This is a genomic window from Tabrizicola sp. (assembly GCF_016793705.1).
GTDB lineage: Bacteria > Pseudomonadota > Alphaproteobacteria > Rhodobacterales > Rhodobacteraceae > Tabrizicola.
Window position 1 is genome coordinate 1 of the sequence record NZ_JAEULO010000025.1, and the last position, 111,248, is coordinate 111,248.

Genomic DNA, 111,248 nt, shown 5'->3' on the forward strand with positions numbered 1-111,248 from the left:
AGGCGAGGTAGAGGTGGCCCTTGTCGATCAGCGGGCGCATCTGGGTGAAGAAGAAGGTCATCAGGAGGCTGGCGATATGCGCGCCGTCGACGTCGGCGTCGGTCATGATGATGATCTTCTCGTAGCGCAGGTCGTCGAGGCGGAAGCGGCTGCCCATGCCGGTGCCGAGCGCTTCGCAGAGGTCGCGGATTTCGGCATTCTCGTTGAGCTTGGCCGAGGCCGCGCCGAGGACGTTCAGGATCTTGCCCTTGAGGGGGAGAAGGGCCTGGGTCTCGCGGCTTCTCGCGCCCTTCGCTGACCCACCGGCGGAGTCGCCTTCGACAATAAAGAGCTCGGTACCTTCACGGTTCTTGGCCGAGCAGTCGGTCAGCTTGCCGGGGAGCCGCAGTTTCTTGGTGGCGGTCTTGCGGGCGGTTTCCTTTTCCTCGCGGCGGCGCAGGCGTTCCTCGGCGCGGAGGACGAGGAAGTCGAGGATGGCCCCGGCGGACTTGGGGTCGGCGGCGAGCCAGGTGTCGAAATGGTCGCGGACGGCGTTTTCGACCCATTTCGCGGCTTCTTCGGTGGAAAGCCGGTCCTTGGTCTGGCCGACGAAGCTGGGCTCGCGGATGAAGATCGAGAGGAGCGCGCAGCCGCCGGTGAGGAGGTCGTCGCGGGTGATGGCGTCGGCCTTGCGGTTCTTCACCCGCTCCCCGTAGGCGCGGATTCCCTTCAGGATCGCGGCCCAGAATCCGGCCTCATGCGTGCCGCCTTCGGGGGTGGGGACGGTGTTGCAGTAGCTGTGCAGGTAGCCGTCCTGCGCAGGCGTCCAGTTGATCGCCCATTCGATGGAGCCGGGGACCTGATATTTCTCCTCGAAGCTGACGCGGCCCGCGAAGGGGCGTTCGGAGTAGGTTGTCACTTTCCGAAGGCTCTCGTTCAGGAAGTCGGCGAGGCCGCCGGGGAAGTGGAAGGTGGCCTCCTGCGGGGTCTCGCCGTCGCTGACCGCCGATTTCCAGCGGATTTCGACGCCCGAGAAGAGATAGGCCTTGGACCGCGTCATCTTGAACAGACGGGCGGGTTTCAGGACCTGGTGGCCGAAAATCTCGGGGTCGGGGTGGAAGGTGACATTGGTGCCGCGGCGGTTTTGCGTCGGCCCAAGCTTCTGGACCGGACCTTTCGGGACGCCGCGCGAAAAGCTTTGTTCATAAAGCTCCTTGTTGCGGGCGACCTGGACCACCATCAGGTCGGAGAGCGCATTGACCACCGACGAGCCGACGCCATTCAGGCCGCCCGAGGTGGAATAGGCCTTGCTGGAGAACTTTCCCCCGGCGTGGAGGGTACAGAGGATCACCTCCAGCGCGGATTTGCCGGGGAATTTCGGGTGCGGATCGACCGGGATGCCGCGCCCGTTGTCGCGGACGGTGACAGAGTTGTCGTCGTGAAGTTCGACCTCGATCCGGTTGGCGTGGCCTGCTACCGCCTCGTCCATCGCATTATCGAGGATTTCCGCGACCATGTGGTGCAGCGCGCGTTCGTCGGTGCCGCCGATATACATGCCGGGGCGCTTGCGGACGGGCTCCAGCCCTTCGAGGACCTCGATCGAGGAGGCGTCATAGGTGGAGGCGCCGGAGAGGAGGTCGTTGGGCATGGAGGATCACCTGCTGGAAATACGCAGGCATTAGACCATTTCCGGGGGGAGGGGCGCAAGATGTGGTGCGGGTGCCGTCGGCGATGGTGTTGCGGCGGAAGCCGGGGTTGGGGGCGCATGCATCCGGCGGGTCGGCGGACTCAGGTCTGCGGCAATCCGTGGCGCAAGCAGCCGGAGGCAGTCGAGCGGGCGGATCATCTTGGGCAGGCGGTGGCTTTCAGCCGGGGGCACGGTTCCCGTTGCAAGGCGCTTGGCAAGCGGCGGGAAATCCTGACTATGCGCGGTGGCTACACAAACGAATAACAATGGGCGGGCAGGGAGGAATGGCAATGACGGGGCAGATCGCGGCTCGGGTCCGGCTGGCGATGGCGGGGGGGCTGGGCGGGGCCTTGCTCTGGACCGTGTTCAGGGCAGGCGAGCGGGGCTGGATCGGGCACTATCCGGCCTTCGCGCTGTTCGGCCTGATCCTCGTGGGGTTCGGCGCGCTTCTGGCGATGGCGGGGCCAACGGGCCTTGGCCGGGCGGTGCCGCGGGCCTTCGGGCTGGGCGCGGTGGTGGCGGGCCTGATCGGGCTGACAGCGCTGCGCTGGGCCGAGGCGGAGGACCTGTTCGACAGCCCGATCCCGGCCTTCGCGCTGATGGTGGCCGCGGCACTGCCGGTCCCGTTCCTGATCGCGGCGGCGCGGACGAGCTGGCGGGATTATCCCGCGCTTTTCCTGGAGGCCTGGTCGATCGTGCTGCGCGGGGCGGCGGCGGCGGCCTTCACCGGCCTCGTCTGGCTGGTGATCTACCTGTCGGATGAGGTGCTGCGCATCGTCGGGATCGACGTGATCCAGCGCCTCCTCCGGCACGAGGTGGTGCCGATGGTGCTGACCGGGGCCGTCTTCGGGCTGGGCATGGCGGTGATCTATGACCTGGCCGAGCTTTTGTCGCCCTATGTCGTGCTGCGGGTGTTCCGGCTGTTCCTGCCGGTGGTGCTGGCTGTCATGGGGGTGTTCCTGGTCGCCCTGCCGTTCCGGGGGCTGGACGGGCTGGCAGGCGACCTGTCGCCGGCGGCGCTCTTGTTGACCATGGTGGCGGGCGGCGTCGCGCTGGTGTCGATCGCCATCGACCAGACCGATGCCGAGGCGACGCGGAGCCCGCTCCTCATCCGCTGCGCGCAGGGCATGGCGCTGGTGCTGCCGCTGGTCGCCGCCCTGGCGCTGTATGCGATCTGGCTGCGGGTGGCCGACTATGGATGGACGCCGGAGCGGCTGTTCATCCTGCTGGTTGCGGGCGTGGGGCTGGCCTATGGGCTGGTCTATGCCCTGGCCGTGCTGCGGGGGCCGGGCTGGATGGAACGCGTCCGGCAGGGCAATATCCGCATGGCGCTGGTGATCATCGCTCTGGCGGTGCTGTGGCTGACGCCTGTCCTGAACGCCGAGCGGATCTCGGCGCAAAGCCAGCTGGCGCGGTTCGAGGCGGGCAAGACCGATGTTGCGGAGCTGGACCTTCCGGCGCTGCGGAGCTGGGGCAAGCCGGGGGCCGAGGTGATCGCAAGGCTTGAGGAGACGGCGCGCGCGCCGGGCCAGGAGGCGCTGGCGGCGGCGCTTGCAGGACAGACGGGCGGGCCGGTCGTCGACCGCGAGGCGCTGGTGGCGGCGCTGGCCATCGCGATGCCGGTGCAACCCGCGACGGCGACGGAAACCCGCGACAGGCTGCTGCGGGCGGTCGACGATTACCAGTTGCAGGACTGGACTCAGGTTTGCACCGGCGGAAGCGAGGCCGGAGCGCCGCACTGCCTGATGGTGGTGGCCGACCTCTTGCCGAACCAGCCGGGCGAGGAGGCGATCCTGTTTCTGCAACGCAGCCCGGACTACACCGAAATCTCGGGCCTCTATCTGGACGAGGCCGGCAATCCGGTCCAGCGCAGCGCCTCGCATCCTGACGGGCGCTATCCCGATGCCGCCGAGGCGACGGCGCTTCTGCGGCAATATCATCAGACCGTGCCGCCGGTGACGGCGGTGCCGCTGAACCAGCTTGGAACCGGCCCTTCCGGGCTGATCTTCCTGCCGTGAGGCGGCGGAATCTGTTAACCTATGCGCTCTAGGCTTGGGGCGGAGATTGCAACGGGGTCGGATATGGATTCGCTGCTCTTGCGATCCTTGCAAAGCTATGTGCTGGATACGTTCGGAACCGCGAGCTGGCACGAGGTATGTTCTGCCGCCGGGGTGACCGTCCCGGCTTTCGAGCCGATGCTGCGCTACGATCCGGGCACGGCGGATCGTATCGCCGAAGTCGCGGCGGGGGTGCTGGGCAGGTCGGTCGACACGATCTGGGAAGATGTGGGCATCTATCTGGTGACGAACCCCGACCGCGAAGGGGTGCGTCGGCTTCTGCGGTTCGGCGGCACCGGCTATGCCGACTTCCTGCATTCGCTGGAGGAACTGCCGGGTCGCGCGCGGCTGGCGATGCCGCATCTGGAGGCGCCCGAACTGACGCTGGACGAGGTGGGGCCGGATCGGTTCGAGTTGCGCTGCAAGTCGCCGCTGCGCGGATTGCAGCGGGTGCTGGTCGGGCTGCTGACCGCGATGGCGGATGATTACGGTGCGCTTTGCGTGATCGAACCCGACGCGGACGGCTGCACGAAGATCACGGTGCTGGACCGGCAGCACACCGAGGCGCGGCAGTTTCACCTTGCGCTGCCGGAGGGCTAGCCATGCAGGCCGACCATCCCACCCACCGGATCGAACTGGACAGCGCAACGCTGGCGCGCTTCATGCCGATGCATCTGCTGCTGGACAGCAAGGGCTTGGCCCTGGCCTATGGCCCGACGCTGGCGCAGGTTCTGGGCGCCGCCGCAGTGCCGGGCGCGCGGTTCGAGGACCTGTTCGAGGTGCGCTCGCCCGGCGGCGCGGTGACGGTTGAGGAGGTGCTTGCGCGCGGTGGAAACCGCTTTCGCCTGGTGCCGCGCAATGGCGTCAAGGCTGGCTTGCGCGGGCTGGGTCAGCGGCTGGGGCCGCAGGGTGGCATCCTGCTGAACCTCTCTTTCGGGATCGACCTGATCTCGGCGGTGCGCGATCTTGCCCTGACCGACGCCGATTTCGCCGCGACCGACCTGGCGATGGAACTTCTCTACCTCGCCGAGGCCAATGCCGCCGTCACGCGCGAGCTGCGGGGGCTGAACCTGCGGCTGGAGGGCGCAAGGATGGCGGCGGAAGAAGAGGCGATGACCGACCCGCTGACCGGGTTGCGCAACCGCCGCGCGGCGGATCTGGTGCTGGACCGGCTTTGCGCGGCGCGGGCGGGGTTCGGGCTCTTGCACATGGACCTCGACTATTTCAAGGCGGTGAACGACACGCTGGGCCATGCCGCAGGCGACTTCGTGCTGGAGACGGTGGGCCGCATCCTGCGCGAACAGCTGCGGGCCGAGGATTGCGCGGCGCGGATCGGCGGCGACGAATTCGTGGTGATCGTGGCGGGCCGCAGCGACCCGAAGACGCTGCAGGCCATCGCCGGGCGGATCATCGCGCGGATCGACGAGCCGATGGTTTTCGAGGGCGGGACGGCCCGGGTCTCGGCCAGCATCGGCATCGTGCGCTCGGCCGATTTTGCGGCGCCCGATGCGACCCAGCTGCTCGCCAGCGCCGACCGCGCGCTTTACGCCGCCAAGCACGCGGGACGCGGTCGCGCGGTGCTGCTGGCAGCGGGGGAGTGAGTGGGGCGGGATGGCAGCCCGTAGGGGAGTCGAACCCCTCTTGCCTGGTTGAAAACCAGATGTCCTAACCGATAGACGAACGGGCCACTGGCGCGCGTCCTAGCCGGGCGCGCGGGGGGATGCAAGGGGTCAGCCGTCGATCTTCGCGCCCATGATGGCGATGGCCTGCTGGTAGACCTTGGCGGCGTTCCATTCCCGGATCACCGCGAAGTTCGGCTCGCCTTCCTGATAACCCTTGCCGGGTTTCCAGCCCTTCTTGCGCAGGTAGTTGGCGGTGGTCGCCAGCGCGTCGGCCTGGTTGTAGAGATCGACCTTGCCATCCCCGTTGCCGTCCACCCCGTAGGCATAGGCGTTGCCGGGCAGGAACTGGGTGTGCCCAAGCTCGCCGTGCTTGGCCCCCACGGTCTTGGCCGAGATCATGCCCTTGTCGACCATCTTCAGCGCCCCGATCAGGTGCGGACGGAAGAAGTCCGACCGGCGGCAGTCGTAGGTCAGCGTCGCGATGGCCGAGACGACATTTGTGTCGCCCATGAAGCCGCCAAAGCCGGTCTCCATGCCGTGGATGGCAAGCAGGACACCGGCGGGCACGCCGTAGGCGGCTTCTAGGCTGGCGTAGAAATCGGGGTTCTTCGCCTTGCGGCTGCGGCCCTGCGCGATGATCGTATCGGCGCCGCGGACGTTCAGGAATTTCTCCAGGCTGTACTTGAAGCTTTTCTGGTTGCGGTCCGCGCCAATCGTGGCCTTGGAGTAGGACGTCGCGAGCAGCGCGTCGATCCCGCGCTTGCCGACGCCTTCGGCCTTGGCCTCGGCCGCCATTTCGGACTTCCAGTCCTCGTACTTGCCCCCGGTGTCACTGCACCCGGCCGCCTGGGCCGCGAATGGGAAGGTCGAAATCAGGGTGATGGCGGCAAATCGGGACAGAAGGCTCACGTTCAGGTACCTGTGCTTGGAATTTGCGCCAATCTATTGAAGGTGTGCGAACATTCAAGCACGCCTTTGTGAAGCGCGCGAAAGTGTTGCTGACAAGTTGGTGAAGTGGCAGCCCGTAGGGGAGTCGAACCCCTTTTGCCTGGTTGAAAACCAGGAGTCCTAACCGGTAGACGAACGGGCCACGCTGTCTCGTGGCGGGTGTCTAGAATCTGCCACGGGGTTCTGCAAGAGAAAAAATGCGGCTTATGCCGGGGCGGCGTCGTCGAGGCGCAGCTGGACCTTGGTGCGCCCGTTCCAGTGGTTCAGCTCCAGCTTGCCCGCGAGGTGGAAGCGGCGATGGCCGGGCTCTTCCAACTCGGGGCCAAGCGGGCCCTCGAAGGCGCCGAAGGCGATGGCGTCGAGCGCCGGGCCGCTGCCGTCCGAGACGGTAAGCTTCAGGTGACTGTCGCCGATCCGCCGCGTGCTGATCTGGGCGTTGGCAAAGGCGAAGCGGGGCGCGGGGGCGGACTGGCCGAAGGGGCCTGCGGTCTCGATCTGTTCGATGAGGGAGACGGTGGCGGCAGAGGTCGCGAGGAGGCCGTCGATCCGCAGGTCCTGCGGTCCCTGCGCCCCCGCGCCCTGTCGGGCGAGGAGATCGGCAAGCCGCGCCATTGCTGGCTCAAGCTGCGCGCGGGTGAGGGAGAGACCTGCGGCCATCCGGTGTCCGCCGCCCTTGGTGATCATCCCCTCTGCCGCGAGGCGCTGGATCGCTGCGCCGAGGTCGACCCCGTGGATGGAGCGGGCGGAGCCCTTGCCTTCGTCGCCCTCGAAGCCGATCACGACCGAGGGGCGGCTGGCGGCCTCTTTCAGGCGGGCGGCGACGATGCCGACGACGCCGGGATGCCAGCCCTCGGCGGCGGCCCAGACGAGGGGGGCGTCCAGCCCCCGCGCCTCGGCCTGGGCCAGGGCTTCCAGCCGCACCGCCTCGGTGATCTCGCGCCGGTCGGTGTTGAGCTGGTCGAGCTGGGCGGCAAGGCGGGCAGCCTCCATCTCGTCCGCCGTGGCGAGGAGGCGGGCGCCGAGGTCGGCCTGGCCGATGCGGCCGCCGGCATTGACGCGAGGGCCGAGGAGGAAGCCCAGGGTGTAGGGAGTGGGGGCCTGGTCCATCCGGGCGACATCTGCCAGCGCGCGGAGGCCGGGGCGGTCGCGGCGGGCCATCACCTTCAGCCCCTGCCGGACGAAGGCGCGGTTGACGCCGGTCAGGGGGGCGACATCGGCGACAGTGGCCAGCGCGACGAGGTCGAGGAGCGCCATCAGGTCGGGGACCTGTTGGCCCTGCTGCTTCAGGCGGCGGTTGGCTTCGACGAGGAGGAGGAAGACGACCCCGGCGGCGCAGAGATGGGCGAGGCTCCCGTCCTCGTCCTGCCGGTTCGGGTTCACGATGGCGAGGGCGGGGGGGAGGGTTTCGAGGGCGAGGTGGTGGTCGAGGATGACCACGTCGGCCCCCTTGGCGGCGGCGATGGGGTCGTGGGAGAGGGTGCCGCAATCGACGCAGAGGATGAGGTCATGCGCGGCCGCGAGCTGGGCCATGGCGGGGACGTTCGGGCCGTAGCCCTCGTCGATGCGGTCGGGGATGTAGAGGGTGGCTTGCAGGTTGAAGGTCCGCAGCCAAGTGAGCAGAAGAGCGGCGGAGGCGCCGCCGTCGACGTCGTAGTCGGCGAAGATGGCGATCCGTTCGCGGGCCGCCACGGCGCGGAGGAGGCGGTCGGCGGCGGGGGCCATGTCCTTCAGGGTGAGCGGATCGGGCAGGAGGTCGCGGAGCGAGGGGGCGAGGAAGGCGGGGGCGGCCTCGGGCGTGATGCCGCGGGCGGCGAGGATGCGGCAGAGGGGGAGGGGGAGGCGGGTCTGCTGGGCCATCCCCTCGGCCAGCCGGTCCTGGGCTGCGTCGGGGCCGGTCCAGCGGCGGCCGGTGAGGGAGGTGGCGACGTTCAGGAAGGGGGTCATGCGGGTAGGGGTGCCGGAAAGGGAGGCGTCGCGCAAGGGGGATGGGGGGTGTCCACGGTGGGCATTTCCGGGGTATCGTTTGGAAGCAAAGGGTTGGGTGCGGGCGTTAGGGAAGTGGTAAGGATCATCTTCCAGAGGTAGGCGGCTGTCGTGGCAAGGGGTGGGGCTTGCGGCGCGGTGTGGCAGACCGATGAAGCTGAGCCGGAGCCGGGAGAAGACAATGGAACAGTCAGGCACATACGACGATATGAAGGGTGTGATAGGTTCCCTGATCTCGCTGTGGGTTGGGATCGAGCGCACGGTGGAGAAACTTGATGACGCCGCGCCGCGCCAAGCGGGCGACGAGAGCTTTCCAACAAGCGTTTCCTCGCGCCTAGATCACTGGCAGCGCCGCGTGCAGGCCGATGAGGGGAACCGGCCGTTCCGGGCCTCACTGGCCCGGAGGCTGCGACAGCAGTTGCGCGAAGCACAGAAGATTCGCAACGGCATCTGTCATGGTCTGCAGGGCATTGCGGCGGCCAACAGGGAGCAGCCGGGGCGGATTTGTTGGCGGATCAATGGGATCGAACTCTCCCGGACCTGGGATGAGATGCAGGCGCATTTCGCTTGGCTGTCTAAAGTGGCCTTTGCGCTGGAGATTCTGGAGGAGGGCGACATGTCCTGCTTCGCACGTCTTCACGACAGCGAAGAGAATAGGGAATGGTGGCGGGCGGAATACGGGATCGATCTTCCCGAACCTGAGCCGTGGAAGCGGTTCGTTGGCAAATTGCCCACCTTACGGGGTGGTGCGTGAAGCCACGCACCCTACGGGAGTCGGGGTGAAGCCCGACGGAGTGATGACATGTCGGGGCAGGCCCCGACCTACGGGGTCAGCGCAGCGGGCTTTTGTAGGTCATGCGGCGGACGGAGCCGGTCTTGGAGCGCATCAGGATCGTCTCCAGCGTCACCCAGCCGGGTTCGCGCTTGATGCCGGCAAGGAGCGAGCCGTTGGTCACGCCGGTGGCCGAGAAGATCACGTCGGAGCGCACCAGGTCGTCGCGCGTGTAGACCCGGTCGAAATTAGTGATCCCGGCCTTGCGGGCGCGGGCGCGTTCGTCGTCGTTGCGGAAGAGGAGCTTGCCGTAGAACTGGCCGCCCATGCATTTCAGCGCGGCCGCCGCCAGCACCCCCTCGGGCGCGCCGCCGGAGCCCATGTACATGTCGATGCCGGTGATCTCGGGTTCGGCGCAGTGCATGACGCCGGCCACGTCACCATCGGTGATCAGCCGGATCGCGGCGCCGGTGGAGCGGACTTCGGCGATCAGATCCTCATGCCGGGGACGTTCGAGGATGCAGACGGTGATGTCCTCGGTCGAGCAGCCCTTGGCGGCGGCCAGCGCCGAGACGCGCTCGGAGGGCGACATCGACATGGTCACGGTGCCGGGCTTGTGGCCGGGGCCGATGGCCAGCTTGTCCATGTAGACGTCAGGCGCGTGCAGGAGCGTCCCGCGCGGGGCCATGGCGATGACGGTCAGGGCGTTCGGCATGTCCTTGGCGGTCAGCGTGGTGCCTTCCAGCGGGTCCAGCGCGATGTCGACCTGGGGTCCGTTGCCGGTGCCGACCTCCTCGCCGATGTAGAGCATCGGGGCCTCGTCACGCTCGCCCTCGCCGATGACGACGACGCCCTTGATGTCGAGGAGGTTCAACTGGTCGCGCATGGCGTTGACGGCAGCCTGGTCGGCGGCCTTTTCATCGCCGCGCCCGATCAGCCGGGCCGAGGCCAGCGCGGCGGCCTCGGAGACGCGGCCGAGGCCCAGCGACAGGAGCCGGTCCTGGAAGTTCAGTTTTTCAGACATGGGTCCCCCGCGGTTTTCTCCGGTGTAGCCGGGGGTTGGCACTGCGGCAAGCGTGGTGACGCTAACAGCGTTCAGGGTTGGGTTGCCAGGATCGCGTCGGCGAGGCAGGCGTCGATGGCCCGCGTGGCGGCAAGGAGCGGCGAGGCGGCGGGATCGGGGCCAAGCGGGCCTGCAGTAGAGCGCAAGAGCAGGGTTCGTCCGCGCGGGGTGGCGAAGAAATCGGCGGTCGGGATGAGCGATGTGAGCGGTTGCGCGGTATTCGCGCGCCCGTAGGGATGGCCGAAGCTGGCGACGAAGGCGGTGGTGCAGGCATCGGCCGTGGCCGGGCAGGTCGAGGTGCAAAGCGCGAGAAGCGGCTGGAACTCCGGCTCGGAGCGGAAGGCTTCGACGGCTGCCTTGGCGGTGGCGGCGTCAACGGGTTCGTAGCGCATGACCTTCACCACCGGGACGACGGCCTGCATCCGGCGGGCGGCTTCCTCCTTCGGTATGCCTGCGGCGACGAAGAGTGCGGCGAAGCGGGCGGTGTCGGCGGGCGGGCCATCGCTTCGATGCAGGCCCGCGAACCCGGCCAGCGCAATCCAGGCGGCGGGATCGTCGGCCTTCAGGCGATCGACCACCAGGGCGTCGGTCTCGACGGCGGGTTCGAAGGTTGTGTCGTTCAGGCGACCCCAGAGGACATGGGCGGTGGCCCAGTCCGGGGCGGGCTGGTCGAAGAAGCCGTCGGGCAGCGGGCCGAAGCCACCGGTCTGGTTGAGCCAGATCATGTAGAGGCTGGTGGCCTTGTCCGGCTCGCCTGCCGCGTAGAGGCCGAAGGCGCGGGAGAGGAGCGCGCCCATGTCGGTGCCGGGATCGCCAAGGCGCCAGAGCGCAGCGATGGGATCGGCGGCGGCAAAGGCGTCCGGCACCGCAGTGCCGTTGACACGGGCGAGCTTCTTGCGTTCGGCGAAGGGGAGCGTGCTGCGGAGCCACTCGCTAACCACGGGAAGGGCGAGGATCGCGGCGGTGTTCCCGGCCTCGGCGGCGGCATGTATTTCTGTCAGGGCAGTGGGGTCGTCACCTTGCAGGGCGCGGTCGAAGGGGGCGCGGAAGGCGGGGTCATCGGTGCCGGGGATCGGGTCGGCCAGCGCGGGCGTGGTGAGGATGAGCGCCAGAAGGAATGCCCGCATCGTCGGCCTCCGAACCCATGAACCAATGGCGCAAGGGTCGGGCCGCGGGCGGAGTCTGTCAAGCTGGAAGGATCAGGGGGCGCTCAGACTTCCTCGATCCGGATGGCGACGGGCTGGCCGACGAGGACGCCGGTGGCGGCGAAGCGGGTCATGGCGTGGGCGACGTCGTCGGGGGCGGCCTTGTGGGTGACGATCAGCACCGGGGCATTGGCGCCCTGGTGGCCGTACTGGCGCATCTGGTCGATGGAGACACCGGCCTCGCCGAGGCAGGTGGCGATCTTCGCCAGCGCGCCGGGTTTGTCGAGAAGCGTCATCCGCAGGTAATAGGGCGCGGGGGTTGCGGCGCGGGCGGGCTGCGCGGCGGTCAGGGTACTGGCGGGCTGGCCGAAAGTGGGCAACTGGGCCCCGCGGGCGATGTCGATCACGTCGGCCATGACGGCGCTGGCGGTCGGGCCCATCCCGGCGCCGGGGCCGCGCAGGACGATCTGGCCGACGCTATCGCCTTCGAGGACCACCATGTTGGTGCCACCCTGGAGCTGGCCGAGCGGATGGTCGGCGGGGACGAGGCAGGGGGTCATGCGCTGCTCCAGACCCCGCCCGGTCATCTGCGCCACGCCGAGGAGCTTGATGCGGTAGCCCATGTCCTCGGCCAGGCGGATATCGTCGATCGAGACATTGCCGATGCCTTCCAGTTCCACCGCGTCGAAGGCGACGCGGGTGCCGAAGGCGATGGAGGCGAGGAGCGAGAGCTTGTGGCCCGCGTCGATGCCGCCAACGTCGAGGTTGGGATCGGCCTCCAGATAGCCAAGCTGGCGGGCTTCCTCGAAGACGGTTTCGTAGGGCAGGTTTTCCGACTGCATCCGGGTGAGGATGTAGTTGCAGGAGCCGTTCATCACCCCCATGACCCGCTTCATGCGGTTGCCGGCAAGACCTTCGGTCAGGGCCTTGATGACGGGAATGCCACCGGCGACGGCGGCTTCGAAACGGAGAGCGAGGCCTTCGCGTTCGGCGGTTTCGGCAAGCGCCTGGCCGTGGTGGGCGAGGAGCGCCTTGTTGGCGGTAACGACGTGCTTTCCCGATAGCAGGGCGGTTTCCGTTGCGTGTTTCGCCGGGCCTTCGTGACCGCCCATCACCTCGACGAAGACGTCGATATCCTGACGGGTGGCCAGCGCGACGGGGTCGGTTTCCCAAGCATAGCCGCAGAGGTCGGCGTCGCGGTTCTTGGTGCGGTCGCGGGCCGAGACGGCGGTGATCGTCACCGGGCGCCCGGCTCGGGCGGCGATCAGGTCGGCATGGGCCTGGACGATCTTGACGACGCCGATGCCGACGGTTCCCAGACCGGCAAGGCCAAGACGGAGGGGAGCGGCGGACATCGGTAAACCTCGGGCAATTATGGGCTGCCGTGTGTTAGCCGGAAGCCGGGCGGGGTGCAACGCCGTCAGGGCGCGGGGGTGACCGCGATGGCGGCGGCGCGGGCCTTGAGCCGCGCGGCCCGGGCGACAAGCGCGGGGCCGGGATCGGGGGTGGGGGCGGCGGCCTGGGCGAGCAGTTCGTCGATGGGCAGGAGCGGCGGCGGGGTGACACCTTCCGGACCCCCAGCCCGCAGTTCGGGGAAGGGGGCGCAGGCGCTGATGGCCGCAAGGAACAGGAGCAGGACAGTCAGGCGCATGGAAACCCCGGAGTCACTCCCCGAGCCTATCCTCGCGCGCGCTTGCGGAAAAGGCCCGGAAAGCGCGGGATGTCAGGTGCAGGTGGTGGTGCCCTGGAGGCAGAGACGCCGGTGGCGCGGACGGGTCACGATGAATTCGCCGAAGGTCTGGTCATCGACACCGATCAGAAACCCCGCAAGGACCATTGGAAGCTGTGCCTTGAAATCCACCGTGGATTCGACGACGAAAACGCTTTCGAGGTTGTTCAGCGTGGGAATCTTTGTCCCCTTCCAAGGCTGGATCTGGGCCGAGGTAAGGCCGGTTACCTTGTTCCCCGGCGACATCGAGAACAGCAGCTTGTAGTTGCCACTGGTCGCGTTGCAGACCTTGGCCCCCGTTGGGGCGTTGCATTCCAGACTGGTGATCCGCATCTTGACCGGATGTCCGCCGGGGGTCAGAAACTCGATGACGTTCTGCAGGCCGTTGGCGAAGTTGGTCGAGATCGTGTCGCGCTGGCGCGACAGGAGATCGGCGACAGAATAGGCTGCCTTCTGGGTGACGTTGATGGTGCGGAAGACGTCCCAGTAGGTGAACATCGCAACCAGTGCCCAGATCAGCAGGGGAAGCATGATCAGCCCCTCGACCAGGATCAGGCCGTCCTCGTCACGAAGGAATGTGATCAGGCGATGCTTGAAAGTACGCATGGTAGATCACCCCGGCTCGTTCACGAAGGTTGTCGTCACCAGCATGACATAGCTGCCGTCGGTATCGACCGGCATCTTCACGCTGACGGCGGTGGTCGGGAACATCGGGTCTCCCTTCATGCAGATCCGCATCAGCATGATGTCGTTGTCGGTGCCCAAAGAGTATTCGTTGGCGGGCGGTTCATCGGTAATGATCGGCTGGGACCGATCGACACAGGACCGGGGCGGCGCCACCATGGCGAAGGTGCCGGTATTGACCGGCTGCATCCAGATTCGCATCGTGTCGATGCAGGTCTGGACGGATTCGATCATCATCCCGGATTCGCAGATCGTTCTCTTCAGATTCTGGTGCGTCGGGTTGACCATCGTTCCAAGCCGAAGTTGCCGGACCGTCTGATCCACGGCACGGTCGAACATGGCATAGCGCGCCATGTACATGCTGCTTTCGAACGCCGCCGTGAAGATCAGGAAGATGATCGGAAAAATGAAGAGGAACTCGATCGCCGCCTCACCCGAATCGTCCTTGAGGAAGTAAAGTACGGGTTTCATTCCGTCAGCCTCAGCGGCGAGATGATCTTGGCGATTTCCTCGAAGGCGGCGTTGAGGTTGTCGGCGTTCGTCACCTTGTAGTAATAGCCCGTCCCCGGCGATGAGCAGTTCTGGATTGGAGCCTCGGTGACGTTATCGCCCAGGATGATGCCGAACACCTCGACACCCGCCGCCTTGGCCGCCGTGCAGTTGGTTGCCAGGAGGCTGTCCATGTTGGACGTGCTGGTCAGGTAGTTGCCGACCATCAAGTTGTAGATGGTGTTGTAGTCGGTGGCTCCAGTCACGTTCGAGCGCATATAGAGCTGTTCGATCACCCAGTCGACCGAGGCGTAGCGCCAGACTTCCGACCAGTCGAGCCGACGGACGACGCCGCTGCCCGTCCACCAGGGTGCCACCCCTGCCGGCGGTGTGATCCAGGCGCGCGGATCGCAGCCGCCGGAGACGTTGGTGCCGGTGCCCGCGCCTTCGGCCTGGCTACCCACCTTGCGCCTTACCGAGGAGGCTTTCAGGTGCGGCACGAAGTAGTTGCGCTTGACGGTCTTGCCATTGACGATGGTGTCGGCCAGCGACCAGCCCGAGCAGGAGTTGACCGGGGCCGGAACGCCGTTCGGGTTGATGCCGGGGCGCGTGCCGCCATTGGGGGCCAGCCCGCTGTCATTGAACTCGATCGCGAACTTGCCGTCGTCTCCGCGCCAGATCGGCGAGGGACCGCTCTTGTAGGCGTCACGGATATGTTTGCTGGAGACGTGCGTCCCGTCGGTCATCACGACGATGATCTTGCGGGTGCCCATCGTGCCGTCGGAATGGGTGACGCCCTCGTCGTCGGCGTTGTCGGCGGGCCGACCGGCCATTCCGGGTACCCCGGCGCGGAGTGCGGTGTAGATCGGGCGCGCGTCCTGATCGATGAGCGCGGTGGCCCAGCGCATCCCGACCGCGATCGAGGTGTTGCCGCGCGGGTTCAGTTGGCCGATCTGGGTCTTCAGCGCGGTCATGTTCGTCATCGGCAGCACGACCAGGTTCGAGGCAGATTCATCGGTCCCGGTGTTCGGGTTGTCGCCGTGGTTGCACATGTAGGTGCCGCTGTTGGTGTCGATCGCGGTCGCGTTCGTTGCCGAGATCGTCACCACGCCGCCATAGGTGTTTCCGGTTCCGATACTTGTGATCGTGGCGTTGGGCGCACCCTTTGCAACAAGGGCAACCGCGGCCATCGGGATCGGGACGTCCCGATCCAGTTTCATCGTGTTGAAGGTCTCTGGCTGAATCTCGAAGCAATTGATCTTCGGGACACCCTGGTCGGCCATGTAATTCCAGTATGACAGGTGCGAAACGGTGAACTGGTTCCGCAGGTCGACCGGGATGTTCACGTTCGAGGAATAGGGCACCATCCCGATCGAGATCAGATTGTTGGGGTCTTTTTCGATCGTGTAGGCGCCGCCGGCATCCTTGTCGTATTTGAGAATGGTCACGAAGTTGGACGCCGCCTGGCGCAGGGCCGCGATCTTGGTCGTCGAGCCGGAGGATTCCGCCATGGAGCCCGTGATGTCGAGTGCCATGATCACTTCGATCTTCGACACGCCCTGCTGAGCCGTGGAGATCGTCGGCCCCTCGAAATAAGGGACGTCGAGCATGTGCATGAACCAGTTGTAGGACCGGACCTTGGCCTTCATCGTCGTTTTCCGCGACGTGGCGGTCGCTTCGCCGGTAACTTCCTGGACTGCATAATCGTAGGTCAGTTCGTCGCCGAGTCCGGCCACGTCGAACCATTCCGTTGCGACGGACTGGGGCGTCTGGGAGACCGGCAGCACGACGTTGGAGGCCGCCAGCGTTGCGCGGTCCATCGTTTCCTGGAGGGCGACGCGGCGCATTTCGAAGCGCATGACGTCAACTGCGATCCCGCCGAACAACACCATCATCACGAAGACGAAGAGCACGAGGATGGCCATTGCGCCGCCCTCGTCGGTCCGGAACTGGGAAGACTTGCGGGCAAGGCGAGCAAAAACCGGGCGCGCGTCGGGTTTGATCAACATGTCACTATCCATTGCAGCAGCTTCCCGTCAGAAACGACGGGTTCCCAAGCGATCATCTAGGCACAAGTTCGGGCAGAAGTAAGGCATTTGCTGCCAGACCCCCGGTCGGCTGCCACAATCTGGAAACAATCCGGGGGAATCTTTCTGGTTCGGCGGCGGGGGGTTAAAAATCCGGGCCGTTCATGGATCGGCAAGAATCATGTGGCCGGCATCGATTCGGTCCTCCCGCGCCCTCGGCCCGGATCGGCGGGTGATCTTGCTTTCCGGGTTTCCCGGGCCTGCGGCTGGCGCTAGGGTCGGGGCGCGGGGCAGTGTTCAAGGCCCCCGTCTCAGGGAGGGATGGCATGAGTGTTTCCGGAGAACCGAGTTTTCGCGAGTCTGTGGATCTGATGTTCAACCGGGCGTCCAAGCTGATGGATCTGAGTCCGGGTCTGGAGCAGAAGATCCGGGTCTGCAACTCGACCTACACGGTCCGCTTCGGGGTGCGGCTGCGCGGCAAGATCGAGACCTTCACGGGATACCGCTCGGTACATTCGGAGCACATGGAGCCGGTCAAGGGCGGCATCCGCTTCGCGCTGTCGGTCAGCCAGGACGAGGTCGAGGCGCTGGCCGCGCTGATGACCTACAAATGCGCTCTGGTGGAGACGCCGTTCGGGGGCTCGAAGGGGGGTCTGTGCATCGACCCGCGGCAATGGGACGAGCATGAGCTGGAGCAGATCACCCGCCGCTTCGCCTATGAGCTGATCAAGCGCGACCTGATCCATCCCGCACAGAACGTGCCCGCCCCCGACATGGGCACGGGCGAGCGCGAGATGGCCTGGATCGCCGACCAGTATGCGCGGATGAACACGACGGACATCAATGCCAAGGCCTGCGTGACGGGCAAGCCGCCGCATGCGGGGGGCATCCAGGGCCGGGTCGAGGCGACGGGGCGCGGCGTGCAATATGCGCTGCGCGAGTTCTTCCGGCACAAGGACGACATGGGCAAGGCCGGGCTGACCGGCGGCCTGGAGGGCAAGAGGGTGATCGTGCAGGGGCTGGGCAACGTGGGCTATCACGCGGCCAAGTTCCTGTCCGAGGAGGACGGTGCCAAGGTCATCGCCGTCATCGAACGCGACGGCGCGCTGGTCGATCCGAAGGGGCTGGATGTCGAGGCCGTGCGGCAGTGGATGAACAAGAACGGCGGCCTGCTGGCGGGCTATCCCGGGGCGACCCATCTGCCGGACGGCGCGGCGGTGCTGGAGGAGCCCTGCGACATCCTGATCCCGGCGGCGATGGAGGGGGTGATCAACCTGTCCAATGCCGAGCGGATCAAGGCGCCCTTGATCATCGAGGCGGCGAACGGTCCGATCACCTTCGGCGCGGATGAAATCCTGCGGCGCAAGGGCTGCGTGATCATCCCGGACATGTATGCCAATGCCGGGGGCGTGACGGTCAGCTACTTCGAATGGGTGAAGAACCTGTCCCACATCCGTTTCGGCCGGATGCAACGCCGGGCCGAGGAGGCGCGGTCGCGCCTGCTGGTCGAGGAGCTGGAGCGGCTCTCGGCCGACCGGGGCCTGGGCTGGACGCTGGCCGAGGGGTTCAAGGAGCGGTTCCTGACCGGCTCGGACGAATTGGCGCTGGTCCGCTCGGGGTTGGACGACACGATGCGCACGGCCTATCAGGCGATGCGCGAGGTCTGGCATTCGCGCCAGGACGTCGAGGACTTGCGGGTCGCGGCCTATATCGTGTCGATCGGCCGTGTCGCGCAGACCTATCGGTCGAAGGGTCTTTAGGGGTCTGCGCCCGGGCCGGTCGCCGGGCCGGGCGTCCCGCCGGTGTCAGTGCGCGTGCCCGGCGTGATGATCATGGTCGTGGGGGTGATCATGGTCATGCTGGTCCGGGGTGGCCTGTTTCAACTCGGTCCGCGCGCGGGTCAGGATCTGCCAGGCCGAGGACAGGAACAGCCCCGACATTGCCGCGGCCACTGCCAGATCGGGCCAGGGCGTCGCCGTGATGCCGACCAGAAGGGCCGCCCCCATCACGGCAACGTTGCCCACCGCATCGTTTCGCGAACACAGCCAGACCGACCGCACGTTGGCGTCGCCGTCGCGGTAGCGCAGCAGGATCAGTACGCTTGCCAGATTGGCCGTCAGCGCCAGCGCACCGACGATCCCCATCACCTCGGCACGCGGCAGGCCGGGGCCGAGGAGAAGCCAAAGGGTCGAGCCGAAGACCCAGAGGCCCATCAGCAGAAGCGAGATGCCCTTCGCCATCGCCACCCGTGCCCGCGTGGCGAGCGGCCGCCCGATCACCCAGAGGCTGGCGCCATAGGTCAGCGCATCGGCGAGGAAATCCAGCGCGTCGGCCCGCAGCGCCTGCGAGCCCGCCAATGCGCCCGCCGTGATCTCGACCCCGAACATGGTGGCATTGAGCGCAATCACGGCCCAGAGCGCGCGGCGATAGCCGGAAGAGGTGCCATCGAAACTGACCTGATGCCCACAGCTGGCCGACATTTTCTTCTCCGAAACTTGATCTGTCGAATCGCTGATAGCATCTACAGTGACTGTAGGGGCAAGCGGGAAAATGGGTGGCATGCGGGACGTGACAATCGGCGAGGCGGCGCGGGAAAGCGGGGTCAAGGTGACGACGATCCGTTTCTACGAGGAGCGGGGGCTGTTGTCCGCCCCTCCGCGCAGCGAGGGGGGCCAAAGGCTGTACGGCGCGAAGGATGTGGCACGGCTGCGCTTCATCCGCCATGCGCGCGACCTGGGCTTCGACATGGCGGCCTTGTCCGACCTTCTGGAGCTGGCGGGGCATCCCGATGCGCCCTGCGCCCATGCCGACCGACTGGCCGAGGCCCGGCTGGAGGATGTCCGGCGCCGGATCGCAGCCTTGCAGGGGCTGGAGAAGGAACTGGAGCGGATGCTGTCAGCCTGCCGGAGCGGCACGGTCGAGAGCTGCGCGGTGATGGAGAGTCTCTCCGATCACGCCCATTGCGACGGGCCCCATGATACGGACGCGCTGAAGGGCTGACGGGGCAGCCCGTCGCCGATGGCCTGGGCGGCCCGGATCGTCGGAACCGATGCGTCGGGCGCGGGGTTGTCCCGCTGCCCCGCAGCGGGGTGAAACCGAGGAGCACAACGATGGCGAAGACAGCACAACTCCAGCCCGCGCGCGGCAGGCTGAAGACCCCGACCGATCTGGGCGACAATGCGGTCAAGGACATCTCGGCAGCGTTGAACGGGCTTCTGGCGGACAGTTTCGCGCTGTATTTCAAGACCAAGAACTTTCACTGGCATGTCTCGGGTCCGCATTTTCGCGACTATCACCTGATGCTGGACGAACAGGCGGCGCAGATCCTGGCCGGGACCGACGACATTGCCGAGCGCGCCCGCAAGATCGGCGGCGCGGCGCTGAAATCCATCAACCAGGTTGCGGCGATGACGCGGGTCAAGCCGAACGAGGCCGATTATGTCGAACCTGCGGACATGCTGGCCGAGCTGATGGAGGACAACAAGGCGCATATCCTGGCGCTGCGCGAGGTGCATGACCTTTGCGACGAGCATGGCGACGTGGCCACGGCAAGCATGATCGAGATCTGGATCGACAATGCCGAGCGCCGGGTCTGGTTCCTGTTCGAGACCCTGCGCCCGGCCCAGAGCGGCGGGCATTGAGCGGCTTGGACCCGGAACCGCCGTCCGCGACGCCCTTATGTCGCGGCTGGCAAAGGTTTGATGTTTGAGCGGTTGAATAACTCCTCCTGACCCGCTTTGATGGCCGGGTCAGGGGAGGTCTTCCATGCGCTATTCCGGCCTGAAGGTCATCACGGAAGGGTTGTTCGGCAACAAGGGCTGGACCCCGGCCTGGCGCGACCCCGCGCCGAAGGCGGAATATGATGTGGTGATCATCGGCGGCGGCGGGCATGGGCTGTCGACGGCCTATTACCTGGCGAAGAACCACGGGATCACCAATGTCGCGGTGCTGGAGAAGGGCTATCTGGGCGGCGGCAACGTGGGGCGGAACACCACCATCGTGCGGGCCAACTACTTCCTGCCGGGGAACAGCGAGTTCTATTCGCATTCGCTGAAGCTGTGGGAGGGGCTGGAGGCCGATCTCAACTACAACGTCATGCATTCGCAGCGCGGGCTGATCAACCTGTTCCACTCGGACGGGCAGCGGGACGCCTTCGCCCGGCGGGGGAATGCGATGATCAACCAGGGCGACGATGCGATCCTCCTGGACCGCGAGGGGGTGCGGGAGCATCTGCCCTATCTGGATTTCGAGCAGACCCGGTTCCCGATCTACGGCGGGCTTCTGCATCCCCGGGGTGGGAGTGCCCGGCACGACGCGGTGGCCTGGGGCTATGCGCGGGGGGCGGACAAGCGCGGGGTGGACCTGATCCAGAATTGCGAGGTCACCGGGATCGACATCGAGAACGGGGTGGTTCGCGGTGTGCAGACCACGCGCGGCGCGATCCGGGCGAAGAAAGTGGGGATCGTGGTGGCGGGGCGGTCAAGCCAGGTGGCGGCGATGGCCGGGATGCGGTTGCCGATCGAGAGCCACGTGTTACAGGCCTTCGTCACCGAGGGGCTGAAGCCGGTGATCAACCACGTCGTCAGCTTCGGGATGGGGCATTTCTATATCTCGCAGTCCGACAAGGGCGGGCTGGTCTTTGGCGGCGACCTCGATTTCTACGCCAGCTACGCCGCGCGGGGGAACCTGCCGATGGTCGAGCATGTGATGGAAGCGGGCATGACCCTGATGCCGATGATCGGGCGCGCCAAGGTGCTGCGGAGCTGGGGCGGGATCATGGATATGTCGCCGGACGGGTCCCCCGTGATCGACAAGACGCATGTGGACGGGCTGTTTCTTGACTGCGGCTGGAACTACGGGGGGTTCAAGGCGGTGCCGGCCTCGGGCTGGTGCATGGCGCATCTGATGGCCACCGGCGAGCCGCATGAGGTGGCGCGGAAGTTCCGGCTGGACAGGTTCGCGACGGGGCATCTTCTGGATGAAGAAGGCACCGGCAGCCAGCATAATTTGCATTGAGGGGGTGGCGATGCTTGCAGCGTTCCTCCTGGCCGCCGCGTCGGATGCCTCCGGCGGGGATATTTCTACCAGTATGAAAGCGGAGGCCGGAAGATGCGGCTGACTTGTCCCTTGTGCGGCGAACGCGACCGGCGGGAGTTCTACTACTACGGGGCGGAGGATTTCCTGCACCGTCCGGGGGAGGGTGCGCCCTTGTCTGACTGGGACAACTACCTGCACCTGCGAGACAATCCGGCGGGGGTGACGAAGGACCTCTGGTATCACGAGGCGGGGTGTGCCCAGTGGCTCTTGGTCACGCGGAACACGGTCACGCATGAGATCACCGGCGTGGAACTGGTGGCGGAGAGGGCGAAATGAGGATCGACGGCAAGGGTCTGGTCGACCGGACGAAGCCGGTCCGCTTCCGCTTCGACGGCAAGGATTATGCGGGGTACAAGGGCGACACTTTGGCCTCGGCTTTGCTGGCGAACGATGTTCGGCTGGTCGGGCGGTCGTTCAAGTATCACCGGCCAAGGGGCGTGCTGACCGCGGGGTCGGAGGAGCCGAACGCGCTGGTCGAGGTCGTGGGCGCGCAGAACCAGACGCCGAACGTGCGGGCGACGGTGCAGGAGGTGTTCGAGGGGCTGGTCACGCAAAGCCAGAACCGGCTGGGGTCGCTGAAATACGACCTGCTGGCGGTGAACGACTACCTCTCGCCCTTCCTGTCGGCGGGGTTCTACTACAAGACTTTCATGTGGCCGCGCGCCTTCTGGGAGGGCCTCTACGAGCCGATCATCCGCCGGGCGGCGGGGCTTGGCAGCCTGTCCGGAAAGCATGACGAGGGCACCTACGAGAAGGCCTTCGCCTTCTGCGACGTGCTGGTGATCGGCTCGGGCCCTGCGGGGCTGATGGCGGCGCTGACGGCGGGGCGGGCGGGCGCGGATGTGATCCTTTGCGAGGAGAGCCATGCGCTTGGGGGCCGTCTGCTCTCCGACAGCCAGACCATCGGCGGGATGGCGGCGGGCGACTGGGTGGCGCAGGTGGTGGCGGAGTTGCAGGCCCTGCCGAATGTGCGGATCATGGCGCGGACCACGGTGACGGGGGCCTATGACAACGGCACCTATGGCGCGCTGGAGCGGGTGGGGCTGCACAAGCCCGCGCGCCCGAACCTGCCGCGGGAATGTTTCTGGCGGATCGTGGCGAAACATGCGGTGCTGGCCTCGGGCGCGCTGGAGCGTCCGGTGGCCTTCGAGAACAACGACCGGCCGGGGATCATGATGGCCTCGGGCGTGCGGACCTATCTTAACCGCTACGGCGTGGTGCCGGGCAAGCGGGTGACGCTGTTTGCCAACACCGACCAGGCGCGGGGCGTGGCGCGGGAGCTGATGGCGGCGGGGGTCACGGTGGCGGCGATCATCGACCCGCGGCCTGATGCCAGCGCGGTGGAGGATTGCCCGGTGCATGTCGGGGCCGAAGTGGTGGGCAGTCGCGGGCGGCTGGGGCTTTCGGGCATCCAGGTGCGGAAGGGATCGGAGGTCATCGAGATCGAGACGGATTGCCTCGCCATGTCCGGCGGCTGGAACCCGACGATCCACCTGACCTGCCACATGAACGGGCGACCGCGCTGGGACGAGGAGCTGGCGGCCTTCGTGCCGATGGAGGGCGCGGTGCCGGGCCTTGTCGCGGTGGGGGCGGCGAATGGCTCCATGTCCACCCACGGGGCGCTTGCCACCGGCCATGCGGCTGCGGTGAAGGCGGTCGAGGCGCTGGGGCGGAAGGTCTCGGTCCCGGTGCCCGAGGCGGAGGATGCGCCCTATCGGCTGAAGGCGCTGTGGTCGGTCGAGGGCAAGGGGCGGGCCTGGCTCGACTTTGCCAATGACGTGACGACCAAGGACGTGAAGCTGGCCGCACAGGAGGGCTATCGCAGCGTCGAGCACATGAAGCGCTACACGACGCAGGGCATGGCGCCGGATCAGGGCAAGAACTCCAACGTCTCGGCGCTGGCGGTGCTGGCGGATGCGACGGGTCGGGGGATTGCGGAGACGGGGGTGACGACCTTCCGGCCGCCCTATACGCCGGTATCGATCGCGGCACTGGGGGCCGGGGGCCGGGCCGAGGGCTTCGCGCCGCAGCGCTTCCTGACCTCGGACCAGGCGAGCCGCGACCGGCATGCGCCGATGATCGAGGCAGGGCTCTGGTATCGCCCGTCGTATTTCCCGAAGCCGGGCGAGGCAACCTGGCGGGAGGCCTGCGACCGCGAGGTCGATATGGTCCGGCAGGCGGTAGGGGTCGCCGATGTCTCGACCCTGGGCAAGATCGACATTCAGGGGAAGGATGCCGGGCGGTTCCTCGACTTCGTCTACACCAACACCTTCTCCACGCTGCCGGTGGGCCGGGTTCGCTATGGGCTGATGCTGCGCGAGGACGGGCTGGTGCTGGATGACGGCACGTCGGCGCGGCTGGGGGAGAACCACTATCTGATGACCACCACCACCGCAGCGGCGGGGCTGGTGATGCGACACCTCGACTTCGTGCAGCAGGCCTTCTGCGCCGACTGGCAGGTGCGGTTCATCTCTGTCACCGAAAGCTGGGCGCAGTTCGCGGTGGCGGGGCCGAAGGCGCGGGCCTTGGTCAATTCCTTCCTGGAAGAGCCGGTGGAGCTGCCGTTCATGGGGGTGGCTCCGGTGCGGATCGGTGGTGTCGACGGGCGGCTGTTCCGGATCAGCTTCTCGGGCGAGGAAGGCTATGAGCTGGCGGTGCCGACCCGCTATGGCGAGGCCTTGTTCCGCGACCTTCTGGCCCGGGCCGAGACGATGGGCGGCGGTCCCTACGGGATGGAGGCGCTGAACGTCCTTCGCATCGAGAAGGGCTTCATCACCCATGCCGAGATTCATGGCCGGGTCACGGCCTATGACATCGGCATGGAGAAGATGGTTTCCGCGAAGAAGGACTGCATCGGCAAGGCGGCGGCGACGCGGCCCGGGATGTGGGGACCGGAGCGCGAGCAGCTGGTTGGCCTGAAGGCGCAGGCGCCGATTTCGGCGGGGGCGCATCTGTTCATGCCGGGGGCCGAGGTCCATCGCGAGACGGACCAGGGCTATGTGACAAGCGTCTGCTGGTCGCCGACGCTGGGGGCCTTCCTGGGGCTCGGGTTCCTGAAGGATGGTCGGGCGCGGATGGGCGAGAAGATCCGGCTGGTCGATCACCTGCGGGGCCTTGACGTAATCTGCGAGGTCATGAACCCGGTCTTCCACGACCCGGAGGGGGAGAAGCTCCGTGCCTGAACTCATCGCGAAATCCGCCCTTGAAGGGCGCAGTCTTTCCGTCGGCACGGTGAGGCTGGCCGAGGTCGATGTCGGGCCGATCACATCGGTTGCCCTGTTGCCCGGCGGCGCGAAGGCGGTGGCCAAAGGGTTGAAGTCGCTGGGCCTCGCAATGCCGGAGCCGAACAGCTTTGCCGAGAAGAAGGGCGCGCGGATCGTCTGGACCGGGCGCGAGCAGGCCTTCCTGATGAGCGCGGATTGCCCGGTGCTGGAAGGCGCGGCAGTCACCGACCAATCGGATGGCTGGGCGATGCTGGGCCTGTCGGGAGCGGCGGCGGTGGATGTGCTGGCGCGGCTGGTGCCGCTGGACCTGCGACTTGCGGTCTGCCCGGTCGGGACTGCCCTGCGCTCACAGCTCAACCACATGAACGTGGTGATCCTGCGGACAGGCGATCATGCGTTCGAGATCCTGGTCTTCCGGTCGATGGCCCAGACTGCCTGGCACGAGATCGAGGCGGCGGCGCAGATGCTGGCGGCCCGGGCCGGGATGAAACTCTAGGCGGAAAGGCGCGAAGGGAAGATTTTGTCACTGGCGCGTGATCGTGCAGGAGTTTACATCTTTTCTTAACGTGAGATTAAGAAAAGGTGCATGATGGCTCCCGACGGTCAGACCCTGGCTCCGAACGTCTATGATGCCGAACCGATCCCGGAAGCCGCGCGGGCCGAGATCGACAGACTCCTGTCCTCGGGCGACCTGTTCCGCTACACGGCGCCGTCGGATGCGCCGGTCGCACTTTTGGAGGCCGAGTTTGCCGAGCTTCTGGGCGCGCGCTATGCCCTTGCCGTGTCGTCCTGTTCGGCGGCCCTTTTCCTGTCGCTGAAGGCCCTGGACCTGCCTGCGGGCGCCCGCGTGCTGATCCCGGCCTTCACCTTCGCGGCGGTGCCGTCCTCGGTCGTCCATGCCGACTGTGTGCCGGTGCTGGTCGAGGTGGGCGAGAACTACCGGGTCGACATGGCGGACTTTGCGGCCAAACTGCCCGGGGCAGATGCGGTGATGATCAGCCACATGCGGGGGCATACCTCGGATATGGATGCGATCATGGCGCTGTGTGACGCCACCGGGGTGCCGGTGATCGAGGATGCGGCGCATTCGCTCGGGACGGTCTGGGGCGGGCGAAACATCGGGACGATCGGGCGCGTCGGCTGCTTCAGCTTCCAGTCCTACAAGCTGGTCAATGCGGGCGAGGGCGGGATCATGATCACCGACGACCCGGAAGTGGCGGCGCGGGCGATCATCATGTCGGGGGCTTACGAGACCAACTGGAAGAAGCATCCGGGCCTGACCAATTCCTGCGCGCACTGGCAGAACAAGCTGCCGCTTTATAACCTGCGGATGCAGAACCTGTCGGCGGCGGTGATCCGGCCGCAGCTGCCGCTGGTGGCGGAGCGGGTGGCGAAGGGGCGGGCGGGGCATGACCGGGTGGCGGCTTCTTTGAACCTGTCCGAGCACCTGGCGGTGCCGGAGGCGCTGGGGCCGGAGGAGCGGGCGCCGGATTCGATCCAGTTCAACCTGATGGGGGATTGGTCGGACGCCGAGGCGGTGGCGTTCCAGGCGGCGGCCAAGGCGCGGGGGGTCTCGGTGCAGGTCTTCGGGCTGAGCGAGGGCAATGCGCGGGCGTTCTGGAACTGGCAGTTCCTGGGTGCGGTGCCGGAACTGCCGCAGACCCGGGCGATGTTGATGCGGGCCTGCGACGTGCGGCTGCCGACCCGGCTGACCGAGGCGGAGCTGGACTATATCGCGGCGGCGGTCGTGGATGCGGCCAAGGAAGTGCGCGGCTAGGCTGTCCACCCTGGACAGAAATTCGAACTTAACGAAATCAATGGCTTGGCGTTTCATGTTAGGGAAGCGTTAGGATTTACGGCGGATGCCCCCCACCCCCGGCCCCTCCCCACCAGGGGGAGGGGAGGGGAGCTTGGCGCGGGCCGAGGTCCGAGGGACGGGCGGTGCGCCCCGCCTTTCGGTCGGATGCCTCCGGCGGGGATATTTGCGCCAGTATGAAAGGCATGGCTTGCAGGGCCGGCGTTTGCGCCTGGGGTGGCGGTTGGTGCCTCAGGCGGGGATATTTGGGCAAAGATGAAAGGCGGTCGCGCTTCCGGGTTTGCGGGTCAGAGGACGCGCAGCGCGGGGGCGAGCCAGGGGGTCGCGGCGAGGGCGGGGGTGATGACCACCTCGGCGATCAGGGGTTTCAGGCGCTGGGCGATCTGGCCGGGGACGTCGTGCAGGATGCCCGCGCGGGCGGAGAGCGAGAGCGTGCGGGCGAGCGCGGGGAAGGGCAGGGGACGGACCTCGACGGAGGGACGGAAGGCGCGGGCCTGGTGCAGCGCGAGGGGCGTGAGGATCGTCCAGCCCTCGCCGCCCGCGACCATGGCGAGGATCGCGGCGTAGCTGTCAAGCTCGAAGCGGTGGGCGGGTTTCAGCCCGTGACGGGCGAGGTGCGCGGCGATCTGGCGGCCCATCAGGTGACGGGCGGTGTAGAGGATCAGGGGCAGGTCGTCGATCCGCTGGCCGGGGGGGACGACGGCGACGAAGGGTTCGGACATCAGCGGGTGGACTTCGCGCCAGTCGCCTTCGGCTTCGGTCGGCGCATCGGCGGCGATGACGATGTCGAGCGCGCGCGCTTCCAGCTGATCCATCAGCCGGTGGCTGGCGCCGGTTTCCAGCAGGAACCGGCAGCCCTTCAGGTCGCGGGCGAGGGTGGAGAGGAGCCGGGGCGTGACGTCGCTGTCGAAATCCTCGATCACGCCGAGGCGGAGGGTCGTCATGCCGGAAAGGTCGGCCATCGCCAGTTCGGCGCGCGCCTCGGAGGCGGCGTTCAGGATGGTCTGGGCGTGGCGGCGGAACATCGCGCCCGCAGGCGTGACCTGCACCGGGCGGCCAGAGCGGTCGAGGAGCGAGGCCCCGAGCGCGGTTTCAAGCGCGGAAAGCTGCTGGCTGACGGCGGAGGGGCTGACGCCCAGGCGGCGGGCGGCGGCGGAAATCGAGCCTTCCTCGGCCGCCGCGACGAAGACCTCGATCCCCCAGAGCGTGACGCGGCCTTCGGCTTCGGCCATCGGTCAGAGCTTGGAGAGTTTCTTCTGCAACTCGGCCAGCTGCTTCTTGATCTCGGCGATGTCGTCGGAGGAGGTTGCGTCTTCCTCTTTCGCCGGGCCGGAGCCGCCCCAGCCGGGCATGCCGCCCATCATCGACTTGAGGAAGGCTTCCTGCTGCTTGCGGAGCGCATCGAACCCCGGCACGGCGGCCATCGGGTTCGGGAAGGCGGAGAGGTTCTCCATCATCTTGGCCTGGCTGTCGCGCAGCATCTCGAAACTGGAGGCGAGGAACTGCGGCATCACCGCCTGCATCCCGGTGGCGTAGCTGCGGACGAGGTCGGTCAGCACATCGACCGGAAGGACGCTTTCACCCTTGGATTCATGCTCGGCAACGATCTGGAGAAGGTACTGGCGGGTCAGGTCGTCGCCGGTCTTGAGGTCGACGATCTGCACCTCGCGCCCCTGGCGGATGAAGCCGGCGATGTCTTCCAGGGTGACGTAATCGGAGGTCTCGGTGTTGTAGAGCCTGCGGCTGGCATAACGCTTGATCAGGAGCGGCTTGTCGGTGTCGGCCATGTTCCCCTCCCCCGGGACTTTCGCGCTTGCAGAGAAGCTTAGGGGAGGCTTTGGCAAAAAGAAAGCCTTGGCTGCGCGTCAGTTTGCCCGTGCGGCATCGGCGGCGGCGAAGTGGTCGAGCTGATCCTGGTACGCCTTGCGGAAGGCGGGGCGGTCGAGGACGCGGGTCGTATAGGCCGCCAGGGCGGGATAGGGGCCGAGCGCAGCGCGGAGTTTCTTCACGCGCAGGATGTCGGCCATCAGCAGGTCAGCCACGGTGAAGCGCCCGGCGGCAAGCCATTCGCGGCCGGCAAGCACCGCTTCCAGCCGGGAGAGGCGCGAGGCGAGCCAGCCGTCCAGCGGGTTTTCCGGCGGGCTGGAGAGGCCGATGAACCACCAGGGGACGGTGACCATCTCGATGGAATTGAGACCCGCAATCAGCCATTCCAGGGTCTCGGCGCGGGCCTTGCCATCGCGCGGCATCAGGTGTTCGGACCTGTCGGACAGATGAAGAAGACAGGCGCCGCTTTCAAACAGCGTGATCTCGCCGTCTTGCAGCGCAGGAACCTGGGCGAAAGGCTGGCGGGCAAGGTGGTCTGGACCGGTACGATCCTCGAACCGGATGGAGGCGATGGTGTAGGGCAGGCCCGTCTCTTCGCAGGCCCAGCGGAGGCGGATGTCGCGGACATGGCCGCGCGGGCCTTGCGGCACCCAGTCGTAGGTCCAGAGGATGAGGGTCATCGCGGCCTCCTGCGCGGGTCGGGGGCAGGATGGGCGGGGCCCGGAAAAAGAACAAGGCCCGGAGCGGTGCTCCGGGCCTTTACGTGCGCCCCAGGGGGCTAACTCGTTACGAATTACTTCGCAGCCGCAGCGGCTTTCTTGGCGACCGAGGTCACGTCCGCGGTGGCTTTCTTGACGGCGGCGGTGGCATCTTCCGAGATGTCCTTGCCCGCGGCCAGCATCAGCTCGACGGTTTCCATCTGCACTTTCTTGGCGACTTCGGCGAAGGCGGCCAGGTTCTCGGCAGCCATCTCGGCAGCGGCCGAGGCGAAATCGGTCACGGATTTCGAGTAGTCGGCCGGTTCCGACTTGGCCTTGGCGATCTCGCCGACCTTGGCCAGGGTGTCCTTGGTCCATTTGGCGGAGATTTCGGTCGATTTCTCGGCGGCTTCGATCGCCACTTTCGAGAATTTCTCGGCGAAGGCGGCCTGGGTCTTGAACGCGTTCTGGAAGGCAGAAGCGTCGACCGGGAACGAGGCCAGCATATCCTGCACGACTTTGGTGTAGTCCGGGGTCTTGGTCATGTCACTCTCCATCTGGGCCAGGGGAGGGAAGCGGCCCGTTTCTTGATGACAGAGATATAGATGCTGCGGTGCAGCATTTCAAGTCTTTTTCTGCAATGCAGCAAAACCCGGAGTTGCGCCGGTTAACCCTGCGGAAAGGCGGGGAAAGTTCAGGCAGCGGGCTGGGCGGTGACGTAGGTGCCAGGCGCCGGGGCAAGCGAATCGGCGGGATCGCGCGCCTTGACCATCGGGCCGGAATTCCCCGCCAGCCAGGCACCCCATCGCGGCCACCAGCTGCCCTTGTTGTAGGTGGCGGACTTGCGCCAGGCCTCTGGGTCGCCCGCGACGGGGGCCTCATTGGTGTAGTGGCCGTACTTGTCCTTGGAGGGCGGGTTGATGATCCCGGCGATATGGCCGGATTCCGAGAGGAGGAAGGTCTTGTCCCTGGACCCCATCTGCTTGATGCCGTTGAAGCTGCCCTTCCAGTGGGCGATGTGGTCGGTCTCGCAGGCGATGGCGCAGACCGGGAGTTTCACGTCGGCAAGGCTGACGGGGTGGCCGAAGACCTTGAACTCGCCCTTCGCGAAGCCGTCCCGCTGGCAGAGGCCGCGCAGGTATTCGACGGCCATCCTGGCGGGCAGGTTGGTGCCGTCGCCGTTCCAGTAGAGGAGGTCGAAGGCGGGGGGCGCCTCGCCCAGCATGTAGGACTTGATCGCGGGGGTGTAGATCAGGTCGTTCGAGCGCAGGAAGGAGAAGGTGCGGCTCATGAACAGGCGCGACAGGATGCCGTCGCGTTCGGTCTGGCGCTCGATCCCGTCGACGAAATCGTCGTTGAGGAAGACGCCGACTTCGCCGGGGTCGGAGAAATCGGTGAGGGTGGTGAAGAAGGTGGCGGTCTTGACGGTCTCATCGCCTGCTTTCTGCAAGTGGGCAAGGGTGAGGCCGAGGGTGGTGCCCGCGATGCAGTAGCCGACCGCGTTGATCTGCTTCTCGCCGGTGATGCGGCGGGTCTCGGCCATCGCGCGGAGGAAGCCGTCGCGGATGTAGTCGTCCATCGCGGTCCCGGCGTAGCTGGCGTCGGGGTTGACCCAGGAGACGACGAAGAGGGTGAAGCCCTGGTCGACGATCCATTTGATCAGCGAATTCGCGGGCTTCAGATCCATCACGTAGAACTTGTTGATCCAGGGCGGGAAGATCAGCAGCGGGGTCTTGTGGACCTTTTCGGTGGTGGGGGTGTACTGGATCAGCTCCAGCATCCGGTTGCGGTAGACCACCTCGCCCTTGGTGGTGGCGATGTTCTGGCCGACGTGGAAGGCGTCGCGGTCGGCGAGGGTGACGAGAAGGTCGCCCTGGTTCGTCTCGATGTCGCGGACCAGGTTCTCGAGGCCCTGGACGAGCGATTCGCCATCGGTCTCCACCGCTTTTTCCAGCGCTTCCGGGTTCGTCCCGAGGAAATTGGTGGGGCTGAACATATCGACAATCTGTTTCGTGAAATACTCCACCCGGCGGCGGTCTTCCGGGGCGAGCGTCTCCATGTCGCCGACAGCGGTGGAGATCGCCTCGGCGTTCATCTGGTACTGCTGCTTGAGGTAGTTGAAGAAGGGATGCGTCTCCCATAGGGGATTGCTGAACCGGCGGTCCTTCGGGTTCGGGTCGGGGGGCGCCTTGAATTCACCCTTGGCAAGCGTCTGCTGCGCCTCGACATAGTGTTTCAGCGTCTTGCCCCAGTAGTTGACCTGATGCTCCACCACCTTCGCGGGATTCGAGACCATCTCGGCGAAATAGGCCGCGGCGGCCTTCATGTAGACGTCGGGGGCAGGCCCGTGCAGCGCGGGATCGACCTGGCGGCGCTGCGTCAGGGCGGCGGTCAGGCGCTTCGACAGTTCCTCGACCTTGGCGAGGTTGGCGTTCAGACGCTCGGCCCGGTCGAGTGCTGCTTTGGTATCGGGGGCACTGTCTTCTGTTGTCATGCTAATCATTCCCCCCTATCTTTGCCGCTATGCAGCATAGCGCGTCACCCGTGCCCCGCCATGCGACATCGGCCCACCGGGGGCAAGGAGACGTGATGAAGTATATGTTCACCTACGACCTGATGGAAAGCGCCCGCAACACGAATGAGTGGTTGGGCGCCTCGGCCAGGGCCTTTGCGAGTTATCCCGCCTTCGCGATGTCGATGAACCCCGTCCTGCCCTTGATGGCTGCCTGGGGCGAAGTGACGGAGCGGACCTTCGCCCGCATGGTCGCCAAGCCCGACTGGGGCATCCGCTCGATCGTGGGACCGGACGGGCAGGACCACCTGGTCGATGTGACGAATGTCGTCGAAAAGCCTTTCGGCAATCTGGTACAGTTCTTCGTGCGCCGCCGCTCGCCGATGGCGAGGAAGATCCTGCTGGTTGCGCCGATGTCGGGGCACTATGCGACGCTCCTGCGCTCTACGGTGGCCAGTCTCCTGCCCGATGCCGATGTCTACGTCACCGACTGGCACAATGCCCGTGACATTCCGGTCAGCGCTGGCAAGTTCGACATCGAGGACTACACGCTTTATCTGGCCGAGTTCATGAAGGTGCTGGGGCCGGACACCCATGTCATCGCGATCTGCCAGCCCGCGCCGCTGACCTTGGCCGCCACCGCCTATCTGGCCGCCGAACACCCCGAGGCGCAGCCGAAGTCGCTGGTGCTGATCGGTGGTCCGGTCGACCCGGATGCCGCCGCGACGGAAGTCACCGACTTCGGTCGCCGGATCACGATGGGGCAACTGGAACACATCGCCGTGCAGCGGGTCGGCTTCAAGTACAAGGGCGCGGGGCGGCTGGTCTATCCGGGGCTGTTGCAGTTGCAAAGCTTCATGGCGATGAATGCCGAACGCCATGGCAAGGCGTTTTCCGAGCAGATCCTGCGCGCCGCGCGGGGCGAGGCGTCGGACCACGACGCGCACAACCGCTTCTATGACGAATACCTGGCGGTGATGGACATGACGGCGGAGTTCTACCTGTCGACGGTCGAGCGCATCTTCAAGAACCGCGAGATCGCCCGCAACGAATTCGTGGTCGCGGGCCGCAAGGTCGACCTGGGCGCGATCACCAAGGTTGCGGTGATGACGGTGGAAGGCGCCAACGACGACATCTCCGCGCCGGGGCAATGCGTTGCCGCGCTGGGGCTGCTGACCGGCCTGTCGGACGACAAGAAGGGTCAGCACCTGGAGCCGGGGGCCGGGCACTACGGCATCTTCGCGGGGAAAAGCTGGCGGCTGAACATCCGCCCGCTGGTGCTGAACTTCATCGACAAGGCTGCGGGCAAGCCGAAGACGAAGATCGCGCTGGCCTCGGCGTAGCAGGGGTCGGGATGCGCCGGTGGGAAATCTAGAAATTTTCTAGAAAATTTTTAGATTTCCGCAGGTTGGCTCATTTCAGCGCAACATCAGCGTCGGCAGGCGGCCCGCGAGGAAGGTTTTCAGCACCTTCGTCACCGCCTCGGGCTGTTCCAGCTGCGGCAGGTGCCCGGCCTCGGCGATGATCTCCAGGCAGCCCTGCGGCATCATCGCGGCCAGGAACTCGGCCCGGCGGCGCGGGATCAGCGTGTCGCCGGCGCCGGCGATGATCATCGTCGGCACATGGACCTTGCGCAGCGTCTTCTGCTGGTCCGGGCGGCGTTGCAGCACACGGAGGTGGCGGCGGAACTGGGTGGGGCCGAGATTTTCCGCCATGTCCATGACCAGTGCCATCACCTCGTCCCGCCAGGGCGCATCGTAAAGCGCGGTCAGCGGCAGCATCTGCGCCATGCAGGCCTGCAAATGGCCGGTCTTGGCGGCGACAAGCAGTGCCTCCTGCTCTGCGGCGAGCTGCGGGGTTTCCGGCAGCGGGTCGGTCGAGATCAGCGCGACACGGGTCACCGCCTCGGGGCGCTTGCGCAGGATTTCGATGGCGATATTGCCACCCAACCCATGCGCGACAAGGGCAAAGCGCGGCGGCAGATGCGGGGCAACCTCGGCGGCGATCTTTTCCAGCGTGTCTCCCAGGCCGGGGGTCAACAGGATCACCGGGCGGTCGGCGCCGAGTTGCGCCAGCTGCGGCATGAAGCTGCGGGCATCGGCCATGAAACCGGGGATCAGGACAAGCGGTTCATTGGCTGCGGGTTCGGAAAGGACGAGTACGTTCACGACACAGGCCTTCTGCGCAGGGTTTCTGCAAGCGGCGGTCTTTTGTTTTCGATCAAAAGGTAGCCGACAACCCCGTGAACTCAAACCCGGAATTCTGATTGATCCTGGCCGGATCGGCGAAAAGGTCACATCAGCGGATGTTCGAAACCTGCAAGCCGGGGTGATCCTCGACCGGCAGCGCCTCCCGCGCGCGGGTCACGTCGTCGATGGCCTCGGTGATCATCGCCAGACAAGGCGGGGTCGAGAAGCGGTGGTCGGCGTCCTTGACCAGGGTCAGCCGCAGGTCCGGGCTGGCGATCTGGTGGAAGAGCGAGATCGCCACGGTGGCGGGCACGTCGGTATCGGCGCTGCCTTGCAACAGGCGGACGGGCATGTGCAGCGGCAGGGGCCCGTGCATCACCAGATTCTGCCGACCGTCCTCGATCAGGCGCAGCGTGATCGGGTAGGGATCATCGGAGTAGTCCGAGGGGCGCAGGAACACGCCCTCCTCCAAGAGCGTGGTGCGTTCGGCGAGGGTGAACTCGGCCTCCCACATGCGTTCGGTGAAGTCGGGGGCGGCGGCGATGCCGACGAAGCCCGCCACGCGATGCGGCAGCTCGCGGGCGAGGAGCAGCGCAATCCAGCCGCCCATCGAGGAGCCGACGAGGATTTGCGGGCCTTCGGTCAAGACGTCGATGACGGCGGCGGCATCCTCGCGCCAGTCGGTGATGGCACCGTCGACGAAGGATCCATGCGACTGACCGTGGCCCGAATAGTCGAAGCGCAGGAAGGCGCGGCCCGTCGCCTCGGCCCAGGATTGCAGGGCGAGCGCCTTGGAGCCCGTCATGTCTGAGCGGAACCCGCCCAGAAAGACCACCCCGGGCCCCTTGCCGGGGGTCTGGTGATAGGCGATGTGGCGGCCTTGCGGGGTGGTGAGGAAGGTTGTCATGGAAGGAAGATAGCAAGCCGCGGTGGTGTTCGTCAGGGCCGCCGCAACTGGCGGGCGGAAGGCCGCGCATGGCTTGACTTCGGCCCCGCGCCTTGGCAGAAACCGGCCGACATAACCCGCAACCGGGCGTTTCGTAGGCGCCAAACTGACGAGGAGCCGGCCATGAGCCAGATTTCCCTGACATTTCCCGATGGTAACAAGCGTGCGTTCGACGTCGGTGTGACGCCTGCCGAAGTGGCGGCCTCCATCGCGCCGTCGCTGGCCAAGGCGGCCATCTCGGCGCAGGTGAACGGCAAGCACTGGGATTTGCAGTGGCCGATCCCGGGGGACGCGACGATTTCACTCAACACGCTGAAGGACGAGGCTCCGGCGCTGGAGCTGATCCGGCATGATCTGGCGCATATCATGGCCCGCGCGGTGCAGGAGATCTGGCCCGAGGTTAAGGTCACGATCGGCCCGGTGCGCGACCAGGGCTGGTTCTACGACTTCGACCGGGAAGAGCCGTTCACGCCGGAGGACCTTGGTCAGATCGAGGCGCGGATGAAGCAGATCATCAACGCGCGCGACCCGGTGCGGACCGAGCTGTGGGAGCGGGCGCGGGCGGTGGAATACTACCGGGGGCGGCAGGAGCCGTTCAAGCTGGAGCTTCTGGACCGCATCCCGGAAGGCGAGGACATCCGGATGTACTGGCATGGCGGTTGGCAGGACCTGTGCCGGGGGCCGCATCTGCAGCATACGGGGCAGGTTCCGGCGGATGCGTTCAAGCTGACGCATGTGGCGGGGGCCTACTGGCTGGGCGATGCCAGCCGTCCGATGTTGCAGCGCATCTACGGGGTGGCGTTCAGGAACCGCGACGACCTGAAGGCGCATCTGGTGATGCTGGAGGAGGCCGCCAAGCGCGACCACCGCAAGCTCGGTCGCGAGATGGAGCTGTTCCACCTGCAGGAGGAAGCGCCGGGCATGGTGTTCTGGCACCCGAACGGCTGGACGATCTACCGCCAGCTTGAGGACTATATGCGCGGACGGCTGCGGCAGGCGGGCTACAAGGAAATCCGGACGCCGCAGGTGGTGGACCGGGTGTTGTGGGAGAAGTCGGGCCACTGGGAGGCCTACCGCGAGAACATGTTCATCGTCGAGGTCGACGAAGAGGGTGCCAAGGAAAAGCGCATCAATGCGTTGAAGCCGATGAATTGCCCCTGCCATGTGCAGGTGTTCAACCAGGGGCTCAAGAGCTACCGCGACCTGCCCTTGCGGCTGGCGGAGTTCGGGTCGTGCCATCGGTATGAGTCGTCGGGCTCGATGCACGGGCTGATGCGGGTGCGTGGATTCACGCAGGACGACGCGCATATCTTCTGCACGGAAGACCAGATCGAGAGCGAATGCGCCGGGTTCATCCGGCTTTTGTCCAGCGTCTACAAAGACCTGGGCTTCGACAGTTTCGACATCAAGCTGTCCACGCGGCCCGAGGTGCGGATCGGCACGGACGAGCAGTGGGACAAGGTGGAAGGCGCCTTGGAAGGTGCGATCAAGTCACTGGGCCTGCCGTTCGAGATCAACCCCGGCGACGGGGCTTTCTACGGGCCGAAGCTCGATTTCAAGCTGACCGACGCGATCGGGCGGCAGTGGCAGTGCGGCACTTTCCAGGTCGATGCACAACTGCCCGCCCGCCTTGGCGCGGAATATGTCGGCGAGGACGGGGCGAAGCACATGCCCTACATGCTGCACCGCGCCGTGCTGGGGTCATTCGAACGCTTCATCGGCATCCTCCTGGAGAACTACGCGGGCAAGCTGCCGTTCTGGCTGGCGCCGCGGCAGGTGGTGGTGGCCTCCATCGTCTCGGATGCCGACCCCTTCGTGCAGGAGGTGGTGGCGGCCCTGCGGAAGGCGGGGGTGCGGGCCGAGGCGGATGTCAGGAACGAGAAGATCAACTACAAGGTTCGCGAGCATTCGGTCGGCAAGGTGCCGGTGATCCTGGCCGTGGGCATGCAGGAGGTCGAGGGCCGGACGGTCAGCGTCCGCCGCCTGGGCGAGACCCGGACCGAGACGATCAGCCTGGACCAGGCGGTCGCGAGCTTCGGTTTCGAGGCCTTGCCGCCCGCCGGTTGAGCCGCCGCCTGCGCGGAAAACATGCGCTGTGGTTGCCTTGCCGGGCGTCGTTTCGCCTTGCGGCTTGATTTTCGGCGAATCCTTGGCATCATCGCGGCAGTGACGACAGAATTCCTGACCGGCTCTCTCGAACGAAGCCCTGGAAGACCTGGTGGCACGGCTCGGGGCAATGACGCCCCGGGGGGTTCTGAGAGGAGAAGCGGAATGCCGACGGGCACCGTGAAGTGGTTCAATTCGACCAAGGGCTACGGCTTCATCGCGCCGGATGATGGCGGCAAGGACGTGTTCGTGCACATCTCGGCCGTGGAGCGCGCCGGGCTGAAGGGGCTCAGCGACAACCAGAAGATCGGCTACGAGCTGCAATCCGGCCGCGACGGCAAGCAGTCGGCCGGCGACCTGCGCCTGCTCTAAGCGGTCAGCGCGGCTTCGGTCGCGCTGTCCCATCCCAGATACCAGCGATCCCCGTCCTGGATGACCGGTCGTTTCATGACGGTCGGCTGCGCCATGATCTGCGCCTCGGGGTCGGAGGCCTTCAGGAAATCGTTGAAGCTTCGGTATGTGGTGGACTGCTGGTTCACCGCCTTCGAGCCGAATTCCTGCACGATGCGGTCGACCTCCGGCTGGCTGAGGGGGTTCGCCCGGATGTCGCGGAAGGTGACGTCCTTGCCGGCCCGCTCCAGCGCCTTCATGGCCTTCTTGCAGCTGTCGCAGGTGGGGATGCCGTAGAGGATCATCTGGGCCTTTCTGTCCACGGTGGACATTTTCGGATTTTCGATTGGCTTCAAGCGCTTGCGCGTGGGCGTTTACCGGGTGGTAACATATCCGGCGCGGGCCGGAAAGGGGTTGGGTGGCACGTGGTAACGCCGCATTAACCGTGCCCGGGCAGACTGGCGCCATGTCAAGTTACGTCCGCCCCAGGGTCCCCGGTGCTTGCGTGTTCTTCACGGTCAATCTGGTGGACCGGGGGGCGGATACGCTGGTGCGGCATGTCGATGTGTTGCGGCAAGCGGTAGCGGTGACACGCGCGAAGCGGCCGTTCGCGATTGATGCATGGGTGGTGTTGCCGGACCACATGCATTGCGTATGGACGTTGCCGGAGGGGGACGCGGATTATTCGGGGCGGTGGAGAGAGATCAAAGGGCAGTTCTCGATGGCGCTGCGTAGGTCGGGGCGTGCCCCGACTCCCACAGGCGAGAACCCATACGGCGCTCGGGGTGGACGCGTGCGGCGTGTCGAGGCGGTGGATGAAGGAAGAGTCGGGGCACGCCCCGAAGAAAGAGTCGGGGCACGCCCCGACCTACGAGACGAAGCGCCGATCTGGCAAAAGCGGTTCTGGGAGCATCACATCCGGGGGGATGAGGATTTCGCGGCGCATGTGCGGTATTGCTGGATCAATCCGGTGAAGCACGGGTTGGTCGGGCATCCGCGGGAGTGGCCGTATTCGTCATGGCACCGGGATGCGGGCGGGGCGGTGTGGTAGGGCGGGGCGTGCCCCGCCATCGGGAGTCGGGGTGAACCCGACCTGCGCAGCGCTACAATGCGCGAGGATCGGCTCGGGTTGCTTCAAGAATTCTGACGATGTCTCGATTCAATTCTAGTTGGTCCAGCGAGTGAATACATTTGATCCCACTTCCAAGGATCTTGCCTTGAGTATCCGCAGCAAAGCGTTTGGACATTTCTTGAGAATATCTCGGCTCTGGAATGCCGTAATTTGCCGCTGACTTGTTTGTTAATTGATAGACGGCATGACTTACAAAGTCAGCGTATTCTAAGAGTTCCTCTTTTCCCTTCTCGATTGGAGAGATCGCGAAGACATTTAAGATGGAGAGCGATTTCGACTCTTCATATAGTGGATTTTCCTTCACGGTGGATAGGTATCGATACATCGCGTCGTAGTCGTGATTCCTATGTTCTAAAATAACAGATAACTGGTCTGGCTGAACCCTAACCCTCTGAAGGTAAGAACAGATCAACTCAAGGAGATACTTTAGGCATTTATTATAGAATTTCTGAGGATCGCTCTCAATCAGGTCTTTGTATTCTCCAAGCGTCGACTTGTTTGACACTACAGCAAAGAAGCGCCCATGAAGTTCCGAGCATCTTCTGGCGAGAAGAACCTTCGCGGCATGATCTAATTCCGTCGCGTGCCGCCAGCTTTTCTTAGTGATTGTGTTCTTGACCTCGGCAAGCACCGTTCTAGCGTGAATCTCGCTAGCCGGCTGAAACACAGCTGCACCAAGGACAAAGTAGGGCGATGCACCACGACTACTGTCAGTCCGGACTTTCGAAATCCCCGCTTCGCCACTTTCATCAATGAACACGCGAAATGGCAATTGAAACCGCCTCTACCCCCAAACCTCCACAAACTCTCGCCACTCGCCCTTGCTCATCCCGGAGGCCTCTTGCGTCACCGCCTCCCCGGCCAAGCGCCGTTTCAGCACCGCAATCGCCTTTGACGACAGCGTCACTCCCCCCATCCGGTAGTCCTCGAACGCGCCGAACGCCAAGGGGACCCAGTCGCGCACGCAGGCCGCAATCGCCTCGGCGTAGACGCGGATTTCGTATTGGGCGTGGGGGTCGGCGCGGAGGCGGAGGAAGTGGAAGAGGTTGTGCAGGTCGGTCTTCCAGTACCATTGCGTGTAGATGTTCATCGGCAGGTTCATCCGCGCCAGTTCGCGGGCGAGGCCCTGCTGGCCGTCCTGGGAGAGCATCGCCTCGTAATGGTCGTACATCTGGGCGGCGTCGGATTTGAGCATCGCAAGGACGCGGGCGGATTCCTCGCCGGTCAGGACCTCACCCCGGCCCTGGTTGTTGACGGTGGATTGGGCGGCAAGCTGGGCGGGTTCGGGGATGTAGAACTCACGGTCGAGGATCGAGTAGCGGGCGGAGTATTCGTTGACGTTGGCGGTGCGGTGGCGGATCCACTGGCGGGCGACGAAGACGGGGAGTTTGACGTGCAGCTTGATCTCGCACATCTCGAACGGGGTGGAGTGCCAGTGGCGCATGAGGTAGCGGATCAGGCCTTCGTCGTTCTGGACGTGCTTGGTCCCGGCGCCGTAGGAGACGCGGGCGGCCTGGACGATGGCAGAGTCGTCGCCCATGTAGTCGATAACGCGGATGAAACCATGGTCAAGGACGGGGTGGGCGCGGTAGAGATGCGCCTCCATCCCCTCGGAGACAGCGCGGAGGGTGGGGCGGGGATTGGCCCGTGCGGCCTCGATCTCGGCGGTCTGTTCGGGGGTGAGGGGCATGGCGGGCCTCTTGCGGTTACGAGTCGGGGCTGACTATAGCTTGCGGTTGATCGGTGTGATACCGCTAGATGAGCGAATGGAGGATGGAATGGCGATCAAGTATCTGCACACCATGGTGCGCGTGAAGGATCTGGAGAAGTCGATGGCCTTCTACCGGCTTCTGGGCCTGAAGGAGACGCGGCGCAGCGAGAGCGAGCAGGGGCGGTTCACGCTGGTGTTCATGGCGCCGCCGGGGCAGGAGGATTGCCCGGTGGAGCTGACCTACAACTGGGATGGGGACAACGGATTGCCCTCGGACAGCCGGCATTTCGGGCATCTGGCCTATGAGGTGGACGACATCTACGCGACCTGCGCGCATCTGGCCAAGCACGGGGTGCTGATCAACCGGCCGCCGCGGGACGGGCGGATGGCCTTCGTGCGCTCGCCCGACAACGTGTCGGTGGAGCTGTTGCAGCGGGGGGCGGCGAAGGCGCCGGCGGAGCCCTGGGCGAGCATGGCCTCGACCGGGCATTGGTGAAGGCGCCTCCGGCGGGGATATTTGGGCCAGTATGAAAGGTCAGAGCGACCAGAGGCTGTAGCTGTCGGGGCCGAGGGTCTGGCTTTCCCGTAGTCTGGGGCGGGGGGCGTCGGCGAGGGCGGTGAGGGCGAGGGGGCCGAGGGCGGGGTGGCCTTCGGCGCCGAGGAGGAGGCCGCCGGAGAAAAGCGCGAGGTCGTCGACGAGGCGGGCCTTCACCAGCGCCGCCGCGACTGTGCTGCCGCCTTCGCTGAGGATGCGGGTGAGGCCCTTTGCGGCGAGGGTCTGGAGGGCGGCGGTGAGGTCGAGGTGGCCTTGCGTTTCCGGGATTTCGATGAGGGTGGCGCCGGTGGTCTCCCACGCTTTGCGGGCGGGATCGGGTGCGGTGGGGCCGTGGAGCAGCCAGACCGGGTTGTCCCTGGCGGTGTGGCCAAGGCGGCTGGCGGGGGAGTGTTTCAGCATCCGGTCGAGGAGGATGCGGACGGGCTGGCGGGGGGCGCCCATGTCGCGGACGGTGAGGTCGGGGTCATCGGCCAGCGCGGTGCCGGAGCCGACCATGACGGCGTCGTGGTTGAGGCGGAGGGCGTGGACCTTGCGGCGGGCCTCGGGGCCGGTGATCCAGCGGCTTTCGCCCGTCTGGGTGGCGGTGCGGCCGTCGAGGGAGGCCGCCAGTTTCAGGGTGACGAAGGGCAGGCCTTGCGTGACCCGCTTCAGGAAGCCCGCGTTGAGGCGGGTGGCTTCTAGGGTCAGGACGCCTTCCGTCGCGGCGATGCCCGCCGCCCGCAGCATGGCGTGGCCCTTGCCGGAGACGCGGGGGTCGGGGTCGGTGAGGGCAGTCACCACGCGGGCGAGTTTGGCGGCGATCAGGGCTTCGGCGCAGGGGGGCGTGTGGCCGTGGTGGGCGCAGGGTTCCAGGGTGACATAGGCGGTGGCACCGCGCGCGGCGTCACCGGCCTGTTCCAGGGCGCGGACCTCGGCGTGGGGGCGGCCGCCGGGTTGGGTCCAGCCGCGGCCGGCGATCAACCCGTCCTTCACGATGACGCAGCCGACGGCGGGGTTAGGCCAGGTATTGCCAAGGCCCCGCGCGGCGAGGCGCAGGGCATGGGCCATGTGGAGGGCGTCTTCCGGCCGGGGGGTCACTCTTCCCCGGCGGCTCCGGGCCGAAGCTCGCTGACGAAGCCGTCGAAATCGTCCGCCGTCTGGAAGTTCTTGTAGACGGAGGCGAAGCGGACATAGGCGACGGTGTCGATCCGGGCCAGGCTTTCCATCACGATCTCGCCGATGACCTTGGAGGAGATGTCGGTGTCGCCCAAGGATTCCAGCCGCCGGACGATGCCGCTGATCATCTGGTCGATGCGTTCGGGGTCGATCGGGCGCTTCTGCATCGCGATGCGGATCGAGCGTTCCAGCTTGGAGCGGTCGAAATCCTCGCGCTTGCCGGAGGATTTGATGACGACGAGATCGCGCAGCTGGACACGTTCGTAGGTGGTGAAGCGGCCACCGCAGGCCGGGCAGAAGCGGCGGCGGCGGATCGAGACGTGATCCTCGGCCGGCCGTGAATCCTTCACCTGCGTGTCGATGTTGCCGCAGAATGGGCAGCGCATCGGGCCCCTCCTTGCTGTTGTTGGTCTTCCTGCCTCAAGGCCGGGTGTTCCCCCGGTTCCTTGCCACTGACTATAGGGGCAGGCCGATGATTTCGGGAAGTGCAATAATCGGCCCACCGGATATGGGGGGCCGACTGTGGCGGCGGGGACTCACGCCTTCGTGTGCAGGACCCGCGCGCCTTCCGGGTTAGCCTTGCGCTTTCCACGACCTACAGGAGGCACCGATGAACCGACCGATGGAACGGATGACGGCGAAGGACTTCGATCAGGAGTTGCTGGAACTGTATGATTTCTATGCGCATGGGAAGATTTCCAAGCGCGAGTTTCTGGACCGGGCCGGGAAATGGGCGGTGGGAGGCGTCACGGCGGTGATGCTGCTGAACATGCTGTCGCCCAACTACGCGCTGGCAGAGCAGGTGGCGGCGGATGATCCCGGGATCGTGGCGGAACGGGTGACTTACCCCTCGCCGAACGGGCATGGCACGGTGAACGGCTATCTCGTGCGCCCGGCGGGGGCCGAGGGCAAGCTTCCGGCGGTGCTGGTGGTGCATGAGAACCGGGGATTGAATCCCTACATTGAAGATGTGGCGCGGCGGCTGGGGCAGGCCGGATTCCTTGCGCTGGCGCCCGATGGGCTGACCTCGGTCGGCGGCTATCCCGGCGATGACGAGAAGGGGCGGGAGCTGCAATCCTCGGTCGATCCGACAAAGCTGATGAACGATTTCTTCGCCGGGGTGGAGTGGCTTCTGGCGCATGAGGCATCGACGGGCAAGGTCGGGGTGACGGGGTTCTGCTATGGCGGGGGTGTGGCGAACGCCTGCGCGGTGGCCTATCCGGAGCTGTCCGGAGCGGTGCCGTTCTATGGCCGGCAACCGGCGGCGGCGGATGTGCCGAAGATCAAATGCCCGCTACTGATCCATTATGCCGAGCTGGACGAGCGGATCAACGCAGGCAGGCCGGAATACGAGGCCGCGCTGAAGGCTGCGGGGGTGAGCTATGAGGCCTTCATCTATCCCGGCGTGAACCATGGCTTCCACAACGACACCACGCCGCGATATGACGCGGCGGCGGCAGAGCTGGCCTGGGGGCGGACGCTGGACTTCTTCAAGGCCAATCTCGTCTGACCCAAGGCGGTGGCTTGATCGGGTTTGGCCCAAGCCGCTAGAAGGTCGCCATGGCAGGGGAACGCATTGCGCTGTGCGGCATCGTCCGGAACGAGATCCGGGGGATCGTCGAATGGCTGGCGCATTACAAGGCGCTGGGGTTTCACGATCTTCTGATCTACGACAACGAGAGCAGCGATGGCACCTCGGAGGTGCTGCGGGCGCTGGACGAGGCGGGCGAGCTGGTGCATCTGGACTGGCCGCATGCGGTGGGCGCGCGGCCGCAGCGGCTGGCCTATGAACATGCGCGCAAGCATTCCGAGGCCGACTGGCTGGCCTTCTTCGATGCCGACGAGTTTCTGGTTCTGCACGGGGACGCTGGGATCGGCGACTTCCTCGCGCGGTTCAGGGCGGAAGTCGCGGCGGTTGCGGTCAACTGGGTCGTCTTCGGAAGCGGCGGGCAAGAGGTCTGGCGCGCGCTGCCGGTGGTGGAGCGGTTCACCGATGCCTTGCCCCCCGAGGCCCGCGAAAGCCGGACGGTCAAGGCTTTGGGCCGTCGGGAACGGCTGGCCGGTACCGGCATCCACCGGGTCGCGGTGCGGGAAGGGCGCTATGTCACGCCCTCGGGTCGGGTGGCGGAATTCGACGGGCTGACAGCGACAGTCGCGCCGGATGTCGCGGTCGCGGCGCTGCACCATTACGCGGTGAAGTCGCTGGAGGAATTCGCCGAGAAGCGCGCGCGGGGCCATGCGAATTCGCAATTCCCGGCACGGAAGCGCGCGAAGCTGGCGGCGCGCTTCGCCGATTTCGATGCGGGGGGCGTGCAGAACTCCTGGCTGGCCGAGAGGTCGGGCCCGATGCGGGCCGAGGCGTTGCGGCTGCTGGACATCCTGCGGGCGGCGGGCGTGGACTATCCGGTCTGGCCCTTTGTCGAGAGGGGCTAGTTGCAGTTGCCCCAGCTTTGGGTGTCGGGGGCCCAGCACTGGCCGATCCGGGCCTTGAGGTCGAGGATCGGATCAAGGCTGTGGATGACGCTGCCCTTGTCGCAGGTGAGGGTGGCGAGCGTCTTGTCACCCTGCATCACGTTGACCCCGCCTTCGAGGATTGCGTTTTCGTCCATCTTGTCGAAGGAGGTCCAGACTTCGTAGGTGGTGCCGTCGTTCTGGAAGGCGACCGTGTCCCAGATCGCGCGGCCGATGCCGGGCCAGGGGGTGTAGGCCACCGTCTCCAGCGGTTCGGCGATGGTCAGTTCGGGTTTGCCCTCGCGCCCGTAGCTGTAGATCAGCGCGCCTTTCCAATAGCAGACCTCGAGGGTCTTCTTGCCGATCCGGCAGGAGAAGGCCTCGTCGCCCTGGCAAGTCGCGCTTGCCGGGGTGGCGAGGAGGGCAAGGAGAAGGGCGGCGCGCATGTTCGGTCTCCGGTTTCGGCGGAGTTTGAAACGGGGGGCCGTTGGGCACAAGGTCAGGCATCCGGACGGGGCGTCCGGCCTTGTGGCTGGAGTGTCGGTCGCGCTACTGGGCGAGATGCAGCGCAACGTCGCCCGACCAGGGCTCGGTCACGCCGCGCCCGCCGCCGAGGTCTTCCAGGATGGGGCGCAGCTTGTCGAGACTGGCGATCATCGCGGGCCTTGCGGCGACGAGCGCCGCCTGGTCGGCCCATTCGCCGACCACGATGAAGCTGCGCTCGCCGGATTTAACCAGCCAGAAGTTGCGGCCGCCCGGCATGGACTTCATGTCGAAGTCCTTGTGCAGGCGGACGAATTCCTCTTCCATACCCGGCTTCACTCGCATGTGCACAACGTTCATCGCGGTCATGGCGGGCCCCTCCCCAGGGTTTGAGTGGGCGCAGAGTAGCATGGATGGGGTGAGTCGGGGGTCTGGTGTAGGGTGGGTGCCAACCGACCATGCGCGAGGTGGTGGGTTGGCACCCACCCTACGCTTGCTTCGTGGCCGAAGCTAGTGGCGATAGAACGCTTTATTTATGTCGCAAAAAATCCGAGAATCTATTAGTTGCTGCTCGGTGAACGCTCCATGCATGCTTGCTTTATTCTTGCCAGGTCTCTGGCCTTGGTGCTTGTTAATATAGGCGGCATGAGAATTTGCAGCAAACTTGGCGAAATCGCCAAGCTTTATGCAGTAAAATCGATCTGATCCCGGGCCTTGGCCAAGGAATACAATCACCAAGTCGATATTTTCATCTATGCCCTTCCTTGCTCCGAGAACTTCTTGAAACTCGTTGCCTATTTCTCCTGTAAGAGCAACATCTACAAACTTATTGGATGAAAACTGAAAAGATCCCTTCGAAACACACTTCACCTGAACAGCTCGATTTTCACCGGCCCGATATGCAAGAATATCAATGTGCTCTGCGTTACCAGTCGGCAACGCAACTATGAAACCCGCTCGTGCCAACTCTGCGGCAACGAGAGCTTCTCCAGTTTGGCCTGTAGCATGTCTATTAACGGTCATCACTGATCCAGGAAGCTCCGCAGCTTCCTGCTCCTGCTCGGATGCTTCAGCTTCCGCAGCGCCTTCGCCTCGATCTGGCGGATGCGCTCCCGCGTGACGCTGAACTGTTGCCCCACCTCTTCCAGCGTGTGATCGGTGTTCATCCCGATCCCGAAGCGCATCCGCAGCACCCGCTCCTCGCGCGGGGTCAGCGAGGCCAGCACGCGGGTCGTCGTTTCCTTCAGGTTCTCCTGGATCGCGCTGTCCAGCGGCAGGATCGCGTTCTTGTCCTCGATGAAATCGCCGAGTTGCGAATCCTCCTCGTCGCCGATGGGGGTTTCCAGCGAGATCGGTTCCTTGGCGATCTTCATCACCTTGCGGACCTTCTCCAGCGGCATCTGGAGTTTCTCGGCCAGTTCCTCGGGCGTCGGTTCGCGGCCGATCTCGTGCAGCATCTGGCGGCCGGTGCGGACCAGCTTGTTGATCGTCTCGATCATGTGGACCGGGATGCGGATCGTCCGCGCCTGGTCGGCGATGGAGCGGGTGATCGCCTGACGAATCCACCAGGTCGCGTAGGTGGAGAACTTGTAGCCCCGGCGGTATTCGAATTTGTCGACGGCCTTCATCAACCCGATGTTGCCCTCCTGAATGAGGTCCAGGAATTGCAGGCCGCGGTTGGTGTATTTCTTGGCGATGGAGATCACCAGGCGCAGGTTGGCCTCGACCATTTCCTTCTTGGCCTGCCGCGCCTCTTTCTCGCCCTTCTGGACCTGGTTCACGATCCGGCGGAATTCGCTGATGTCGACGCCGACATACTGGCCGACCTGGGCCATTTCGGCGCGCAGTTCCTCCACCTTGTCGCGGCTCCGTTCGATCAGCGCCTGCCAGCCGCGACCGGCCTTCTGCGCCATGCGGTCGAGCCAGGTCGGGTCAAGCTCGTAGCCCTGGTATTCGTGGATGAACTCCTGCCGGTTGATCCGGGCGGCGTCGGCCAGCTTCACCATGCCGGAGTTGATTGACATGATCCGCTTGTTGATGCCGTAGAGCTGGTCGATCAGCGCCTCGATGCGGGAGTTGTTCAGGTGCAACTCGTTGACCAGAAGCACGATTTCCGAGCGCAGCTTCTGGTAGGCGGCCTCGTCGGCGGTGGAGAAGCGCTGGGACGACGACAGGGTCGCGTTCATCCGGCTTTCCTGCATGTCGGCGAGCTTGTCGTAGTCGCGCGCGATGAGGTCGAGCGTTTCGAGGACGCGCGGCTTCAGCGCGGCTTCCATCGCGGCGAGCGACATGTTCGAGGCTTCGTCATCCTCGTCCTCGTCCATCTCGGCCATGATCGGGTTGCCGTCGGCGTCCAGCTCCGGCTCGGCGCTGGTGCGGCGCGGGGCCTCGCCGCCGACGCCGACCTCGTCCAGCGCGGGGCCGTCAAGCTCGCCTTCCTCGCCGTCCAGGCTGCGGCCGAAGGTGGCTTCAAGGTCGATCACGTCGCGGAGGAGGATTTCTTCCGACAGAAGTTCGTCGCGCCAGATGATGATGGCCTGGAAGGTCAGGGGCGATTCACACAGCCCCGCGATCATCGTGTTGCGGCCGGCCTCGATCCGCTTGGCGATGGCGATCTCGCCCTCACGGCTGAGAAGCTCGACAGAGCCCATCTCGCGCAGGTACATCCGGACGGGATCGTCGGTGCGGTCGAGCGTTTCGGTGGTGGCGCCCGCAACCGCGATCTCGCGGCTGGTGGAGGTTTCCACCAACTCGCCCGCGACCGGGGCTTCGCCTTCCTCGACCTCTTCGTCCTCGATGATGTTGATGCCCATCTCGGAGAGCATCGACATCACGTCCTCGATCTGCTCGGACGAGACCTGTTCCGGCGGCAGGACGGTGTTCAGCTGGTCATAGGTGATGTAGCCGCGTTCGCGTGCGTCGGCGATCATCTTCTTGACCGCGGCCTGGCTCATGTCGAGCGAAACGTCGGCGTCTTCGGTTTCCGGCTTGGCGTCGTCGGTGTCCTTGAGGGCCATGGGGTCTCCGTGGGGCGAATCGGGGCGAGGCTGGTCGAATCAATAACGCGAATCAGGGTGAGGGACAGCCCGAATCAGCGGTTTTTCTTGATCCAGACCTGATCGTCGATCAGGCGTTGCAATTGTCTTGACAGCGCGGCCCGGTCTTCGCCGAGGTCGGAACTGTCGCTCTGGCCGCTTTTTTCCGAGCGGTGGCGGGCTTCGGCGGCCTGGCTCAGACGCCAGGTCAGGCCTTCGTCGGGAAGGCCGTCCATATCCTCCATCGCGTCTTCGATTTCACGGCGCGCGCCCCGGCGGGCTTCCAGCTTGGCCAGCTCTTCGGCGAGGCAGAGGGCGGCGAGCTCGTCATCCTGCCGGTTGCGCACCGGGGGGGCAATGGCGACATGGGGACGCGAGAGGACGGCGTCAAGGGCGGCGGGGGCGGACTGGGCGATGCGGTCGTGCAGGTCGGGCATGTCGGCACCGGCAAGGATCATCTGGCGCAGCGTGTCATGGTCGTCGCCGGTCAGGTCCAACCGCTCCAGCGCGGTCTCGAAGCGGTGGATCACGCCGGGGTGGAGGATGAGGGTGGCGAGGATCACCGCCTCGCGCAGGGTTTCCTCGACCGGACCCTGGGCCTGGGCGAGAAGCGAGGAGCGGGTGGTGGCCAGCGCGCCGCCGGGGGGAGCGTTGCGGCGACCGGGGCGGAACGGGCCGGGCTGGAACGGGCGATACTGCGCGGTGCCGAAGAGGTCGAGCCGCAGCCGTTTCATTTCCTCGGCGTAGTGGTTGCGGATGGATTGGTCGGCGATGCGGGCGAGGTGGCCTCGCAGCACCTTGTCCAGGCTCGCGCGGCGTTCGGGGCTGTCGAAGACGCGGCCCTCGGTTTCGCGCTGCCAGAGGAGCTGGACCATCGGTTTCGCGCCGTCGAGCACGGCTTGCATGGCGGGGGCGCCTTGCGCCTTGATCAGGTCGTCGGGGTCCATGCCGCCGGGGAGGATCGCGAAGCGGAGCGCCTTGCCGGCCTGGAGCAGGGGCAGGGCGAGGTCGATGACGCGCTGGGCGGCGCGGAGGCCTGCGGTGTCTCCGTCCAGCGCGATGACGGGTTCGTCGCTGATGCGCCAGATCAGGCGGAGCTGGTCTTCGGTGACGGCGGTGCCGAGGGGGGCGACGGCGGCGGTGAATCCGGCCTCCGACAGCGCGATCACGTCCATGTAGCCTTCGGCGACGATCAGCGTCTGGCCCTTGCCCGCGGCTTCCCGTGCGGGGGCGTGGTTGAAGAGGTTGCGGCCCTTGTCGAAAAGCTCGGTCTCCGGCCCGTTCAGGTATTTGGCGCGGGCGTTGGGGTCGAGGCTGCGCCCACCGAGGGAGATCACCCGGCCCCGGGCGTCGCGGATCGGGAAGATGATGCGGGCGTGGAAACGGTCGTAGAGACGGCCCGAGTCGGATTTGGCGACGACGCCGGAGGCGGTCATCAGGTCTTCGGACAGGCCTTTGGCGCGCAGATGCTCCACCACGGCTTGCGCGTTGTCGGGGGACCAGCCGATGTCCCAGCGGTCCCAGGCGGCCTCGTTCAGGCGGCGCTTCTGCGCGAGGTAGCTGCGGGCGGCGGACCCGGCGGCGGTCTTCAGTTGCAGGCGATAGAACTTGACCGCCTCGTCCATGACCTGGGTCAGCTCGGTCCGCCGGTCAGCCTTTTCGGCGGCGCGTGGATCGCGGGCGGGCATCGTCATCCCGGCCTCGCGGGCCAGGACCTCCACCGCCTCCATGAAGCCAAGGTTGTCGGAGTCCTTGACGAAGGTGACGGCATCGCCCTTCGCGTGGCAACCGAAGCAATAGTAATAGCCCTTGCGGTCATCGACGTGGAAGCTGGCGGATTTTTCCTGGTGGAAGGGGCAGGGGGCCCAGAAGTCGCCCTTGGCGAGGTTCGACTTGCGCATGTCCCAGGTGACTTTCTTCCCCACGATGGAAGAAAGCGTCACGCGGGTGCGCAGCTCGTCGAGGAAGCCATTGGGCAGGGACATCGGCTCAATTCAGTCGTCGCGCGGGGTGGAAACCCCGGGGGCGCTTCGCCCCCCGGACCCCCAGAGGATACTTATGGACAGAAAATGGGCTGAACCCAACCCATTTTCTGTCCCCAAATATCCCGGGGGTGCGGGGGCTGGCCCCCGTGCGCGGCGGGTCAAAGGCCCAGCCGGTCGCGCATCGAGAACCAGGTCATCGCGGTGACGAGAAGCGGCCAGCGGAAGGTGACGCCGCCGGGAAAGCGGTGTTGCGGCAGGCTGGCCATCAGGTCGAAGCGTTCCTGCTGGCCTGCCGCCGCCTCGGCCATCAGCTTGCCCGCGAGGGTGGCCATCGCGACGCCGTGGCCGGAATAGCCGGAGGCGGAGAGGACGTTCTGGCCGGGGCGGGTGAAGCAGGGCATCCGGTTGACGGTGATCGCCAGCGTGCCGCCCCAGGCATAGTCGATCCGGGTCTTCGCCAGTTGCGGATAGACCTGGAGCATGGGTTTCGAGACGGTCCTGATGATGTCGGGGAAACGGTAGCCGTAGCTTTCGCCGCCGCCGAAGAGGAGACGGTTGTCCTCGCTCAGGCGCCAGTAGTTCACCACGAAGCGGGTGTCGGCGACGGCGACGGGTTCGGACAAGAGGTCCTTCGCCGCTTCGCCCAGAGGTTCCGTTGCGACGATGAAGTTGTTGATCGGCATGACCTTTGCCGCAACCTTCTCGTTCAGCTGGCCAAGGTAGCCGTTCCCCGCCAGGATCACCGTGGCGCAGTCGACATGGCCCGAGGGCGTGCGGACCACCGGGCGCGGGCCCGGTTCGACGCGGTGGACTTCGCTGCGTTCGTGGATGCGGACGCCCGCCCTGGCCGCTGCTTGCGCCAGGCCGATGGCGTAGTTCAGCGGGTGCAGATGGCCCGCGTCGCGGTCGATCTCGCCGCCGACATAGTCGGTGGAGCCGATGAGCCGCCGGATGCCGCTGCGGTCGAGCGGTTCAAGATGGGCATAGCCGTAGTCGCGGTGGAGCTTTTCCGCATAGGCATGGGTCTCGCGGACTTCCGTCTCCGACCGGCAGGCATGGGCGATGCCGGGGTGGAAGGTCACGGGCATGGCGTGGTCCTTGACCAGCGACTTGACCAGGGTCTTGGCCTCCTCGGCCAGATCCCAGAGCCGGTGGGCGTTCTCGCGGCCAACCGTCTTTTCGATCCAGACCTGGTCCTGCCGCTGGCCGCTGCCAACCTGCCCGCCGTTGCGACCGGAGGCGCCGAAGCCGACGCGGTGCGCGTCCAGCAGGACCACGTCATAGCCCTTCTGGGCCAGGTGCAGCGCGGCGGAGAGGCCGGTGTAGCCGCCGCCGACGACGCAGACATCGGCCTTCGTGGCCCCCTTGAGGATCGGGAAGCGGTCGAGGGGCGCAGCGGTCGCGGCATAGTAGCTGGCGGGGTATTCGCCCCGCCGGTCATTCGCGTGCAGGAGATTGACCATCAGACGTTGAGGAGCAGGTGCTCCCTCTCCCACGGGCTGATGACTTGCAGGAACTCCTTGTATTCGTTCCGCTTTACGCTGTCGTAGACCTTGCAGAAATCGACGCCCATCACCTCTTGCAGAGCGGTGTCCTCTTCCAGCATGTCCAGCGCGTCGCCCATGGTGGCAGGAATGTCCTCACTGTCGATATAGGCGGAACCGGAGAATTCGGGGCGGGCCTGCACCTTGTTCATCAGGCCCAGATAGCCGCAGGCCAGCGTGGAGGCGATGCCGAGATAGGGATTGCAGTCCATGCCCGGCAGGCGGTTTTCCACCCGGCGGGCGGCGGAGCCGGAGATCGGGATGCGCAGGCCCGTGGTGCGGTTGTCGCGGCCCCATTCCAGGTTGATCGGAGCGGCGAAGTCGGGGACGTAGCGGCGGTAGCTGTTGACGTAGGGCGCAAACAGCGCGACCGCGGCGCCGAGGTGTTTCTGAAGGCCGCCGATGAAGTTGAGGAAGGCTTCCGTCTCCACCCCCTTCGGGCCGGCGAAGATGTTCTTCTTCGTCTCGATGTCCACGACCGAGGTATGGATGTGCATGGCTGACCCAGGTTCCCCGGCGATGGGCTTGGCCATGAAGGTGGCGAAGCAGTCGTGCCGCAAGGCGGCTTCGCGGATCAGGCGCTTGAAGAAGAAGACGTCATCGGCCAGGCGCACCGGGTCGCCGTGGGCGAGGTTCAGCTCGATCTGCCCGGCACCGCCTTCCTGCAGGATGCCGTCGATCTCCAGGCCCTGCGCCTCGGCGAAGTCGTAGATGTCGTCGATGACCTTGCCGTATTCGTCGACCGCCGAAAGGGAGTAGGCCTGCTTGCCCGCCGCGCGGCGGCCGGTGCGGCCCATGGGCGGGATCACCGGCATGTTCGGGTCGATGTTGCGGGCGGTCAGGAAGAATTCCATCTCGGGCGCGACGACAGGCCGCCAGCCCTGGGCGGCATAGAGGTCGACGATGCGGCGCAGCACGTTGCGGGGTGAGAAGGGAACGAGGTTGCCCTGCTGGTCCTTGGCGTCGTGGATCACCTGGAGCGTGATGTCGGCGGTCCAGGGCGCCGCTGTCGCTGTCGACCAGTCGGGTTCCAGGATCATGTCGGGTTCGGTGAAGGCGTCGAACGGGTTGTCGGCCCATTCGCCGGTGATCGTTTGTAGGAAGATCGAGTTCGGCAGGAAGTAGTTGGTCTGCTTGGCGAATTTCGCGGCGGGCATCGCCTTGCCGCGCGCCACCCCGGCGATGTCGCCGATGATGCATTCCACCTCGTCCACCCGGCGGTTGCCGATGTAGTCGCGCGCTGCCTCGGGCAGCTGGTCGGTCCATTTGGACATATGTCACACGTTTGTTGGGGGGTGGCCCCCGCGCGGGTCAGGCGCGGAGCTTCTCGGCCCCGGTTTGGTGGGTCAGGAAGAAATCCGCGATCCGGTCGGCCATCGACGGGCTGTCGAGGGGCGTGTCGATGCGGGCCTTGGCATCGGCGAGGATCGCGTCGGGGACCAGACCCGGCCCCCGGTACTTGATCAGCCCCTCCATGAACTCCTTGCGGAATTCGGGGTGGGGCTGGACGGAAAACATGCGGTCGTCATAGAGCAGCGCCGCGTTCTGGCAGAAGGCGGTGGAGCTGAGGACCTTGGCCATCTCGGGCTTCTGCACCACCTGGTCCTGGTGCCAGGCGTTGAGCGTATAGCTCTGGTCGCCGAAATCGTAGTCGGTGGGGCCGACCGACCAGCCGCCCGCGTATTTCTCGACCTTGCCGCCCATCGCCTGGGCGATGATCTGGTGGCCGAAGCAGATGCCCACCACGGGCACATGCGCGGCATAGGCGGCGCGGATGAAGTCTTCCAGCGGCGGGATCCAGTCGTGCGGCTCATAGGCGCCGAAGCGGGAGCCGGTGATCAGCCAGCCGTCGCAGTCGTGAACGGATGCGGGAAACTCGTTCCGCAGCACGGCCCAGCGGCGGAAGGTCAGGCCCTTTCCGGCCAGCAGCGTTTCGAAGAAATCCGGGTAGTCGCCCATGTCGGCGCGCAGCGCGTCGGGGCTTTCGCCGGTCTGGAGGATGCCGATCTGCATCTTGGTCCCTTTGGTTTTCCTCAAGGTGGTCGTTGGCCGGGGGTTTGGTCAAGGGGTATGCGTGGGGGCTCGTCGTGCGCCTTCGGCTTCTCCTCGCAGGACCGCGACGAGGGCCGAAGGCAGCCAAGGAGCCGTCAGACGGTGTCGAGGTAAAGTTCCACCCGCTCCTCGGGGGTGAGTTCGGCCAGGTAGTGCAGCTCCTGCCGCTTGGTCTGCACCAGGTTCCGCACCAGTTCCTTGGGCAGGAAACGGTAAAGCACGTCGGAATGTTCGAATGCGTCGATCGCGGCTTCCCAGGTGGCGGGAATCTGCGGCAGCTCCATCGCATAGGCATTGCCGGTGACGGCGGGTGGCGGCTCGATCTCGTCGTCGATCCCGGTCAGGGCGGCGCCGAGGATCGCGGCGAGCATCAGATAGGGGTTCACGTCGCCCCCCGCCACGCGATGTTCGATCCGCCGGGCCGAGGGGTTGCCCGCCGGGATGCGGATCGCGGCGGTGCGGTTTTCATAGCCCCAGCTGATCGCGGTGGGGGCGTGCTTGTCGGGGACAAGGCGTTCGTAGCTGTTGAAGTGGGGCGCGAAGAGAAGCGTCGAGTCGTGCATGGCGGCAAGGCAGCCCGCGACGGCGTGGCGCAGTTGGGCGGTGCCTTTCGGGCCGCCGGAATCGAAAATGTTGTCGCCCTTTTCGTCGAGGACAGAGAAATGCGTGTGCAGGCCCGAGCCGGAATATTCGGCATAGGGCTTGGCCATGAAGCTGGCGGCAAAGCCGTGGCGGCGGGCGAGGCCCTTGACCAGCATCTTGAAGAGCCAGGCGTCGTCGGCCGCGCGGAGCGGGTCGTCACAATGCATCAGGTTGACCTCGAACTGGCCGAGGCCGGTTTCCGAGGTGGTGGTGTCGGCAGGAATGTCCATCGCCTCACAGGCATCGTAGAGGTCGGTGAAGAAGGTGTCGAAGGCGTCGAGCGCCCGGATCGACAGGGTCTCGGCGGCCTTGCGGCGCTTGCCCGACCGCGGCGAGGCGGGGACCTGCATGGTCTTGCCGGAATCGTCGATCAGGAAGAATTCCAGCTCCATCGCGCAGACGGGGGTCAGGCCGCGGGCCTTGTAGCGCTGCACCACCGCGTTCAGCGCGTGGCGGGGGTCGCCCTCGTAGGGCTGGCCATTCTCGCGGAACATCCAGATCGGGAGAAGCGCGGTCGGCGCCTCAAGCCAGGGCATCGGCATGAAGCCGCGTTCGGTGGGTTTCAACACGCCATCGGCATCGCCCTGTTCAAAGACCAGCGGGCTGTCGTCGATATCCTCGCCCCAGATGTCGAGGTTCAGGACCGAGAAGGGGAAGCGGGTTCCGTCCTTCACGACCTTTTCCGCGAAGCGGGCCGGCACACGCTTGCCGCGGGCCTGTCCGTTCAGGTCGACGGCGGCCACGCGAATGGTCCGCACGTCTGGGTGCTTGCGCAGGTAATCTTTCATCGTCATGTCAATCAGGAAAGGCACGATCCCCGCGCCCGGGACGCTGGATGCGCCCGCCTGATGCGCAGGATGGGACCATGCCCTTGGTCCTTCCCCTGTTTCGATCGCCTTCCCCGCGCGCTGTCATTCTGACGCTGGCACGGGGTCCGGGCGGGTGCCCGGATAATTTGATCAAAAGTAGCCTACTACCGGATCAGCTGCGGACGCAAGCGAATTTTGCTGCGGGTGTTGGAGGGCAGGTGCCGGTTCAGCCGCTTGTTGATCCTCCCGTAGACGAAGGTCACCAGAAGCGTCAGGCAGATGAAATAGAAGGCGACGATGGGGTAGGGGATGAAGGGGTTGAAGGTCTTGTCGGCGAAATAGTTTGCGTAGTAGAGCGCATCGCCCTTCTGCGCGAAGGCCGGGAAGCCCGAGAAATAGACCAGCGTGGTGGCGTGGAAGAGGAAGATCGCCTCGTTGGTATAGGCGGGCCAGCCAAGGCGCAGCATGGTCGGCCATTCGATGCGGATGAACTTCTTCCAGCCGGTCAGGCCATAGGCCTCTGCCGCTTCCAGATCGCCCTTGGGGATGGATTTCAGCGCGCCGTGGAAGATTTCGGCAGCATAGGCGGCAGTGTTCAGGAACAGGACCAGAAGCGCGCCGGCCCAGGCGCGGGTGGTCCAGCTGGTGTTCAGGTGGACGCCCAGGATGTCGATCCCGCCCTTCGGCAGCATGACCAGCGCCTCGTAGGCCAGGAAGAACTGGATGAAGAGGGGCGAGCCGCGGAAGATGAAGACGAACCACTCCGCCGGTTTGCGGATCCAGGGATTGCGGGCGGTCTTCGCCAGCGCGATGGCATTGGCGAGGAAGAAGCCGAAAGCGAGCGCGAGGACGCCGAAATACAGGTTCCAGATCATCCCCGAGCCGATCAGGGTGAACTGCTGGCAGAGCGTGAACTCGGACCGGGGCAGAAGATTCTCGCCGATGCCGATGGAGCGCAGCGCGTAGGCCTGGACGGTTTCCCAGCAGGTCATGCTCATGCTGCGGCCTTTCGCAGGGCTTCGCCGCCCGCCGTCGCCTGGCCGTGGCTGAGGCGCCGGGTCAGGCGGGCGATGCCGATCTCAGAGATGCGGGTGAAGACCAGGTAGAAGACCATGAGGCCGAGGAAATACCACAGGCGCCAGTCGCCATGCGGGTATTCGTAGGCCTGCGTCTTCGACCCGCCGAGTTCGCGCGCGTAATAGACGATGTCCTTGACGCCGAGGAGGAACAGCAAGGGCGTGGCCTTGATCAGGATCATCCAGAGGTTTCCAAGGCCCGGCAACGCATAGACCCACATCTGCGGAATGAGGATGCGGCGGAAAACCTGGCCCCGGCTCATCCCGTAGGCCTCGGCGGTCTCCAGCTGCGCGCGGGGGACGGCGTTCATCGCACCGTAGATGACGTTGGCGACGAAGGCGCCGAAGACGATGGCGAAGGTTATGACGGCGAGCATGAAGCCGTAGGCCTGGTGCCAGAAGGGCGCGGATTTCGCCAGCGGCACCTTGGCGGCGGGGCAGACGCGGAACTCCATCCCCTGCCAGGGCCAGGCCCCGCCATCGCAGACGACAAGGCTTTTCGCATATTCGATGCCCTGGTCCAGCGCGATGACGAAGAACAGGAAGAAGATGATGTCGGGCACGCCGCGCACCATCCAGATGTAGACCTTGCCGAGCCAGCTGACCGGCGCGATATGCGACCGGGCGGCGGTGGCGCCGAGGAACCCCATGCCAAGAGAGGCGGGCGCGGTGATGGCGAGGAGGAGGAGGACGGTCAGGAAGGACCAGTAGAAATCGACATGCTTGGCCGAGGTGAGATAGCAGAAGAGCCAGCTCAGCCCTTCGATGGATTTCGGATCGGCGCAGGCTTGAAACATTCGCGGGTCCCGTCAGATGGGGGCGGGCCCGAAGGCCCGCCCGTATCAGGCTTGCTCGTCAGGCTTAGCAGCCTTCCTTGCCCGCGTCGCCCCAGGTCTTGGCCTCGGGCCCGAAGTATTCCGGCTTGGTGATCATGGCATCCAGCGTGCCGTCGCATTTCATCGACTTGATCGCCGCGTCGAACTTGCCCAGAAGCTCGGTGTCGCTGTCGCGGAAGGCGAGGCCAACGCCGCCGCCGATGGATTCCTCCTTGGCCAGCAGCACCAGCGAGCCGCCCGATTCCGCGGCCATCGGCACCAGATAGTCCTTGTCGGCCAAGACCGCGACCGCCTCGCCGTTCTTGACGGCGGCGACGGTTTCCTCGGGCGTGGCGTATTCGACCAGCTGCATGCCGTTCTCGGCGATGAACGAGGCCTGAATCGTGCCAGTCTGCGCCGCGACCGGCCCGGACATCAGGTCGGCATCCGCCGTCAGCGCCAGATAGGCCGAAGAGGCCGGGGGCAGGTAGCCCTGGCTGAAGTTGACCACCTCTTCCCGCTCGGGCGTGATGCTCATTCCCGCGATGATCACGTCATAGTTGCCCGACTGAAGGTTCGGGATGATCGAATCCCATTCGTTCGTCGTCCATTCGCAGGTCAGGGCCGCGCGCTTGCACAGCTCGTCGCCGAACTCGCGCTCGAAGCCCGCGACTTCACCGGCGTCGTTGATGAAGTTGTAGGGGGGGTAGGCGCCCTCGGTCCCAAGACGGACCACGTCCTGCGCATGGGCCGCGCCCGAAGCGGCCACCAGGGCGGTAGCGATCAGCAGTTTTTTCATCCTTTGTCTCCCTTGATGTCGGATGGTTGTGGGTTCATTCGAACCAGCGGTTTTCCAGGCTTGCAAGTGTCCCGTCGTCGCGGATGCCGTCGAGTGCGGTGTTCAGCATGGCCAGAAGCGTGCCGTTGCCCTTGCAGACGGCCATGGCGACCCCTTCGTCGGGGATCGTCTCGGAGTAGAGATAGTCGAGGCCGTTCCGCGTGATATAGTCACGGATATCGGCCCGCGTCTCGAAGGGGCCGAGCGCCAGGTCGACCTTGCCCGCGACCAGGGCGGCGAGCACTTCGGGTTCGGTCGAGAAGGTGACGTGCCGATACCCCATCGCGCGCAGATGGGCTTCCTGCATGGTCCCGGACTGGACGGCGGTCAGCGCGGCGGCAGGTTCCGGCGCACCGGGGCGACCGATGTACCATTCGTCGGGGTCGGTGCCATGATAGACTTCGGTGAAATCCACCAGTTCGCGCCGCTCGGCGGTGACGGCCATGCCGCCCAGAACCACGTCATAGTCCCCCGCCATCACGCCGGGGATCAACTGATCGAAGGTCACGTCGGTCCAGCGGCAATCCAGCACCGCGCGGGCGCAGACCTCGTCCATCAGGTCGCGCTCGAAGCCGGTGATCGTGCCGTCGTCGGCGAGGTAGGTATAGGCGGGGAAGGGCGCGTCGGTGGCGATCTTCACCGGCTCCGAGGCGGCAAGGACCAGCCCCGTCATCAGCCCCGCAACCGTACCGACGCAGGGCATCAGGCCGCCGTCGCCGAGAGGAACCCGCGCAGGCGTTCGCTTTGCGGATTGCCGAAGAGGCTGGCAGGCGCGCCCTGTTCCTCGATCCGGCCCTTGTGCAGGAAGATCACATGGTCGGAACAGTCGGCGGCGAGCTTCATGTCATGCGTGACCAGAAGCATGGTCCGCCCCTCATCCGCCAGCGCCTTGATCACGCGGACGACTTCCTGCTCCAGCTCGGGGTCGAGCGCGCTTGTCGGCTCGTCGAACAGAAGCGCACGCGGTTCCATGCAGAGCGCGCGCGCGATGGCGGCGCGCTGCTGCTGGCCGCCCGAAAGCTGCGCGGGCCAGGCATCGGCCTTGTCGCCGATCCCGACCTTGGCCAGATACTGCCGCGCCTTCTCCTCGACTTCCTTCGGGTCGCGCCTTAGCACCTGGACCGGGGCTTCCATCACGTTTTGCAGGATGGTCAGGTGGGACCAGAGGTTGAACTGCTGGAACACCATCGACAGGTTGGTGCGGATGCGCGTCACCTGATCACGGTCGGCGGGGTGGCGGTGGTGGCCGTTGCCCTTCCAGCGCACCGCCTCGCCCTCGAAGCGGATCTCGCCCTGCTGGCTGTCTTCCAGAAGATTGCAGCAGCGCAGGAGAGTGGACTTGCCCGAGCCGGACGAGCCGATCAGCGACACCACATGGCCACGCGGAGCCTTCAGGTCGACCCCTTTCAGCACTTCAAGCTCGCCATAGCTCTTGTGCAGGTCGTGGATCTCGATGACCGGGGTGTCGGAAGCGGCTTCAGGCATGGGACTACTGGTCTGGGACGTCTGGTCCGGCAGTAGGGCCGAGATTTTGCAGCATTGCAACGGCGATTTGGCCGGAAGCGGCGCGGTCTGTCGGCAATTCGGTCAGGACGTCGCGGCAATCTGTCCGGGTGACGGCGGATTGGGCACGGCGAGGTAGTCGGCAAGCGGAATGCGAACAAGCGCCTTGAGGTGCAGGGCCGCCCGGTCCTCTGGCGCCAATGCCGCGATGGCGGCGGACAGGGTATCGAAGAGGTGCTCTGCGTCCTGCCCCCGGGCGGTGATATAGGGCAGGCCGGGGGTGGGGTCGGTGCGGGCGATCTCTTTCAGGCCCGCCATCGCGGGCTCCACGCGCTGCAAGAGGTCGAAGGTCACGGCATCGAGCGCGGCGATCTCGGCGCGGCCCTCGGCCACCGCCTGCGCCGACAGGCGATGCCCGCCCGTTTGCAGCGTGGGCGGCAGGCGGAGGCCCAGTTTCGCCGCATGGGTCTGCGGCGCGGCCCAGCCGGATTGCGACAGGGGTTCGTTATAGGCGAAGCGCGCGCCGTCGAAATCCTGCAGGGTCCGGCGCGGGTCATCGGCCCGGGCCACGAAGGCGGAGCGGTAGTAGCCGGGGGGGCAGCCCTCGACCGCATAGTCGGGCGTTCCGACATAGGCCACCTTGTCGTGCAGCCGGGCGCGGAACGGATAGCCGCAGGTCTGCGACAGGATCAGGTCGGGCGACTGCCACGCGTCCCAATAGGCGTGCTCGCCCCGGGTCAGGGCCTCGGGCGCGTCGATGCCACGGGCGCGCAACCCGTCGCGGACCCGCGCCCAGAGCCGGTCGTTTGCGGCCTGCGCCGGGCCGAAATCATACATCCCCAGGCTGGCGATCATTCGCGTTCCGCCTTCTGCCGCGCCAGTGCCGAATCCACGTCGGTCAGGCCCAGGAGGTTTGCGACCAGCCGCATCAGCCGGTCCTCATGCGCCTCGCGGAGGCCGTCCGACAGTGCCACGGACCAGAGCGCGACCATCAGCTCGGCCCGGTCCTCCAGCGCGACCGCCTCCTTCAGCGCGCGGGTGAAACGGACGGTATCCGGCGCCTCGCGTTCCAGATCTTCGGCATCGCTGCGCAATTTCGCGGCGGCGAAGGGATCGAGCCCGTGGCGATGGGCCAGCACCCGGTCGATCCGTTCCACCTCTTCGGCGGCGTACAACCCGTCGCTGCGGGCGACCCGGACCAGAAGAGCGGCCAGCGCCAGCCGGGCATCGGGCTCGGGCAGGCGGTGCGGGGCGGGAGCCAGAAGCTGGCGGAGGAGATCACCGAACATGAGGGCAAGCTATGCGCGCGCCGGTCACAAGGGAAGCCCCGGTCGATCAGGGTGGCGTGAGCCGCCCGTCGCCGATCCGTACCGCGCTGCCCGCGATGCGGACCCGGGTCAGGGCGCTGCCTGCCGCCTCGATGGTCAGGCCAAGGGTGGAGGGGCGGCCCATCTCGACCCCCTGATGCAGGGTCAGGCGGGTCATGCCGTCCGGCACCGCGCCGTTTGCCAGAAGCTGCGCGGCAAGGATCGCGCTGGCCGAGCCGGTGGCCGGATCCTCGGGGATGCCCGCCGTCGGGCTGAACATCCGGGCGCGGTAGTCGCAACCCTCGCCCGGCGCGTAGAGATAGGCGCTGTCGACGCCATGCGCCGCGATCAGGCGCGACCAGTGCGGCTCGACCACCCGGGCGCGGGCCAGTGCGTCAAGGCTGCGGAGCGGCGCGTACAGGAATCGCGGGCCGCCTTCGTGGACGCCGGGGGCATGGGGTCCGAGGTCTTCCGGCGCAAGGTCCAGCGCCGCGGCCAGCAGGCCCATGTCCGGGGTGCCGCCTGCCGGATAGGGCAGGACCGGAGCGGTCAGTTCGGCGGTGATCCGGTTGCCCTGCCGGGAAACCTCTACGGGGACGAGGCCCGCCTCTTCCTCCAGCGTGATCGTGGTGGCGAAGTCGCCCTGATGCGCCTCCTCGGCCAAGAGGATGGCGCAGCCGATGGTCGGGTGCCCGGCAAAGGGAATCTCGGCGGTGGGAAAGAAGATGCGAACGCGGGCGGTATGCGCCGGATCGCGCGGGGCCATGACGAAGATCGTCTCGGACAGGTTGAATTCGCGCGCGATGGTCTGCATCTGCGCGGTGCTCAGCCCGTCGGCCCCCAGCACCACCGCCAGCGGGTTCCCGGCGAAGGGCGTTTCGGTGAAGACATCCAGCGTGTGGAAGCGGATCATCGCAGCTCCTTGAAGACCGCGGTCAGCCGCGCGGTTTCCTCGGCCAGACCATAGGGCGGGTTGACCACGAACAGCCCCGACCCCTCCATCCGGTGCCCCTCGCGGGCGGGCGGGAAGCGGACCTCGTGGCGCAGGCTCTCGGGAAAGCCCGCCTCAAGCGCTGTCAGCATCGACCCATGTGCCCCGCCCCGCAGGATCGGATACCACAGGATGAGGCAGCCCACGTTCCACTTGCGGTGGATGTTCGCCATGTGGCGCGGGATCGTTTCGTAATCCGCCTTCACCTCCCAGGAGGGGTCGATCAGCATCAGCCCCCGGCGCGGCGTGGGCGGTGTCAGCGCCAGCGCCAGCTCGAACCCGTCCTTCTGGTGGACATGCGCGCCCCAATCCTTCGCGACCGCCTTCAGATGGGCGAATTCCAGCGGATGCAACTCGGCCAGGTGGATCGTGTCCGTCTCGCGCAAGCCAAGCGCCGCGATCAGGGGCGAGCCGGGATAGGCCTGCGGGCCATAGGCCGCTCGCGTCTCCTCTAGCCGCTGCCGGTAGGGGTGGTCGGGGGGGAACAGCCGTTCCGCCAGCGCGATCCCCGCCGCCGCCTCGCCGGTCTTCACCGCCTCCTCCGCCGCCAGATCGTAGACCCCGCGCCCGGCATGGGTCTCGATATAGCTGAGCGGTTTCTCCTTGCGGGTCAGGTAGTCCAGCACCCAGGCCAGCACCGCGTGCTTTTGCACATCCGCCAGGTTCCCGGCGTGGTAGAGATGTTGGTAGGACAGCATGGCCCAGCCCTACCCGGTCGTGCCCCGCAGGGGCAAGGCTAAGTATTTGCCGGTTGCAGCCTTGCGGCGCCCTCCGTCCGCGCCTATCTGCCCGGTCAATGGCACGAAGAGCTCCTTCAGGGCCCGGCCACGCACACCACAACGGATGGATGGGACGGAATGGAGATATTCACTTACGCAGGCTTCGTTGCGCTGATGCAGGTCATCGGGATCGACCTCGTGCTCGCGGGCGACAATGCCATTGTCATCGGTCTGGCTGCGGCGGGCCTGCCCAAGGAACTGCGGGCCAAGGCAATTCTGGTCGGTATCGGCGCCGCCACGGTGATGCGGATCGGCTTTGCTCTGATCACCACGCAGCTTCTGGCCATCGTGGGACTGCTGCTTGCGGGTGGCATCCTGCTTTTGTGGGTCTGCTGGAAGATGTGGCAGGAACTTCGCGCCGGGGCGCACGCCCATGACATCGAGGCTGTCGAGGCGCTGGCCAACGCCGACCTCGACGCCGACGGGGCCATCGCGGACGACGCGCCGCGCAAGACCTTCAGGCAGGCTGCAACGCAGATCGTGGTGGCCGACGTGTCGATGAGCCTCGACAACGTTCTGGCCGTGGCGGGGGCGGCGAAGGACCATCCGACGGTGCTGGTCATCGGGCTTGCCCTGTCGATCGCGATGATGGGCTTCGCGGCGAGCTACATCGCGAACCTGCTGAACAAGCACCGCTGGATCGCCTATATCGGGCTCCTCATCATCCTCTACGTCGCGCTGAAGATGATGTGGGAGGGCTGGCACGAGGTCGAGCCGATCGTCATGGGAATGCTGGGCTGATTAAGCGGAGCGGGCCAGTCGGGTTGCCGGAGTTCAGCGACCTGGCTGCGGGTTCGACCTGAAGGGTGGGGCCGGGGGCTTCGGCCCTTTGGAATCCGGGTGGGGAAGGCCTGCCTTTCCGCACCCGGCCGCCTGTGGCATCCTTTGCAGGCATAGTCCAGGAGAGCCGAAATGGCCCTGACCGTCCGCCCCGCCCTGGCTGCTGCCCTGATGACGGCGCTGGCCCTGACCCCGGCCCTGGCGCAGCCGTGCAGCCAGTCCGAACCGCCGCGCCTGACCGGGGCCGACGGCGGCCTTGAAGGGGGTGTCTCGATCTCGGTCGGGCGGCTCGCAGACCTGATCTGGGTGCCCCTGTCGATCAACGGCCAGCCGGTCCCCGGCGATGCGGGCCTGTCATTGACGGTGACTTTCGACGGCAAGGTCAGCGGCACCACCGGCTGCAACCGCTTCACCGGCAGCGCCCTGATGGACGCAGGTGTGCTGACGCTCGACCTTCTTGCGATCACCGAGATGGCCTGCGTGGAACCCGAGCGGATGGAGCGCGAGGCCGCCTATCTGAAGGCGCTGGGCGAGGTGCGCGGGTTCATCGTCGCGCCGGACGGACTGTGGCTGACGCGCGAGGACGGGACGCTGGCGATGTGCCTGTGGTGAAGACGCTCTGACCGGCGCCTTCGACCGCGAGCCTGGCCAGCCTGAGCGGGTCCGCGAGGTCGCCGCGCCAAGGGCCGGGAAGCCGGGTCGGCACTTGGCGCCGCCGCAGATATCTGTCGGCAGAATTCCCATGCGCGAGAGCAGGCAGGAGAAGCGTGCTCTCCTGCGATCCGGGGAAACTGGGGAATTCTTCCGTTTCTGCGGTCCAGTATGGAATGGTCAGAGGCGAGGATCGCGGGCATGCTAAATCACGATCAATAGAATCGAGATAAGGCGCCGCCATGACCCGCACCATCATCGGACTATCCGGAAACCTGGACCGACCATCAAAGACGCGGGCTCTGGTCCAGACCGTCGTCGCCACAGCGGCAAGCCAGTTCGAGGCCGCCGGGACGATCTATGACCTGGCCGACTTCGGACCCTCGCTGGGCGCCGCGCGGCGCGTGGCAGACCTGGAACCATCGGCGCGGACAGCGCTGGAAGTTGTCCTGACCGCCGACGCACTGGTGATCGGCAGCCCGGTCTACAAGGGCAGCTACACCGGGCTTTTCAAGCACCTGATCGACCTGATCGACCCGCTGGCGCTGGTCGGCAAGCCCATTCTTCTGACCGCGACGGGTGGTGGCGACCGGCATGCCCTGGTGATCGAGCACCAGCTCCGCCCGCTCTTCGGCTTCTTCGAGGCGCAGACCCTGCCCACCGGGCTTTACGCCGCCGATCGTGATGTCACCGACGGCCAGCCAGCCTCGCCCGCGTTTCTCGACCGGCTTGGCCGCGCCGTGGGCCAGCTTGCGCCCTTCTTCGACCGCCGCGCGCTGCCCGAGGTCTTCCTGCTGGGCGCCTGACACAACCGACCATCGCTTCTGCCAACGTCGCCCCGGCGGGCGGCGACCGGCTTTCCCTTGCCTGACGAAAGGACCATCCCATGACCCGCAAGATCCGCCTTGGCGCCTTCCTTCCCGGCGGCGGCCAGCATATCGCCGCCTGGCGCCACCCCGACAGCCCTGCCGACGGGGCCACCAGCTTCGATTTCCACCTCAGGCTGGCCCAGGAGGCGGAGCGGGGCCTCTTCGACGCCTATTTCCTGGCCGACGGCCTGGCCATCGCCTTCGGCGGCGGGATCGAGGGCGGCAATGCCAAGGTCGCGGGGTTCGAGCCGGTGAGTTTGTTCTCGGCCCTTGCGCCCCTGACGACGCATCTGGGCTTCATCGCCACCGCGTCGACCACCTATGAGGAGCCCTACAACACCGCCCGCAAGTTCGCCTCGCTGGACCTGATCTCGGGCGGGCGCGCGGGCTGGAACGTGGTGACGACCGCGACCGAGGCCGCCGCCCACAACTTCAACCTCGACCAGCAGCACCCGCATGCCTTCCGCTACAGGCGGGCGGCAGAGCATGTGGAGGTGGTGAAAAAGCTCTGGGACAGTTTCGAGGACGACGCATTCCTGCGCGACAAGGAGTCAGGCCGGTTCTTCGACCCGGAGAAGGTCCACTCCACCGACCACAAGGGCGAGCATTTCAAGGTGCGCGGCCCGCTGAACGTGAACCGCAGCCCGCAAGGCCATCCGGTCGTCGTTCAGGCCGGGCAGTCCGAGGACGGACGGGGCCTCGCGGCAGCGACGGCCGAGGTGATCTTCACCGCGCACCAACGCCTTGACACCGCTCAGGAATTCTACCGCGACATCAAGGCCCGCGCCCGCGGGCTGGGTCGCAATCCTGATCATGTTCTGGTGATGCCCGGCGTCTCGCCCTTCGTCGGCCGGAGCGAGGCCGAAGCACGCGAGAAATACGACCGGCTGACGGGCCTGATCCTGGAAGAGGACGGCATCGCGCTGATCACCGGGCTGACCGGCGGGACGCTGGACCTGACAGGGATCGACCTCGACGGACCGCTGCCGCCCGCCCCACCGACCGAGGGGATGAAGTCGCGTCAGGCGTTGATCCGCCAGATCGCCGACGAGAACGGCTTCACCATTCGCCAGCTCTACCAGCATGTCGCCAGTGCCCGGGGCCACTTCACCGTGATCGGCACGCCCGCGCAGATCGCCGACACGCTGGAGGACTGGTTCCGCAACGAAGGCGCCGACGGGTTCAACATCCTGCCGCCCTGGCTGCCCACTGGCCTGACCGATTTCGTCGACCTTGTGATTCCCGAACTGCAACGCCGGGGCCTCTTCCGCACCGAATACGAAGGCCGGACCCTGCGCGAGAACCTCGGGCTTCCCTTCCCCGAAAACCGCTGGGCGGCTGCGCGCCGCTCGGCCCATGCGGCGGAGTGAGCACATGACCTTCCAGAGCCTTGACACCTCCTCTCGGGTGCGGCCTGTCGAAGCCCTCCCCGGTGCAGCGACCCTGCGCCGGGGGGTGGTTGCAAGCAGTCGGACAATACTGCGTCGCTATGGGCTTCTGGCCGGTTTCCTCGGCCTATGGCAGATCGGCTCGACCCAGGGCTGGATCAACCCCACGGTCTTCCCGCCACTGGATGCAATCCTTGCGGCACTCTGGCAGGGTCTGTCGGGTGGCGCGTTGCTGGATGACATCGCGATCAGTCTGCAACGGTCGGGCCTCGCCTTCGCCGCCGCCGTGGGCCTCGGCATCCCGCTTGGTCTGTTCATGGGCCAGATCCGCAGTGTAGAGCAGGCGCTGGATCCGATCCTGCAATTCTTCCGCCAGACATCCGCGCTGGCGCTTTACCCGGTGTTCATCCTGCTGCTGGGGCTGGGTGAGGCATCGAAGGTCTTCGTCATTTTCTGGGCGACGCTGTTCCCGATCCTTCTGGCCACCATCGGCGGGGTGAAGGAAGTCGACCGCAAGCTGATCGAGATGGCGGCAACCTTCGGTGCCAGCCGCGCCAGAATCTTCGCCCGCGTCGTGCTGCCCGCCGCCGTGCCCGCCATTTTCGTCGGGTTGCGGCTGTCGGCGACCACCGCGCTTCTCCTCCTCATCGCGGCCGAAATGATCGGGGCGAACAAGGGGCTGGGGTTCCAGGTGATGAACGCCCAGTACAATTTCCAGATCCCGCAGATGTTCGCCGCGATCCTTCTTCTGGCGGCGCTTGGCCTGGCCGCCAACGCCATACTCGTCACGCTTCAGCGCCGCCTGTGCCGTTGGGCCGACCTGACCTGACCCTCATCCCAACCCAAAGGACATGACCATGAAACTCTTCCGCACCTTCGCGCTGTCCACCGCGCTTGGCCTTTCTGTCTCTCCGGTCTCGGCAGATGTAACCATCCGCTACCTCGCCAGCCAGGGCGGCCTGTCGGCCCATGAACTTGCTGCCGAGCTTGGCTATTTCGACGGCACCGGCATCACGCTGGAAAACGTGGGCTATGCGCAGGGGGGGCCTGCCTCGCTGGTGGCGCTCGCCGGCGGCAGCGTCGAGCTGGGCTCGGCCGCGACGGCTGCGGTGCTGAACTCCATCGCCGCCGGCAATGATTTCGTGGCCGCCTATCCCTCGAACGGGATCAACGACGAGGCGCAGTCGATCTTCTATGTGCTGGAGGACAGCCCGATCAAATCCATCGAGGACATTGTCGGCAAGACCATCGCAGTCAATACGCTTGGCGCGCATCTCGACTACACCGTCCGCGAGGCGCTGCATCAGAAAGGCCTGCCCGAAGACGCCGCCAACCTGATCGTCGTGCCGGGGCCGCAACTGGAACAGGTGCTGCGCTCGGGTCAGGTCGACATCTCGGCCTTCGGCTACTGGCAGACCACCTTCACCGGCGCCGCGCTTCAGAACGGCGGCCTGCGCGCGGTCTTCGATGATACAGACGTGCTGGGCGAGATCGCCGGCGGTTTCGTCGTCCTGCGCCGCGACTGGACGCTGGAACATCCCGAAGAAGCCAGAGCTTTCGTCGAAAGCTCGGCCAAGGCCTTGGACTACGCCCGCGAGCATCCGGAGGAAACGAAGGCCATCTTCGCCCGCGTCCTAGCCGAAAGGGGCGAGAATGCGGAAGTGGCGCAGTATTTCGCCGGCTACGGCGTGCGCGAGGGCGGCCTGCCGGTGGAACGCGACATCCAGTTCTGGATCGACGTGCTGGAGCGGCAGGGCGCCGTGCCCGCGGGCAAGCTTGTCGCCAAAGACATCCTTTTCGTCACGGGCGATGCCCCGGTCACGAACTGAGGCGGAAGTGATGAGCGTGGTGCAGAAAACCCGCCGGGGAGAGGTCGCAATCCGCGACCTCTCCAAGAGCTTCGCGCTGAACGGCCAGCGCCTGAATGTCTTGCGCAACCTGGACCTCGCCATAAAGGGCGGCGAGGCGTTGGCCATCGTCGGCCCGTCGGGTTGCGGCAAGACCACGTTGCTGCGGGTGCTTGCGGGTCTTGAAAACCCCGACCAGGGCGAGGTGCTGATCGACGGCCAGCGGGTCGAGGGTGTCGGAACCGAACGGGCCATCATCTTCCAGGAGCCGCGGCTTCTGCCCTGGCTGACCGTTCTCGGCAACGTCAGCTTCGGCCTGCAGGTCCGCGGCCATTCCCCTGCCGAGGCCGAGGCCCGTGCCCGACATTACATCCGGCTCGTGGGCCTTGCCGAATTCGAGACCGCCTTTCCCCGCCAGCTTTCGGGCGGCATGTCCCAACGCGTCGGCATCGCCCGCGCCCTGACGGTGCAGCCGGAGATCCTGCTTCTGGACGAGCCTCTCGGCGCGCTTGATGCCATGACCAAGCTGACCATGCAGGAAGAACTCGCCCGCATCTGGCGCGAGGAAAAGGTGACGATGGTGCTGGTCACGCATGACCTTGAAGAGGCGATCTTCCTGGCGGACCGGGTCTTGGTCCTGCCGAAGGAGAAGGGAGCGATGCCGCGCCTGATCGAGGTGGGCCTGCCGCGTCCGAGGGATCGAAGCGAAACCCGCTTTGTCGAAATGCGCCGCCGCCTGATGGCGGAGTTCGGGCTGCACTGACCCCCTCCGCTCCAGCCAGAATTCCCGGCCCCCAAAGCCGGACCGACCCATCTCCGGCGACTGCCGACGGCACTACAGGTTGTACCCTCGTGGTCGCGGGTTCGAGACCCGCCGCACCCTCAGTCGGAGGGTGCGTAGCTCAGCCGCATAGAGCACGACCTGTCGCCGACCCATGTCGCCGGGGAGCATGAGTTGAGCGAATGGAGATGATGACCGAAGCGAATTCTCCCTTCACCGGGGATGACCTGAAAGCCTGGGGCCACCGACCTGGTGTCGCCGCGCTGGCGCGAGGGGCGAAGCGCGGGGCTGTGCGTGCCCTGCTTTCCGTCGAGCTACTGCCCCGGTGCTCGACCTTTTGCCTGCAGGCGCGGTTCAGACGCCGGTGCGGGGATGCTTGTCGGGTCGCGCCATCTGCAAGGCCATGTTGTAGCACTCCGGTGTAACACCGAAGCCAATCAAGCCCTTGAGAACAGCCAAGTTTCTGATCTTGAAGAAGAAAAATGGTGCTGCAAGAGAGGATTGAACTCTCGACCTCTCCCTTACCAAGGGAGTGCTCTACCACTGAGCTACTGCAGCGCCGTTGGTGGCGGGTGATTAGACGCAATCGAAACGGGGCGCAAGGGGGTTTGGGCGGGATTCCCGACCCTCTCTGGACCCATCTGCGCCCATAGGGTAGAAGCCTTCCCCATGCGCAGCCCCTCGGACCCGCCCCGCAGCGAAACGTCCCGGAAGCCAGAGCGCCCCGCCAGCCGCGAAGACCGGCTCAAGGCGGCGCTCAAGGCGAACATGGCGCGCCGGAAGGCACAGGCAAAGGCCCGCAACGCCGAAGACGGCCCGGGCACGGATATTGGCGAAAGGGACTAGGGCAGATGGATTCGATTCTGGTGCGTGGCAACGGGGCCCTGTCGGGGGCGATCCCGATCGCGGGGGCGAAGAACGCCTGCCTGACGCTGATGCCCGCCACGCTGCTCAGCGACGAGCCGCTGACGCTGACCAACGCGCCGCGGCTTTCCGACATCCGCACCATGACGCAGCTCCTCCAGTCGCTCGGGGCCGAGGTCGCCAGCCTGCAGGACGGGCTGGTGCTGGCGCTGTCCTCGCACTCGATCACCAACTTCAAGGCCGACTACGACATCGTCCGCAAGATGCGGGCCTCGATCCTGGTCCTCGGGCCCATGCTCGCCCGTTATGGCCATGCCGAGGTCTCGCTGCCCGGCGGCTGCGCCATCGGCGCGCGGCCCGTCGACCTGCACCTCAAGGCGCTGGAGGCGATGGGGGCCGACCTCGACCTGCGCGACGGCTATGTCCATGCCAAGGCTCCCGGCGGGCGGCTCAAGGGCGCGGTGGTGGAGTTTCCCTTCGTCTCGGTCGGGGCCACCGAGAACGCGCTGATGGCGGCGACGCTGGCCAAGGGCACCACGGTCCTGAAGAACGCCGCGCGCGAGCCCGAGATCGTCGACCTTGCCCGCTGCCTGAAGAAGATGGGCGCAAAGATCGACGGCGAGGGGACCTCGACCATCACCATCGAGGGCACCGACCGACTGGGTGGTGCCACGCATCAGGTCGTCACCGACCGGATCGAGCTTGGCACCTACATGCTGGTTCCCGCGATCTGCGGCGGCGAGGTGGAATGCATCGGCGGCACGCTGGACCTGGTGGAAAGCTTCGCCGAAAAGCTGGACGCGGCCGGGGTGTCCGTCACCCAGACCAACCGCGGCCTGAAGGTCGCGCGCAAGAACGGGCGGGTCAGGGCGGTCGATGTCACCACCGAGCCGTTCCCCGGCTTCCCCACCGACCTTCAGGCGCAGATGATGGCGCTCCTTTGCACCGCCGAAGGCACCAGCGTTCTGGAGGAGAAGATCTTCGAGAACCGCTTCATGCATGCCCCCGAACTGATCCGGATGGGCGCGCGGATCGAGGTCCACGGCGGCACCGCCACTGTGACCGGGGTCGAGAAGCTGAAGGGCGCCCCGGTGATGGCGACCGACCTGCGCGCCTCGGTCTCGCTGATCCTCGCGGGCCTTGCGGCGGAAGGCGAGACCGTGGTCTCCCGCGTGTACCACCTCGACCGCGGCTACGAGCGGGTTGAAGAAAAGCTGCGGGCCTGCGGCGCGCATATCGAACGCATCCAGGCATGACCGACGCCCGGTTTGAAGAGGGCGGCGAAGCGCCCCTGCGGCTGGTGGCGCAGGATGCCGAGGATCTGAAGGTCCTCTCGACTCTGGTGCAGGATGCCGTCCTGCCCGCGACCGAGCTTGCCTTCGATGCTCGCCGCCGCCGCTTTGTGCTGCTCCTCAATCGCTTCCGCTGGGAGGACCGGGTCGAAGCCGAGCGGGTGGGGCGGGCCTATGAAAGGGTGCGCTCGGTGCTGGTCGTCGAAGACGTGCTGAAGGTGCAGAGCTTCGGCTTCGACCGCACCGACAAGGATCTGGTGCTGTCGCTCCTGTCGCTGGACTTCGCGGCCGATGCCGAGGGCGGCGGCCGCCTGACGCTGACCCTCGCGGGCGACGGCGCCGTGGCGCTTGACGTCGAGGCGCTGGATGTCCGACTTGACGACGTGACGCGACCCTACCGCGCGCCCTCCGGCAAGGTCCCGGGGCACGGCTGAGGGCCGGGGCAAATTCCTTCGAAGGAATTTGCAAAAGGTTTCGAAAACTTTTGCGGCTTCGCATCCCGGCCCCCTCGGTGCTTGAGGCCGGAGCCCCCCCGCGCTATCTGGACCCGACCACGAAGCCCCGGAGGCCCCGATGCCCGTCTTCCTCACCACCGCCGATCCGGGCTTCGACGCCGCCTTCCAGACTCTCCTCGGCCAGAAGCGCGAGGACGCCGAGGATGTGGATCAGGCGGTGGCAGAGATCATCGCCGATGTCCGCGCGCGCGGGGATCAGGCTGTGATCGACCTGACCGCCCGCTTCGACCGCCTGACGCTGACCCCCGAAACCCTCGCCTTCTCGCGAGGAGAGATCGACGCGGAGATCGCCAGGGTCTCGCCCGAGGACCGCGCCGCGCTGGAACTGGCCGCAGACCGCATCCGTGCCTACCATGAGCGCCAGAAGCCCCAGGACGAAAGCTGGACCGACAGCGCGGGCGCGACGCTCGGCTGGCGCTGGACGCCGGTCTCGGCGGCGGGCCTCTACGTCCCCGGCGGCCTCGCCTCCTACCCGTCCTCGGTCCTGATGAACGCGATCCCCGCCAAGGTGGCTGGCGTCGAACGCCTCGTCATCGCCTGCCCGACGCCGGAGGGAAAGGTGAACCCCCTCGTCCTCCTCGCCGCCCGCATCGCCGGGGTGGACACCGTCTACCGCATCGGCGGGGCGCAGGCGATCGCTGCCTTCGCCTACGGCACCGCAACCATCGCTCCGGTCGACAAGATCACCGGCCCCGGCAATGCCTTCGTCGCCGCCGCCAAGCGCCGGGTCTTCGGGCGGGTCGGCATCGACATGATCGCCGGGCCGTCGGAAATCCTCGTCATCGCCGATGCCGACAACGACCCCGACTGGATCGCGCTCGATCTGCTTTCGCAAGCCGAGCACGACGAAAGCGCGCAGTCCATCCTGATCACCGACAGCCCGGCCTTTGGGCAGGCCGTCGCGCAGGCGGTGGCGAAGCGCCTTGAAACCCTGGAACGGCGCGCCATCGCGGGGGCCAGCTGGGAACAGCACGGCGCAGTCATCGTCACCCGCGACCTCGCCGAGGCCGCCCGCCTCTCCAACCGCGTCGCTCCGGAACATCTCGAACTCTGCACCGCCGATCCCGAAGCTTTCAGCCGCCAGATCACCCATGCCGGGGCGATCTTCCTTGGCGCCTACACGCCCGAGGCCATCGGCGACTACGTTGGCGGCCCGAACCATGTGCTGCCCACGGCACGGTCGGCCCGCTTCTCCTCCGGCCTCTCGGTCCTCGACTTCCTGAAGCGCACGACGCTCGCGAAGATGACCCCCGAGGCGCTGAAAGCCATCGGTCCCGCCGCCGAACGGCTGGCGCAGTCGGAGAGCCTTGAGGCGCATGGGTTGTCGGTCCGGGCCAGGCTCGACCGGCTGAACGGCTGACCCTTCGCCCTTGCACGATGCCCCCCGCTTTGGCATCACGGGCGGACCTTGCCGGAAAGCCGCCCATGAACCGCATCTGCCAGATCGAGATCGACGAGAAGGGCCTTGCCCGCCCCACGCCCGAGATCGAACAGGAACGCCGCGTCGCGATCTTCGACCTTCTGGAGGAGAATTCCTTCACCCCCGCCCGCCGCCCCGACCGCGAGCTGCCGGATGGTCCCTGGCGCGTGCTTCTCGCCATCCGCGAGGGGCGGCTGGTCTTCGACATCGCCACGGAAACCGGCGACAAGGCCGCCGAATTCCACCTCTCGCTCGGGCCCTTCCGCCAGGTGGTGAAGGACTATTTCCAGATCTGCGAAAGCTATTTCGACGCGGTGAAACGCCTGCCGCCCTCCCAGATCGAGGCCATCGACATGGCGCGACGCGGTATCCACAACGAGGGCGCCGCGATCCTGCGCGAAAGGCTGGAGGGCAAGGCCGAGGTCGACACCGACACCGCCCGCCGCCTCTTCACCCTGATCTGCGTCCTGCACTGGGGCTGACCTTGGGCGATTTCCCCCAGAGCGTCCTCTTCTGCTGCGACCACAACGCCGTCCGCTCGCCGATGGCCGAGGGGCTGATGAAACAGCTCTACGGCCAGCGCGCCTATGTGCAATCGGCGGGCGTGAAGAACGACATGGAGATCGACGGCTTTACCGTCGCGGTCTGCCAGGAACTGGGCATCGAATTGTCGCGCCACCGCTCCCGTTCCTTCGAGGAGATGCAGGATTGGGGCGACGATCTTTCGCAATTCGACCTGATCATCGCATTGAGCCCCGCAAGCCAGCGGATGGCGCTGGAATTGACCCGGTTCCACCATCTCGACATCGAATACTGGCCGATCCTCGACCCCACCGGATTGGGCGAGACGCGCGAGGCGAAACTGGCCGCCTACCGGCAAGCAAGGGACCAGATCAGGGAGCGGATGCTGGCACGGTTCGGGCCGCCGAGCGAGGAATAGGTCCGTCCGGCCCCCTCACTCCGCCGCCAGCGCCGCCTTGCCCGCCAGGATCTCCGGCAGCGCCCCTTCGATCCAGCTTGCCAGCGCCACCACATGCCGTGCCGCCTGCTGCCCCAGCGGCGTCAGCTCGTAATCGACATGCGGCGGCACCACCCGATGCGCCGTCCGCAGGACGAACCCGTCCGCCTCCAGGTCCTTCAGCGTCTGCGACAGCATCCGCTCGCTGACGCCTCCGACCTTGCGCCTGAGTTCGGCAAAGCGGTGCGGCCCCGTCGCCAGCGCCACCATCACCAGCGTGCCCCAGCGGTTCGTCAGGTGCTGCAACACCGGCCGCGAAGGGCAATCGGCCGCCAGAACATTGCCCAGCTGCCAGTGGTCGAGCAAAGCCTGTGCATCCGTGCCGGTCATCCTGTGCGCCCCTGTCCAATACTAACAAATTCGTTCGTACTTTCGTTTCGTAAGTAATAGCGTATGTCTCCCCCTGTCAACCACAGGAGAGACCCATGACCATCGCCGTTACCGGAGCCACCGGCCATCTCGGCCGCCTCGCCATCGCCGCGCTGAAGGCCCGTGGCGCCAGGCCCGTCGCGCTCGCGCGTGATCCGGCGAAGGCCGCCGATCTGGGCGTCGAGACCCGCGCCTTCGATTACACAAGTGCCGATCCCGCCGCTCTGAAGGGAATCGACACGCTCGTCCTCGTCTCCTCGAACGATTTCAACGACCGTGCGGGCCAGCACCGCAAGGTCATCGCCGCCGCCAAGGCCGCAGGCGTCAAGCGGCTGGTCTACACCTCGATCCTGAAGGGCGACGCCTCGCCGATGCTCCTGGCGCAGGACCATATCGCCACCGAGGCCGCGATCCGCGACAGTGGCATCCCCGCGACGATCCTGCGGAACGGCTGGTACACCGAGAACTACACCGGAGCGCTTGGCGCCGCCGTCCAGCACGGCGCGATCATCGGCGCGGCGGGCGAGGGCCGTGTGAACTCCGCCGCCCGCAAGGACTATGCCGAGGCCATCGCGGTCACGGCGCTCGATGCCGCGCATGCCGGCAAGACCTATGAACTTGCCGGCGATACCGCCCATTCCGGCGCGGATTTCGCCGCCGCCGTCGCCAAGGCTGCGGGCAAGCCGGTCGCCTATGTGCCGATGAGCCAGGCCGACTATGCCAGGGTGCTGCAGGGCTTCGGCCTGCCGGAAGGTTTCGCCCAGGTCCTCGCCGACAGCGATGCCCAGGCGGGCCACGGCGCGCTGGCCGACGACAGCCGCACGCTCTCGCGCCTGATCGGCCGCCCGACGACCTCCATCGCGGACACCATCGCTGCCGCGCTCTGACCAAAAGGGCAGGGCACTTCCGGGCGCCCTGCCTACCGCCGCTTGCGGGCAAACACCTTGCGGAACCGGCTGCGGTTGGTCGCGATGAACAGATCGAAAGGCGCCCCCAGCCGCCCCGCCCGGCCCAGAAGGTAGACCACCCCCGCCAGCGCGGCGAGCGCCGCCCCCACCGCATCGACCATCAGGTCGCCCATCGTGTCCGGCAGTCCCGATTTCATCATGTTGAAGCCGAAGAGCGTATCCATCGCATGTTCGAACACCTCCCACAGCGCGCCCACCGTCATCGCCAGGCAGAAGGACAGCACCCCCAGCGCCCAGGGCGGGGCGGCATAGCGGTCGCCCTGAAACAGCATGAAGACCAGCAGGAACCCCAGGATCCCGAACCCCATTGCGGACCCGAAATGCAGCGCCAGATCCCACCACCAGAAGCGGTTGTAGAAATCCTGCACCTCGCCCAGATAGAGCGTCGCCAGCACGAAAAGCGCGATGGCGGCCAGAAAGCTTTGTGGCAGGCGCAGGCCCACCCGACCGGCCAGGAACCCCGGCAGCACCGTCAGTGCCAGCGCCGCCAGCGTGACGAAGACCGCGGGCCAGACCCCGCGCAGCAGGGCGACCGCCGCCTCGAAGGCCAGAAGCGCACGGATCGCAGTCAGGACGATGGCGGATGGCGCGGGCAAGCTCTTCTCCCGGTCGGGTCCCTGTGGCCTATATTGGAGGAATGAACCTCGACTCCAAGCCCACCTTGCGCGTCGCCTCCTGGAACATCCGGGCCGGCCTCGGTACCGACCTTCGCCGTGATGCCGATCGGGTGCTCGCCGGCATCGCCGCGCTCCAGGCCGACATCGTCGCGCTGCAAGAGGCCGACTTTCGCCTTGGCGAGCGCCCCTCCGCCCTGCCGCGCGACCGGATCGTGGCCGCGACCGGGCTCGCGCCCCTGCCCATCGGGCCGAATGCCGTCAGCCTCGGCTGGCACGGCAACGCGCTTCTGGCGGGACCCGGCATCCGTCTTGCGGGTCTCGAACGGCTCGACTTGCCGGGGCACGAACCCCGCGGCGCGGTGATCGTCGATCTCGACACCCCAGCGCCCCTGCGGGTGGTGGCCGTGCACCTCGGCCTCCTCCGCGCCGCCCGCCGCCGCCAGCTGGATGCGATCCGCGCCGCGCTGCAACGCCATCCGGCGCGGCCCACAGTGATCCTGGGCGACTTCAACGAACATTCCCGCCGGGTGGGCCTTGGTCGCATCGCCACCCCCTTCGTGATCCTGCCCACCGCCGCCACCTTCCCCTCGCGCAGGCCCTTCCTGCCGCTCGACCGGATCGTCCACTCCCCCGACCTCGACCTCGTCCCCCTGGCCTGCGCCTGGCAGAAGGGTCCGCAGCCCTCCGACCACCTACCCCTGATGGCCGAACTGCGCTGGAGGTAGATCGGCAAGACCGCCCCTTTTGCCTTTCACATTTGCCCAAATATCCTCCGGGGGTCTGGGGGTGGAAAACCCCCGGTACCGAGCCGGTTGCGCGTTCTTCACGCGCAGAGGCGAGATAAAAGGCTTGCGCGCCAGCGCTCGAGTCACGAAACGCTGCGACAGGAAATCCCGCCTGCAGAGTCTTGCCAGTTCACTGACGCCCGCGTCCAAGACATTGATTTCAAATCATTCTGAAATCCGCACGCGCGTGGACAGCCTCAAGGCATCACCTCGAACCGATCCACATCGACCATCCCCATGTCGGTGATCTTCAGATGAGGGATCACCGGCAGCGCCAGGAAGGCGAGCTGCAGGAAGGGCTCCTCCAGCACCACCCCCAGCGACCGCGCCGCAGCCCGGAGCCTGACCAACTCCTCCCGCACCGCCTCGAAGGGCGCGAGGCTCATCAGTCCCGCCACCGGCAGCGGCAGCTCCGCCAGCACCCGCCCGCCCTCGACCACCACGAACCCGCCCTCGATCTCCATCAGCCTGTTCGCCGCCAGCGCCATGTCCCCGTAATCCGCCCCTACGACCGCGATATTGTGGTGGTCATGACAGACGGTCGAGCCGATGGCCCCGCGCTGCAACCCGAACCCCTTGACGAACCCCGTCGCCCGGTTGCCGTTCACACCGTGCCGCTCGATCACCGCGATCTTCACCAGGTCGCGGGGCAGGTCCGGCTTCTTGTCGCCATCCTGCGGCGCGATGTCGAAGGTCAGGTGTTCGGTGATGATCTTGCCCGGCAGGATGCCGATCACCGGCGTCTCCACCCGGTTGCCCCCGGTGCGGAAATCCCCCGCCTCCACCCGCGGTGCCTTCACCGACCGCCGTGCCACCGGCTCGGTCGTGGCCCGCGCCGCGAAGGCCGAATCGTCGGCCACCACGCCTCCCGCCAGCACCAGCGAGGCATGGCAGCCCTCCAGCGAGTCGATCACCGCGATATCCGCCCGCTTGCCGGGTGCGATCAACCCGCGGTCCTTCAGTCCGAAGGCCTCCGCCGCCGACAGCGAAGCCGCCCGGTAGACCGCCAGCGGCGGGGCGCCCAGTTCGATGGCGGTGCGGATCATGTAGTCCAGATGCCCGTGCTCGCCGATGTCCAAGGGGTTGCGGTCGTCGGTGCAGAGGCAAAGATAGGGCGCGAACCTTTCCGTCAGCAGCCCCGCCAGAGCGTGCAGGTCTTTCGAGACCGACCCCTCGCGGATCAGCACCCGCATCCCCTTGCGCAGCTTCTCCAGCCCCTCGTCGTAGCTGGTCGCCTCATGTTCGGTGCGGATGCCCGCCGAGATATAGCCGTTGAGGTCGTTCCCGCGCAGCAGGGGGGCATGGCCGTCGATATGGCGGCCCCGGAACGCCTCCAGCTTCTCCAGACAGCCCGCGTCCTTCATCAGCACGCCAGGATAGTTCATGAACTCGGCCAGCCCGATCACCTTCGGGTGGTCCATGAACGGCACCAAGTCGGCGGCGGAGAGCCGCGCGCCGGTCGTCTCCATATGGGTCGAGGGCACGCAGGAGGACAGCTGCACCCGCAGGTCCATCACCAGTTGCGATGCGGACTCGAGAAAATACCGGATGCCGGTCATCCCGCAGACATTTGCAATCTCATGCGGGTCGCAGATCGCCGTCGTCACCCCGCGCGGCGTGACGCAGCGGTCGAACTCGTGCGGCGTCACCAGCGAGCTTTCCACATGCAGATGCGTGTCGATGAACCCCGGCACCAGCACGCGGCCCGAGACGTCGATCTCGCGCCGTCCCGCATAGTTTCCGAACACGCCCACGATGGTATCGCCGCAGATCGCCACATCCGTTTCCACCAGATCGCCGGTGATCAGGTCGAAGACCCGGCCCCCCTTCAGAACCAGATCGGCGGGCTTGAGACCCCGGCCCTGATCGATTCTGTCGCCAAGCGGCGCTTTCGGCATGGCATTCTCCTTTCCGATCAGGGAACCTGAAACCTCATGCGGCGTCTAGTGGCCGTGACCATTGCGGAACCTTCCATGCGCCCCCTTCGTGGCATCGCCTTCAAGCTTGCCTCCGTGCTGGTCTTCATCGTCATGGCCTCGATGATCAAGGCGACGGCCGATCATGTCCCGGCGGGGCAGACGGTGTTTTTCCGATCCTTCTTCGCGATCCCGGTGATCTTCGTCTGGCTGGCGGTCCGGCGCGAGTTGCCGGGCGGGCTGAAGACGACGAACCCTTTCGGCCATTTCTGGCGCGGGCTGATGGGCACCCTGGCGATGGGGTTCGGCTTTGCGGGGCTTGGCTACCTGCCGCTGCCGGAAGTCACCGCCATCGGCTATGCCGCGCCGATCCTGACGGTGGTTTTCGCCGCGATGTTCCTGGGCGAGGAGGTCCGCCTCTTCCGCATCAGCGCCGTGGCGATGGGCATGGTGGGGGTGATGATCGTGGTCTACCCGCGCCTCACGGTGCTCTCGGGCGATGCGGCAGGTTATCTGGAGGCGTTCGGCGCGATGGTCGTGCTGGGCGGCGCGGTCTTCGCCTCGCTGGCGCAGGTCTTCGTGCGGCGGCTGGTCAACACCGAACCGACGGCGGCAATCGTCTTCTACTTCTCGCTTACCGCAACGGCGCTGTCGCTGGTGACGGTTCCCTTCGGCTGGGTCTGGCCCACGCCGGGCGAGACGGCGATCCTCGTCGGTGCGGGGCTTCTGGGCGGTGTCGGGCAGATCCTCCTCACCTCCAGCTACCGCGAGGCGGATGCCTCGCTGGTCGCGCCCTTCGACTATGCCTCGATGATCTTTGCCCTCGGGATCGGCTATTTCGTCTTTGCCGAAGTGCCGACCCTGCCGATGCTGGCCGGCGCCGCGCTGATCGTAACGGCGGGGATCCTGATCATCTGGCGCGAGCGGCAGCTGGGGCTGGAACGTGCAAGGCAACGCAAGGCGATGACGCCGCAGGGGTAGCCTCCTCGTTCGACTTCGTCTTCTCGTCGGTGGTCCTTCAGCGAGGAGCAGCCGAAGGCGCGCGACGAGCCCTTGCCTCAAAGTCCCAGCCGGTCCAGCACCCAGACGCCCATCGCCTGTACCATGTCGTCCCGCCAGGACAGCGGCCCGGGCCGGTAGAGTGCGGACCCGAGCGCGCGCTGCTGCTTCTCCAGGATGCCCACGTCTTCCTTGGCGACCCTCTCCCAGCGGTCGTAATAGGGTTCGGCGCGGGCGGCGAAGTCCGGCAGCGACAGCCGGTCCTCGGGGAAGCAGCCGCCGACTTCCAGGATGGTGCGGTTCTCGCTGACGGGAATGGTGTTCAGCCACCACAGGCAATCCTGCGCCACGGCGAATTGCACGGTGGGGAAGACGACAGTGAAATAGGTCCCGAGCTTCGCGTCCTCGTCCAGCCCGTCGATCGGCGGGAAGGGCGGCTGGTCGCTGCCGAGCGTGGCGATCGACCGCCCCGAGATCACCTGGATGGCGATCCAGTCACCTTTCGTTGCGGGCGTGCGGGACTGCTGCGCCCCCACGGTGTCGCGGTGGACGATGCCGGTGTGATAGGTCTCGACCGCGTTTTCGAGGATGAGCTTCCAGTTGCAGGCCACGTCCAGCGTCACGCTCCAGGTGCAGCGCATGGCCCCAAGCTTGTGGCTGGCCATCCTTTCGGGAAAGTCGCCCAGATGCTCGCGCAAGGAAGGCCCATCCCTGGCGAAGCGGGCGAAGACGAAGCCCTCCCAGTCGCCCAGGTCCAGCGCGACGAGGCCGTTCTCGACCTTGTCGAAACCCTCGGCGTCCTTCATGTCCGGGCAGCCGTAGAGGCGGCCGTCGTTCAGGTAGCTCCAGGCGTGATAAGGGCAGGTGATCTTGCCGCCCACATTGCCCTTGCCTTCCAGAAGGATCGAACCGCGGTGGCGGCAATAGTTGGCGAAACAGCGCAAGCCGCCGTCATTGCCCCGGATCAGCACGATAGGCCCGCCGGGACTGTCGAAGGCACGGTAGTCGCCGGGGTCCGGCAATTCCTCGGCGCGGGTCAGGTAGAACCAGTGCTTCAGGAAGACCTGCTCGCGTTCGGCCTTGAAGATCGCCGGGTCGGTGTAGAACCCGGCGGGCATGGAGCGGGCGCGGTTCAGGGGCCGGGTCGCGGCGTCGAGGTCGGTGCGGTCAAGGCTCATCGGTTCCCCCGGTCGGTGGCTCGGCTGACGGCAGTCTGGTGTCAGGGTCAGGGTCTGACAACCCCCGGCGCAAATGGCCCGTGCAAAGGCGGCGCAGGGGGCCTAGGCTGCGGCACGGCCACCATGGCCGGGCAGGGAGGGACGGTCATGGCCAAGGGCATGAACAAGCGCAAGGAAACCAAGAAGCCGAAGAAGGAAACCGGGAAGGCTGCGGTCAAGGTGGCCTCGACCAATGCCAAGGTCACGATCCCGGCGGCCAAGCCGAAGGAGTGACGGAGGAAGAGGTCAGAACACTTCCTTCACCGCCTCCATCGCCACATAGGTCGAGGTCGAGGCGACATGCGGTAGTGCGCTGATCACCTCGCCCAGCACGCGGCGGTAGGACTGGATGTCGGCGGTGCGGACCTTGAGGAGGTAGTCGAAGCTTGAGGCCATCATGTGGCATTGCTCGACCTCGGGAACCGTCAGCACGGCCTTGTTGAAGGCGGTCAGCGCCGCCTCGCGCGTGTCCGAGAGCCGCACCTCGACGAAGGCGACATGCGCCTGTCCCATGCGGATCGGGTCGAGGATCGCGCGGTAGCCGGTGATGATGCCCGCCTCCTCCAGCCGCTTCATCCGCGCTTGCGTTGGCGATTTCGACAGGCCGATCCGGCGGGCGAGTTCCACGGCGGCGATCCGGCCTTCGGTCTGCAGGACGCGCAGGATGGCGAGGTCGAAACGGTCCAGATCGGCGCGGTCGGAAGGCATCGTATTTTTCCCGTTTTATCCATCTTTCGCCTGAGTATCATGAAATCTTCAGGAAAACAGCCTTGTGATTTGGATATATGCTAGGCGGAAAGCGAGGTGCCCGAATGACCGCCCAATCGACCCTGTCCGCCCTGTCGATCATCCAGACCGGAAGCCTGACCGACGAGACCGCGCTGGTGCAGCGCCTTGTGGCCGAGGCTGCACTCGACGCACCCGCCCGGTCCGCCATCGTGGCACGGGGGGCGGACCTCGTGAAGCGCATCCGCGCCAGTTCCCGGCCTGGCCTGATGGAGGTCTTCCTTGCCGAATACGGCCTGTCGACCGACGAGGGCATCGCGCTGATGTGCCTTGCCGAGGCGCTGCTGCGGGTGCCGGACGCCGAGACGATGGATGCTCTGATCGAGGACAAGATCGCACCAAGCGACTGGGGGCGGCATCTGGGGAAGTCGGCGTCCTCGCTGGTGAACGCCTCGACCTGGGCCTTGATGCTGACCGGCAAGGTACTGGACGACCGCGAGGGCGGCATCGTCGGCACGCTGCGGGGTGCGGTCAAGCGGCTGGGCGAGCCGGTGATCCGCACCGCTGTCTCCCGCGCGATGAAGGAGATGGGCCGCAACTTCGTCCTGGGAGAGACCATCGACAAGGCGATGGACCGGGCGGAGGAGTTGGAAGCGCGCGGCTATACCTACAGCTACGACATGCTGGGCGAGGCGGCGCGGACCGAGGCCGACGCGCGGCGCTACCACCTGAGCTACTCCCGCGCGATCACGGCGATTGCCCGGGCGGCGAAGGGCAACGACATCCGCACCAATCCGGGCATCTCGGTCAAGCTTTCCGCTCTGCATCCGCGCTATGAGGTGGCGAAGCGTGAGCGGGTGATGGAGGAGCTGGTCCCCCGCGTCCGTGCCCTTGCCACCTTGGCGAAAGCGGCGGGCCTGGGCTTCAACATCGACGCCGAGGAGGCCGACCGTCTGGCCCTGTCGCTGGAGGTGATCGAGGCCACCCTTTCCGACCCGGCGCTGAAGGGCTGGGACGGGTTCGGTGTGGTGGTGCAGGCCTATGGCCGCCGGGCAGGGGCGGTGATCGACTGGCTGCACGCTTTGGCGGAGCGGCTGGACCGCAAGATCATGATCCGGCTGGTCAAGGGCGCCTATTGGGACGCCGAGGTGAAACGGGCGCAGGTGCTGGGGCTGGCAAGCTTCCCGGTCTTCACCCGCAAGCAATCGACCGATGTCAGCTACATCGCCAATGCGCGGAAGCTCTTGGCCCTGACCGACCGCATCTATCCGCAGTTCGCCACCCACAATGCCCATACCGTCGCCGCGATCCTGCACATGGCCGGGGCGCAGGGGCTGACCCCAATGGACTACGAATTCCAGCGGTTGCACGGGATGGGCGAGCGGCTGCATGACATCGTGCTGACCGACAAGGGCACCCGCTGCCGCATCTACGCGCCTGTTGGGGCGCACCGCGACCTCTTGGCCTATCTTGTCCGCCGTCTGCTGGAGAACGGCGCGAATTCCAGCTTCGTCAACCAGATCGTCGATGAGGACGTGGCCCCGGAAGTGGTCGCCGCCTGCCCGCTGACGGCGGTGGAGGCGCTGGCGGCGATCCCCAGCCCCGCGTTGGCGACCGGCCCCGCGCTGTTCGCGCCCCGGCGGAACTCCAAGGGGTTCGACCTGACCGATGCGGCCGACCTTGCGGCAATCGAGAGCGCCCGCGCGCCCTTCCTGCAGGCGCAGATCGAGGCCGCGCCGCGTCTGGCGGGCCGGGTTGTCGGCGGGCCGCAGCTGGCCGTCGTGAACCCCGCCAAAGGGGCACTGGTGGGTCATGTAACGACAGCGGGCCTGCCGGATGTGGACACCGCTTTGCGCCTCGCCGAGCCTTGGTCCGCCGCCCCGCAGGAACGTGCGACGGTGCTGAACCGCGCCGCCGACCGGATGGAGGACGATTTCGGCCGCATCTTCGCGCTGCTCGCCCGCGAGGCGGGCAAGACGCTCGCCGACGCCGTGGCCGAATTGCGCGAGGCGGTGGACTTCCTGCGCTACTATGCCTCGCAGTCAGCCCAGCCCCACCCGGCGCGCGGCACCTTCGCCTGCATCAGCCCCTGGAACTTCCCGCTGGCGATCTTCTGCGGCCAGATCGGTGCCGCCTTGGCCGCCGGGAATGCCGTGCTGGCGAAACCCGCCGAACAGACCCCGTTGATCGCCACGCTGGCGGTGGATCACCTGCTGGCTGCGGGCGTCCCGCCGACCGCCCTGCAGCTCTTGCCGGGCGACGGCAGCATCGGCGCGGCGCTGACCCGCGATGCGCGGGTGGATGGCGTGGCCTTCACCGGCTCCACCGAAACCGCGCAGGCGATCCGGCGCAGTATGGCCGACCATCTGGACCCGACCGCCCCGCTGATCGCCGAAACCGGCGGCCTGAATGCCATGCTGGTCGATTCGACCGCCCTGCCGGAACAGGCGGTGCGGGACATCATCGCCTCCTCCTTCCAGTCGGCGGGCCAGCGGTGCAGCGCGCTCCGCTGCCTCTATGTGCAGGAGGACGTGGCCCACACCGTCACCGAAATGCTTTTCGGCGCGATGGAGGACATGGCGCTGGGCGATCCCTGGCAGCTTGCCACCGACATCGGCCCGGTGATCGACGCCGAGGCGCAGGCCGGAATCCGCGCCTATGTCGACGCCGCCCGCGCCGAGGGTCGTGTCCTGAAAGACCTGAAAGCGCCGGGGCAGGGGACCTTCATCGCCCCGACCGTCCTGAAGGTGGAAGGCATCCAGGACATGCCGCGCGAGATCTTCGGCCCGGTCCTGCACGTTGCCACCTTCAAGGCGTCGGAGATCGCCACCGTCATCGCCACGATCAACGCCACCGGCTACGGGCTGACCTTCGGCCTGCATTCCCGCATCGACGACCGGGTGCAAAGCATCGTCGAGGGGCTGCATGTCGGCAACACCTACGTCAACCGCAATCAGATCGGCGCGGTGGTGGGGTCGCAGCCCTTCGGCGGTGAGGGGCTGTCGGGCACCGGGCCAAAGGCGGGCGGCCCGCATTACCTGACCCGCTTCACCCGCGCCGAAACCCCGGCGGCCAAGCCCGATGATGCCGCGACCGGTGCTGCGGATGTCGCCAAGGCGCTCTCCGCCCCTTGGCCCGCCACCGCCGCGATCGCCGAGAACATGCCCGGGCCGACCGGCGAATCGAACCGCCTGACGCTGACCCCCCGCGCGCCGCTGCTCTGCCTCGGCCCCGGCCGGGCGACGGCGCTGCAACAGGCGGAAGCCATCCGCAAGCTTGGCGGCCACGCGGTCGAGGCCCCCGGCCTTGCCCCGGATGCGCTGGCAACACTGCAAGGCTTCTCCGGCGCCCTCTGGTGGGGCGAGGCCGAGGCGGGCCGCCCCTACGCGCAGGCGCTGGCGAAACGGCAAGGCCCGATCCTGCCGCTGATCGCCGCACCCGATGCGGGCCACGCGCATCTGGAACGCCATCTCTGCATCGACACCACCGCCTCGGGCGGCAACGCGCAGCTTCTGGCCGCCGCTGCCGATGCTTGACGCCCCATCGCGGATCGGAAAGGCTGCGGCCCATGTTTCCGATCCGCGATCACAACCCCTCGGGGCAGACCCCATACGTCACCATCGCGCTTATCGCGATCAACATCCTCGTCTTCCTGGGCTATTTCACCACGCTGTCGGAATGGGAGTTGCAAGACTTCTTCATGACCTGGGGCCTGATCCCCGCGCGCTTCATGTCGGGCGAGGGGTACGAGACACTGATCACCTCGATGTTCCTGCATGGCGGCTGGATGCACCTGGGCGGCAACATGCTGTTTCTGTGGATCTTTGGCGACAACCTTGAAGAAGAGATGGGTCATGTCGGCTTCCTGATCTTCTACCTGGCCTGCGGCGCGGCCGCCGGTCTGGGGCAGGTGCTGCCGGACCCTGGCTCGCTGATTCCGATGGTCGGCGCCTCGGGCGCGATTGGCGGGGTGATGGGGGGGTATCTCCTGATGTTCCCCAGGGCCAAGGTCGACGTCCTGTTCATTTTCGTCATCTTCTTCCGCATCTTCGCGATCCCTGCCTGGATCGTCCTTGGCATCTGGCTGGCCATCCAGATCTTCTCGGGCGTGGCCACCCCCAGCGATGCGGGCGGGGTCGCCCACTGGGCCCATGTCGGCGGCTTCGTCGGGGGCCTTGTCCTGACCTTGCCCGTCTGGCTGCGCCGGGGAGCCGGTGGCTATTGGCAGGCGACCCAAGGCCACCCCCCGCACCCGGAAACCCGGTTCGAGGCCTCGCGCTCCAACATCCCGCTCGTCCGCCGCCGTCGCTGATCCACCACTTTGCGCAATGCCCGACCGGGAGTAGCATCGCGGCCCTGGGGGGTTCCGCAATGCTCAGGCTTGCCTGTCTGGTCCTCTGCCTTGCCGCACCGGCCCGGGCCGATTGCCGCCTGGCGCTGGCGCTGGCGGTCGACGTCTCACGGTCCATCGACGCGCAGGATTATGTCATCCAGACCGACGGCCTCGCCGGGGCCTTGCAGGACCGAGAGGTCCGCGCCGCGATCTTCGGCCCCGAGGGAAAGGTCGCACTGGCAATCTACTACTGGTCGGGGCGTGGCTATCAGGACCTCGTCCAGCCCTGGGTGATCCTCGACAGCCCCGAGGCGCTGGACGCGGCCATCTGGGAAATCCGCCGCACCCCGCGCCCCGAAGCGCCGCTGGCCACCGCGTTGGGCGATGCGCTCAGCTATGGCCTTGAGCTGATGTCCGGTGCTCCCGTCTGCGAGCGCAGGGTGATCGACGTGGCGGGCGACGGACGGAACAACGACGGCATCTCGGTCGCCCGCACCTATGAGCGCGAGGATTTCACCGGGATCACCGTCAACGGCCTCGCCGTGGGCGAGCACGAGGCCGGTATCACGGATTACTACGCAGAGGAGGTGATCCGCGGCCCCGGCGCCTTTGTCGAGGTCGCTCCCCGGCAAACCGACTACCCCGAGGTGATCCGCCGCAAGCTGCTGCGTGAGCTGGAGGGACCGATGATCGGCCTTCTCCCGTCGCGAGACCCGACCGAGGGCTGACCCAAACCCGCCAAGATTAAGGAAAACCCGACCGGATTTTCGCCGGTTTTCCGTTGACTACTGTACACAAGCGGGAATGCTGCCCGTGATTGATGAACACATTCGGAGGTTTCCATGCGCCGCCATTTTGCCGCGCTTCTGCTGGGCCTGATGCTGCTGCCGGGGGCTGCGCTCGCGGAACGGATCGTCGCCCATGTCTCGATCACCTCGCAGGAGATGAAGGTCTACCACGAGGGTCGGCTGCTCTACACCTGGCCGGTCTCGACCGCCAAGCGGGGCAGCGTCACGCCCCCCGGAACCTACGAGCCCGAGTTCCTGTCGCGCCACCACCGCTCGCGTCGCTACAACAACGCGCCGATGCCCTTCGCCATCTTCTACGACGGCAACTACGCCATCCACGGCACCGACCAGATCAAGCGGTTGGGCAAGCCCGCGAGCCACGGCTGCGTCCGGCTCGACCCGAAGAACGCGAAGATCCTGTTCGAGATGGTCAAGCTCGAGGGGATGGAGAACACCCGCGTCGTGATCGTGCAGTAGGCCGCCCCCTTCCTTTCCGCGCCCCGACCCGCTATAGCGCCGGGCTTGAAATGCTGCGGGAGCGGACAATGCAGGGCTCGGCCAACCTCAACCTGATGATCAAGGCCGCGCGCAAGGCGGGCCGCAGCCTCGTGAAGGACTTCCGCGAGGTGGAGAACCTTCAGGTCTCGACCAAGGGGCCGGGCGACTTCGTGTCGAAGGCCGACCGCGAGGCCGAGCGGTTGATCAAGGAGGAACTGCTCGGCGGCCGTCCGACCTATGGCTGGATTGGCGAGGAAACCGGCGTCCAGGCCGGGGCCGACCCGACGCGGCGCTGGCTCGTCGATCCGCTGGACGGGACCACCAACTTCCTGCACGGCATGCCGCACTGGGCCGTGTCGATCGCGCTGGAGCACAAGGGCGAGATCGTCTCGGCGGTGGTCTACGACCCGGCCAAGGACGAGATGTTCTGGGCCGAGAAGGGTGCCGGGTGCTGGCTGAACGACAACCGCCGCCTGCGCGTCTCTGGGCGGCGGGCCATGCATGAGGCCGTGTTCGCGACCGGCGTACCCTTCGGTGCCAAGCTGACCCTGCCCGCGATGCTGAAGGACCTCGGTCGCCTGATGCCCGCCTGTGCCGGGGTTCGCCGCTGGGGCGCCGCCTCGCTCGACCTCGCCTATGTCGCGGCTGGCCGCTTCGATGGCTATTGGGAGCGCGAGCTTTCGGCCTGGGACATCGCTGCCGGGATCTTGCTGGTGAAGGAAGCCGGTGGCCTGGTCGAAGGCCTGCGGGAAGGAACCGACCCACTCGACGGCGCGCTGATCGCCGCGAACGAGGGGCTCTTCAAGGCGATGGCCGACACGATCCGCGCCTGACGCATCCCCGATTTCTTCGAAGAAATCGGACCGGCGTTTTCAAGAACTCCGGCGCCCGGTGCGATCACTCGCGCTGCAGTTTCACCGGCTCCGACCGCGCCAGCCGCAGGAAATGCGCGATATAGGGTTTGGCCGCATCCTCCTCCCGCGTCGCTGCATACATCCGCTTTGTCACCACCTCGGGTCCCAGGGGGCGCGTGATGTAGTCGGCATTCGTCTTCACCTCGCGCATCACCCAGTCGGGCAGCACCGCCACGCCCCGGTTCGAGCCGACCAGCATCAGGATCACCGCCGTCAGTTCCGCCGTCCGCTGCGCGCGGGGCTCCACCTTGGCCGGGGTCAGCACCTCGGTGAAGATGTCCAGCTTGTCCCGGCTCACCGGATAGGTGATCAGCACCTGGTCGCGGAAATCCTCGGCCGTGATGAAGTCTTTCTTGGCGAGTGGGTTCTGGGCCGATCCGACAAAGGTCGGGTGATAGTCGAACAGCGGGTTGAACACGATCCCCGGAGGCGGCTCCCGGTCGGAACTGATCACCAGATCCACATCCTCGCGGTTCAGCGCGGGCAGCGCCTCGAATGCCAGCCCCGCCCGGATATCCACGTCGATCTCGGGCCAGGCGTGGCGGAACATCTCCAAGACCGGGAACAGCCAGTCGAAACAGGCGTGGCACTCGATGGCGATGTGCAACCGCCCCGTCCGCCCCGCCCGTAGCGCGCGGAACTCCTCCTCCATCGCGTCAATCTCGGGCAGGATGCGCTCTGCCGCCCGTAGCATCCGGACCCCCGCCGCAGACAGTCGCATCGGTTTCGACCGCCGCACGAACAGCTCCATCCCCGCCTGTGCCTCCAGCCCCGCAACCTGATGCGACAGGGCTGATTGCGTCATGTTCAGCACGTCCGCCGCCCGGGCCAAGCCCCCGGCCTGCTGGATCGCCCGGATCGTCCGCAGGTGGCGCAGCTCGATGTACATGAATGAACCTCATCAAGATGGTGAGAATTATGAATTGGTCTCACATCATGGAATCGGCGACAAGGGGCCATCGAAGGAGAGACCCATGCCCACGCCCCGCATCAGCTTTGAATTCTTCCCGCCTCAGTCGCTGGACGCCTCGTTCCGCCTGTGGGAGACGGTGCAGGTGCTGGCGCCGATGCAGCCGGACTTCGTCTCCGTCACCTATGGCGCGGGCGGCACCACGCGGACGCTGACGCATGAGGCGGTTTCCACCATCCACCGCAACTATGGTCTGAAAGTCGCGGCGCATCTGACCTGCGTCGATGCCACCCGGACCGAGACTTTGGCCATCGCCGAAGCCTATGCGGCTGTCGGCGTGACCGAGATCGTCGCCCTGCGCGGCGATGCCCCGAAAGGGGCGCAGCGCTTCGTTCCGCATCCGCTGGGCTTCGCCAACTCGGTCGAGCTGGTGGAGAAACTGGCCCGCACCGGCAAGTTCAAGATTCGCGTGGGCGCCTATCCCGAACCGCACCCCGATGCCGCCGACAGCAGCGCCGACGTGACCTGGCTCAAGCGCAAGATCGACGCAGGCGCATCCAGCGCCATCACCCAGTTCTTCTTCGACGCCGACACCTTCTTCCGCTTCCGAGATGCCTGCGTGAAGGCCGGGATCGACGCCCCGATCATCCCCGGCATCCTGCCGATCACCTCCTGGGAGGGCGCGAAGAAGTTCGCCCGCCGCTGCGGAACCTCGGTGTCGCACAAGCTGGACGAGGCCTTCACAATCGCCGCCCGCGACGGGCGCGAGGAGCTTCTGGCGCTTGCCCAATGCACCGCGCTTTGCGACCGGCTGCTGCAGGGCGGGGTTCAGGACCTGCACTTCTACACCCTGAACCGCCCGCATCTGACCCGTGAAGTGGTCCACGCGCTCGGCATCCTGCCCGAGGTCGTGCTGGAGAAGGTGGCCTGATTTCCGCCCTGCGGGGCAACCGATGTCTCCCTGGGCGGCTTTCCGGACTGTCCCCGACAGACCCCCGGAAGGCCGCCAATTTTTTTGCCCGTTGCCCGTGAGGGGATATCGGCTAATCTCCCGCGAACCCCAATCGCGGACTGTCCATGCCGAAACTTGTCACCCTTCTGAACGGCCCGAACCTGAACCTGCTTGGCCTGCGCCAGCCGGAAATCTACGGGCGCGAGACGCTGGACGATGTCTCGGCCCGGGTTGCCGATCTGGCAGAGGAACTGGGTCTGCGCGTGAAGGCGCAGCAATCGAACCACGAAGGCCAGCTGGTCGACTGGATTCACGAGGCGCGCGGCGCATCGGCCGCCATCATCATCAACCCCGGCGCCTATTCGCATACCTCCATCGCGATCCTCGACGCCCTCAACGCCTATGACGGCCCGGTGATCGAGGTCCACATCTCCAACATCCACAAGCGCGAGGCGTTCCGGCACCACTCCCACGTCTCTGCCCGCGCCGACGGCGTCATCGCGGGCTGCGGGACCGAGGGCTACCTCCTGGCCCTGCGCCGGATCGCCTCGCTCCTCAAGGCATGAGCGAACGCTTCCGCTGGCATCCCGAAGCCCGGCTCTACGACAGCGCGGGGGGGGAGGTGATGGGGCCAGCCTCCGCCTCAGCAGGACGCCATCCCCGCGCCGCCGCTTCTTGTCAGACCACGCCGCTCCTGGAACCGGTGTCCGCCGAAACGTCCATCGGTGTCCTCCTGCCCGACACCCCCCAGGGCCTCGCCGCTGCCATCGGCCACCCCGCCTTCCGCATCGGCGCCCCCGACCAGCCGCCGCCCGCAGCGCATGGCCAGCCGGTCCTGGAGACCCTCACTTCCGGCTCCACCGGCCAGCCCCGCCGCATCTGCCGCACGCAAGCCTCCTGGACCGCCAGCTTTGCCGTCAACGCGGGGCTCGGCATCGGCCCCGGCGCACGCGTCGCCGTGCTTGGACGCCTGGTTCATTCGCTCTCGCTCTACGGGGCCATCGAGGGCCTGCATCTCGGTGCCGAAGTCCATCTCCTCGCCAACCTCCGTCCCGACCGCCAGCGCGCGGCCCTCGGCGACCGCCGCATCACCCATCTTTATGCCACGCCCGCCCAGTTGCGCCTGCTGACCGGGCCGCAAACACTCCCCGACCTCCGCCTGATCCTCACCGGCGGCTCCAAGCTCGACCCGGCCCTTCGCGCCGCCCTCGCCAGCCTCGCCCCAGAGGCCAAGGTCCGCGAGTTCTACGGCGCCGCAGAGACCAGCTTCATCACCCTGGCCGACGAAACGACCCCCGACACCTCCGTCGGTCGCCCCTATCCCGGCGTCGACCTCCATCTCGATCCGACCGGCGAGGTCTGGGTCCGCAGCCCCTATCTCTTCCTCGACTATGCCTTTCACATTTGCCCAAATATCCCCGCCGGAGGCACGCCCGAGCCGGTTGCGCGTCCTTCACGCGCAGAGGCGAGACAGGAGGCTTGCGCGCCAGCGCTCGAGTCCATTCCCTCGGCAACCCGCTGGCGCGACGGCTGGCTTTCGGTGGGCGAGATCGGCAGTCTGGAAAACGGCTTCCTCACCCTCAAGGGCCGCGCGGGCCGGATGGTCACGGTGGCCGACCAGAACGTCTTTCCCGAAGAGATCGAGGCCCTGCTGCACACCCTTCCCGGCGTCATCCGCGCCGCCGTGCTGCCGGTGCCCGACACGAAACGCGGCCACAGCCTGATCGCCGTGCTGCAAGGCGACCCTGCGCAGGAAGCCGCCATCCTTTCCGCCCTCCGTCGGACGCTCGGGCGGCTCAAATCCCCCAAATCCCTGGTCTGGCGTGAAGACTGGCCCATGCTCTCCTCCGGCAAGACCGACTTCAGGGCTCTGGAGGCGACACTTTGGCCCGTCTGATCGCCGCTCGCCGCACCGCTGTCGTGCCCCGGGGTGGCGCCTTCGCCCGGCTGTCGATCGAAGACCTCGCCGCTCCGGTCCTGCAAGCCTGCCTGACGGACGCCGGGATCGAGCCAGCACGGGTGGACGAGCTGATCCTGTCGAACGCCCTCGGGCTTGGCGGCAACCCCGCCCGCCGGGTCGCACTGGCCGCGGGCCTGCCCGAAACCGTCGCGGGCCTGACAACCGACCGGCAATGCGCGGGCGGGCTCGACGCCATCCTGCTGGCCAAGGCCCTGGTGGATTCCGGAGCCGCCGAAGTCGTCCTCGCCGGGGGGGTCGAAAGCTACTCCCGTCGCCCCCTGCGCCTGAGGACCGATCCCGACGGTGGCCCGCCCGTGCCCTATGAGCAGGCCCCTTTCACCCCCTGGCCCGACCGCGACCCCGACATGGCCGAGGCGGCGGAAACTCTCGCAGAGCGCCTTGGCATCGCCCGCGAAAGGCAAGAGGCCTGGGCCGCCCAAAGTCACGCCAAGGCGCTTGCCGCTGACTTGGCTGCCGAGATCGTCCCCGTGAACGGCGTCTCCCGCGACGCCTTTCCCCGCGTCCTCTCGCCCAAGCTGCTTGCCCGCGCCCCGGTCCTGGCCGGCCGCATCACCTCGGCAACTGCGGCGGTCGCGGCGGATGCCGCCGCTCTCTGCCTTGTCGTCTCCGACCGCATCGCAAGGGGCAGAGGGCTTTCCCTCCTTTCCGGAGCCACCCTCGGGGGCGCCCCCGATGAACCCGGCCTCGCCCCGGTCGTCGCGATCCGGCGCATGTGGCAGGGCGAGCCGCTGGCTCAGGCGGAGATCATGGAAGCCTATGCCGTGCAGGCCCTTGCCGTGATCGACAGGGCAGGGCTCGATCCGGCCCAGGTCAACCCCGAAGGCGGCGGGCTCGCGCGTGGCCATCCCATCGGCGCGTCGGGGGCGATCCTTGCCGTCAGGCTGTTCCACGGGATGCAAGGGGGCAGGGGCCTCGCCGCCATCGCGGCGGCGGGCGGTATCGGGACGGCGCTTCTGGTGGAACGCTCAAGTGGTGCGGGATAGGACGGCGCCGGGTCGCATCCGGGCAAGCTGGCCGGTCACCAGACCGGCCGCGCCGGCCTTCACCAGGTCCCCCGGCAGAAAAGCCAAGGCGCCCATGGCCGTCTCCTGCAAGGTGAACTCGTTCATATAGGCGGCCACCGGTATGCCAATTGCATAGAGCGCCATCATGCCGCCGCCGATCGAGGCAAGCGCAGCGGCTGCGCCAAGTGGCAGGCCCGTGAGCCGTTCGGTCAGCCAGCCGGTGACATAGGCCGCGACCGGGAAGCCGATCACATATCCGATCCGCGGCGTGTACAGGACTGTCCAGAGGTTCGCGCCGCCCGAAAGCAGTGGAAGACCCAGAGCGATCAGGCCAACGAACACCAGTACCGCAAGGGCGCCCCGGCGGGCGCCAAGGACGGTTCCGGCCAACATGACGCCAAAGGATTGAAGCGTGATGGGAACGCCCGCGACGAGATCGATCCGCGGCATGAAGCCCAAGGCCGCGATCAGGGCGGCAAAGAGCGCGACGTAGGCAATGGTGCGTTCCAACGGTATCTCCCTCGATGTCAGCCTGCTGCTAGACCGAAGCACTGCGGGCGCGCAAGGCCTCGGCGGACCTTTCGGCCTCGTCGAGGGCGGAAAGCGCAAGTGGCGTCAGAAGCCGGTGGCGCGGATTTCGAGCCGAGCGCGCCCGCCAAGCCAGGGCAAGATCGGCCGCGCGTTGGGAGAGGACGGGTATGAACCTCACCGCCATCGCCAGGGCCAAGGCGATGCGTTCGACCGGCAGGCCGAGACGCTCGAAGGGTCGAAAGAGTGTCGAGAACGTTGCAAGCAGCGCATCGAAACGCGTGGTCAAGAGCAAGAGCGTTGCCGCCGCGACCATGATCAGCATGCGCAGGATGACTGCCAACCCGACATCCGGCGTGCCGCGCAGGATGTGCCAGCCGCCGATCACGAGAATGAACGGCCAGAGGGGCCGCAGACGCAGGGGCAGGCGTGCGGCCTCGGCACGCCCCACAGGCAGAAAGGTCAGCCAGACCAAGGCAAGGGCCATGGCGAGCAGGGCCACATGCGAAAGCGCCCCGATCACCATGCCCAACCCCGCCACGAGGGCCAGTTTGACACCCGCGGGCCAACGGCTGTAGGGGCTTTCAACCGGCGAGGTCGGCGTCAGCATCTTGCGCTCCGATCAGGTCCATCTCGGCCGTGAAGGCGGGGACCACCTCGCCCGGGGGGCCGTCCGCGACGATCCGCCCCGCCTCCAGCCACAGCACCCTGTCGGCCCCGGCCAGCACCGCAGGGTCATGGGTGATCGTCACCAGCCGCTGCGGCAGGGCCGCGAAGCGCCGCGCGAGCCTTGCTTGCGTCGGCAGGTCCAGCCCGGCCAGCGGTTCATCCAGCAGGATCGTCCGCGGCTGCATCAGCAGCACCGTCATCAGGCACAAATAGTGTCGCTGCCCCTGGCTCAGCGTCGAGACAGGGACTTTCGCCCAGTGCGCCCGTCCTTCCGCCACGAGCAACGCCGCCACCCGTCCCGCGGCCTCTTCCGGCGTTAGCCCCTGCTGCACCAGACCGAAGGCCAGCTCTTCCTCGACCGTGGGAAACAGGATCTGGTGGTCGGGGTTCTGGAACAGGATTCCCAGCGCTGCCAAGGTTGCCTTCCGGTTGCGGAACGGGTCCACCCCGTCCACCCTCACCTGCCCGCGATCCGGTGCGATCAACCCGGCCATCAGCCTGAGGAGCGTTGTCTTGCCCGATCCGTTGCGGCCCAGCACACCGATCCGCGCCTCGGTCAGTCGCAGTGTCAAATCCTCAAGCACAGGCTTTCCGCCCAGCGTCACGCTGGCGAACTGAAGCTCGATGCCGTGGGAAAATTCGGACATGGACGGCCCCGGGGCGGATTGGCCGCCCTTCTAGCCGCTTCGCCCCCCGCACGAAAGGGGGCCACCTGCAGGGGGCGAGGCCCCGGCCTGCTCTGGCGGGCCGGGGCAGGCGAAATGTCAGGTGCAGTTGGCGATGTACTTGTTGCCGTACTGGTCGCGGTAGTAGCACTTGCCCGACTGCGGCGCCGGCCCGATCAGTTGCGAGGCGACGACGCCGACCGCAGCGCCCGCGATCGCGCCCTTGGTCCGGTCGGAATCCGACGATACCGCAGCCCCGACGGCCGCGCCGCCAAGCGCACCGATGGCCGCGTTCTGCTCGGACGGCGTGCAGGCCGCGATCGGCAGGGCCAGAAGAGGAAGGGCGAGGAGATAACGTTTCATGGGTCTGCTCCAGGTTATGAGTCTGCTGACGGACATTAGCTGTCTAACCTCCGGCACGGGACCGGCAAAAGACAGGATGGGCGGAAAACGACCGATCCTTCGCTGCGGCAACAACCCCGGACCGGCCGATCAGTTCCCTTGCGCTTACCCCTGCCGCGCCGCGGCCACCGAAGCTTCCAGAATGTCCATCGCCTCGGCAAAATGTGCGTCAGGGATGGTGATTGGCGCCAGGAAGCGGACAACGTTGCCGTAGACCCCGCAGGTCAGGAGCAAGAGCCCGCGCTTCAGAGCCTCGGTCCGCACCCGGCCGGTAAAGCCCGCATCGGGCTCTTTCGTCGCCGGATTGGCGAATTCCACCGCCACCATGAAGCCCGGCCCCCGGATATCGACGATCTCCGGCGCGGTCGCCCGGATCGCTTCCAGGCGTTGCTTCAGGCGTGAGCCCAGCTCGTTCGCCCGGGCGCAGAGGTCTTCCTCCTCAATCACGTCCAGAACGGCATTCGCCGCCGCGATACCCAGCGGGTTCCCGGCATAGGTGCCGCCCAGCCCGCCCGGATTGGCCGCATCCATCAGCTCGGCCTTGCCCGTCACCGCCGCCAACGGCAGGCCCCCGGCCAGCCCCTTGGCCATCGTCGTCAGATCGGCGGCCACCCCATGTTGCTCCATCGCGAACAGATGCCCGGTCCGCGCAAATCCCGTCTGCACCTCGTCGGCGATCATCACGATACCATGCTGGTCGCAAAGCGCACGGATCGCCTTCACCAGATCGGTCGGCGCCGGGTTGAAACCACCCTCTCCCTGCACGGGTTCAAAGATGATCGCGGCGACGCGGGCCGGGTCGAGGTCGGCCTTGAACAGCTTCTCGATCCCCGCCAGCGCATCCTTGGTCGAAATCCCCTGCGGCCCCATCGGGAAGGGCACATGGAACACCCCCGGCATCATCGACCCGAAGCCCTTCTTGTAGGGCTCGACCTTGCCGGTCAGCGCCATGCCCATGAAGGTCCGGCCATGGAAGCCGCCGCCGAAGGCGATCACCGCATCTCGGCCCGTGGCGATCCGGGCGATCTTGATCGCGTTCTCGCAGGCCTCGGCCCCGGTGGTCACGAAGATCGTCTTCTTCTTGAAATCGCCCGGCACCTTGTCGTTCAGCCGCTCGGCCAGACGGATGTAGTTCTCGTAGGGCATCACCTGGTGGCAGGTGTGGGTGAACTTGGTCATCTGGTTTGCCACTGCCGCCATGATCTTCGGGTGGCAATGCCCGGTGTTCACCACCGCGATCCCGGCGGCAAAGTCGATGTAGCGGTTCCCCTCGATATCCCAGACCTCGGAATTCAGCGCCTTGTCGGCGTAGATCTGCGTCATCATCCCCACCCCGCGCGAGATGGCTTCGTCGCGGCGCTTGGCTACTTCTGCGTTCAGCATGGTCGTGCTCCCTGATGGACCCCGGGCCATGAGGGGTCACGTTGCCGCCATTTGATCAAATATCCGTCCGGGGTGCAAGGTCGACGGGTGTTCAGACTTCGTTAACCCTCGCCGGTGCAGAGTGCATGGGCGAACGAGGTGAGGCAATCATGGCCGACGGGCAGCTTTCAACCCCCACACACCCCACACCCCGGACCGAGGATGACCGTCTCGACCGGCTCCGCCTCGTCCGCTCCCGCCGGGTGGGGGCCGTCACATTCCATCGCCTCATGGCCGAACACGGCTCCGCCCGCGCGGCGCTGGCGGCGTTGCCCTCCATCGCGAAGGCCGCCGGGGTGGACGAGTATGAGGTCTGCCCCCTGGGCGTCGTCCAGGCCGAACTGACGCGTGGCCGCGCCTTCGGCGCGCGGCTTCTGGTGCATGGTGAGGCCGACTTTCCCCGCACCCTGATGGAGATTGCCGACGCTCCTCCTGTTCTCTGGGCCGTGGGCGACATCGCCCTTCTGAACCGGCCCGCCGTCGGCATGGTCGGCGCTCGCAACGCCTCCTCCCTTGGGGTCCGCATGGCCCGCCGCCTGGGGGCCGGTGTGTCGGAGGCCGGGTTCACCGTCGTCTCCGGCCTCGCCCGCGGCATCGACACCGCCGCACATGAGGCCGCGCTGGAGGCCGAGGGGCGCACCATTGCCGTCATGGCCGGCGGGATCGACGTGATCTACCCGCCGGAGAACGTTGCCCTTGCCGCGGCCATCGACGCCAATGGCTGCCGGATCAGCGAACATCCCCCCGGCCTCGACCCGCAGGCCCGCCATTTCCCGCTGAGGAACCGCATTGTCGCGGGCCTTTCCCGCGCCGTGATCGTGGTCGAGGCCGCCGCGAAATCGGGCAGCCTGATCACCGCGAAAGCCGCGCTCGACTATGGCCGCGAGGTCATGTCGGTGCCCGGCCACCCCTTCGACGCCCGCGCCTCGGGCTGCAACATGCTGATCCGCGACGGTGCGGCTCTGGTTCGTGGGCCCCAGGACGTGCTGCAAGCCTTGGGCGCGACCGCCGAAGCATCGCCCGAACCCGATATGCGCCTGCCCCCGCTGCCCGGTCCCGCCGCCCCCCAGCGCCCGCTTAAAGAGGTGGCGCTCCTCCACTCGATGATCCTCGATCGTCTCGGCCCCAGCCCTCTCGCCGAAGACCAGTTGATGCGCGACCTTCACGTCACCCCCGCGCAGCTTGCCCCCGAGCTTCTGACGCTGGAGCTTGAGGGACGCATCAGTCGCCAACCCGGCGGATTGCTGGCCCGCGCAATGTAGATCGGGCTTCCCGCGCGACGATCGCGCACAGCGACTTGAGCCGACCCCCGGTTGACAGGCCCGAACTTCGCCCCCATGTTGCCGCGCCATTCGCAAGGGCCGGGAGTTTCAGGAAACATGCCAGTCGTCGTCGTGGAATCCCCTGCCAAGGCCAAGACAATCAACAAGTATCTCGGCCCTGACTTCACCGTCCTCGCCTCCTACGGCCATGTCCGCGACCTGCCGGCCAAGGACGGCTCGGTCGATCCGGACCACGGCTTCGACATGCTCTGGGAGGTGGCGCCCGAGTCGAAGAAACACGTCCGCGCCATCGCCGAGGCGCTGAAATCCGACGACACGCTGATCCTCGCCACCGACCCGGACCGCGAGGGCGAGGCGATCAGCTGGCACCTGAAGGAGGCCCTGCAAAGCAGCCTGAAAAAAGGGAAAAACGTCGCCCGCGTGACCTTCAACGCCATCACGAAAGACGCCGTGACCAAGGCGATGAAGGAACCGCGTGACATCGACACGCCCTTGGTCGAGGCCTATCTCGCCCGCCGCGCGCTGGACTATCTCGTCGGGTTCACCCTCTCTCCCGTCCTCTGGCGCAAGCTTCCCGGCGCAAAGTCGGCGGGCCGGGTGCAGTCGGTCTGCCTGCGGCTCATCGTCGAGCGCGAGATGGAGATCGAGGCGTTCAAGGCCCAGGAATACTGGACCGTCAAGGCCGTCTTCCGCACCCCCCGCGGGCAAGAGTTCGAGGCCGGGATGGTCACCCTCGGCGGCAAGAAGCTGGCCAAATTCGACATTCCCACCGCGACGGCCGCCGAGCTTGCGGTCGAGGCCGCGAAGCACCGCGATTTCAAGGTGATAGCGGTCGAATCGAAGCCTGCGACCCGTAACCCCTGGCCGCCCTTCATGACCTCGACCCTCCAGCAAGAGGCCTCCCGCAAATACGGCATGGGCGCCAAGCAATGCATGAACGCCGCGCAACGCCTGTATGAGGCGGGGCATATCACCTACATGCGGACCGACGGCATCGACATGGCCCCCGAAGCGGTGATGGCAGCGCGCGACGAGATCAAGCGCCGTTTCGGAGACGGCTACGTTCCGGATTCTCCCCGCATGTACAAGAACAAGGCGAAGAATGCTCAGGAAGCACATGAATGCATCCGACCGACCGACATGGCCCTTGGGCCGGAGAAGATCCGCGTCGAGGACGACCAGCGCAAGCTCTATGACCTGATCTGGAAGCGGACCATCGCGTCCCAGATGTCGGCCGCGCGGCTAGAACGGACGGCGGTCGACCTGGCCTCGCCGGATGGCCAGGTGGCGTTCCGTGCGAATGGGCAGGTGGTGCTGTTCGACGGCTATCTCAAGGTCTACGATCAGGGCCGCGACGACCGGCAAGAGGGCGAGGACGACGACGAAGGCCGCCTGCCGCAGGTGATGCAGGGCGAGGCGCTGGCCAAGGGCGCGATCACGCCGGACCAGCATTTCACCCAACCCCCGCCGCGCTATACCGAGGCCACTCTGGTCAAGCGGATGGAAGAACTGGGGATTGGCCGACCCTCCACCTATGCCTCGGTCCTGTCGACGATCGTCGACCGGGAATATGTCCGGAAGGACAAGAACCGCCTCTTCCCGGAAGACAAGGGGCGGCTCGTGACGGCCTTCCTGTCGAACTTCTTCCACCGCTACGTCGAATACGACTTCACCGCCGACCTCGAGACCGAGCTTGACGATGTCTCGGCCGGGGACCGCGACTACAAGGACGTGCTCGCCCGCTTCTGGCGCGACTTCTCGGCGGCGGTGGCAGAAACGGCGGACCTGCGGATCGGCGAGGTGCTGGAGAAGCTGGACGATTTCCTGGCGCCCCACCTGTATCCGGCCCGGGCCGACGGCGGCGATCCCCGCATCTGCCCGACCTGCGGGACCGGGCGGCTGCACCTGAAGACGGCGCGGTCGGGTGGGGCGTTCATCGGCTGCGGCAACTACCCGGAGTGCCGGTATACGCGGCCCCTCGCCGGGGATGCGGAGTCCGTCGCCTCGGACGGGCGGGTGCTGGGGCAGGACGAGAACGGGGTGGAGATTTCCCTGCGGGCGGGCCGCTTCGGGCCCTATGTCCAGCGCGGCGAGGCTTCGGAAGCGAACCCCAAACCCGACCGGGCCAGCCTGCCGAAGGGCTGGACGCCGGATGGCCTCACGCTGGAGCGGGCGCTGGCGCTGTTGTCGCTGCCGCGCGAGGTGGGCAGGCATCCGGAGGATGGCGTGCTGGTCGAGGCCGGGATCGGGCGGTTCGGGCCCTATGTGAAGCATGGGTCGGTCTATGCCAACATCCCGGAGGTGGAGGAGGTCTTCACCATCGGGATGAACCGTGCGGTCGAGGTGCTGGCCCAGAAAGCCCAGCGCGGGGCGGGGCGGGCGGCGCCCGCAGGGCCGTTGAAGGTGCTGGGGGCGCATCCGGACGGGGGCGAGGTCCAGGTGATGCCGGGCCGCTATGGGCCCTATGTGAAATGGGAAAAGGTGAATGCGACGCTGCCGAAGGGGGTGGAGCCGGAGGCGGTGACGCTGGAGGAGGCGCTGGTCCTGATCGCGGAGAAGGCCGGGAAAGCGGGAGGCCGGAAGAAGGCGGCTCCGAAGAAGGCGGGAACCTCGGCGAAGAAGGCGGCCCCGAAGAAAACGGCGGCGAAGAAGGCTCCGGCGAAGAAGAAGGCGGTCTCGGCGGAGTGAATGTCCACAGTGGACATTTCTGGAGTGTCCAATGGAATCAATGCCTTGGTCGCGGACGTTAGGGACTTCTTAAGATTTGCCGACATGCCCCGACGCCATCTGCTCTCTACCGGGGGCAGGCGGAATGACCAGCGTCGGGATGGATGCCCAGATCGACCGTTTTCGCAACGGAGCGCGAGACGCCAGCAGCGAACCAAATTCCTTGAGCAAGGAATTTGTCAAGAATTTTCCTTAAAATTCTTGGCCTTAGCCCCGCGGGTTGATCAGCTTGGCCATCAGGCTTGCTGTCCGCACCATTCCGAGGTTGCGGCCGTTCTCCGTCACCACGAGTTCGGCCACGCCCTTCGACATCAGGTCCATGATGTCCTTCACCGGCGTCTCGGCGGGCAGTTCCCGCGCCCCGGCTCCGACTGTCCCCTGTTCCATAACGTCGCGCGCGGTCAGCACGCCCAACGGGTTCATGTGGGCCACGAAATCGGCCACATACTCGCTCACCGGATTGGCGATGATCTCGCGGGCGGTGCCGCATTGCACGATGCGCCCGCCCTCCATCAGGGCAATCCGGTTGCCGATCTTGAAGGCCTCGTCGAGGTCATGGCTGACGAAGACGATGGTGCGCTTGAGCTTCCTTTGCAGGTCCAGAAGCTCGTCCTGCAACTTGGTGCGGATCAGCGGGTCGAGGGCCGAGAAGGGCTCGTCCATCAACAGGATCGGTGCCTCGGTTGCGAAGGCGCGGGCGAGGCCGACGCGCTGCTGCATGCCCCCCGACAACTCACCCACCTTGCGCTCGGCCCATTGCGACAGGTTCACCAGCTCCAGCTGGGCGTCGACCTTGGGCTTGCGCGCCTCGGGCGACATGCCGGCCAGTTCCAGCCCCAAGCCCACGTTTTCCCGCACCGTGCGCCAGGGCAGAAGGCCGAACTGCTGGAAGACCATGGCGATCCGGGTCGCGCGCAGGCGGCGCAAGGTCTCCGGGTTCGCCTTGGTGACCGAGACCATCTTGTCGTTCTCAAGCACCCGAACCTCGCCCCGGACGACCGGGTTCAGAGCGTTCACCCCACGCAGCAGCGTGGACTTGCCCGAACCGGACAGGCCCATCAGGACAAGGATCTCGCCTTCGGCCACCGTCAGCGAGCAGTCGTGCACGCCAAGCACCTGCCCCGTCGCCTGCTGCACCTCGGCACGGGTTTTTCCGGCGTCCATCAGCGGCAGGGCGCGTTCGGGATGGTCGCCGAAGACGATGGAGACGCGGTCGAATTCTACGGCGGCGCGGCTCATTTCGACACCCTCAGCATCCGGTCGAGAAGGATGGCCACCACCACGATGATGAAGCCCGATTCAAAGCCGAGCGCGGTGTTCACGCTGTTCAGCGCGCGCACCACCGGCACGCCAAGTCCGTTGGCCCCGACCAGGGCCGCGATGACGACCATCGAAAGCGACAGCATGATGGTCTGGTTCAGCCCCGCCATGATCTGCGGCATGGCCCAGGGCAGCTCCACTTTCCAGAGCCGCTGTTTCGGCGTCGCGCCAAAGGCGGTTGCGGCCTCAAGCAGCGCGTTGGGGGTGGAAGAGACGCCAAGATGCGTCAGCCGGATCGGGGCGGGCAGGACGAAGATCACCGTGGCGATCAGGCCCGGCACCATGCCGAGGCCGAAGAAGACGATGGCCGGGATCAGGTAGACGAAGGTCGGCAGGGTCTGCATCAGGTCGAGAATCGGGACGAGGGCCGTGTAAAGCCGGGGCCGGTGCGCGCAGGCGATGCCGATGGGCACGCCGATCCCCATGCAGACGACGCAGGCCGACAGGATCAGCGTCAGGCTTTCGGTGGTCTCCTCCCAGTAACCCTGGTTCAGGATGAAGAGGAAGCCGAGCAGAACGCCGAGGCAGATCTTCCAGTTGCGCTGGAGATACCAGGTCAACGCCACGAAAAGCGCCACGACGACAAGGGGGTGGGGGGCCTGCAACAGCCACAGGATGCCCGCGATCATCGCGTCCATCACGGCGGAGATCGCGTCGAAGAGCGGCGAAAGGTTGTTCTTCATCCAGTCGAAGATGGTCTTCGCCACCTTGCCGACCGGGATCTTGTGATCCGTCAGCCAGTCCATTCCGTCCCCCCGGTTGAGACAAAGCGGCCCCGGGTTGGTTCCCGGGGCCTTGAGCCTTATTGCAGCGCGGCCTCGACCGCCGCCACGGCGTCGCCGCCGTCCTTGGTGGTCACCCCGTCAAGCCAGGCCTTCCAGACATCCGGGTTGGCGGCGAGCCAGGCCTTGGCGGCATCGCGCGGGTCTTCGCCGTCGTTGAGGATCGCGCCCATGATCTCGTTCTCCATCGGCAGCGAGAAGACAAGGTTCTGCAACAGCTTGCCCTGGTTCGGGCATTCCGCGACATAGCCCGCGCGGGTGTTGGTATCGACCACCGCGCCGCCGAAGTTCGGGCCGAAATAGTCATCGCCGCCGGTCAGGTAGGTCATCTTGAAATTGGCGTTCATCGGATGGGGTTCCCAGCCGAGGAAGACGATGGGCTGACCGGCATCCGACCGCTTCGCCACTTCCGCCAGCATCCCCTGTTCGGAGGATTCCACCACCTCGAACCCGTCAAGCCCGAAGGGACCCGAGGCGATCATGTCGAGGATCAGGCGGTTGCCGTCGTTGCCGGGCTCGATTCCGTAGATATGGCCTTCCAGCGCGTCCTTCTGGGCAGCGATGTCCTTGAAGTCCTTGATGCCAAGCGCCGCGCCGGCCTCGTTGGTGGCAAGGGTGTACTTGGCGCCTTCCAGGTTGGTGCGGACGGTTTCGACCTTGCCCGCATCGCGATGGGGGGCGAGGTCGGCCTCCATCGTCGGCATCCAGTTGCCAAGGAAGACGTCGACGTCGCCTTCGGCGAGGCCGGTATAGGTGACGGGGACGGAGAGCACCTTGGTCTCGGTCTCATACCCCAGCGCCTCGGCGACCAGCGTGGTCGCGGCGGTGGTGGCGGTGATGTCGGTCCAGCCGACGTCGGAGAAGATGATCTTGTCGCAGCCTTCGGCGAAGGCGGACCCGGCCAGCGCGAAGGTGACGGCGCTGGTCAGCAGGGTGGAACGGATGGTCATGGCAGCTCCCCGGTGTTTTTGTTGATTGACGAGTCAATAAACTTCGCTCTTATTCGGTTTGGCAAGAGTTTTCTGGGGCCGCACCGATGCCGAAGCTTGGAATGGAGCCTATCCGCAAGGCCGCGTTGGTGAAAGCCACCATCGTCGAGATCGGCAGGGCGGGGTCGCTGGATGTGACCGTGAGCCAGATCGCAAGGCGGGCGGGGATGTCGCCGGCGTTGGCGCATCACTATTTCGGGTCGAAGGAAGAGATGTTCCTGGCCGCGATGCGCCACATCATGACGCTGTATGGCGCGGAAGTGCGTGGCGCCTTGGCGGCGGCGGAGGGGCGCGAGGGGCGAATCCGGGCGATTCTGCGGGCCAGTTTCAGCCCCGGCAACTTCCGGCGCGAGGCGGTGGGGGCCTGGCTGAACTTCTGGGTGCTGGCGCAGACCGTGCCCGAGGCGAAGCGGCTGCTCGCGGTCTATCAGGGGCGGCTTCGGTCGAATCTGGTGTCGTCGTTGCGGCCCATTGCCGGGGCGCGGGCGGAGGGGATCGCCGAATCGCTGGGGGCGCTGATCGACGGGCTGTACCTGCGCGAGGTGTTGAAATCGGGGCCCCCCGACGGGGCGGCGGCGGTGGCGCTGGCCTTGCGCCATCTGGAAGCCGAACTGGCGCGGGGGGCCTGAGCGATGCACGCGGATTATGTGATCGTGGGCGCAGGGTCGGCGGGCTGCGCGATGGCTTACCGGCTGGCCGAGGCGGGCAAGCGGGTGACGGTGATCGAACATGGCGGGTCGGACGCGGGGCCGTTCATCCAGATGCCGGGGGCGCTGAGTTACCCGATGAACATGGGGATCTACGACTGGGGTTTCGCCACGGAGCCGGAGCCGCATCTGGGCGGCCGGGTGCTGGCGACGCCGCGGGGCAAGGTGATCGGCGGGTCATCGAGCATCAACGGGATGGTCTATGTCCGCGGCCATGCGCGGGATTTCGACACCTGGGCCGAGATGGGGGCGGATGGCTGGTCCTATGCCGATGTTCTCCCGTATTTCAAGCGGATGGAGCAGTCGCATGGCGGGTCGGGGCCGGAGTTCCGGGGGACCGACGGCCCGCTGCATGTCAGCCGCGGGACGCGGGAGAACCCGCTCTTCGACGCCTTCATCGAGGCGGGGCGGCAGGCGGGATACCCGGTCACGCAGGATTACAACGGTCGCCAGCAGGAGGGGTTCGGTCCGTTCGAGGCGACGATCTACAAGGGACGGCGCTGGTCAGCGGCCAATGCCTATCTGAAGCCCGCGCTGGCGGGGGGGAACGTGCAGGTGGTGCGCGGCTTCGCCCGCCGGGTGGTGATGGAGGGCAAACGCGCGGTGGGGGTCGAGGTCGACACCCGCGCGGGGCGGCAGGTGATCAAGGCGGGGCGCGAGGTGGTGCTGGCGGCCTCGTCGATCAACTCGCCCAAGCTTCTGATGCTGTCGGGGATCGGGCCGGCTATGCATCTGCGCGAGCACGGGATCGAGGTGGTGGCGGACCGGCCCGGCGTGGGGGCGAACCTGCAGGACCACCTGGAAATCTACATGCAGTTCGCCGCCAGCCAGCCGATCACGCTGTTCAAATACTGGAATCTCTGGGGCAAGGCCTGGGTCGGGGCGCAGTGGCTGCTGACCGGGAAAGGTCCCGGCGCGTCGAACCAGTTCGAGGCCTGCGCCTTCATCCGGTCGAAGGCCGGGGTGGAATATCCGGATATCCAGTATCATTTCCTGCCCATCGCCGTGCGCTACGACGGCAAGGCGGTGGCGGAAGGGCATGGCTTCCAGGCGCATGTCGGACCGATGCGGTCGAAGTCGCGCGGGTCGGTCACGCTGCGGTCGGGCAACCCCACCGACGCGCCGGTGATCCGTTTCAACTACATGTCGCATCCCGAGGACTGGGAGGATTTCCGCAGCTGCATCCGCCTGACGCGGGAGATCTTCGGGCAGGAGGCGTTCAAGCCCTACCTGAAGGCCGAGTTGCAGCCCGGCCCGCGTTATCAGAACGACATCGAACTGGACGATTTCCTGCGCGAGCATGTCGAAAGCGCCTATCATCCCTGTGGCACGGCGCGGATGGGCCGGGCCAGCGATCCGCTGGCGGTGGTCGATCCGGAATGCCGGGTGATCGGGGTAGAGGGACTGCGGGTTGCCGACAGCTCGATCTTCCCGCAGGTGACGAACGGCAACCTGAACAGTCCGTCGATCATGACCGGCGAGAAGGCGGCGGACCATATCCTGGGCCGCACGCCGCTTCCGGCCTCGAATCTTGAGCCCTGGATCAACCCGAACTGGCGCACGGCGCAGCGGTAGGCCCTGGCCGGAAGCGGATTTCGATCAAGCGCTTGATCAGGGTCAAGGCCCCGGTCGGGCGAAGCCTCTAGACCGTGCGGGACAGTCAAGAAGGAGACAGGCATGTCGAACACCCCGCACACGCTGCACGACGAATTCCCGGCGGAAGCGCAGAAGATTACCGCTTTGAAAGGGTCGGACGCACATTTCGCCAGGCTTCTTGTCGAGTATGACGCGGTGAACGACAAGGTGCACCGGTCCGAGACGCGGGTGGACCTTCTGACCGAGGAAGAGGAAGAGCACCTGCGCAAGCAGCGGTCGCGGCTGAAGGACCAGATCGCGTCGGCGCTGCGGAAATAGGCGGCTCGTCGTGCGCCTTCGGCTTCTCCTCGCGGGTGTTCCCGAGGAGGACCGAAGGGGACGACGAGGGTCAGCCGATCTCGTAGGGCAGCACGTCGCGGGCGTTGGGGTTGATCCTCAGACGCCCCTCCAGCGGCGGGACCGAGCGCTGGTGGCAATTCACCCGCTCGCAGATCCGGCAGGAAATGCCGATGGGCTCGAACCGGCCTTTCAGGTCGAGCCCGTCGGAATAGACCATCTGCGCGGCGTGCTGCACCTCGCAGCCCAGGCCGATGGCATAGCGGCGGACGGGGGCGAGGAAGGCCCCGGCGGGTTTCGACACATCGCGGGCGAGGCAGAGATAGCGCACGCCGTCCGGGGTTTCGCAGAGCTGTCGCAGGAATTGCCCTGGGGTTTCAAAGGCCTGATGGACGTTCCACAAGGGGCAGGCGCCGCCGAAGCGGGCGAATTGCAGGCGGGTGGAGGAGTGGCGCTTGGTGATCGTGCCCGCTTGATCGACGCGGACGAAGAAGAAGGGGATGCCCTTGGCGCCGGGCCTTTGCATCGTGGACAGCCGGTGGCCGACCTGCTCGATGCTGGCGCCGAAGATGTCGGCCAGGCGTTCGAGGTCGTGGCGCACTTCTTGCGCGGTGGTCAGGAAGGCGCGGTAGGGCAGCAGGGCCGCCCCGGCGAAATAATTGGCGAGGCCGATCTTGGCGATATCGCGCGCCTCGGGCGTGGAAAACCGCGCCAGGTCGAGGGTGGCTTCGAGCAGGTCGTTCTGGGTCAGGAGCGCGACCTGGTGGAGAAGCTGGAAGCGCTGGGACGGGCCGGAAGCGCGGGCGGAGATGTCGAGCCGCCGCGCGACGGGATCGTAGTGGCGCAAGGGCGCAGTGCTGGAATAGTGCAGGCTGATGCCGGCCCGTTTCAACAGGTCCTGCGCCAGCGTCTCGATCGGTTTGCCGCTGGTTGCCGAGGTGGCGAAATGCTCGGCGGCGCGGTCGATCGCGTCGAGATAGTTGTCGCAATAGTGGAAGAAGTCGCGCACCTCCTCCCAGGCCGAGGGGCGGAGGGCGGCATCCTCGCGTCCCAGCGCCTCGTCGAGCGAGGCGAGGCGTTCATGGGTCTGGCGATAGGCGCGGTGCAGGTCGAGGAAGGCGCGGGCAAGAGCGGGCGCATTCGAGGCGGCAAGGCGCAGGTCGGCGAGCGGCGGCGTGGCGGTGGTGAAGACCGGATCGGCCAGCGCCTCGCGCATGTCGGTGACGAGGCGCTCGCTTTCGCCCACGGTCAGTTCGGTGACGTCGAGGCCGAATTCCTGCGCCAGCGCCAGCACGACCGCCGCCGAGACGGGCCGGTGGTTGTTCTCCATCTGGTTCAGGTAGGGCAGCGAGACCGAGAGCTTGTCGGCGAAGGCCTTCTGGGTCAGCGCCAGCCGGCCGCGGATTTCCCGCAGCTTGACCCCGGCATAGAGTTTCTGGGTGGCCATGTCCGCTCCCTGTTTGCAAAGCTATGCGGCGCTTTGCAAAGCGGCGTCAATCGCTTTGGTCAGGCGACACCGATCTGGCGGGCACGGCGGATGACGAAAACGATCGCGATGACCGAGGCAACCGAAGACGCGAGCATCAGGAGGATCAGCGGGATCTCGGTTGAGCCGGGGCCGAGGAGGACGCCCGCGAGGGCCGCAAGCGCCGCGCCGCCGCCGATCAGGATTGCTCCGCCCAGACCCGAGGCGGTGCCCGCAAGATCGGGGCGCACCGACAGCATCCCGGCGTTGGCGTTTGGAAGGCAGATGCCGTTGCCGAGACCCATGAAAATGGTGAGCCCGAAGAAGACGGTCGGGCCGGAGAGGCCGAGAGCCGTGAGAAGCGCGAGAAGCGCCATGCCGACGGTGGTTACGATGCAACCGATCAGGATCATCCGGTTCATGCCGATGCGGACTGAATAGCGACCGGCAAGGAAGTTGCCCGCGGCGTAGCCGATGGCTGTCAGGGCGAAGAGCGCGCCGACATGGGTGGAGGAGAGGCCGAAGATCTTGTCGCCAACGTAAGGCGCTCCGCCGAGATAGGCGAAGAAACAGCCGGAAGCGAAGGCCGCCGCCAGCGTATAGCCCCAGAACCGGCGCGAGGCGAAGAGGGCGGGGTAGGTGCGGACCTGATCGGCAAGGGTGACGCGGCGGAGGGTGGCGGTCTCGCCAAGGTCGGCCCAGACGAGGGCGAGGGTGATGGCGCCGAGGATCAAAAGGAGGGCGAAGTTGGCCTTCCAGCCATAGAGGTCGTCCAGCACCCCGCCGATGACGGGGCCGATCATCGGGACAAGGCTCATCCCCATGGTGACATAGCCGATCATGCTGGCAGCCCGTTCGTCGGCGACCATGTCGCGGACGACGGCGCGGGACAGGACCATCCCGGCGGCGATCACCGCCTGGGCCATGCGGAAGATCAGGAACCAGGTGGCGGTGGGCGCGAGGAGGGTGCCGATGGTGGCGAGGAGGAAGAGGAGCATCGAGCCGAGCAGCACCTTGCGGCGACCGTACCGGTCGGAGATCGGGCCAATGACGATCTGGAGGGCGGCAGAAAGCGCGAGGTAGAGCGCCACCGATTGCTGCATGACGCCATAGGGGACGCCGTAGTAGGTCGCCATGCCGGGGAGGGACGGCAGGAAGATGTTCATGGTCAGGGCCGAGAGCCCCGCCATCAGGATCAGGGTGAAGATCTTCGGCGGCGTGGTCCGGTCGAGAAAGCGGGGCTCTTGCATCCGGACAGGGCTACGCGCGGGGTGGGGCGTTGTCCAGAGCAGAGGGAGTCAGGCCCATTTGTGGAAGATGAAGAAGGCCCCCACGGCGATGAAGCCGAAGCCGACCAGGTGGTTCCAGGACAGCGGCTCCTTCAGGTAGAGGACCGAGAAGACCGCGAAGACCGACAGAGTGATGACTTCCTGGATCGTCTTCAGCTCGGCTGCATTGAAATACCCGTGGCCGATGCGGTTGGCGGGGACCTGGAGCAGGTATTCGAAGAAGGCGATGCCCCAGCTGACCAGCACCACGGTGACCAGCGCGACCGACTTGTATTTCAGATGCCCGTACCAGGCGAAGGTCATGAAGATGTTCGAGGCCAAGAGGAGGCCGATCGTGATGACGGGGATCGGAAGGCTGGGCATGATGACCTCGGGTTCGCGGACCGCCGAGGCATACCGCGGCGCAGGGTCGCCTCCAATGCTTTGCGATTTCGCAATTTGAAAGAGGTGTTTTCGAACAGGTTTGCAAATTTTCTCATTCGTGCTTCTCGCGCCCGTGGTGTTCGCCTAGATTGTCGGCGCCATCAGCCGGGGAGGGCGGGATGAAGGACATTCTCGAAGAGCTTGAGACACGTCGTGGTGCGGCCCGCGCGGGGGGCGGAGAGCGCCGGGTCGAGGCGCAACATGCCAAGGGCAAGCTGACCGCGCGCGAGCGGATCGAGCTTCTGCTGGATGAGGGGTCCTTCGAAGAGTTCGACATGTTCGTCGCGCACCGCTGCACCGATTTCGGGATGGAGAAGGACCGCCCGGCAGGCGATGGCGTGGTGACGGGCTGGGGCACGGTCAATGGCCGGATGGTCTATGTCTTCAGCCAGGATTTCACCGTCTTCGGCGGGTCGCTGTCGGAAACCCATGCGCAGAAGATCTGCAAGATCATGGACATGGCCTTGCAGAACGGTGCCCCGGTGATCGGGATCAACGATTCCGGCGGGGCGCGGATCCAGGAAGGCGTCGCCTCGCTGGCCGGCTATGCCGAGGTGTTCCAACGCAACATCATGGCCTCGGGCGTGGTGCCGCAGATTTCCCTGATCATGGGCCCCTGCGCGGGGGGCGCGGTCTATTCCCCGGCGATGACCGACTTCATCTTCATGGTGAAGGACACCTCCTACATGTTCGTGACCGGCCCGGATGTGGTGAAGACGGTGACGAACGAACAGGTCACGGCGGAGGAGCTGGGCGGGGCCTCGACCCATACCCGGAAGTCCTCGGTCGCGGATGGCGCCTATGAGAACGACGTCGAGGCGCTCGCCGAGACCCGGCGGCTGATCGATTTCCTGCCGAAATCCAACCGCGAGAAGGCGCCGGTGCGGCCGTTCTTCGATGCGCCCGACCGGCTGGAACCAAGCCTCGACACGCTGATCCCCGACAACCCGAACCAGCCCTACGATATGAAGGAGCTGATCGCCAAGGTCGCGGACGAGGGCGACTTTTTCGAGATCCAGCGCGATTTCGCGGGCAATATCATCACCGGCTTCATCCGGATCGAGGGGCAGTCGGTTGGCGTGGTGGCGAACCAGCCGATGGTGCTGGCCGGATGCCTGGACATCGACGCCAGCCGCAAGGCCGCGCGCTTCGTCCGCTTCTGCGATGCGTTCGAAATCCCGATCCTGACCTTCGTCGACGTGCCGGGTTTCCTGCCGGGGACGAGCCAGGAATACGGCGGGGTCATCAAGCACGGCGCGAAGCTGCTCTTCGCCTATGGCGAGGCGACGGTGCCCAAGGTCACGGTGATCACCCGCAAGGCCTATGGCGGGGCCTATGACGTGATGGCGTCGAAGCATCTGCGGGGGGATTTCAACTATGCCTGGCCCACGGCAGAGATCGCGGTGATGGGCGCCAAGGGCGCGGTCGAGATCCTGTATCGCAGCGAGTTGGCCGACCGCGACCGGATCGCCGGGCGGGTGAAGGATTACGAGGACCGCTTCGCCAACCCCTTCGTAGCGGCCGAGAAGGGCTTCATCGACGAGGTGATCATGCCGCATTCGACCCGCCGCCGCGTGGCGCGGGCCTTTGCCGCTCTCAGGGGGAAGAAGTTGGCGAACCCCTGGAAGAAGCACGACAACATTCCGCTCTGACCATGCGCCGCGCCCCTTCCCTTCGTCTCTCGGTCCTGCTCGGCGCCCTGGCGCTGGCGGGTGCCTGCACCGAGGAAGCGCCGGTCGGCGAGGCGGTCGAGGTGCCGTCGGGGCGCGAGGTTTCGCTGATCGACATCGTGACCAACGCGCCTGGGCCTGCAGGGGCGACGGCGCGGTTCCGGTTCCTTGCACCCGGACTGTCGGGGGACGAGGCCGAGACGGCGGCGGTGGACATGCAGGCGCTCTGCGACGGTTTCGCCATAAAGCGGATCGACGGGATGGTGCCTGCGCCGCAGCAGATCGTCATCTCTTTCGCCAGCGAAACGGTGCCCTTCGGCGAGGCAGCCCCCGATGTTGTGCAGTTCTTCGAATCCTACCGCCCGGCCAACGGTGCCTGCGTCTGGGAGGTGTTCTGATGTCGCCGCGAAATATGGATTTTCCGGCTGGCCATGCACAATGGGCTGATGTAGGAACGCCACAGGTCGGGAACTTGGTCTGGCCGACATACCAAGTCCGGAGTGTTTCGGATAAGGTTTCACCGGGCCGGGCCAAATCGGCCTTCAACAGCGAACAGGTGCCGGCTACCCGCGAGGGATCCGAAGCACCCCAAGAAGGATGGAGTAGAGGATGTCGAAGAGCGCACGTCTCGTTCTGGTTCTGGCTATGGTCTCGGCTATCGCCGCTTGCGCCAAGAAAGAAGTTGTGGCCCCCGAGCCGGTCACCCCGGAAGTCGTGGA

The 111,248-nt window shown here is 66.4% G+C and carries 109 protein-coding genes and 3 tRNA genes (1 of these 112 running past the window's edge); 51 read left to right on the plus strand and 61 right to left on the minus strand.

The features are described from left to right. On the minus strand, positions 1–1,627 hold a 1,627-nt coding region (locus JNJ68_RS05175; RefSeq protein WP_294979839.1), incomplete at its 3' end, for a DNA topoisomerase IV subunit B. 329 nt (positions 1,628–1,956) lie between these two features. Between JNJ68_RS05175 and JNJ68_RS05180 the strand changes: the two genes are divergently transcribed. From JNJ68_RS05180 to JNJ68_RS05190, 3 genes are all read left to right on the plus strand, one after another. Continuing rightward, complete coding sequence (locus JNJ68_RS05180) at positions 1,957–3,684, plus strand: DUF4153 domain-containing protein (RefSeq protein ID WP_294979841.1); 1,728 nt, start codon at positions 1,957–1,959, stop codon at positions 3,682–3,684. A 63-nt stretch (positions 3,685–3,747) separates the two neighbouring features. Then, positions 3,748–4,323, plus strand: a complete 576-nt coding sequence (locus tag JNJ68_RS05185) for a heme NO-binding domain-containing protein (RefSeq protein WP_294979843.1) — start codon at positions 3,748–3,750, stop codon at positions 4,321–4,323. A 2-nt stretch (positions 4,324–4,325) separates the two neighbouring features. Then, positions 4,326–5,324, plus strand: coding sequence for a GGDEF domain-containing protein (locus JNJ68_RS05190; protein WP_294979845.1), 999 nt, complete (start codon positions 4,326–4,328; stop codon positions 5,322–5,324). Between the two features lie 11 nt (positions 5,325–5,335). Here the strand turns inward: JNJ68_RS05190 and JNJ68_RS05195 are convergent. The 4 genes from JNJ68_RS05195 to recJ form a co-directional block, all read right to left on the minus strand. After that, positions 5,336–5,410, minus strand: a tRNA-Glu gene (locus tag JNJ68_RS05195). A 43-nt stretch (positions 5,411–5,453) separates the two neighbouring features. Further along, positions 5,454–6,245: a lytic murein transglycosylase gene (locus tag JNJ68_RS05200; protein WP_294980051.1), complete on the minus strand. Its 792-nt coding sequence runs from the start codon at positions 6,243–6,245 to the stop codon at positions 5,454–5,456. A gap of 115 nt (positions 6,246–6,360) precedes the next feature. After that, positions 6,361–6,435, minus strand: a tRNA-Glu gene (locus JNJ68_RS05205). A gap of 62 nt (positions 6,436–6,497) precedes the next feature. Then, the gene (recJ, locus tag JNJ68_RS05210; RefSeq protein ID WP_294979847.1) at positions 6,498–8,237 is read right to left on the minus strand and encodes a single-stranded-DNA-specific exonuclease RecJ; all 1,740 of its coding nucleotides are present in this window, start codon (positions 8,235–8,237) and stop codon (positions 6,498–6,500) included. Positions 8,238–8,457: 220 nt separating this feature from the next. Between recJ and JNJ68_RS05215 the strand changes: the two genes are divergently transcribed. Then, the gene (locus JNJ68_RS05215) at positions 8,458–9,030 is read left to right on the plus strand and encodes a hypothetical protein (RefSeq protein WP_294979848.1); all 573 of its coding nucleotides are present in this window, start codon (positions 8,458–8,460) and stop codon (positions 9,028–9,030) included. Positions 9,031–9,106: 76 nt separating this feature from the next. Here JNJ68_RS05215 and glpX read toward each other — a convergent pair whose 3' ends face one another. The 7 genes from glpX to JNJ68_RS05250 form a co-directional block, all read right to left on the minus strand. Next, the gene (gene glpX / locus JNJ68_RS05220) at positions 9,107–10,072 is read right to left on the minus strand and encodes a class II fructose-bisphosphatase (RefSeq protein WP_294979850.1); all 966 of its coding nucleotides are present in this window, start codon (positions 10,070–10,072) and stop codon (positions 9,107–9,109) included. 71 nt (positions 10,073–10,143) lie between these two features. After that, the gene (locus tag JNJ68_RS05225; protein WP_294979851.1) at positions 10,144–11,238 is read right to left on the minus strand and encodes a hypothetical protein; all 1,095 of its coding nucleotides are present in this window, start codon (positions 11,236–11,238) and stop codon (positions 10,144–10,146) included. Positions 11,239–11,321: 83 nt separating this feature from the next. Then, the gene (locus JNJ68_RS05230; protein ID WP_294979853.1) at positions 11,322–12,611 is read right to left on the minus strand and encodes a homoserine dehydrogenase; all 1,290 of its coding nucleotides are present in this window, start codon (positions 12,609–12,611) and stop codon (positions 11,322–11,324) included. Positions 12,612–12,676: 65 nt separating this feature from the next. After that, the gene (locus JNJ68_RS05235) at positions 12,677–12,907 is read right to left on the minus strand and encodes a hypothetical protein (protein ID WP_294979870.1); all 231 of its coding nucleotides are present in this window, start codon (positions 12,905–12,907) and stop codon (positions 12,677–12,679) included. 72 nt (positions 12,908–12,979) lie between these two features. Further along, entirely contained in the window at positions 12,980–13,591 is a 612-nt protein-coding gene (locus tag JNJ68_RS05240) for a hypothetical protein (protein WP_294979872.1), read from the minus strand. Between the two features lie 6 nt (positions 13,592–13,597). Next, positions 13,598–14,140 (minus strand): TadE/TadG family type IV pilus assembly protein, encoded by a 543-nt coding sequence (locus tag JNJ68_RS05245; RefSeq protein WP_294979873.1) that lies wholly within the window; start codon positions 14,138–14,140, stop codon positions 13,598–13,600. Next, on the minus strand, positions 14,137–16,167 hold the full coding sequence (locus tag JNJ68_RS05250; protein ID WP_294979875.1) for a Tad domain-containing protein: 2,031 nt from the start codon (positions 16,165–16,167) through the stop codon (positions 14,137–14,139). The genes JNJ68_RS05245 and JNJ68_RS05250 overlap by 4 nt, the downstream gene beginning before the upstream one ends. 344 nt (positions 16,168–16,511) lie before the next feature. Between JNJ68_RS05250 and JNJ68_RS05255 the strand changes: the two genes are divergently transcribed. Then, a complete protein-coding gene (locus tag JNJ68_RS05255) occupies positions 16,512–17,945 on the plus strand; it encodes a Glu/Leu/Phe/Val dehydrogenase (RefSeq protein WP_294979877.1) in 1,434 nt (477 codons plus the stop codon). A 45-nt stretch (positions 17,946–17,990) separates the two neighbouring features. On the opposite strand, the gene JNJ68_RS05260 is transcribed toward JNJ68_RS05255, so the two are convergent. Continuing rightward, complete coding sequence (locus JNJ68_RS05260; protein ID WP_294979879.1) at positions 17,991–18,665, minus strand: cation transporter; 675 nt, start codon at positions 18,663–18,665, stop codon at positions 17,991–17,993. 79 nt (positions 18,666–18,744) lie between these two features. Here JNJ68_RS05260 and JNJ68_RS05265 point away from each other — a divergent pair, with 79 nt between their 5' ends. The 7 genes from JNJ68_RS05265 (at position 18,745) to JNJ68_RS05295 (ending at position 26,283) form a co-directional block, all read left to right on the plus strand. Beyond that, entirely contained in the window at positions 18,745–19,185 is a 441-nt protein-coding gene (locus JNJ68_RS05265; RefSeq protein ID WP_294979881.1) for a helix-turn-helix domain-containing protein, read from the plus strand. Between the two features lie 110 nt (positions 19,186–19,295). Beyond that, positions 19,296–19,826, plus strand: a complete 531-nt coding sequence (locus JNJ68_RS05270) for a DNA starvation/stationary phase protection protein (RefSeq protein WP_294979883.1) — start codon at positions 19,296–19,298, stop codon at positions 19,824–19,826. Positions 19,827–19,950: 124 nt separating this feature from the next. Next, a complete protein-coding gene (locus JNJ68_RS05275; protein WP_294979885.1) occupies positions 19,951–21,201 on the plus strand; it encodes a sarcosine oxidase subunit beta family protein in 1,251 nt (416 codons plus the stop codon). A 93-nt stretch (positions 21,202–21,294) separates the two neighbouring features. Further along, a complete protein-coding gene (locus JNJ68_RS05280) occupies positions 21,295–21,558 on the plus strand; it encodes a sarcosine oxidase subunit delta (RefSeq protein ID WP_294979887.1) in 264 nt (87 codons plus the stop codon). After that, positions 21,555–24,464, plus strand: coding sequence for a sarcosine oxidase subunit alpha family protein (locus JNJ68_RS05285; RefSeq protein WP_294979889.1), 2,910 nt, complete (start codon positions 21,555–21,557; stop codon positions 24,462–24,464). Before JNJ68_RS05280 ends, JNJ68_RS05285 begins: the two co-directional genes overlap by 4 nt. Continuing rightward, the gene (locus JNJ68_RS05290) at positions 24,457–25,002 is read left to right on the plus strand and encodes a sarcosine oxidase subunit gamma family protein (protein ID WP_294979891.1); all 546 of its coding nucleotides are present in this window, start codon (positions 24,457–24,459) and stop codon (positions 25,000–25,002) included. Before JNJ68_RS05285 ends, JNJ68_RS05290 begins: the two co-directional genes overlap by 8 nt. Before the next feature lie 93 nt (positions 25,003–25,095). Continuing rightward, complete coding sequence (locus JNJ68_RS05295; protein WP_294980053.1) at positions 25,096–26,283, plus strand: aminotransferase class I/II-fold pyridoxal phosphate-dependent enzyme; 1,188 nt, start codon at positions 25,096–25,098, stop codon at positions 26,281–26,283. Between the two features lie 326 nt (positions 26,284–26,609). Here JNJ68_RS05295 and JNJ68_RS05300 read toward each other — a convergent pair whose 3' ends face one another. The 5 genes from JNJ68_RS05300 to phaC all read right to left on the minus strand — a co-directional run bounded on the left by JNJ68_RS05300 (position 26,610) and on the right by phaC (position 31,341). Beyond that, the gene (locus JNJ68_RS05300; RefSeq protein WP_294979893.1) at positions 26,610–27,554 is read right to left on the minus strand and encodes a LysR family transcriptional regulator; all 945 of its coding nucleotides are present in this window, start codon (positions 27,552–27,554) and stop codon (positions 26,610–26,612) included. A 3-nt stretch (positions 27,555–27,557) separates the two neighbouring features. Continuing rightward, a complete protein-coding gene (gene phaR, locus JNJ68_RS05305) occupies positions 27,558–28,109 on the minus strand; it encodes a polyhydroxyalkanoate synthesis repressor PhaR (RefSeq protein WP_294979895.1) in 552 nt (183 codons plus the stop codon). Positions 28,110–28,187: 78 nt separating this feature from the next. Beyond that, complete coding sequence (locus tag JNJ68_RS05310; protein ID WP_294979897.1) at positions 28,188–28,829, minus strand: glutathione S-transferase family protein; 642 nt, start codon at positions 28,827–28,829, stop codon at positions 28,188–28,190. A 113-nt stretch (positions 28,830–28,942) separates the two neighbouring features. Next, complete coding sequence (locus JNJ68_RS05315; RefSeq protein ID WP_294979898.1) at positions 28,943–29,392, minus strand: Phasin; 450 nt, start codon at positions 29,390–29,392, stop codon at positions 28,943–28,945. A gap of 149 nt (positions 29,393–29,541) precedes the next feature. After that, positions 29,542–31,341 carry a class I poly(R)-hydroxyalkanoic acid synthase gene (gene phaC / locus JNJ68_RS05320; protein WP_294979900.1) on the minus strand — a complete coding sequence of 600 codons (1,800 nt, stop codon included), beginning with the start codon at positions 31,339–31,341 and terminating at the stop codon, positions 29,542–29,544. Positions 31,342–31,436: 95 nt separating this feature from the next. Between phaC and phaZ the strand changes: the two genes are divergently transcribed. Beyond that, positions 31,437–32,702 (plus strand): polyhydroxyalkanoate depolymerase, encoded by a 1,266-nt coding sequence (gene phaZ, locus JNJ68_RS05325; RefSeq protein ID WP_294979903.1) that lies wholly within the window; start codon positions 31,437–31,439, stop codon positions 32,700–32,702. A gap of 75 nt (positions 32,703–32,777) precedes the next feature. On the opposite strand, the gene JNJ68_RS05330 is transcribed toward phaZ, so the two are convergent. Then, positions 32,778–33,527 (minus strand): alpha/beta hydrolase, encoded by a 750-nt coding sequence (locus JNJ68_RS05330; protein ID WP_294979905.1) that lies wholly within the window; start codon positions 33,525–33,527, stop codon positions 32,778–32,780. Between the two features lie 130 nt (positions 33,528–33,657). Further along, positions 33,658–34,455 carry an alpha/beta hydrolase gene (locus JNJ68_RS05335; protein ID WP_294979907.1) on the minus strand — a complete coding sequence of 266 codons (798 nt, stop codon included), beginning with the start codon at positions 34,453–34,455 and terminating at the stop codon, positions 33,658–33,660. 162 nt (positions 34,456–34,617) lie between these two features. Here JNJ68_RS05335 and thrS point away from each other — a divergent pair, with 162 nt between their 5' ends. Together thrS and JNJ68_RS05345 are read left to right on the plus strand one after the other, a co-directional pair. Continuing rightward, positions 34,618–36,561, plus strand: a complete 1,944-nt coding sequence (thrS, locus tag JNJ68_RS05340; protein WP_294979909.1) for a threonine--tRNA ligase — start codon at positions 34,618–34,620, stop codon at positions 36,559–36,561. Positions 36,562–36,765: 204 nt separating this feature from the next. Then, positions 36,766–36,972 carry a cold-shock protein gene (locus JNJ68_RS05345; RefSeq protein ID WP_128514143.1) on the plus strand — a complete coding sequence of 69 codons (207 nt, stop codon included), beginning with the start codon at positions 36,766–36,768 and terminating at the stop codon, positions 36,970–36,972. On the opposite strand, the gene JNJ68_RS05350 is transcribed toward JNJ68_RS05345, so the two are convergent. The 3 genes from JNJ68_RS05350 to thyX all read right to left on the minus strand — a co-directional run bounded on the left by JNJ68_RS05350 (position 36,969) and on the right by thyX (position 39,812). Next, positions 36,969–37,295 (minus strand): ArsC/Spx/MgsR family protein, encoded by a 327-nt coding sequence (locus tag JNJ68_RS05350; RefSeq protein WP_294980056.1) that lies wholly within the window; start codon positions 37,293–37,295, stop codon positions 36,969–36,971. The genes JNJ68_RS05345 and JNJ68_RS05350 overlap by 4 nt on opposite strands. Positions 37,296–38,093: 798 nt before the next feature. Further along, positions 38,094–38,882 (minus strand): DUF3800 domain-containing protein, encoded by a 789-nt coding sequence (locus JNJ68_RS05355; protein ID WP_294979911.1) that lies wholly within the window; start codon positions 38,880–38,882, stop codon positions 38,094–38,096. A gap of 24 nt (positions 38,883–38,906) precedes the next feature. Continuing rightward, positions 38,907–39,812 carry an FAD-dependent thymidylate synthase gene (thyX, locus tag JNJ68_RS05360; protein ID WP_294979913.1) on the minus strand — a complete coding sequence of 302 codons (906 nt, stop codon included), beginning with the start codon at positions 39,810–39,812 and terminating at the stop codon, positions 38,907–38,909. 88 nt (positions 39,813–39,900) lie between these two features. Between thyX and JNJ68_RS05365 the strand changes: the two genes are divergently transcribed. Then, entirely contained in the window at positions 39,901–40,329 is a 429-nt protein-coding gene (locus JNJ68_RS05365) for a VOC family protein (RefSeq protein WP_294979915.1), read from the plus strand. 39 nt (positions 40,330–40,368) lie between these two features. Here the strand turns inward: JNJ68_RS05365 and ribD are convergent, their stop codons facing one another. Next, positions 40,369–41,436: a bifunctional diaminohydroxyphosphoribosylaminopyrimidine deaminase/5-amino-6-(5-phosphoribosylamino)uracil reductase RibD gene (ribD, locus tag JNJ68_RS05370; RefSeq protein WP_294979917.1), complete on the minus strand. Its 1,068-nt coding sequence runs from the start codon at positions 41,434–41,436 to the stop codon at positions 40,369–40,371. Between the two features lie 26 nt (positions 41,437–41,462). Then, positions 41,463–41,930, minus strand: a complete 468-nt coding sequence (gene nrdR / locus JNJ68_RS05375) for a transcriptional regulator NrdR (RefSeq protein ID WP_128514091.1) — start codon at positions 41,928–41,930, stop codon at positions 41,463–41,465. A 224-nt stretch (positions 41,931–42,154) separates the two neighbouring features. Here nrdR and yghX point away from each other — a divergent pair, with 224 nt between their 5' ends. Further along, the gene (gene yghX / locus JNJ68_RS05380) at positions 42,155–43,054 is read left to right on the plus strand and encodes a YghX family hydrolase (protein WP_294979920.1); all 900 of its coding nucleotides are present in this window, start codon (positions 42,155–42,157) and stop codon (positions 43,052–43,054) included. Between the two features lie 50 nt (positions 43,055–43,104). Further along, entirely contained in the window at positions 43,105–43,977 is an 873-nt protein-coding gene (locus JNJ68_RS05385; protein WP_294979922.1) for a glycosyltransferase family 2 protein, read from the plus strand. Here the strand turns inward: JNJ68_RS05385 and JNJ68_RS05390 are convergent. The 18 genes from JNJ68_RS05390 to rlmJ form a co-directional block, all read right to left on the minus strand. After that, positions 43,974–44,441 (minus strand): hypothetical protein, encoded by a 468-nt coding sequence (locus JNJ68_RS05390; protein WP_294979923.1) that lies wholly within the window; start codon positions 44,439–44,441, stop codon positions 43,974–43,976. The genes JNJ68_RS05385 and JNJ68_RS05390 overlap by 4 nt on opposite strands. Positions 44,442–44,544: 103 nt before the next feature. Then, entirely contained in the window at positions 44,545–44,847 is a 303-nt protein-coding gene (locus JNJ68_RS05395) for an antibiotic biosynthesis monooxygenase (RefSeq protein ID WP_294979925.1), read from the minus strand. Positions 44,848–44,988: 141 nt separating this feature from the next. After that, positions 44,989–45,501 (minus strand): group I intron-associated PD-(D/E)XK endonuclease, encoded by a 513-nt coding sequence (locus JNJ68_RS05400; RefSeq protein ID WP_294979927.1) that lies wholly within the window; start codon positions 45,499–45,501, stop codon positions 44,989–44,991. After that, a complete protein-coding gene (gene rpoD / locus JNJ68_RS05405) occupies positions 45,501–47,495 on the minus strand; it encodes an RNA polymerase sigma factor RpoD (RefSeq protein ID WP_294979928.1) in 1,995 nt (664 codons plus the stop codon). Before rpoD ends, JNJ68_RS05400 begins: the two co-directional genes overlap by 1 nt. 74 nt (positions 47,496–47,569) lie before the next feature. After that, positions 47,570–49,498, minus strand: coding sequence for a DNA primase (gene dnaG, locus JNJ68_RS05410; RefSeq protein ID WP_294979930.1), 1,929 nt, complete (start codon positions 49,496–49,498; stop codon positions 47,570–47,572). A 158-nt stretch (positions 49,499–49,656) separates the two neighbouring features. Continuing rightward, positions 49,657–50,961 (minus strand): FAD-binding oxidoreductase, encoded by a 1,305-nt coding sequence (locus JNJ68_RS05415; protein WP_294979932.1) that lies wholly within the window; start codon positions 50,959–50,961, stop codon positions 49,657–49,659. Next, positions 50,961–52,316 carry a glutamine synthetase family protein gene (locus tag JNJ68_RS05420; protein WP_294979934.1) on the minus strand — a complete coding sequence of 452 codons (1,356 nt, stop codon included), beginning with the start codon at positions 52,314–52,316 and terminating at the stop codon, positions 50,961–50,963. Before JNJ68_RS05420 ends, JNJ68_RS05415 begins: the two co-directional genes overlap by 1 nt. A gap of 37 nt (positions 52,317–52,353) precedes the next feature. After that, the gene (locus JNJ68_RS05425) at positions 52,354–53,055 is read right to left on the minus strand and encodes a type 1 glutamine amidotransferase (RefSeq protein WP_294979936.1); all 702 of its coding nucleotides are present in this window, start codon (positions 53,053–53,055) and stop codon (positions 52,354–52,356) included. A gap of 134 nt (positions 53,056–53,189) precedes the next feature. Further along, positions 53,190–54,524 carry a glutamine synthetase family protein gene (locus JNJ68_RS05430; protein ID WP_294979938.1) on the minus strand — a complete coding sequence of 445 codons (1,335 nt, stop codon included), beginning with the start codon at positions 54,522–54,524 and terminating at the stop codon, positions 53,190–53,192. 185 nt (positions 54,525–54,709) lie between these two features. After that, on the minus strand, positions 54,710–55,537 hold the full coding sequence (locus JNJ68_RS05435) for an ABC transporter permease subunit (RefSeq protein ID WP_294980059.1): 828 nt from the start codon (positions 55,535–55,537) through the stop codon (positions 54,710–54,712). Between the two features lie 2 nt (positions 55,538–55,539). After that, a complete protein-coding gene (locus tag JNJ68_RS05440) occupies positions 55,540–56,418 on the minus strand; it encodes an ABC transporter permease subunit (RefSeq protein ID WP_294979940.1) in 879 nt (292 codons plus the stop codon). Between the two features lie 64 nt (positions 56,419–56,482). Beyond that, on the minus strand, positions 56,483–57,235 hold the full coding sequence (locus tag JNJ68_RS05445; protein ID WP_294979942.1) for a transporter substrate-binding domain-containing protein: 753 nt from the start codon (positions 57,233–57,235) through the stop codon (positions 56,483–56,485). A gap of 34 nt (positions 57,236–57,269) precedes the next feature. Next, positions 57,270–57,977 carry a transporter substrate-binding domain-containing protein gene (locus tag JNJ68_RS05450; protein ID WP_294979944.1) on the minus strand — a complete coding sequence of 236 codons (708 nt, stop codon included), beginning with the start codon at positions 57,975–57,977 and terminating at the stop codon, positions 57,270–57,272. Next, complete coding sequence (locus JNJ68_RS05455) at positions 57,977–58,759, minus strand: amino acid ABC transporter ATP-binding protein (protein ID WP_294979946.1); 783 nt, start codon at positions 58,757–58,759, stop codon at positions 57,977–57,979. The genes JNJ68_RS05450 and JNJ68_RS05455 overlap by 1 nt, the downstream gene beginning before the upstream one ends. A gap of 102 nt (positions 58,760–58,861) precedes the next feature. Further along, positions 58,862–59,632: a PhnD/SsuA/transferrin family substrate-binding protein gene (locus JNJ68_RS05460; protein ID WP_294979948.1), complete on the minus strand. Its 771-nt coding sequence runs from the start codon at positions 59,630–59,632 to the stop codon at positions 58,862–58,864. Beyond that, positions 59,629–60,066, minus strand: a complete 438-nt coding sequence (locus JNJ68_RS05465; RefSeq protein ID WP_294979950.1) for a TerB family tellurite resistance protein — start codon at positions 60,064–60,066, stop codon at positions 59,629–59,631. Before JNJ68_RS05465 ends, JNJ68_RS05460 begins: the two co-directional genes overlap by 4 nt. Before the next feature lie 46 nt (positions 60,067–60,112). Next, positions 60,113–60,997 carry a PhzF family phenazine biosynthesis protein gene (locus tag JNJ68_RS05470; protein WP_294979952.1) on the minus strand — a complete coding sequence of 295 codons (885 nt, stop codon included), beginning with the start codon at positions 60,995–60,997 and terminating at the stop codon, positions 60,113–60,115. Further along, on the minus strand, positions 60,994–61,773 hold the full coding sequence (gene rlmJ / locus JNJ68_RS05475; RefSeq protein ID WP_294979953.1) for a 23S rRNA (adenine(2030)-N(6))-methyltransferase RlmJ: 780 nt from the start codon (positions 61,771–61,773) through the stop codon (positions 60,994–60,996). Before rlmJ ends, JNJ68_RS05470 begins: the two co-directional genes overlap by 4 nt. 159 nt (positions 61,774–61,932) lie before the next feature. On the opposite strand from rlmJ, the gene JNJ68_RS05480 reads away from it, so the two are divergent. The 7 genes from JNJ68_RS05480 (at position 61,933) to JNJ68_RS05510 (ending at position 68,152) form a co-directional block, all read left to right on the plus strand. Beyond that, positions 61,933–62,595: a TerC family protein gene (locus JNJ68_RS05480; RefSeq protein WP_294979954.1), complete on the plus strand. Its 663-nt coding sequence runs from the start codon at positions 61,933–61,935 to the stop codon at positions 62,593–62,595. Between the two features lie 171 nt (positions 62,596–62,766). Beyond that, positions 62,767–63,246: an META domain-containing protein gene (locus JNJ68_RS05485; RefSeq protein ID WP_294979956.1), complete on the plus strand. Its 480-nt coding sequence runs from the start codon at positions 62,767–62,769 to the stop codon at positions 63,244–63,246. 281 nt (positions 63,247–63,527) lie between these two features. Next, positions 63,528–64,091 carry an FMN reductase gene (gene msuE, locus JNJ68_RS05490; RefSeq protein WP_294979958.1) on the plus strand — a complete coding sequence of 188 codons (564 nt, stop codon included), beginning with the start codon at positions 63,528–63,530 and terminating at the stop codon, positions 64,089–64,091. 80 nt (positions 64,092–64,171) lie between these two features. Further along, on the plus strand, positions 64,172–65,524 hold the full coding sequence (locus tag JNJ68_RS05495) for an LLM class flavin-dependent oxidoreductase (protein WP_294979959.1): 1,353 nt from the start codon (positions 64,172–64,174) through the stop codon (positions 65,522–65,524). A gap of 4 nt (positions 65,525–65,528) precedes the next feature. Further along, on the plus strand, positions 65,529–66,371 hold the full coding sequence (locus JNJ68_RS05500; RefSeq protein WP_294979961.1) for an ABC transporter permease: 843 nt from the start codon (positions 65,529–65,531) through the stop codon (positions 66,369–66,371). A gap of 28 nt (positions 66,372–66,399) precedes the next feature. Then, entirely contained in the window at positions 66,400–67,371 is a 972-nt protein-coding gene (locus JNJ68_RS05505) for an ABC transporter substrate-binding protein (RefSeq protein ID WP_294979963.1), read from the plus strand. A 10-nt stretch (positions 67,372–67,381) separates the two neighbouring features. Next, positions 67,382–68,152, plus strand: a complete 771-nt coding sequence (locus tag JNJ68_RS05510; RefSeq protein ID WP_294979965.1) for an ABC transporter ATP-binding protein — start codon at positions 67,382–67,384, stop codon at positions 68,150–68,152. Between the two features lie 501 nt (positions 68,153–68,653). On the opposite strand, the gene JNJ68_RS05515 is transcribed toward JNJ68_RS05510, so the two are convergent. Beyond that, positions 68,654–68,728 (minus strand) — tRNA-Thr (locus JNJ68_RS05515). A gap of 293 nt (positions 68,729–69,021) precedes the next feature. Between JNJ68_RS05515 and murA the strand changes: the two genes are divergently transcribed. The 5 genes from murA to JNJ68_RS05540 all read left to right on the plus strand — a co-directional run bounded on the left by murA (position 69,022) and on the right by JNJ68_RS05540 (position 73,201). After that, entirely contained in the window at positions 69,022–70,290 is a 1,269-nt protein-coding gene (gene murA, locus JNJ68_RS05520) for a UDP-N-acetylglucosamine 1-carboxyvinyltransferase (protein WP_294979967.1), read from the plus strand. After that, a complete protein-coding gene (locus JNJ68_RS05525; RefSeq protein WP_294979969.1) occupies positions 70,287–70,760 on the plus strand; it encodes a DUF2948 family protein in 474 nt (157 codons plus the stop codon). Before murA ends, JNJ68_RS05525 begins: the two co-directional genes overlap by 4 nt. Before the next feature lie 139 nt (positions 70,761–70,899). After that, complete coding sequence (gene hisD / locus JNJ68_RS05530; protein ID WP_294979970.1) at positions 70,900–72,201, plus strand: histidinol dehydrogenase; 1,302 nt, start codon at positions 70,900–70,902, stop codon at positions 72,199–72,201. 65 nt (positions 72,202–72,266) lie between these two features. Further along, the gene (locus tag JNJ68_RS05535; protein WP_294979972.1) at positions 72,267–72,743 is read left to right on the plus strand and encodes a UPF0262 family protein; all 477 of its coding nucleotides are present in this window, start codon (positions 72,267–72,269) and stop codon (positions 72,741–72,743) included. Between the two features lie 62 nt (positions 72,744–72,805). Next, on the plus strand, positions 72,806–73,201 hold the full coding sequence (locus JNJ68_RS05540) for a low molecular weight phosphatase family protein (RefSeq protein ID WP_294980062.1): 396 nt from the start codon (positions 72,806–72,808) through the stop codon (positions 73,199–73,201). A gap of 15 nt (positions 73,202–73,216) precedes the next feature. Here JNJ68_RS05540 and JNJ68_RS05545 read toward each other — a convergent pair whose 3' ends face one another. Then, complete coding sequence (locus tag JNJ68_RS05545; protein ID WP_294979974.1) at positions 73,217–73,609, minus strand: helix-turn-helix domain-containing protein; 393 nt, start codon at positions 73,607–73,609, stop codon at positions 73,217–73,219. Between the two features lie 95 nt (positions 73,610–73,704). Here JNJ68_RS05545 and JNJ68_RS05550 point away from each other — a divergent pair, with 95 nt between their 5' ends. Beyond that, a complete protein-coding gene (locus tag JNJ68_RS05550) occupies positions 73,705–74,535 on the plus strand; it encodes an SDR family oxidoreductase (RefSeq protein WP_294979976.1) in 831 nt (276 codons plus the stop codon). Positions 74,536–74,567: 32 nt separating this feature from the next. Here JNJ68_RS05550 and JNJ68_RS05555 read toward each other — a convergent pair whose 3' ends face one another. Continuing rightward, positions 74,568–75,212 carry a hypothetical protein gene (locus JNJ68_RS05555; RefSeq protein ID WP_294979978.1) on the minus strand — a complete coding sequence of 215 codons (645 nt, stop codon included), beginning with the start codon at positions 75,210–75,212 and terminating at the stop codon, positions 74,568–74,570. Positions 75,213–75,253: 41 nt separating this feature from the next. Here JNJ68_RS05555 and JNJ68_RS05560 point away from each other — a divergent pair, with 41 nt between their 5' ends. Further along, a complete protein-coding gene (locus JNJ68_RS05560; RefSeq protein ID WP_294979980.1) occupies positions 75,254–75,958 on the plus strand; it encodes an endonuclease/exonuclease/phosphatase family protein in 705 nt (234 codons plus the stop codon). A gap of 257 nt (positions 75,959–76,215) precedes the next feature. Here JNJ68_RS05560 and ade read toward each other — a convergent pair whose 3' ends face one another. Further along, entirely contained in the window at positions 76,216–77,916 is a 1,701-nt protein-coding gene (ade, locus tag JNJ68_RS05565; protein WP_294979982.1) for an adenine deaminase, read from the minus strand. A gap of 75 nt (positions 77,917–77,991) precedes the next feature. Between ade and JNJ68_RS05570 the strand changes: the two genes are divergently transcribed. Continuing rightward, a complete protein-coding gene (locus JNJ68_RS05570) occupies positions 77,992–78,915 on the plus strand; it encodes a DMT family transporter (RefSeq protein ID WP_294979984.1) in 924 nt (307 codons plus the stop codon). Positions 78,916–78,992: 77 nt separating this feature from the next. Here the strand turns inward: JNJ68_RS05570 and JNJ68_RS05575 are convergent, their stop codons facing one another. Next, positions 78,993–80,111: an aromatic ring-hydroxylating dioxygenase subunit alpha gene (locus JNJ68_RS05575; protein WP_294979986.1), complete on the minus strand. Its 1,119-nt coding sequence runs from the start codon at positions 80,109–80,111 to the stop codon at positions 78,993–78,995. A 147-nt stretch (positions 80,112–80,258) separates the two neighbouring features. Between JNJ68_RS05575 and JNJ68_RS05580 the strand changes: the two genes are divergently transcribed. Further along, entirely contained in the window at positions 80,259–80,384 is a 126-nt protein-coding gene (locus JNJ68_RS05580; protein WP_294979988.1) for a hypothetical protein, read from the plus strand. Between the two features lie 12 nt (positions 80,385–80,396). Here JNJ68_RS05580 and JNJ68_RS05585 read toward each other — a convergent pair whose 3' ends face one another. Continuing rightward, entirely contained in the window at positions 80,397–80,858 is a 462-nt protein-coding gene (locus tag JNJ68_RS05585) for an Lrp/AsnC ligand binding domain-containing protein (protein WP_294979990.1), read from the minus strand. 104 nt (positions 80,859–80,962) lie between these two features. Between JNJ68_RS05585 and putA the strand changes: the two genes are divergently transcribed. The 5 genes from putA to JNJ68_RS05610 all read left to right on the plus strand — a co-directional run bounded on the left by putA (position 80,963) and on the right by JNJ68_RS05610 (position 87,328). Continuing rightward, positions 80,963–84,412, plus strand: coding sequence for a bifunctional proline dehydrogenase/L-glutamate gamma-semialdehyde dehydrogenase PutA (putA, locus tag JNJ68_RS05590; RefSeq protein ID WP_294979992.1), 3,450 nt, complete (start codon positions 80,963–80,965; stop codon positions 84,410–84,412). A 32-nt stretch (positions 84,413–84,444) separates the two neighbouring features. After that, on the plus strand, positions 84,445–85,188 hold the full coding sequence (locus JNJ68_RS05595) for a rhomboid family intramembrane serine protease (RefSeq protein WP_294979994.1): 744 nt from the start codon (positions 84,445–84,447) through the stop codon (positions 85,186–85,188). A gap of 59 nt (positions 85,189–85,247) precedes the next feature. Then, complete coding sequence (locus tag JNJ68_RS05600) at positions 85,248–85,937, plus strand: DUF1194 domain-containing protein (RefSeq protein WP_294979996.1); 690 nt, start codon at positions 85,248–85,250, stop codon at positions 85,935–85,937. A gap of 114 nt (positions 85,938–86,051) precedes the next feature. After that, positions 86,052–86,474 carry a L,D-transpeptidase gene (locus JNJ68_RS05605; RefSeq protein WP_294979997.1) on the plus strand — a complete coding sequence of 141 codons (423 nt, stop codon included), beginning with the start codon at positions 86,052–86,054 and terminating at the stop codon, positions 86,472–86,474. 68 nt (positions 86,475–86,542) lie between these two features. Then, positions 86,543–87,328: an inositol monophosphatase family protein gene (locus JNJ68_RS05610; RefSeq protein WP_294979998.1), complete on the plus strand. Its 786-nt coding sequence runs from the start codon at positions 86,543–86,545 to the stop codon at positions 87,326–87,328. 64 nt (positions 87,329–87,392) lie between these two features. On the opposite strand, the gene JNJ68_RS05615 is transcribed toward JNJ68_RS05610, so the two are convergent. Then, positions 87,393–88,298 (minus strand): LysR family transcriptional regulator, encoded by a 906-nt coding sequence (locus JNJ68_RS05615; RefSeq protein ID WP_294980000.1) that lies wholly within the window; start codon positions 88,296–88,298, stop codon positions 87,393–87,395. Positions 88,299–88,383: 85 nt separating this feature from the next. On the opposite strand from JNJ68_RS05615, the gene metF reads away from it, so the two are divergent. The 4 genes from metF (at position 88,384) to JNJ68_RS05635 (ending at position 92,235) form a co-directional block, all read left to right on the plus strand. Next, on the plus strand, positions 88,384–89,250 hold the full coding sequence (gene metF, locus JNJ68_RS05620) for a methylenetetrahydrofolate reductase [NAD(P)H] (protein WP_294980001.1): 867 nt from the start codon (positions 88,384–88,386) through the stop codon (positions 89,248–89,250). A 146-nt stretch (positions 89,251–89,396) separates the two neighbouring features. Further along, complete coding sequence (gene aroQ, locus JNJ68_RS05625) at positions 89,397–89,837, plus strand: type II 3-dehydroquinate dehydratase (RefSeq protein ID WP_294980003.1); 441 nt, start codon at positions 89,397–89,399, stop codon at positions 89,835–89,837. After that, on the plus strand, positions 89,834–91,168 hold the full coding sequence (locus JNJ68_RS05630; protein WP_294980005.1) for an AMP-binding protein: 1,335 nt from the start codon (positions 89,834–89,836) through the stop codon (positions 91,166–91,168). The genes aroQ and JNJ68_RS05630 overlap by 4 nt, the downstream gene beginning before the upstream one ends. Continuing rightward, a complete protein-coding gene (locus tag JNJ68_RS05635; RefSeq protein ID WP_294980007.1) occupies positions 91,156–92,235 on the plus strand; it encodes a thiolase family protein in 1,080 nt (359 codons plus the stop codon). Before JNJ68_RS05630 ends, JNJ68_RS05635 begins: the two co-directional genes overlap by 13 nt. On the opposite strand, the gene JNJ68_RS05640 is transcribed toward JNJ68_RS05635, so the two are convergent. From JNJ68_RS05640 to JNJ68_RS05660, 5 genes are all read right to left on the minus strand, one after another. Beyond that, entirely contained in the window at positions 92,218–92,766 is a 549-nt protein-coding gene (locus tag JNJ68_RS05640) for a biotin transporter BioY (protein WP_294980009.1), read from the minus strand. The two genes, JNJ68_RS05635 and JNJ68_RS05640, sit on opposite strands and share 18 nt — an antisense overlap. Positions 92,767–92,794: 28 nt before the next feature. Then, entirely contained in the window at positions 92,795–93,394 is a 600-nt protein-coding gene (locus JNJ68_RS05645) for an energy-coupling factor transporter transmembrane component T (RefSeq protein ID WP_294980011.1), read from the minus strand. Beyond that, a complete protein-coding gene (locus JNJ68_RS05650) occupies positions 93,369–94,100 on the minus strand; it encodes an ABC transporter ATP-binding protein (protein ID WP_294980013.1) in 732 nt (243 codons plus the stop codon). The genes JNJ68_RS05645 and JNJ68_RS05650 overlap by 26 nt, the downstream gene beginning before the upstream one ends. A 117-nt stretch (positions 94,101–94,217) precedes the next feature. Beyond that, positions 94,218–94,481 (minus strand): YtxH domain-containing protein, encoded by a 264-nt coding sequence (locus tag JNJ68_RS05655; protein ID WP_294980015.1) that lies wholly within the window; start codon positions 94,479–94,481, stop codon positions 94,218–94,220. Positions 94,482–94,625: 144 nt separating this feature from the next. Continuing rightward, positions 94,626–95,903, minus strand: a complete 1,278-nt coding sequence (locus tag JNJ68_RS05660) for a 4-aminobutyrate--2-oxoglutarate transaminase (RefSeq protein ID WP_294980017.1) — start codon at positions 95,901–95,903, stop codon at positions 94,626–94,628. A 149-nt stretch (positions 95,904–96,052) separates the two neighbouring features. On the opposite strand from JNJ68_RS05660, the gene dprA reads away from it, so the two are divergent. Both dprA and topA read left to right on the plus strand, forming a co-directional pair. Then, a complete protein-coding gene (gene dprA / locus JNJ68_RS05665) occupies positions 96,053–97,204 on the plus strand; it encodes a DNA-processing protein DprA (RefSeq protein ID WP_294980019.1) in 1,152 nt (383 codons plus the stop codon). Positions 97,205–97,321: 117 nt separating this feature from the next. Beyond that, entirely contained in the window at positions 97,322–99,913 is a 2,592-nt protein-coding gene (gene topA, locus JNJ68_RS05670) for a type I DNA topoisomerase (protein WP_294980021.1), read from the plus strand. Positions 99,914–100,159: 246 nt separating this feature from the next. Here the strand turns inward: topA and choV are convergent, their stop codons facing one another. Genes choV through choX form a run of 3 tightly spaced genes read right to left on the minus strand, consistent with a single transcriptional unit; the run spans position 100,160 to position 103,004 of the window. After that, positions 100,160–101,191, minus strand: coding sequence for a choline ABC transporter ATP-binding protein (gene choV / locus JNJ68_RS05675; protein ID WP_294980023.1), 1,032 nt, complete (start codon positions 101,189–101,191; stop codon positions 100,160–100,162). Next, on the minus strand, positions 101,188–102,018 hold the full coding sequence (choW, locus tag JNJ68_RS05680) for a choline ABC transporter permease subunit (protein WP_294980025.1): 831 nt from the start codon (positions 102,016–102,018) through the stop codon (positions 101,188–101,190). Before choW ends, choV begins: the two co-directional genes overlap by 4 nt. A gap of 56 nt (positions 102,019–102,074) precedes the next feature. Next, positions 102,075–103,004 carry a choline ABC transporter substrate-binding protein gene (gene choX / locus JNJ68_RS05685; RefSeq protein ID WP_294980027.1) on the minus strand — a complete coding sequence of 310 codons (930 nt, stop codon included), beginning with the start codon at positions 103,002–103,004 and terminating at the stop codon, positions 102,075–102,077. 86 nt (positions 103,005–103,090) lie between these two features. On the opposite strand from choX, the gene betI reads away from it, so the two are divergent. From betI to JNJ68_RS05700, 3 genes are all read left to right on the plus strand, one after another. Further along, entirely contained in the window at positions 103,091–103,672 is a 582-nt protein-coding gene (gene betI, locus JNJ68_RS05690; RefSeq protein ID WP_294980029.1) for a transcriptional regulator BetI, read from the plus strand. 3 nt (positions 103,673–103,675) lie between these two features. Next, on the plus strand, positions 103,676–105,325 hold the full coding sequence (betA, locus tag JNJ68_RS05695; protein ID WP_294980031.1) for a choline dehydrogenase: 1,650 nt from the start codon (positions 103,676–103,678) through the stop codon (positions 105,323–105,325). A gap of 102 nt (positions 105,326–105,427) precedes the next feature. Then, on the plus strand, positions 105,428–105,664 hold the full coding sequence (locus JNJ68_RS05700; protein WP_294980033.1) for a DUF465 domain-containing protein: 237 nt from the start codon (positions 105,428–105,430) through the stop codon (positions 105,662–105,664). Positions 105,665–105,734: 70 nt separating this feature from the next. Here the strand turns inward: JNJ68_RS05700 and JNJ68_RS05705 are convergent, their stop codons facing one another. Genes JNJ68_RS05705 through JNJ68_RS05715 form a run of 3 tightly spaced genes read right to left on the minus strand, consistent with a single transcriptional unit; the run spans position 105,735 to position 108,799 of the window. Beyond that, the gene (locus tag JNJ68_RS05705) at positions 105,735–107,129 is read right to left on the minus strand and encodes an XRE family transcriptional regulator (protein ID WP_294980035.1); all 1,395 of its coding nucleotides are present in this window, start codon (positions 107,127–107,129) and stop codon (positions 105,735–105,737) included. Positions 107,130–107,188: 59 nt separating this feature from the next. Beyond that, complete coding sequence (locus JNJ68_RS05710; protein ID WP_294980037.1) at positions 107,189–108,397, minus strand: multidrug effflux MFS transporter; 1,209 nt, start codon at positions 108,395–108,397, stop codon at positions 107,189–107,191. Positions 108,398–108,445: 48 nt separating this feature from the next. After that, positions 108,446–108,799: a DMT family protein gene (locus JNJ68_RS05715; protein ID WP_294980038.1), complete on the minus strand. Its 354-nt coding sequence runs from the start codon at positions 108,797–108,799 to the stop codon at positions 108,446–108,448. 179 nt (positions 108,800–108,978) lie between these two features. Here JNJ68_RS05715 and JNJ68_RS05720 point away from each other — a divergent pair, with 179 nt between their 5' ends. The 3 genes from JNJ68_RS05720 to JNJ68_RS05730 all read left to right on the plus strand — a co-directional run. Beyond that, positions 108,979–110,511 (plus strand): acyl-CoA carboxylase subunit beta, encoded by a 1,533-nt coding sequence (locus JNJ68_RS05720; RefSeq protein ID WP_294980039.1) that lies wholly within the window; start codon positions 108,979–108,981, stop codon positions 110,509–110,511. A gap of 2 nt (positions 110,512–110,513) precedes the next feature. Then, positions 110,514–110,927: a DUF6497 family protein gene (locus JNJ68_RS05725; protein WP_294980041.1), complete on the plus strand. Its 414-nt coding sequence runs from the start codon at positions 110,514–110,516 to the stop codon at positions 110,925–110,927. 211 nt (positions 110,928–111,138) lie between these two features. Next, a protein-coding gene (locus JNJ68_RS05730) for a hypothetical protein (RefSeq protein WP_294980042.1) crosses the window boundary here: on the plus strand, positions 111,139–111,248 show its 5' portion. 19 nt of this gene lie beyond the right edge of the window; only the first 110 of its 129 coding nucleotides appear in the window; it begins with the start codon at positions 111,139–111,141; its stop codon lies off the right edge, out of view.

Coding starts and splice junctions, on each gene's coding strand:
- JNJ68_RS05180 (WP_294979841.1), top strand. CDS start 1,957: ATGACGGGGCAGATCGCGGCTCGGGTCCGGCTGGCGATGGCGGGGGGG.
- JNJ68_RS05185 (WP_294979843.1), top strand. CDS start 3,748: ATGGATTCGCTGCTCTTGCGATCCTTGCAAAGCTATGTGCTGGATACG.
- JNJ68_RS05190 (WP_294979845.1), top strand. CDS start 4,326: ATGCAGGCCGACCATCCCACCCACCGGATCGAACTGGACAGCGCAACG.
- recJ (WP_294979847.1), bottom strand. CDS start 8,237: ATGACCCCCTTCCTGAACGTCGCCACCTCCCTCACCGGCCGCCGCTGG.
- JNJ68_RS05215 (WP_294979848.1), top strand. CDS start 8,458: ATGGAACAGTCAGGCACATACGACGATATGAAGGGTGTGATAGGTTCC.
- glpX (WP_294979850.1), bottom strand. CDS start 10,072: ATGTCTGAAAAACTGAACTTCCAGGACCGGCTCCTGTCGCTGGGCCTC.
- JNJ68_RS05225 (WP_294979851.1), bottom strand. CDS start 11,238: ATGCGGGCATTCCTTCTGGCGCTCATCCTCACCACGCCCGCGCTGGCC.
- JNJ68_RS05230 (WP_294979853.1), bottom strand. CDS start 12,611: ATGTCCGCCGCTCCCCTCCGTCTTGGCCTTGCCGGTCTGGGAACCGTC.
- JNJ68_RS05235 (WP_294979870.1), bottom strand. CDS start 12,907: ATGCGCCTGACTGTCCTGCTCCTGTTCCTTGCGGCCATCAGCGCCTGC.
- JNJ68_RS05240 (WP_294979872.1), bottom strand. CDS start 13,591: ATGCGTACTTTCAAGCATCGCCTGATCACATTCCTTCGTGACGAGGAC.
- JNJ68_RS05245 (WP_294979873.1), bottom strand. CDS start 14,140: ATGAAACCCGTACTTTACTTCCTCAAGGACGATTCGGGTGAGGCGGCG.
- JNJ68_RS05250 (WP_294979875.1), bottom strand. CDS start 16,167: ATGTTGATCAAACCCGACGCGCGCCCGGTTTTTGCTCGCCTTGCCCGC.
- JNJ68_RS05255 (WP_294979877.1), top strand. CDS start 16,512: ATGAGTGTTTCCGGAGAACCGAGTTTTCGCGAGTCTGTGGATCTGATG.
- JNJ68_RS05260 (WP_294979879.1), bottom strand. CDS start 18,665: ATGTCGGCCAGCTGTGGGCATCAGGTCAGTTTCGATGGCACCTCTTCC.
- JNJ68_RS05265 (WP_294979881.1), top strand. CDS start 18,745: ATGCGGGACGTGACAATCGGCGAGGCGGCGCGGGAAAGCGGGGTCAAG.
- JNJ68_RS05270 (WP_294979883.1), top strand. CDS start 19,296: ATGGCGAAGACAGCACAACTCCAGCCCGCGCGCGGCAGGCTGAAGACC.
- JNJ68_RS05275 (WP_294979885.1), top strand. CDS start 19,951: ATGCGCTATTCCGGCCTGAAGGTCATCACGGAAGGGTTGTTCGGCAAC.
- JNJ68_RS05280 (WP_294979887.1), top strand. CDS start 21,295: ATGCGGCTGACTTGTCCCTTGTGCGGCGAACGCGACCGGCGGGAGTTC.
- JNJ68_RS05285 (WP_294979889.1), top strand. CDS start 21,555: ATGAGGATCGACGGCAAGGGTCTGGTCGACCGGACGAAGCCGGTCCGC.
- JNJ68_RS05295 (WP_294980053.1), top strand. CDS start 25,096: ATGGCTCCCGACGGTCAGACCCTGGCTCCGAACGTCTATGATGCCGAA.
- JNJ68_RS05300 (WP_294979893.1), bottom strand. CDS start 27,554: ATGGCCGAAGCCGAAGGCCGCGTCACGCTCTGGGGGATCGAGGTCTTC.
- phaR (WP_294979895.1), bottom strand. CDS start 28,109: ATGGCCGACACCGACAAGCCGCTCCTGATCAAGCGTTATGCCAGCCGC.
- JNJ68_RS05310 (WP_294979897.1), bottom strand. CDS start 28,829: ATGACCCTCATCCTCTGGACCTACGACTGGGTGCCGCAAGGCCCGCGC.
- JNJ68_RS05315 (WP_294979898.1), bottom strand. CDS start 29,392: ATGACCAAGACCCCGGACTACACCAAAGTCGTGCAGGATATGCTGGCC.
- phaC (WP_294979900.1), bottom strand. CDS start 31,341: ATGACAACAGAAGACAGTGCCCCCGATACCAAAGCAGCACTCGACCGG.
- phaZ (WP_294979903.1), top strand. CDS start 31,437: ATGAAGTATATGTTCACCTACGACCTGATGGAAAGCGCCCGCAACACG.
- JNJ68_RS05335 (WP_294979907.1), bottom strand. CDS start 34,455: ATGACAACCTTCCTCACCACCCCGCAAGGCCGCCACATCGCCTATCAC.
- thrS (WP_294979909.1), top strand. CDS start 34,618: ATGAGCCAGATTTCCCTGACATTTCCCGATGGTAACAAGCGTGCGTTC.
- JNJ68_RS05345 (WP_128514143.1), top strand. CDS start 36,766: ATGCCGACGGGCACCGTGAAGTGGTTCAATTCGACCAAGGGCTACGGC.
- JNJ68_RS05350 (WP_294980056.1), bottom strand. CDS start 37,295: ATGATCCTCTACGGCATCCCCACCTGCGACAGCTGCAAGAAGGCCATG.
- thyX (WP_294979913.1), bottom strand. CDS start 39,812: ATGCCCCTCACCCCCGAACAGACCGCCGAGATCGAGGCCGCACGGGCC.
- JNJ68_RS05365 (WP_294979915.1), top strand. CDS start 39,901: ATGGCGATCAAGTATCTGCACACCATGGTGCGCGTGAAGGATCTGGAG.
- ribD (WP_294979917.1), bottom strand. CDS start 41,436: ATGGCCCATGCCCTGCGCCTCGCCGCGCGGGGCCTTGGCAATACCTGG.
- nrdR (WP_128514091.1), bottom strand. CDS start 41,930: ATGCGCTGCCCATTCTGCGGCAACATCGACACGCAGGTGAAGGATTCA.
- yghX (WP_294979920.1), top strand. CDS start 42,155: ATGAACCGACCGATGGAACGGATGACGGCGAAGGACTTCGATCAGGAG.
- JNJ68_RS05385 (WP_294979922.1), top strand. CDS start 43,105: ATGGCAGGGGAACGCATTGCGCTGTGCGGCATCGTCCGGAACGAGATC.
- JNJ68_RS05390 (WP_294979923.1), bottom strand. CDS start 44,441: ATGCGCGCCGCCCTTCTCCTTGCCCTCCTCGCCACCCCGGCAAGCGCG.
- JNJ68_RS05395 (WP_294979925.1), bottom strand. CDS start 44,847: ATGACCGCGATGAACGTTGTGCACATGCGAGTGAAGCCGGGTATGGAA.
- JNJ68_RS05400 (WP_294979927.1), bottom strand. CDS start 45,501: ATGACCGTTAATAGACATGCTACAGGCCAAACTGGAGAAGCTCTCGTT.
- rpoD (WP_294979928.1), bottom strand. CDS start 47,495: ATGGCCCTCAAGGACACCGACGACGCCAAGCCGGAAACCGAAGACGCC.
- dnaG (WP_294979930.1), bottom strand. CDS start 49,498: ATGTCCCTGCCCAATGGCTTCCTCGACGAGCTGCGCACCCGCGTGACG.
- JNJ68_RS05415 (WP_294979932.1), bottom strand. CDS start 50,961: ATGGTCAATCTCCTGCACGCGAATGACCGGCGGGGCGAATACCCCGCC.
- JNJ68_RS05420 (WP_294979934.1), bottom strand. CDS start 52,316: ATGTCCAAATGGACCGACCAGCTGCCCGAGGCAGCGCGCGACTACATC.
- JNJ68_RS05425 (WP_294979936.1), bottom strand. CDS start 53,055: ATGCAGATCGGCATCCTCCAGACCGGCGAAAGCCCCGACGCGCTGCGC.
- JNJ68_RS05430 (WP_294979938.1), bottom strand. CDS start 54,524: ATGAAAGATTACCTGCGCAAGCACCCAGACGTGCGGACCATTCGCGTG.
- JNJ68_RS05435 (WP_294980059.1), bottom strand. CDS start 55,537: ATGACCTGCTGGGAAACCGTCCAGGCCTACGCGCTGCGCTCCATCGGC.
- JNJ68_RS05440 (WP_294979940.1), bottom strand. CDS start 56,418: ATGTTTCAAGCCTGCGCCGATCCGAAATCCATCGAAGGGCTGAGCTGG.
- JNJ68_RS05445 (WP_294979942.1), bottom strand. CDS start 57,235: ATGAAAAAACTGCTGATCGCTACCGCCCTGGTGGCCGCTTCGGGCGCG.
- JNJ68_RS05450 (WP_294979944.1), bottom strand. CDS start 57,977: ATGCCCTGCGTCGGTACGGTTGCGGGGCTGATGACGGGGCTGGTCCTT.
- JNJ68_RS05455 (WP_294979946.1), bottom strand. CDS start 58,759: ATGCCTGAAGCCGCTTCCGACACCCCGGTCATCGAGATCCACGACCTG.
- JNJ68_RS05460 (WP_294979948.1), bottom strand. CDS start 59,632: ATGATCGCCAGCCTGGGGATGTATGATTTCGGCCCGGCGCAGGCCGCA.
- JNJ68_RS05465 (WP_294979950.1), bottom strand. CDS start 60,066: ATGTTCGGTGATCTCCTCCGCCAGCTTCTGGCTCCCGCCCCGCACCGC.
- JNJ68_RS05470 (WP_294979952.1), bottom strand. CDS start 60,997: ATGATCCGCTTCCACACGCTGGATGTCTTCACCGAAACGCCCTTCGCC.
- rlmJ (WP_294979953.1), bottom strand. CDS start 61,773: ATGCTGTCCTACCAACATCTCTACCACGCCGGGAACCTGGCGGATGTG.
- JNJ68_RS05480 (WP_294979954.1), top strand. CDS start 61,933: ATGGAGATATTCACTTACGCAGGCTTCGTTGCGCTGATGCAGGTCATC.
- JNJ68_RS05485 (WP_294979956.1), top strand. CDS start 62,767: ATGGCCCTGACCGTCCGCCCCGCCCTGGCTGCTGCCCTGATGACGGCG.
- msuE (WP_294979958.1), top strand. CDS start 63,528: ATGACCCGCACCATCATCGGACTATCCGGAAACCTGGACCGACCATCA.
- JNJ68_RS05495 (WP_294979959.1), top strand. CDS start 64,172: ATGACCCGCAAGATCCGCCTTGGCGCCTTCCTTCCCGGCGGCGGCCAG.
- JNJ68_RS05500 (WP_294979961.1), top strand. CDS start 65,529: ATGACCTTCCAGAGCCTTGACACCTCCTCTCGGGTGCGGCCTGTCGAA.
- JNJ68_RS05505 (WP_294979963.1), top strand. CDS start 66,400: ATGAAACTCTTCCGCACCTTCGCGCTGTCCACCGCGCTTGGCCTTTCT.
- JNJ68_RS05510 (WP_294979965.1), top strand. CDS start 67,382: ATGAGCGTGGTGCAGAAAACCCGCCGGGGAGAGGTCGCAATCCGCGAC.
- murA (WP_294979967.1), top strand. CDS start 69,022: ATGGATTCGATTCTGGTGCGTGGCAACGGGGCCCTGTCGGGGGCGATC.
- JNJ68_RS05525 (WP_294979969.1), top strand. CDS start 70,287: ATGACCGACGCCCGGTTTGAAGAGGGCGGCGAAGCGCCCCTGCGGCTG.
- hisD (WP_294979970.1), top strand. CDS start 70,900: ATGCCCGTCTTCCTCACCACCGCCGATCCGGGCTTCGACGCCGCCTTC.
- JNJ68_RS05535 (WP_294979972.1), top strand. CDS start 72,267: ATGAACCGCATCTGCCAGATCGAGATCGACGAGAAGGGCCTTGCCCGC.
- JNJ68_RS05540 (WP_294980062.1), top strand. CDS start 72,806: ATGGCCGAGGGGCTGATGAAACAGCTCTACGGCCAGCGCGCCTATGTG.
- JNJ68_RS05545 (WP_294979974.1), bottom strand. CDS start 73,609: ATGACCGGCACGGATGCACAGGCTTTGCTCGACCACTGGCAGCTGGGC.
- JNJ68_RS05550 (WP_294979976.1), top strand. CDS start 73,705: ATGACCATCGCCGTTACCGGAGCCACCGGCCATCTCGGCCGCCTCGCC.
- JNJ68_RS05560 (WP_294979980.1), top strand. CDS start 75,254: ATGAACCTCGACTCCAAGCCCACCTTGCGCGTCGCCTCCTGGAACATC.
- ade (WP_294979982.1), bottom strand. CDS start 77,916: ATGCCGAAAGCGCCGCTTGGCGACAGAATCGATCAGGGCCGGGGTCTC.
- JNJ68_RS05570 (WP_294979984.1), top strand. CDS start 77,992: ATGCGCCCCCTTCGTGGCATCGCCTTCAAGCTTGCCTCCGTGCTGGTC.
- JNJ68_RS05575 (WP_294979986.1), bottom strand. CDS start 80,111: ATGAGCCTTGACCGCACCGACCTCGACGCCGCGACCCGGCCCCTGAAC.
- JNJ68_RS05580 (WP_294979988.1), top strand. CDS start 80,259: ATGGCCAAGGGCATGAACAAGCGCAAGGAAACCAAGAAGCCGAAGAAG.
- JNJ68_RS05585 (WP_294979990.1), bottom strand. CDS start 80,858: ATGCCTTCCGACCGCGCCGATCTGGACCGTTTCGACCTCGCCATCCTG.
- putA (WP_294979992.1), top strand. CDS start 80,963: ATGACCGCCCAATCGACCCTGTCCGCCCTGTCGATCATCCAGACCGGA.
- JNJ68_RS05595 (WP_294979994.1), top strand. CDS start 84,445: ATGTTTCCGATCCGCGATCACAACCCCTCGGGGCAGACCCCATACGTC.
- JNJ68_RS05600 (WP_294979996.1), top strand. CDS start 85,248: ATGCTCAGGCTTGCCTGTCTGGTCCTCTGCCTTGCCGCACCGGCCCGG.
- JNJ68_RS05605 (WP_294979997.1), top strand. CDS start 86,052: ATGCGCCGCCATTTTGCCGCGCTTCTGCTGGGCCTGATGCTGCTGCCG.
- JNJ68_RS05610 (WP_294979998.1), top strand. CDS start 86,543: ATGCAGGGCTCGGCCAACCTCAACCTGATGATCAAGGCCGCGCGCAAG.
- JNJ68_RS05615 (WP_294980000.1), bottom strand. CDS start 88,298: ATGTACATCGAGCTGCGCCACCTGCGGACGATCCGGGCGATCCAGCAG.
- metF (WP_294980001.1), top strand. CDS start 88,384: ATGCCCACGCCCCGCATCAGCTTTGAATTCTTCCCGCCTCAGTCGCTG.
- aroQ (WP_294980003.1), top strand. CDS start 89,397: ATGCCGAAACTTGTCACCCTTCTGAACGGCCCGAACCTGAACCTGCTT.
- JNJ68_RS05630 (WP_294980005.1), top strand. CDS start 89,834: ATGAGCGAACGCTTCCGCTGGCATCCCGAAGCCCGGCTCTACGACAGC.
- JNJ68_RS05645 (WP_294980011.1), bottom strand. CDS start 93,394: ATGCTGACGCCGACCTCGCCGGTTGAAAGCCCCTACAGCCGTTGGCCC.
- JNJ68_RS05650 (WP_294980013.1), bottom strand. CDS start 94,100: ATGTCCGAATTTTCCCACGGCATCGAGCTTCAGTTCGCCAGCGTGACG.
- JNJ68_RS05655 (WP_294980015.1), bottom strand. CDS start 94,481: ATGAAACGTTATCTCCTCGCCCTTCCTCTTCTGGCCCTGCCGATCGCG.
- JNJ68_RS05660 (WP_294980017.1), bottom strand. CDS start 95,903: ATGCTGAACGCAGAAGTAGCCAAGCGCCGCGACGAAGCCATCTCGCGC.
- dprA (WP_294980019.1), top strand. CDS start 96,053: ATGGCCGACGGGCAGCTTTCAACCCCCACACACCCCACACCCCGGACC.
- topA (WP_294980021.1), top strand. CDS start 97,322: ATGCCAGTCGTCGTCGTGGAATCCCCTGCCAAGGCCAAGACAATCAAC.
- choV (WP_294980023.1), bottom strand. CDS start 101,191: ATGAGCCGCGCCGCCGTAGAATTCGACCGCGTCTCCATCGTCTTCGGC.
- choW (WP_294980025.1), bottom strand. CDS start 102,018: ATGGACTGGCTGACGGATCACAAGATCCCGGTCGGCAAGGTGGCGAAG.
- choX (WP_294980027.1), bottom strand. CDS start 103,004: ATGACCATCCGTTCCACCCTGCTGACCAGCGCCGTCACCTTCGCGCTG.
- betI (WP_294980029.1), top strand. CDS start 103,091: ATGCCGAAGCTTGGAATGGAGCCTATCCGCAAGGCCGCGTTGGTGAAA.
- betA (WP_294980031.1), top strand. CDS start 103,676: ATGCACGCGGATTATGTGATCGTGGGCGCAGGGTCGGCGGGCTGCGCG.
- JNJ68_RS05700 (WP_294980033.1), top strand. CDS start 105,428: ATGTCGAACACCCCGCACACGCTGCACGACGAATTCCCGGCGGAAGCG.
- JNJ68_RS05705 (WP_294980035.1), bottom strand. CDS start 107,129: ATGGCCACCCAGAAACTCTATGCCGGGGTCAAGCTGCGGGAAATCCGC.
- JNJ68_RS05710 (WP_294980037.1), bottom strand. CDS start 108,397: ATGCAAGAGCCCCGCTTTCTCGACCGGACCACGCCGCCGAAGATCTTC.
- JNJ68_RS05715 (WP_294980038.1), bottom strand. CDS start 108,799: ATGCCCAGCCTTCCGATCCCCGTCATCACGATCGGCCTCCTCTTGGCC.
- JNJ68_RS05720 (WP_294980039.1), top strand. CDS start 108,979: ATGAAGGACATTCTCGAAGAGCTTGAGACACGTCGTGGTGCGGCCCGC.
- JNJ68_RS05725 (WP_294980041.1), top strand. CDS start 110,514: ATGCGCCGCGCCCCTTCCCTTCGTCTCTCGGTCCTGCTCGGCGCCCTG.